Origin of the sequence: Alkalilimnicola sp. S0819 (assembly GCF_009295635.1) — a bacterium.
GTDB lineage: Bacteria > Pseudomonadota > Gammaproteobacteria > Nitrococcales > WHIW01 > S0819.
Genome location: NZ_WHIW01000009.1, coordinates 1 through 113,028 on the forward strand (window position 1 = coordinate 1; position 113,028 = coordinate 113,028).

The 113,028-nt window shown below is 67.0% G+C and carries 105 protein-coding genes, 3 tRNA genes and 2 pseudogenes (1 of these 110 only partly in view); 40 read left to right on the forward strand and 70 right to left on the reverse strand.

Features of this window, described 5'->3' with window-relative positions; genetic code table 11:
* Nucleotides 1-846: 846 nt before the first annotated feature.
* Genes GBG68_RS08840 through GBG68_RS08855 form a run of 4 tightly spaced genes read right to left on the reverse strand, consistent with a single transcriptional unit; the run spans nt 847 to nt 6,162 of the window.
* Nucleotides 847-2,805, reverse strand: coding sequence for an ATP-dependent DNA helicase (locus GBG68_RS08840; RefSeq protein ID WP_152146587.1), 1,959 nt, complete (start codon nt 2,803-2,805; stop codon nt 847-849).
* Nucleotides 2,798-3,340 (reverse strand): tetratricopeptide repeat protein, encoded by a 543-nt coding sequence (locus tag GBG68_RS08845; RefSeq protein ID WP_152146588.1) that lies wholly within the window; start codon nt 3,338-3,340, stop codon nt 2,798-2,800. Before GBG68_RS08845 ends, GBG68_RS08840 begins: the two co-directional genes overlap by 8 nt.
* Nucleotides 3,337-5,652, reverse strand: a complete 2,316-nt coding sequence (mrcB, locus tag GBG68_RS08850; protein WP_152146589.1) for a penicillin-binding protein 1B — start codon at nt 5,650-5,652, stop codon at nt 3,337-3,339. Before mrcB ends, GBG68_RS08845 begins: the two co-directional genes overlap by 4 nt.
* Nucleotides 5,653-5,658: 6 nt before the next feature.
* Nucleotides 5,659-6,162 (reverse strand): disulfide bond formation protein B, encoded by a 504-nt coding sequence (locus tag GBG68_RS08855; protein WP_152146590.1) that lies wholly within the window; start codon nt 6,160-6,162, stop codon nt 5,659-5,661.
* A gap of 195 nt (nt 6,163-6,357) precedes the next feature.
* Here GBG68_RS08855 and GBG68_RS08860 point away from each other — a divergent pair, with 195 nt between their 5' ends.
* The 3 genes from GBG68_RS08860 to GBG68_RS08870 are packed head-to-tail and all read left to right on the forward strand — an operon-like array spanning nt 6,358 to nt 12,142.
* Nucleotides 6,358-8,781 carry an acyl-CoA dehydrogenase gene (locus tag GBG68_RS08860; RefSeq protein WP_152146591.1) on the forward strand — a complete coding sequence of 808 codons (2,424 nt, stop codon included), beginning with the start codon at nt 6,358-6,360 and terminating at the stop codon, nt 8,779-8,781.
* Nucleotides 8,781-10,082 carry an acetyl-CoA C-acetyltransferase gene (locus GBG68_RS08865; RefSeq protein WP_152146592.1) on the forward strand — a complete coding sequence of 434 codons (1,302 nt, stop codon included), beginning with the start codon at nt 8,781-8,783 and terminating at the stop codon, nt 10,080-10,082. The genes GBG68_RS08860 and GBG68_RS08865 overlap by 1 nt, the downstream gene beginning before the upstream one ends.
* 17 nt (nt 10,083-10,099) lie before the next feature.
* Nucleotides 10,100-12,142, forward strand: a complete 2,043-nt coding sequence (locus GBG68_RS08870) for a 3-hydroxyacyl-CoA dehydrogenase NAD-binding domain-containing protein (RefSeq protein WP_152146593.1) — start codon at nt 10,100-10,102, stop codon at nt 12,140-12,142.
* Nucleotides 12,143-12,254: 112 nt separating this feature from the next.
* Here GBG68_RS08870 and GBG68_RS08875 read toward each other — a convergent pair whose 3' ends face one another.
* The 4 genes from GBG68_RS08875 to GBG68_RS08890 all read right to left on the reverse strand — a co-directional run bounded on the left by GBG68_RS08875 (nt 12,255) and on the right by GBG68_RS08890 (nt 15,452).
* Nucleotides 12,255-12,818, reverse strand: a complete 564-nt coding sequence (locus GBG68_RS08875; RefSeq protein WP_152146594.1) for an HD domain-containing protein — start codon at nt 12,816-12,818, stop codon at nt 12,255-12,257.
* Nucleotides 12,815-13,207 carry a gamma-glutamylcyclotransferase gene (locus GBG68_RS08880; RefSeq protein WP_152146595.1) on the reverse strand — a complete coding sequence of 131 codons (393 nt, stop codon included), beginning with the start codon at nt 13,205-13,207 and terminating at the stop codon, nt 12,815-12,817. Before GBG68_RS08880 ends, GBG68_RS08875 begins: the two co-directional genes overlap by 4 nt.
* Before the next feature lie 117 nt (nt 13,208-13,324).
* Nucleotides 13,325-13,606, reverse strand: coding sequence for a hypothetical protein (locus GBG68_RS08885; protein WP_152146596.1), 282 nt, complete (start codon nt 13,604-13,606; stop codon nt 13,325-13,327).
* Between the two features lie 232 nt (nt 13,607-13,838).
* A complete protein-coding gene (locus GBG68_RS08890) occupies nt 13,839-15,452 on the reverse strand; it encodes a diguanylate cyclase (RefSeq protein WP_193222273.1) in 1,614 nt (537 codons plus the stop codon).
* 242 nt (nt 15,453-15,694) lie between these two features.
* Here GBG68_RS08890 and GBG68_RS08895 point away from each other — a divergent pair, with 242 nt between their 5' ends.
* Together GBG68_RS08895 and GBG68_RS08900 are read left to right on the forward strand one after the other, a co-directional pair.
* The gene (locus tag GBG68_RS08895) at nt 15,695-17,119 is read left to right on the forward strand and encodes a methyl-accepting chemotaxis protein (protein WP_193222274.1); all 1,425 of its coding nucleotides are present in this window, start codon (nt 15,695-15,697) and stop codon (nt 17,117-17,119) included.
* A gap of 24 nt (nt 17,120-17,143) precedes the next feature.
* Complete coding sequence (locus tag GBG68_RS08900) at nt 17,144-18,577, forward strand: methyl-accepting chemotaxis protein (protein WP_152146599.1); 1,434 nt, start codon at nt 17,144-17,146, stop codon at nt 18,575-18,577.
* 49 nt (nt 18,578-18,626) lie between these two features.
* Here the strand turns inward: GBG68_RS08900 and GBG68_RS08905 are convergent, their stop codons facing one another.
* The 9 genes from GBG68_RS08905 to GBG68_RS08945 form a co-directional block, all read right to left on the reverse strand.
* Nucleotides 18,627-18,944 (reverse strand): DUF59 domain-containing protein, encoded by a 318-nt coding sequence (locus tag GBG68_RS08905; protein WP_152146600.1) that lies wholly within the window; start codon nt 18,942-18,944, stop codon nt 18,627-18,629.
* Nucleotides 18,941-19,390, reverse strand: a complete 450-nt coding sequence (gene sufU, locus GBG68_RS08910) for a Fe-S cluster assembly sulfur transfer protein SufU (protein WP_152146601.1) — start codon at nt 19,388-19,390, stop codon at nt 18,941-18,943. The genes GBG68_RS08905 and sufU overlap by 4 nt, the downstream gene beginning before the upstream one ends.
* Nucleotides 19,387-20,643 carry an aminotransferase class V-fold PLP-dependent enzyme gene (locus GBG68_RS08915; RefSeq protein ID WP_152146602.1) on the reverse strand — a complete coding sequence of 419 codons (1,257 nt, stop codon included), beginning with the start codon at nt 20,641-20,643 and terminating at the stop codon, nt 19,387-19,389. Before GBG68_RS08915 ends, sufU begins: the two co-directional genes overlap by 4 nt.
* On the reverse strand, nt 20,640-21,941 hold the full coding sequence (gene sufD, locus GBG68_RS08920) for a Fe-S cluster assembly protein SufD (RefSeq protein WP_152146603.1): 1,302 nt from the start codon (nt 21,939-21,941) through the stop codon (nt 20,640-20,642). Before sufD ends, GBG68_RS08915 begins: the two co-directional genes overlap by 4 nt.
* Before the next feature lie 10 nt (nt 21,942-21,951).
* Nucleotides 21,952-22,707 (reverse strand): Fe-S cluster assembly ATPase SufC, encoded by a 756-nt coding sequence (sufC, locus tag GBG68_RS08925; protein ID WP_152146604.1) that lies wholly within the window; start codon nt 22,705-22,707, stop codon nt 21,952-21,954.
* Nucleotides 22,708-22,785: 78 nt separating this feature from the next.
* Nucleotides 22,786-24,237, reverse strand: coding sequence for a Fe-S cluster assembly protein SufB (gene sufB, locus GBG68_RS08930; protein ID WP_152146605.1), 1,452 nt, complete (start codon nt 24,235-24,237; stop codon nt 22,786-22,788).
* 13 nt (nt 24,238-24,250) lie between these two features.
* Nucleotides 24,251-24,712 carry an SUF system Fe-S cluster assembly regulator gene (locus GBG68_RS08935; RefSeq protein WP_152146606.1) on the reverse strand — a complete coding sequence of 154 codons (462 nt, stop codon included), beginning with the start codon at nt 24,710-24,712 and terminating at the stop codon, nt 24,251-24,253.
* A 121-nt stretch (nt 24,713-24,833) separates the two neighbouring features.
* Nucleotides 24,834-25,748 (reverse strand): cation diffusion facilitator family transporter, encoded by a 915-nt coding sequence (locus GBG68_RS08940; protein WP_152146607.1) that lies wholly within the window; start codon nt 25,746-25,748, stop codon nt 24,834-24,836.
* 57 nt (nt 25,749-25,805) lie between these two features.
* Complete coding sequence (locus GBG68_RS08945) at nt 25,806-28,025, reverse strand: XrtA/PEP-CTERM system-associated ATPase (RefSeq protein ID WP_152146608.1); 2,220 nt, start codon at nt 28,023-28,025, stop codon at nt 25,806-25,808.
* A 368-nt stretch (nt 28,026-28,393) separates the two neighbouring features.
* Between GBG68_RS08945 and GBG68_RS08950 the strand changes: the two genes are divergently transcribed.
* Nucleotides 28,394-30,223, forward strand: coding sequence for a cation:proton antiporter (locus GBG68_RS08950; protein WP_152146609.1), 1,830 nt, complete (start codon nt 28,394-28,396; stop codon nt 30,221-30,223).
* Between the two features lie 28 nt (nt 30,224-30,251).
* Here GBG68_RS08950 and GBG68_RS08955 read toward each other — a convergent pair.
* From GBG68_RS08955 to uvrB, 13 genes are all read right to left on the reverse strand, one after another.
* Nucleotides 30,252-30,328: transfer RNA gene (locus GBG68_RS08955), tRNA-Pro, on the reverse strand.
* 49 nt (nt 30,329-30,377) lie between these two features.
* Nucleotides 30,378-30,734 (reverse strand): MerR family transcriptional regulator, encoded by a 357-nt coding sequence (locus GBG68_RS08960; protein WP_152146610.1) that lies wholly within the window; start codon nt 30,732-30,734, stop codon nt 30,378-30,380.
* The gene (ihfA, locus tag GBG68_RS08965; protein WP_152146611.1) at nt 30,715-31,014 is read right to left on the reverse strand and encodes an integration host factor subunit alpha; all 300 of its coding nucleotides are present in this window, start codon (nt 31,012-31,014) and stop codon (nt 30,715-30,717) included. The genes GBG68_RS08960 and ihfA overlap by 20 nt, the downstream gene beginning before the upstream one ends.
* Before the next feature lie 8 nt (nt 31,015-31,022).
* Complete coding sequence (gene pheT, locus GBG68_RS08970; protein WP_152146612.1) at nt 31,023-33,398, reverse strand: phenylalanine--tRNA ligase subunit beta; 2,376 nt, start codon at nt 33,396-33,398, stop codon at nt 31,023-31,025.
* Between the two features lie 23 nt (nt 33,399-33,421).
* Nucleotides 33,422-34,456 (reverse strand): phenylalanine--tRNA ligase subunit alpha, encoded by a 1,035-nt coding sequence (gene pheS / locus GBG68_RS08975; protein WP_152146613.1) that lies wholly within the window; start codon nt 34,454-34,456, stop codon nt 33,422-33,424.
* Between the two features lie 112 nt (nt 34,457-34,568).
* Entirely contained in the window at nt 34,569-34,925 is a 357-nt protein-coding gene (rplT, locus tag GBG68_RS08980) for a 50S ribosomal protein L20 (RefSeq protein ID WP_152146614.1), read from the reverse strand.
* A 42-nt stretch (nt 34,926-34,967) separates the two neighbouring features.
* Nucleotides 34,968-35,165 (reverse strand): 50S ribosomal protein L35, encoded by a 198-nt coding sequence (rpmI, locus tag GBG68_RS08985; protein WP_152146615.1) that lies wholly within the window; start codon nt 35,163-35,165, stop codon nt 34,968-34,970.
* 71 nt (nt 35,166-35,236) lie between these two features.
* The gene (gene infC, locus GBG68_RS08990) at nt 35,237-35,788 is read right to left on the reverse strand and encodes a translation initiation factor IF-3 (RefSeq protein ID WP_152146616.1); all 552 of its coding nucleotides are present in this window, start codon (nt 35,786-35,788) and stop codon (nt 35,237-35,239) included.
* 8 nt (nt 35,789-35,796) lie between these two features.
* Nucleotides 35,797-37,722 (reverse strand): threonine--tRNA ligase, encoded by a 1,926-nt coding sequence (gene thrS, locus GBG68_RS08995; RefSeq protein WP_152146617.1) that lies wholly within the window; start codon nt 37,720-37,722, stop codon nt 35,797-35,799.
* A gap of 105 nt (nt 37,723-37,827) precedes the next feature.
* A tRNA-Val gene (locus GBG68_RS09000) sits at nt 37,828-37,904 on the reverse strand.
* Nucleotides 37,905-37,965: 61 nt separating this feature from the next.
* Entirely contained in the window at nt 37,966-39,048 is a 1,083-nt protein-coding gene (locus GBG68_RS09005) for a M48 family metallopeptidase (RefSeq protein ID WP_152146618.1), read from the reverse strand.
* A gap of 162 nt (nt 39,049-39,210) precedes the next feature.
* Nucleotides 39,211-40,158, reverse strand: a complete 948-nt coding sequence (locus GBG68_RS09010) for a YjgN family protein (RefSeq protein ID WP_193222275.1) — start codon at nt 40,156-40,158, stop codon at nt 39,211-39,213.
* A gap of 162 nt (nt 40,159-40,320) precedes the next feature.
* A complete protein-coding gene (gene uvrB, locus GBG68_RS09015; protein WP_152146620.1) occupies nt 40,321-42,342 on the reverse strand; it encodes an excinuclease ABC subunit UvrB in 2,022 nt (673 codons plus the stop codon).
* A gap of 68 nt (nt 42,343-42,410) precedes the next feature.
* Between uvrB and GBG68_RS09020 the strand changes: the two genes are divergently transcribed.
* On the forward strand, nt 42,411-43,595 hold the full coding sequence (locus GBG68_RS09020) for a pyridoxal phosphate-dependent aminotransferase (protein ID WP_152146621.1): 1,185 nt from the start codon (nt 42,411-42,413) through the stop codon (nt 43,593-43,595).
* A gap of 77 nt (nt 43,596-43,672) precedes the next feature.
* Nucleotides 43,673-43,748: transfer RNA gene (locus tag GBG68_RS09025), tRNA-Asn, on the forward strand.
* Between the two features lie 106 nt (nt 43,749-43,854).
* Here GBG68_RS09025 and galU read toward each other — a convergent pair.
* The 19 genes from galU to mtnA form a co-directional block, all read right to left on the reverse strand.
* Entirely contained in the window at nt 43,855-44,739 is an 885-nt protein-coding gene (galU, locus tag GBG68_RS09030; RefSeq protein ID WP_152146622.1) for a UTP--glucose-1-phosphate uridylyltransferase GalU, read from the reverse strand.
* A gap of 118 nt (nt 44,740-44,857) precedes the next feature.
* Nucleotides 44,858-45,121 (reverse strand): ComEA family DNA-binding protein, encoded by a 264-nt coding sequence (locus GBG68_RS09035; protein WP_152146623.1) that lies wholly within the window; start codon nt 45,119-45,121, stop codon nt 44,858-44,860.
* Between the two features lie 130 nt (nt 45,122-45,251).
* Nucleotides 45,252-45,956 (reverse strand): orotidine-5'-phosphate decarboxylase, encoded by a 705-nt coding sequence (pyrF, locus tag GBG68_RS09040; protein ID WP_413463312.1) that lies wholly within the window; start codon nt 45,954-45,956, stop codon nt 45,252-45,254.
* Nucleotides 45,953-47,113, reverse strand: coding sequence for a lipopolysaccharide assembly protein LapB (lapB, locus tag GBG68_RS09045; protein WP_152146625.1), 1,161 nt, complete (start codon nt 47,111-47,113; stop codon nt 45,953-45,955). The genes pyrF and lapB overlap by 4 nt, the downstream gene beginning before the upstream one ends.
* Nucleotides 47,113-47,406 (reverse strand): lipopolysaccharide assembly LapA domain-containing protein, encoded by a 294-nt coding sequence (locus GBG68_RS09050; protein WP_152146626.1) that lies wholly within the window; start codon nt 47,404-47,406, stop codon nt 47,113-47,115. Before GBG68_RS09050 ends, lapB begins: the two co-directional genes overlap by 1 nt.
* A gap of 143 nt (nt 47,407-47,549) precedes the next feature.
* A complete protein-coding gene (locus GBG68_RS09055) occupies nt 47,550-47,831 on the reverse strand; it encodes an integration host factor subunit beta (RefSeq protein ID WP_152146627.1) in 282 nt (93 codons plus the stop codon).
* A 106-nt stretch (nt 47,832-47,937) separates the two neighbouring features.
* The gene (rpsA, locus tag GBG68_RS09060) at nt 47,938-49,611 is read right to left on the reverse strand and encodes a 30S ribosomal protein S1 (protein WP_152146628.1); all 1,674 of its coding nucleotides are present in this window, start codon (nt 49,609-49,611) and stop codon (nt 47,938-47,940) included.
* A 124-nt stretch (nt 49,612-49,735) separates the two neighbouring features.
* Nucleotides 49,736-50,410: a (d)CMP kinase gene (gene cmk / locus GBG68_RS09065; RefSeq protein ID WP_152146629.1), complete on the reverse strand. Its 675-nt coding sequence runs from the start codon at nt 50,408-50,410 to the stop codon at nt 49,736-49,738.
* A complete protein-coding gene (gene aroA / locus GBG68_RS09070) occupies nt 50,407-51,711 on the reverse strand; it encodes a 3-phosphoshikimate 1-carboxyvinyltransferase (RefSeq protein ID WP_193222288.1) in 1,305 nt (434 codons plus the stop codon). Before aroA ends, cmk begins: the two co-directional genes overlap by 4 nt.
* 58 nt (nt 51,712-51,769) lie before the next feature.
* On the reverse strand, nt 51,770-52,642 hold the full coding sequence (locus tag GBG68_RS09075) for a prephenate dehydrogenase (RefSeq protein ID WP_152146631.1): 873 nt from the start codon (nt 52,640-52,642) through the stop codon (nt 51,770-51,772).
* Complete coding sequence (hisC, locus tag GBG68_RS09080; protein ID WP_226801753.1) at nt 52,642-53,787, reverse strand: histidinol-phosphate transaminase; 1,146 nt, start codon at nt 53,785-53,787, stop codon at nt 52,642-52,644. The genes GBG68_RS09075 and hisC overlap by 1 nt, the downstream gene beginning before the upstream one ends.
* A 128-nt stretch (nt 53,788-53,915) precedes the next feature.
* Nucleotides 53,916-55,001, reverse strand: a complete 1,086-nt coding sequence (pheA, locus tag GBG68_RS09085; RefSeq protein ID WP_152146633.1) for a prephenate dehydratase — start codon at nt 54,999-55,001, stop codon at nt 53,916-53,918.
* 4 nt (nt 55,002-55,005) lie between these two features.
* Complete coding sequence (locus tag GBG68_RS09090; RefSeq protein ID WP_152146634.1) at nt 55,006-56,175, reverse strand: phosphoglycerate dehydrogenase; 1,170 nt, start codon at nt 56,173-56,175, stop codon at nt 55,006-55,008.
* Between the two features lie 100 nt (nt 56,176-56,275).
* Nucleotides 56,276-57,352, reverse strand: a complete 1,077-nt coding sequence (gene serC, locus GBG68_RS09095; protein ID WP_152146635.1) for a 3-phosphoserine/phosphohydroxythreonine transaminase — start codon at nt 57,350-57,352, stop codon at nt 56,276-56,278.
* Nucleotides 57,353-57,408: 56 nt separating this feature from the next.
* Nucleotides 57,409-59,988 carry a DNA gyrase subunit A gene (gene gyrA / locus GBG68_RS09100; RefSeq protein WP_152146636.1) on the reverse strand — a complete coding sequence of 860 codons (2,580 nt, stop codon included), beginning with the start codon at nt 59,986-59,988 and terminating at the stop codon, nt 57,409-57,411.
* A gap of 281 nt (nt 59,989-60,269) precedes the next feature.
* Entirely contained in the window at nt 60,270-60,869 is a 600-nt protein-coding gene (locus tag GBG68_RS09105; protein ID WP_413463313.1) for a peptidylprolyl isomerase, read from the reverse strand.
* A gap of 76 nt (nt 60,870-60,945) precedes the next feature.
* Nucleotides 60,946-61,743, reverse strand: coding sequence for an alpha/beta fold hydrolase (locus GBG68_RS09110; RefSeq protein ID WP_226801754.1), 798 nt, complete (start codon nt 61,741-61,743; stop codon nt 60,946-60,948).
* A 20-nt stretch (nt 61,744-61,763) separates the two neighbouring features.
* Nucleotides 61,764-62,426, reverse strand: a complete 663-nt coding sequence (locus tag GBG68_RS09115; RefSeq protein WP_152146639.1) for a glutathione S-transferase family protein — start codon at nt 62,424-62,426, stop codon at nt 61,764-61,766.
* A 44-nt stretch (nt 62,427-62,470) separates the two neighbouring features.
* A complete protein-coding gene (mtnA, locus tag GBG68_RS09120; RefSeq protein WP_152146698.1) occupies nt 62,471-63,517 on the reverse strand; it encodes an S-methyl-5-thioribose-1-phosphate isomerase in 1,047 nt (348 codons plus the stop codon).
* Nucleotides 63,518-63,626: 109 nt separating this feature from the next.
* On the opposite strand from mtnA, the gene GBG68_RS09125 reads away from it, so the two are divergent.
* The 6 genes from GBG68_RS09125 to GBG68_RS09150 all read left to right on the forward strand — a co-directional run bounded on the left by GBG68_RS09125 (nt 63,627) and on the right by GBG68_RS09150 (nt 68,586).
* Complete coding sequence (locus GBG68_RS09125) at nt 63,627-64,946, forward strand: TRZ/ATZ family hydrolase (protein ID WP_152146640.1); 1,320 nt, start codon at nt 63,627-63,629, stop codon at nt 64,944-64,946.
* Between the two features lie 30 nt (nt 64,947-64,976).
* Entirely contained in the window at nt 64,977-65,699 is a 723-nt protein-coding gene (gene ubiG / locus GBG68_RS09130; RefSeq protein ID WP_152146641.1) for a bifunctional 2-polyprenyl-6-hydroxyphenol methylase/3-demethylubiquinol 3-O-methyltransferase UbiG, read from the forward strand.
* A gap of 1 nt (nt 65,700) precedes the next feature.
* The gene (locus tag GBG68_RS09135; protein WP_193222276.1) at nt 65,701-66,414 is read left to right on the forward strand and encodes an HAD-IA family hydrolase; all 714 of its coding nucleotides are present in this window, start codon (nt 65,701-65,703) and stop codon (nt 66,412-66,414) included.
* Nucleotides 66,411-67,274, forward strand: coding sequence for a squalene/phytoene synthase family protein (locus GBG68_RS09140; RefSeq protein ID WP_152146642.1), 864 nt, complete (start codon nt 66,411-66,413; stop codon nt 67,272-67,274). Before GBG68_RS09135 ends, GBG68_RS09140 begins: the two co-directional genes overlap by 4 nt.
* Complete coding sequence (locus GBG68_RS09145) at nt 67,271-68,056, forward strand: YciK family oxidoreductase (protein ID WP_152146643.1); 786 nt, start codon at nt 67,271-67,273, stop codon at nt 68,054-68,056. The genes GBG68_RS09140 and GBG68_RS09145 overlap by 4 nt, the downstream gene beginning before the upstream one ends.
* An 83-nt stretch (nt 68,057-68,139) precedes the next feature.
* Complete coding sequence (locus tag GBG68_RS09150) at nt 68,140-68,586, forward strand: hypothetical protein (RefSeq protein ID WP_152146644.1); 447 nt, start codon at nt 68,140-68,142, stop codon at nt 68,584-68,586.
* A 24-nt stretch (nt 68,587-68,610) separates the two neighbouring features.
* On the opposite strand, the gene GBG68_RS09155 is transcribed toward GBG68_RS09150, so the two are convergent.
* The 7 genes from GBG68_RS09155 to GBG68_RS09185 form a co-directional block, all read right to left on the reverse strand.
* The gene (locus GBG68_RS09155; protein ID WP_226801755.1) at nt 68,611-68,805 is read right to left on the reverse strand and encodes a CPXCG motif-containing cysteine-rich protein; all 195 of its coding nucleotides are present in this window, start codon (nt 68,803-68,805) and stop codon (nt 68,611-68,613) included.
* 137 nt (nt 68,806-68,942) lie between these two features.
* Nucleotides 68,943-69,617, reverse strand: coding sequence for a hypothetical protein (locus GBG68_RS09160; RefSeq protein WP_152146645.1), 675 nt, complete (start codon nt 69,615-69,617; stop codon nt 68,943-68,945).
* Nucleotides 69,614-70,531 (reverse strand): tRNA 2-thiocytidine(32) synthetase TtcA, encoded by a 918-nt coding sequence (gene ttcA, locus GBG68_RS09165; protein WP_152146646.1) that lies wholly within the window; start codon nt 70,529-70,531, stop codon nt 69,614-69,616. Before ttcA ends, GBG68_RS09160 begins: the two co-directional genes overlap by 4 nt.
* A 74-nt stretch (nt 70,532-70,605) precedes the next feature.
* Nucleotides 70,606-71,880, reverse strand: coding sequence for a TRAP transporter large permease (locus GBG68_RS09170; protein WP_152146647.1), 1,275 nt, complete (start codon nt 71,878-71,880; stop codon nt 70,606-70,608).
* Nucleotides 71,880-72,392, reverse strand: a complete 513-nt coding sequence (locus tag GBG68_RS09175) for a TRAP transporter small permease (RefSeq protein ID WP_152146648.1) — start codon at nt 72,390-72,392, stop codon at nt 71,880-71,882. The genes GBG68_RS09170 and GBG68_RS09175 overlap by 1 nt, the downstream gene beginning before the upstream one ends.
* A 70-nt stretch (nt 72,393-72,462) precedes the next feature.
* Entirely contained in the window at nt 72,463-73,446 is a 984-nt protein-coding gene (locus tag GBG68_RS09180) for a TRAP transporter substrate-binding protein (RefSeq protein WP_152146649.1), read from the reverse strand.
* 73 nt (nt 73,447-73,519) lie between these two features.
* Complete coding sequence (locus GBG68_RS09185) at nt 73,520-73,708, reverse strand: tautomerase family protein (RefSeq protein ID WP_152146650.1); 189 nt, start codon at nt 73,706-73,708, stop codon at nt 73,520-73,522.
* 194 nt (nt 73,709-73,902) lie between these two features.
* Between GBG68_RS09185 and GBG68_RS09190 the strand changes: the two genes are divergently transcribed.
* The 3 genes from GBG68_RS09190 to typA all read left to right on the forward strand — a co-directional run bounded on the left by GBG68_RS09190 (nt 73,903) and on the right by typA (nt 77,392).
* Nucleotides 73,903-74,580, forward strand: a complete 678-nt coding sequence (locus GBG68_RS09190; protein ID WP_152146651.1) for a cupin domain-containing protein — start codon at nt 73,903-73,905, stop codon at nt 74,578-74,580.
* A 23-nt stretch (nt 74,581-74,603) separates the two neighbouring features.
* Entirely contained in the window at nt 74,604-75,422 is an 819-nt protein-coding gene (locus GBG68_RS09195; RefSeq protein WP_193222277.1) for an IclR family transcriptional regulator, read from the forward strand.
* Nucleotides 75,423-75,577: 155 nt separating this feature from the next.
* Entirely contained in the window at nt 75,578-77,392 is a 1,815-nt protein-coding gene (gene typA / locus GBG68_RS09200) for a translational GTPase TypA (RefSeq protein ID WP_152146653.1), read from the forward strand.
* Nucleotides 77,393-77,610: 218 nt separating this feature from the next.
* On the opposite strand, the gene GBG68_RS09205 is transcribed toward typA, so the two are convergent.
* Both GBG68_RS09205 and GBG68_RS09210 read right to left on the reverse strand, forming a co-directional pair.
* On the reverse strand, nt 77,611-78,045 hold the full coding sequence (locus GBG68_RS09205) for a DUF411 domain-containing protein (RefSeq protein ID WP_152765667.1): 435 nt from the start codon (nt 78,043-78,045) through the stop codon (nt 77,611-77,613).
* Nucleotides 78,046-78,106: 61 nt separating this feature from the next.
* Nucleotides 78,107-78,514, reverse strand: a complete 408-nt coding sequence (locus GBG68_RS09210; protein WP_152146654.1) for a hypothetical protein — start codon at nt 78,512-78,514, stop codon at nt 78,107-78,109.
* Nucleotides 78,515-78,802: 288 nt separating this feature from the next.
* Here GBG68_RS09210 and GBG68_RS09215 point away from each other — a divergent pair, with 288 nt between their 5' ends.
* The 5 genes from GBG68_RS09215 to GBG68_RS09235 all read left to right on the forward strand — a co-directional run bounded on the left by GBG68_RS09215 (nt 78,803) and on the right by GBG68_RS09235 (nt 84,873).
* Nucleotides 78,803-79,144 (forward strand): hypothetical protein, encoded by a 342-nt coding sequence (locus GBG68_RS09215; protein ID WP_152146655.1) that lies wholly within the window; start codon nt 78,803-78,805, stop codon nt 79,142-79,144.
* A gap of 112 nt (nt 79,145-79,256) precedes the next feature.
* Nucleotides 79,257-80,585, forward strand: a complete 1,329-nt coding sequence (locus GBG68_RS09220; protein WP_152146656.1) for an APC family permease — start codon at nt 79,257-79,259, stop codon at nt 80,583-80,585.
* Nucleotides 80,582-80,800 carry a hypothetical protein gene (locus tag GBG68_RS09225; protein WP_152146657.1) on the forward strand — a complete coding sequence of 73 codons (219 nt, stop codon included), beginning with the start codon at nt 80,582-80,584 and terminating at the stop codon, nt 80,798-80,800. Before GBG68_RS09220 ends, GBG68_RS09225 begins: the two co-directional genes overlap by 4 nt.
* Entirely contained in the window at nt 80,797-83,121 is a 2,325-nt protein-coding gene (locus GBG68_RS09230) for a heavy metal translocating P-type ATPase (RefSeq protein ID WP_152146658.1), read from the forward strand. Before GBG68_RS09225 ends, GBG68_RS09230 begins: the two co-directional genes overlap by 4 nt.
* 114 nt (nt 83,122-83,235) lie before the next feature.
* A complete protein-coding gene (locus GBG68_RS09235) occupies nt 83,236-84,873 on the forward strand; it encodes a methyl-accepting chemotaxis protein (protein ID WP_193222278.1) in 1,638 nt (545 codons plus the stop codon).
* A gap of 148 nt (nt 84,874-85,021) precedes the next feature.
* On the opposite strand, the gene GBG68_RS09240 is transcribed toward GBG68_RS09235, so the two are convergent.
* From GBG68_RS09240 to GBG68_RS09250, 3 genes are all read right to left on the reverse strand, one after another.
* Entirely contained in the window at nt 85,022-85,726 is a 705-nt protein-coding gene (locus tag GBG68_RS09240) for a M48 family metallopeptidase (protein WP_152146660.1), read from the reverse strand.
* Between the two features lie 2 nt (nt 85,727-85,728).
* A complete protein-coding gene (locus GBG68_RS09245; protein WP_152146661.1) occupies nt 85,729-86,715 on the reverse strand; it encodes a serine/threonine protein kinase in 987 nt (328 codons plus the stop codon).
* A 119-nt stretch (nt 86,716-86,834) separates the two neighbouring features.
* Entirely contained in the window at nt 86,835-88,535 is a 1,701-nt protein-coding gene (locus tag GBG68_RS09250; RefSeq protein ID WP_152146662.1) for a PHB depolymerase family esterase, read from the reverse strand.
* A gap of 376 nt (nt 88,536-88,911) precedes the next feature.
* On the opposite strand from GBG68_RS09250, the gene GBG68_RS09255 reads away from it, so the two are divergent.
* The 10 genes from GBG68_RS09255 (at nt 88,912) to GBG68_RS09300 (ending at nt 96,438) form a co-directional block, all read left to right on the forward strand.
* Nucleotides 88,912-89,187 carry an RNA recognition motif domain-containing protein gene (locus GBG68_RS09255; protein ID WP_152146663.1) on the forward strand — a complete coding sequence of 92 codons (276 nt, stop codon included), beginning with the start codon at nt 88,912-88,914 and terminating at the stop codon, nt 89,185-89,187.
* 123 nt (nt 89,188-89,310) lie between these two features.
* Nucleotides 89,311-91,218, forward strand: coding sequence for an ATP-binding cassette domain-containing protein (locus GBG68_RS09260; protein WP_226801756.1), 1,908 nt, complete (start codon nt 89,311-89,313; stop codon nt 91,216-91,218).
* A gap of 195 nt (nt 91,219-91,413) precedes the next feature.
* On the forward strand, nt 91,414-92,340 hold the full coding sequence (locus tag GBG68_RS14670; protein WP_152146664.1) for a M23 family metallopeptidase: 927 nt from the start codon (nt 91,414-91,416) through the stop codon (nt 92,338-92,340).
* A 17-nt stretch (nt 92,341-92,357) separates the two neighbouring features.
* The gene (locus GBG68_RS09270) at nt 92,358-92,660 is read left to right on the forward strand and encodes a bactofilin family protein (RefSeq protein ID WP_264297987.1); all 303 of its coding nucleotides are present in this window, start codon (nt 92,358-92,360) and stop codon (nt 92,658-92,660) included.
* A 17-nt stretch (nt 92,661-92,677) separates the two neighbouring features.
* The gene (locus tag GBG68_RS09275) at nt 92,678-93,157 is read left to right on the forward strand and encodes a bactofilin family protein (protein ID WP_152146666.1); all 480 of its coding nucleotides are present in this window, start codon (nt 92,678-92,680) and stop codon (nt 93,155-93,157) included.
* Between the two features lie 136 nt (nt 93,158-93,293).
* Nucleotides 93,294-93,581, forward strand: coding sequence for a hypothetical protein (locus GBG68_RS09280; protein WP_152146667.1), 288 nt, complete (start codon nt 93,294-93,296; stop codon nt 93,579-93,581).
* A 153-nt stretch (nt 93,582-93,734) separates the two neighbouring features.
* Nucleotides 93,735-93,935 carry a hypothetical protein gene (locus GBG68_RS09285; RefSeq protein WP_152146668.1) on the forward strand — a complete coding sequence of 67 codons (201 nt, stop codon included), beginning with the start codon at nt 93,735-93,737 and terminating at the stop codon, nt 93,933-93,935.
* A 225-nt stretch (nt 93,936-94,160) separates the two neighbouring features.
* Nucleotides 94,161-95,429 carry a DEAD/DEAH box helicase gene (locus GBG68_RS09290; RefSeq protein WP_152146669.1) on the forward strand — a complete coding sequence of 423 codons (1,269 nt, stop codon included), beginning with the start codon at nt 94,161-94,163 and terminating at the stop codon, nt 95,427-95,429.
* Between the two features lie 24 nt (nt 95,430-95,453).
* Nucleotides 95,454-95,915: a diguanylate cyclase domain-containing protein gene (locus tag GBG68_RS09295; RefSeq protein ID WP_152146670.1), complete on the forward strand. Its 462-nt coding sequence runs from the start codon at nt 95,454-95,456 to the stop codon at nt 95,913-95,915.
* Nucleotides 95,916-95,985: 70 nt separating this feature from the next.
* Nucleotides 95,986-96,438, forward strand: coding sequence for a paraquat-inducible protein A (locus GBG68_RS09300; protein ID WP_193222279.1), 453 nt, complete (start codon nt 95,986-95,988; stop codon nt 96,436-96,438).
* Here the strand turns inward: GBG68_RS09300 and GBG68_RS09305 are convergent.
* From GBG68_RS09305 to GBG68_RS09320, 4 genes are all read right to left on the reverse strand, one after another.
* Nucleotides 96,414-96,941, reverse strand: a complete 528-nt coding sequence (locus tag GBG68_RS09305; RefSeq protein WP_152146672.1) for a GGDEF domain-containing protein — start codon at nt 96,939-96,941, stop codon at nt 96,414-96,416. The two genes, GBG68_RS09300 and GBG68_RS09305, sit on opposite strands and share 25 nt — an antisense overlap.
* Nucleotides 96,919-97,362, reverse strand: coding sequence for a DUF2383 domain-containing protein (locus GBG68_RS09310; protein ID WP_193222281.1), 444 nt, complete (start codon nt 97,360-97,362; stop codon nt 96,919-96,921). The genes GBG68_RS09305 and GBG68_RS09310 overlap by 23 nt, the downstream gene beginning before the upstream one ends.
* Before the next feature lie 77 nt (nt 97,363-97,439).
* Nucleotides 97,440-97,886 carry a PaaI family thioesterase gene (locus GBG68_RS09315; RefSeq protein WP_152146674.1) on the reverse strand — a complete coding sequence of 149 codons (447 nt, stop codon included), beginning with the start codon at nt 97,884-97,886 and terminating at the stop codon, nt 97,440-97,442.
* On the reverse strand, nt 97,883-98,335 hold the full coding sequence (locus GBG68_RS09320) for a PaaI family thioesterase (RefSeq protein ID WP_152146675.1): 453 nt from the start codon (nt 98,333-98,335) through the stop codon (nt 97,883-97,885). The genes GBG68_RS09315 and GBG68_RS09320 overlap by 4 nt, the downstream gene beginning before the upstream one ends.
* Before the next feature lie 72 nt (nt 98,336-98,407).
* On the opposite strand from GBG68_RS09320, the gene GBG68_RS09325 reads away from it, so the two are divergent.
* Both GBG68_RS09325 and GBG68_RS14175 read left to right on the forward strand, forming a co-directional pair.
* On the forward strand, nt 98,408-99,001 hold the full coding sequence (locus GBG68_RS09325) for an ACP phosphodiesterase (protein WP_152146676.1): 594 nt from the start codon (nt 98,408-98,410) through the stop codon (nt 98,999-99,001).
* Nucleotides 99,002-99,063: 62 nt separating this feature from the next.
* Nucleotides 99,064-99,225 (forward strand): hypothetical protein, encoded by a 162-nt coding sequence (locus GBG68_RS14175; protein ID WP_193222282.1) that lies wholly within the window; start codon nt 99,064-99,066, stop codon nt 99,223-99,225.
* Here the strand turns inward: GBG68_RS14175 and GBG68_RS09330 are convergent.
* Both GBG68_RS09330 and GBG68_RS09335 read right to left on the reverse strand, forming a co-directional pair.
* Nucleotides 99,222-99,890 carry a hypothetical protein gene (locus tag GBG68_RS09330; RefSeq protein ID WP_152146677.1) on the reverse strand — a complete coding sequence of 223 codons (669 nt, stop codon included), beginning with the start codon at nt 99,888-99,890 and terminating at the stop codon, nt 99,222-99,224. The genes GBG68_RS14175 and GBG68_RS09330 overlap by 4 nt on opposite strands.
* Nucleotides 99,891-100,092: 202 nt before the next feature.
* Nucleotides 100,093-101,292: an MFS transporter gene (locus GBG68_RS09335; RefSeq protein WP_152146678.1), complete on the reverse strand. Its 1,200-nt coding sequence runs from the start codon at nt 101,290-101,292 to the stop codon at nt 100,093-100,095.
* A gap of 84 nt (nt 101,293-101,376) precedes the next feature.
* Between GBG68_RS09335 and GBG68_RS09340 the strand changes: the two genes are divergently transcribed.
* Complete coding sequence (locus GBG68_RS09340; protein WP_193323669.1) at nt 101,377-102,282, forward strand: LysR family transcriptional regulator; 906 nt, start codon at nt 101,377-101,379, stop codon at nt 102,280-102,282.
* 2 nt (nt 102,283-102,284) lie between these two features.
* Nucleotides 102,285-103,166, forward strand: coding sequence for a DMT family transporter (locus GBG68_RS09345; RefSeq protein ID WP_193222284.1), 882 nt, complete (start codon nt 102,285-102,287; stop codon nt 103,164-103,166).
* A 6-nt stretch (nt 103,167-103,172) separates the two neighbouring features.
* On the opposite strand, the gene GBG68_RS09350 is transcribed toward GBG68_RS09345, so the two are convergent.
* Nucleotides 103,173-104,009, reverse strand: coding sequence for a PHP domain-containing protein (locus tag GBG68_RS09350; RefSeq protein ID WP_152146681.1), 837 nt, complete (start codon nt 104,007-104,009; stop codon nt 103,173-103,175).
* 86 nt (nt 104,010-104,095) lie between these two features.
* On the opposite strand from GBG68_RS09350, the gene GBG68_RS09355 reads away from it, so the two are divergent.
* Both GBG68_RS09355 and GBG68_RS14675 read left to right on the forward strand, forming a co-directional pair.
* Complete coding sequence (locus GBG68_RS09355; protein ID WP_152146682.1) at nt 104,096-105,733, forward strand: ExeA family protein; 1,638 nt, start codon at nt 104,096-104,098, stop codon at nt 105,731-105,733.
* A 2-nt stretch (nt 105,734-105,735) separates the two neighbouring features.
* The gene (locus GBG68_RS14675) at nt 105,736-106,500 is read left to right on the forward strand and encodes a general secretion pathway protein GspB (RefSeq protein WP_152146683.1); all 765 of its coding nucleotides are present in this window, start codon (nt 105,736-105,738) and stop codon (nt 106,498-106,500) included.
* 51 nt (nt 106,501-106,551) lie between these two features.
* Here the strand turns inward: GBG68_RS14675 and recQ are convergent, their stop codons facing one another.
* Nucleotides 106,552-108,402 (reverse strand): DNA helicase RecQ, encoded by a 1,851-nt coding sequence (recQ, locus tag GBG68_RS09365; RefSeq protein ID WP_152146684.1) that lies wholly within the window; start codon nt 108,400-108,402, stop codon nt 106,552-106,554.
* A gap of 480 nt (nt 108,403-108,882) precedes the next feature.
* Here recQ and GBG68_RS14420 point away from each other — a divergent pair.
* A pseudogene (locus GBG68_RS14420) lies at nt 108,883-109,006 on the forward strand (BrnT family toxin); the annotation flags it as partial.
* Nucleotides 108,996-109,237, forward strand: a pseudogene (gene brnA / locus GBG68_RS09375) (type II toxin-antitoxin system BrnA family antitoxin). The pseudogenes GBG68_RS14420 and brnA, both read left to right, overlap by 11 nt.
* A gap of 501 nt (nt 109,238-109,738) precedes the next feature.
* Here brnA and GBG68_RS14680 read toward each other — a convergent pair.
* Nucleotides 109,739-113,028, reverse strand: partial view of a translocation/assembly module TamB domain-containing protein gene (locus GBG68_RS14680; RefSeq protein WP_152146685.1) — the 3' portion only. Its footprint extends 433 nt past the window's final position; only the last 3,290 of its 3,723 coding nucleotides appear in the window; its start codon lies beyond the right edge, outside the window — the gene reads right to left on this strand; the stop codon is at nt 109,739-109,741.

Sequence of the window (113,028 nt, forward strand, 5' to 3'; positions counted from 1 at the left end):
ACTCGCTTCGCTCAAACAGGCAACCCGCTTTTTCCCTTTCCGGCTGCGATGCTCGGCTGCATCGACGTCCGCCCCAGGCCGTACCCACCCCGGAACCCCATCTGTCGGCGCAAGCTCCACCGCTGAAAGCGAGGAGAGATGCGCTCGCGCCGTCGCTCTCTGTTTCAAGAAGCCGCCACCGACGTTCGAGGAGCCGTGTCCGGGTGGGCTTTGGGGGTTCGTTGGCGCAGCCGAGCCCCGCAGGGCTGAGCGGAAGGAGTGGAGCGCTGTCTGAGCGAAGCGAGTTCGCGGAACGCCGCTCAGACCGAGGAGCGAGGGGAGCCCCGGCGCAGCCGGGGCCCGGGGAGACACGGATCGATTCCCATGGGCCTCTGACCGTCTGTCGCGTTCGCAGCCAAGGCGCGTCTCGCGGGCAATGGCCGCAGCCCTTGCCAAGAGACGCAACGCGGGCTGGGAACGCGACAGACGGTCCCTTCGGGCGGCAGCCAGGCGCCCCTCGGCCGCGTTGCCGCCCTTGCAAAGGGCTACGGCCATTCGCCGCGGGCGCCGCCTTGCCGAGGAACGCCTGGCTGCCGCAGAGGCCCATGGGAATCAATCCGTGTCTCCCTGGACTTGGAACCCCCAAAACCCACCCGGACACGGCGGTCACCTCCGACGTTCAGGCGTGTATCCCCATGCTTTTCGGATTGGCAGGAAAGAATTGGTGGTTTTCCCCTAACCCGCGATGAACCATAATTTTCTGGCGATCCGGGAAGTCAGGCCTGAGCGTCGGTGGCGACCGCCTTATCCGGCACCCACGTCACGAGCCTCGTCACAGGGCCGGCTCCCTGTGCCGCCGCACCGCAGTCAGCCTGCGTCGGCGCTCTCGTCCGCTGCCGCGGAATCCGAGCCGGCCCGCAAGCTGCGCAGGAAACCCACCACCTTGTCGCCATCCCGCGTACGCGCCATACGCGGCAGGCTGTTGAGGAACACCTTGCCGTAGCTGCGGTTGATCAGCCGCGGATCACCGATCATCAGCACGCCCCGATCCTCGGTGTCACGAATCAGCCGCCCCACCCCCTGGCGCAGGGTAATCACCGCATGGGGCAACTGAAACGCCCCGAAGGGGCTCTGCCCGGCCGATTTCAGCGCCTCGATCTTCGCCTGGGTGACGGGGTCGTTGGGGGCGGCGAAGGGCAGGCGGTCGATGATCACGCAGCTCAGCGCCTCGCCGCGCACATCCACTCCTTCCCAGAAGCTCGCCGTGCCCAGCAGCACCGCGTTGCCCGCTTCCCGAAACTGCTCCAGCAGCTGGTTCTGCCCCGCATCACCCTGCACCAGCAGCGGATAATCGACCCGCGGGCGCAGCCATTCGGCGGCCTCGCGCAGGGCTCGGTGGCTGGTGAAGAGCATGAAGGCACGGCCTTCGCTGGCCTGCAGCACCGGCAAGGCCGCCTGCAGGAAGGCTTGTTGGTAAGCGGGGTGATTGGGCTCGGGCAGATCCCGCGGGCAGTAGAGCACCGCGTTGCGCCGGTAATCGAAGGGGCTGTCGAGCTTCAGGGTGCGGGGCTCTTCCAGGCCCAGCTGGCGGCTGAAGTGCTCAAAGCCCTCGGCCACGGAGAGTGTCGCCGAGGTGAACACCCAGGCGGCCTGCTGGCGCGCCATGTGGCCGCGGAACTGACCGGCCACCTCCAGCGGGGTGAGCCGCAGGATGAAGGACTGGCTGTAGGTCTCGTACCAGCGCACGGCGTTGGCCGCTTCCGGCTGGAGGAATTTGCTCCAGGCCTGGTAGGCGGCCTCGGCGCGGCGGTGGCAGCTCTCCAGGCCCTTGCCCCGCTCGGCCAGTGGCTCCAGTACCTGCACCAGGGCGCGCAGCCGGTCATCCAGTTGCTCCACCGCCTCGGTGACGGTCTGGTCTTCCTGCAGCTCGGCCCAGGCCGCCCGGCGCCCTTCCGTGCCCAGGCTCAGGCGCAGGTCCAGCAGCCCCCGCTCCAGTCGGTCCAGGGCTTCCAGCATGCCCGGCGCATCGCCCGCCTCCCGGTAGTACTCCATGCGCGCATCGCGCAGCAGATCATGCATCTGCCGACTACTCACGGAAAGCCCGAAGAACTGCTGGGCGGTCTCGGGCAATTGATGGGCCTCGTCCAGCACGTAGGCATCGGCCTGGGGCAGCACCTCGCCGAAGCCCCCTTCGCGGATGGCCCAGTCGGCGAGCAGCAGATGGTGATTGACCACCACCACATCGGCCTCCTGGGCTCGGCGGCGGGCTTCCATCAGGTGGCAGTCACTGTAATGGGGGCATTCCTGGCCCAGGCAGTTGTCGGCGGTGGAGCTGACCCGGCCGTGCATCAGCCCCTCCAGGGCACCGACGGGGGCTTCGCCAAGATCCCCGCTGCGGGTGAGGTGACTCCAACGCTGGATCTTCTGGAACAGGGCCGAAGCCTCGCGGCTCTCGAAACGGCCTTCCTGGGCGGCCATCTCGGTGCGGTAGATACACAGATAATTGCCGCGCCCTTTCAGCAGCGCGGTGCGCAGGGGGAGTTTCAGCGCCTCGCGCACCAGCGGTAGATCCCGCCGGAAAAGCTGATCCTGCAGAGTCTTGGTGCCGGTGGAAATGATCACCTTGCGCCGGGAGAGCAGCGCGGGCACCAGATAGGCGAAGGTCTTGCCGGTGCCGGTGCCGGCCTCGGCCACCAGCACCTCGCCGCCGGCCAAGGCCTCGCTTACCGCCTCGGCCAGGGCCTGCTGTTCGGGGCGCGGCTGAAAGCCGGGAATGGCCTCGGCAAGCGCCCCCCTTTCCCGCAGCGGCGAGACGCTGTCAGTCATCGCCCAGGGCCCTGGCGCGGGCGGCGGCCTGCTCCGCCCCCCGGGTATCGCCCCGCAGGCGGCGGGCGGCCTCGATCAGGCGCCAGTTCTGGCGCTGCAGCGCACGGGCATCGCCGGCCAGAGTGTTGGACTTCTGCGCCAGCTGCTCGGCCTGGTCGTAATTGCCTTCGGCGTAGCGCACCACGGCCAGGTTCTGCCACAGCACCGGGTGATCCGGGGCGATGCGCATGGCGCGCTCCAGGCGGGCGGCGGCGCTGTCGTAATCCCGCGCGGCCACCGCCTGCTCGGCCCGGGCCGCCAGGCCTTGGGCCGCCGGGGGCAGGGGCGGCAGGGCCCCTGCCGGGGTCTGGGCCCGATCGGGTTCACCGGCCTCTCCACGGCGCGGCCACTCCCGACCCTTCTCTTCCGGCGCGGGCTCTTCCACCGGCACCGGGCGCCGCTCGTCACGCTCCGGCGCCGGCGCCCGCCCGGCACAGGCGGCCAGCAGCCCCAGCAGCATCAGCAAAACTATCGAACGGCTCCGGCGCATCTTCATTCGAACAACCCCTTGATCCAGTCCCGGGCGCGGTCCAGACGCCCGCGCTCACCCACGCAGGCGGCCTGTTCGGCGGGCCCCAGGCCGCGGTAATACGGCAGCAGCCGGGCGCCTTCGCAATGCTCCGCCGCCAGCAGTCCGCTGCCGTTCTCCACCCAGAGCGTCTCCACCCCCGTCGGCGTGTCGGCGCGGGGCGCGCGCAGGGGCAGCTCCGCGAACAGCTCGCCCCAGATGGTCAAGGCGCCGCTGGAGCCGGTGAGCCCGGTGCGGCCGTTATCATCGCGCCCCACCCAGACCACGCCCAGCAGGTCCCGGGTGTAACCGGCGAACCAGCTGTCGCGGGTGTCGTTGGTGGTGCCGGTCTTGCCCGCCACGCCGCGGCTTGCGGGCAGCCAGCGGGCCAGCCCCCGGCCGGTGCCCTCGCTCACCGCGCCGCGCAGGGCATGGTTGACCAGGTAGACCGCCTCGCTGTCGAAGACCCGCTGCACCGAGAGCGCATAGCGGTTGAGCAGCTCGCCCCGGCGGTTCATGACTGCCCGCACGGCGCGCAACGGGGTGCGGAAACCACCCGAGGCGAGGGTCTGGTACATGTCCGCCACCTCCAGCGGCGTCTGCCCCACGCTGCCCAGCAAAAAGGAGGGATACACCGTGGCGGGCGGGTCACCGCCCAGGCGCTCGAAGGCATCCACCACCGCCCGCAGGCCAAGCTCCAGGCCCAGATTCACGGTGGCGGCATTGCGCGACTCCGCCAGCGCCCGCCACAGGGGCACGGGGCCGAGAAACTGCTTGTCGTAGTTCTGCGGCGCCCAGAGCCGGCCTTGGGCATCGGTGAGCTGCACGGGCTCATCATCGATCAGACTGCCCAGGCCGTAACTGGCCGGGCGCTCCAGGGCCGCCAGATAGGCGGCGGGCTTGATCAGCGAGCCGATCTGGCGGCGGGCATCCAGCGCCCGGTTGAAGCCGGCGTAACGCGGATCACGCCCACCCACCACGGCACGCACCTCGCCCGCATCCACATCCACCACCAGGGCCGCGGCTTCCAGGTCCTCCTTGCCCCAGGCGTCCAGGCGCCGGGCCACGGCCTGCTCGGCGCGCTCCTGCACCGAGGGTGCCAGGGTGGTGAATATCCGCAAGCCCTCGCTGGCCAGGTCCTCGTTACGGTAATCCCGGCGCAGGTGGCGGCGCACCAGATCCATGAAGGCCGGATAGGCGTTTTCCCGGGCGCGGATGGCGGGCACCACGCCCAGCGGCCGACCCTGGGCGATGCGCGCCTGCTCGGCGCTGATCAGCTGCTGCTCGGCCATCATCCGCAACACCAGATCGCGGCGCGCCTTGGCACGCCGCGGGTTGCTGCGCGGGTTGTAGTAGGACGGCCCCTTCACCAGCGCTACCAGCAGGGCCTGCTGCTCCAGGGGCAGCACTTCCAGCCCGCGGCCGAAGTAGAAGCGGCTGGCCAGGGCGAAGCCGTGGATCGCTCGCTGACCCTGCTGGCCCAGATAGACCTCGTTGAGGTAGGCCTCCAGGATCTCGTCCTTGTCGTAGTGCAGCTCCAGCAGCAGCGCCATCAGCGCCTCGTTGCCCTTGCGCCAGAGAGTGCGCTCGCTGCTCAGGTAGAAGTTCTTGATCAGCTGCTGGGTGAGCGTGCTGCCGCCCTGCACCACCCGCCCGGCCCGCACATTGGCCAGCAGTGCGCGGGCGATGCCGCTGAAGGAAAGGCCATGGTGGCGGTAGAAGTCCCGGTCCTCGGTGACCAGCAAGGCGCCGATCAAGGGGCGGGGCACCTCGTCCAGGCGCACCAGTACCCGGTCTTCCTTGTGGGCGGGGTAGATGCTGCCGATCAGAGCGGGCTCCAGCCGCGCCAGGTCCAGCATCCCGCCCGGCTGCTCCAGGGCGGCGATGCGCCCGCCGCGGATGCGCAGACGCAAGGTGCGGGCCGGCTCCTCGCCGTCGGGGAAGCGAAACCCGCGAGTCTCGACCCGGAAGTAGCCCCCGTCACGGCCGAAACTGCCCGGCCCCCGGCCACGCCGGTAATCCGCCGCCCGCAACTCCTGCTCCAGGGTGGCGGCGCTCAATTCCAGCCCCTGGTAGAGCTCCAGGGGCCGGGCGTAGACCTTGGCGGGCAGCGACCAGCGCTTGCCCTCGAAATGGCTGGTGATGCGCTGATCCAGATACCAGCCCCAGCCCGCCGCCAGCGGCAGGGCCAGCACCAGCAGCAGCAAGAACCCGCGGCGCAGGCGGGCGAACCAGCCGCGCCGGGCCGGCGAGCGCTTCGGGCGCGGGTGCTTTCGGGGTTTGCGCGCTTTCCTGCTCATGAACACTCAGCGGCGTTCAGCCACCAGCCAGTTGTAGATGAAACCGGCCAGCCCCAGGCCGATGAACGCCATCAGCGTCCAGGCGGGGATGCTCAGGCCCAGGATGGTGTGCACCTCGGCGCACTCGCCGCTGCCCTCGAAGACCACGCGGATGGCCTCGAACAGGGGAAAGACGTCCATCAGGTAGTCCAGCCCCGGGCCGCAGGCGGGAACCTCCTCGGCGGGCAGGCTCTGCAGGTATAGGTGGCGTACGGAAACCGCCCCGCCCAGGGCGGCGACCAGCAGCAGCAGCACGCCATAGACCCGTGCGCCCCAGGCCCGCGCCCCGTGCAGGGCGGCAATCAGGAACACCGCACCCAGCGCATAGACACCGATGCGCTGGAACATGCACAACGGGCAGGGTTCCATGCCCAGCGCCAGTTCCATATAGAAGGCCGCCGCGATCAAGACCGCACAGATAATGAAACCGGCCAGGTTGATCAGTCGCGGACGCTCGAGCACTGCTGCCATGTCTGGGGGCTTCCGTGAAGACGACAAAGGCGGAATCTTACCAGAGTGAGCCCGGCTGTCGGGGAACGACGCGGCACCAGGAACGCGGCGAATGAGCTACAACTACCCTGAACACTTGTAGTTTTGCCGCCGAGTGGTTTACTTTCAAACACGCGTTTGAACCATTACAGGATCCCGGGAGGAAGGAGACCTCGCATGACGATCGCGCTGTGGATACTCGCGCTGCTGTTGCTCACCGCGGCCTGCGCCTTTCTGCGCCTGCGGCTGTGGCTGAGCACCCTGCTCCTGTTCACCGCCCTGCTGCTGCTGAGCCTGAGCGGCCAGCTCGCCACCGGCGCCCTGGTGGCGCTGTGGCTGATCGCCGCCATCCTCCTGGTCCCGCTCAACCTTCCGCCGCTGCGCCGGGCACTGCTCAGCGATCGCATCCTCAAGCTGTTCCGCGCCAGCCTCCCGGGCATGTCCCGCACCGAGCAGGAAGCCCTGGAGGCCGGCACCGTATGGTGGGACGGTGAGCTGTTCAGCGGCTACCCGCGCTGGCAGAAGCTGCTGGCCGTGCCGCGCCCGGCCCTGAGCGCCGAGGAGCAGGCCTTCCTGGATGGCCCCACGGAGCAGTTGTGCAAGCTCATGGACGACTGGGAGATTACCCATGAGCGCATGGACCTGCCCCGTCCGGTGTGGGACTACATCCGCGAGCAGGGCTTCATGGGCATGATCATCCCCAAGGAGTACGGCGGCCTGGGCTTCTCGGCCCTGGCCCACTCCGAGGTGGTGATGAAACTCGCCACCCGCAGCCTCACCGGCGCGGTGACGGTGATGGTGCCCAACTCTCTGGGCCCCGCGGAGCTGCTGCTGCACTATGGCACCGCGGAGCAGAAGAACCACTACCTGCCGCGTCTTGCCCGGGGCGAGGAAATCCCCTGCTTTGCCCTCACCGGCCCCGAGGCGGGCTCCGACGCCGCTGCCATGCCCGATACCGGGGTGGTCTGCCACGGCGAGCATAACGGCGAGCAGGTCATCGGCCTGCGGCTGAACTGGGAGAAGCGCTACATCACCCTGGGCCCGGTGGCCACCGTGCTGGGGCTCGCCTTCAAGGTGCAGGACCCGGAGCGGCTGCTGGGCGGCGAGGAGGAGCTGGGCATCACCTGCGCGCTGATTCCCACCGACACCCCGGGCGTGGAAATCGGCAATCGCCACATCCCGCTGAACATCCCCTTCCAGAACGGCCCCAACAGCGGCCGGGATGTGTTCATCCCGCTGGAGTGGGTCATCGGCGGCCGGGAGATGATCGGCCGCGGCTGGCACATGCTGATGGATTGCCTCTCCGCGGGGCGCTCCATCTCCCTGCCCGCCGCCGGCACCGGTGGGGGCAAGCTGGCCACCCTCAGCGCCGGCGCCTATGCCCGGGTACGGCGCCAGTTCAACGCGCCGGTGGCCGAATTCGAGGGCGTGCAGGAAGCGCTGGGCCGCATCGCCGGGCTCACCTACCGCATGGACGCCACCCGCGTGCTCACCGCCACCGCCGTGGACCTGGGGGAGAAGCCCTCGGTGCTCTCGGCCATCGCCAAATACCATCTCTCGGAAGGCATGCGCCAGGTAATGAACGATGCCATGGACGTGCACGGCGGGCGCGGCATCTGCCTGGGGCCGAGCAATTATCTGGGCCGGGGCTATCAGGGTATTCCGGTAAGCATCACCGTGGAGGGGGCGAATATCCTCACCCGCAACCTGATGATCTTCGGCCAGGGGGCGATCCGCTGCCACCCCTACCTGCTGCGCGAAATGCAGGCGGCCCAGAGCGATGACCGCGCCGCCTTCGACCGCGCCTTCTGGGGCCATATCGGGTTCTGGCTGAGCAACAAGGTCCGCAGCTTCACCCTGGGGCTCACCGGCGGCTGGCTGAGCATGCCCCGCGGGGACAAGGACACCCGCCGCTATTACCGCCAGCTCAACCGCTACAGCGCGGCCTACGCGCTGGTGGCCGACAGCGCCCTGCTGAGCCTGGGGGGCGCGCTCAAGCGCAAGGAAAGCCTGTCGGCGCGGCTGGGCGATGTGCTGAGCTATCTCTACATGGCCTCCGCCTGCCTCAAGCACTACGAGGACCAGGGCCGCCCGCGGGATGATCTGCCGCTGCTGCGCTGGAACCTGCTGGAGCTCACCCGCCTGATCGAGAGCCGTCTGGATCAGGTGCTGCGGGAACTGCCTCTGCGCCCGCTGGCCTGGGGCCTGCGCCCGCTGGTCTTCCCGCTGGGCCGGCACCGTCGGCCCACGCCCCTGAATCTGCTGCGCCAGCTCTCCGACCTGGCGAGCCGGCGCACACCTTCGCGGGAGCGGCTGATCAAGGGCGCGTTCCGCAGCCTGGATCCGGACGACCCCATAGGGCGCATCGAATACGCCTTCGACCAGGCGCTCAGCGCCGAGCCCCTGGAGCAGCGCCTGAAACAGGCCCGTCGCGACGGCAAGCTGCAGGACGGCGCCGAGCCCATCGCCGCGGCACTCGCCACGGGCCTGCTGGAGGCCGCCGAGGCCGAACAACTGCGCCGCGCCCGCGAAGCCCGCCGCGCGGCTATCATGGTCGATGACTTCGCCCCGGATTACTTCCCCAAGGAGGAGACCCAATAATGGCAGCCAAGAGCGCAAGCTACAGCCGTCCCGTCTACGTGGTGGACGGCGCGCGCACGCCCTTCATCAAGGCCCGCGGCCGTCCCGGCCCCTTCGCCGCCGCGGACCTGGCGGTGGGCGCCGGCCGCCCGCTGCTGGCGCGGCAGAAATTCGCCCCCGAACAGCTCGATGAAGTGATCTGCGGCAATGCCATGGCCAGCGCCGACGAGGCCAACATCGCCCGCATCGCCGCCCTGCGGCTGGGCTGCGGCAAGGCCGTGCCGGCCTTTACCGTGCATCGCAACTGCGGCTCGGGCATGCAGGCGCTGGATTCGGCGGCCATGAACATCGCCGCCGGGCGCTCGGAGCTGGTGCTCGCCGGCGGCGTGGAGGCCATGAGCCACGGCCCGCTGCTGTTCAGCCCCGCCATGGTGCACTGGCTCGCCGACTGGAATCAGGCGAAAAGCGTCGGCCAGAGGATGAAGCTTCTGGGCCAGCTGCGCCCGCCCCACTTCGCCCCGGTGATCGGCCTGCTGCGCGGGCTCACCGACCCGGTGGTGGGCCTGAACATGGGCCAGACCGCCGAGAAGGTGGCCCACCAGTTCGGCATCAGCCGCCAGCAGATGGACGAATACGCCGCCCGCAGCCAGCGCCGCCTGGCCCATGCCCAGGAACAGGGCTGGATGGACGAGGTGGTGCCCCTGTACGGCCCCGACGGCAAGGTCTACGACCATGACGACGGGGTGCGCGCCGACAGCAGCGCCGAGAAGCTCGCCAAACTCAAGCCGGTGTTCGACCGCAAGTTCGGCAAGGTCACCGCGGGCAACAGCTCCCAGGTCACCGACGGCGCCGCCTGGCTGATCCTCGCCTCGGAAGAGGCCGTGCAAAAGCATGACCTGCCGGTGCTGGGGCGTCTGGTGGAGACCGAATGGGCGGGGCTGGACCCGGCGGTGATGGGCCTGGGCCCGGTGCACGCCGCCACCCCCATCCTCAAGCGCCGTCGCTGGGGCCTGAATGACGTGGATTACTGGGAGATCAACGAGGCTTTCGCCGGGCAGGTGCTCGGTTGCCTGGAAGCCTGGAAGGACGCGGACTATTGCCGCGAGTATCTGGGCAAGAAGGACGCCCTGGGGCAGCTGGACGAGGAGCGCCTGAACGTGGACGGCGGCGCCATCGGCGCGGGCCATCCAGTGGGCGCCAGCGGCGCGCGCATCGTGCTGCACCTGCTGAAGGTGCTGCGGCGAGAGAACGCCAGGCGCGGCATCGCCACCCTGTGCATCGGCGGCGGCCAGGGCGGCGCGGTGCTGGTGGAAAGCGCCTGAGGAACAAGGAGAGAGACATGAGCGAACAACAGCAATACAAGCACTGGCGGCTGCACGTCGACGAGCAGCGCATACACTGGCTGGCCCTGGACAAGGCCGGGGCCTCCACCAATGTGCTGGACGAGGAAGTCCTGAGCGAGCTGGGCCAGGTGCTGGAAGCGCTGGAGCGGGACAAGCCCGCCGGCGTGGTGTTCCATTCGGCCAAGAAGAACGGCTTCATCGCCGGCGCCGACATCAAGATGATCCAACGCCTGGAAGGAGCGGACGACCCGATCACCCTGCTGCGCGACTCCCAGGCCCTGTTCGACCGCATCGAGGCCCTGCCCTGCCCCACCCTGGCGCTGATCCACGGCTTCTGCCTGGGCGGCGGGCTGGAGCTGGCACTGGCCTGCGATTACCGCATCGCCGAGGAGTCCGACAGCACCAAACTGGGCTTGCCCGAGGTCATGCTGGGCGTGCACCCGGGCTGGGGCGGCACCGTCCGCCTGCCCCGGCTGATCGGCGCGCTGCAGGCCATGCCGCTGATCCTTACCGGCCGCACGCTGCGCGCCAAACCCGCCGCCAAGCTCGGCGTGGTGGACTACGCCGTGCCGGCGCGCCAACTGCGCACCGCCGCCCGCCGCCTCATCCTGGAGCGCCCCGCCAAACGCGCCCCCAAGGGCCTGGCCGCCCTGTCCAACCAGCCCTGGCTGCGCAAGCCCATCGCCTGGCAGATGCGCAAGCAGGTCTCGGGCAAGGCCCGCCCGGAGCACTACCCCGCCCCCTACGCCATCATCGAGCTGTGGCAGCGCCAGACCGGCAGCACCAGCGAACAGCTGCGCCAGGAGGCCGAATCCTTCGTGGAGTTGGCCCGCACCGACACCAGCCAGAACCTGATCCGGGTATTCTTCCTGCAGGAGCAGATGAAGGCCCTGGGCCGGGTGAAGGCGGACAAGCCCCAACGCGTGCACGTGGTGGGGGCCGGCACCATGGGCGGCGACATCGCCGCCTGGTGCGCCATGCAGGGGCTCACGGTCACGCTGCAGGACCGGGAGCCGAAGTTCATCGCCCCGGCCATCAAACGCGCACAACAACTCTACAAGGGCAAGCTGAAGAGCCGTCGAGCCGTGACCGCCGCAATGGATCGTCTGATCCCGGACGTGGAAGGCCTGGGCGTGCCCCAGGCGGATCTGATCATCGAGGCGGTGCCGGAGAACCTGGAACTCAAGCAGCAGATCTTCAAGGACCTGGAAGCCCGGGCCAAGCCCGAGGCGGTGCTCGCCAGCAATACCTCCAGCATTCCGCTGGAAGAGATCGCCCAGGCGCTCACCGCGCCCGAGCGCCTGGTGGGCATCCACTTCTTCAACCCGGTGGCGAAGATGCAGCTGGTGGAAGTGGTGCTGGCCGAGAACACCAGCGAGGCCGTGCGCGACCGGGCCCAGGCCTTCTGCGGCGCCATCGGCCGCCTGCCCCTGCCGGTGAAGAGCGCGCCGGGTTTTCTGGTCAACCGGGTGCTCATGCCCTATCTGATGGAAGCGGTGACCCTGATCGACGAAGGTGTCGCGCCGGAATCCGTGGACGCCGCCGCCAAGCGCTTCGGCATGCCCATGGGGCCGGTAGAGCTGGCCGATACCGTGGGGCTGGATATCTGCCAGCACGTGGGCGAAATCCTCGCTCGGCACCTGGGCGGTGGCGAGCCGCCCAAGGCGCTCTCGCGCCATGTGGCGCGGGGCGAGCTGGGGCGCAAGAGCGGGCGCGGCTTCTATGAATGGCGCAAGGGCAAGCCGGTGAAGAACAAGACCGACGGCAGCCGCGCGGATCTGGACGAACTGGCCGACCGCATGGTCTATCGGCTGCTCAACGAGGCCGTGGCCTGTTTGCGCGAGGGTGTGGTGGACAATGCCGAGTTGCTGGATGGCGGCATGATCTTCGGCACCGGCTTCGCCCCCTTCCGTGGCGGCCCCATCAACCACCTGCGCGCCCGCAGCATCAAGTGCGCCCGTCACCGCCTGCAGGAGTTGCAGGAGCGCTATGGCGAGCGTTTCACCCCGGACGCGGGCTGGGAGAGCCTGGAGGAATAGCCCTCGCAGCCGCGCTGTAGCCGCGGGCGGAGTCGCGGACCCCGCTGCCACCGGAACCGAAGGTGGCCCGCAGGGTTCCGGATTCCCGCCCCTGCGGCTTCAGCCGGGCGCCTCAGGGCTCGGCCTTGCGGAGGACGGCCTGCAGTTCCGCGTTCAGCGGCGGAGCCAGGGGGCTTCGGCGACGCTGGAAAAGCGCTACCAGCTGCTCGTAATACCACAGCGTACCCTCGCGCCCGGCGCGGAAACGCTCGAATACGCCGGGGCCAATCTCGGTCAGATCCAGGTGGATGGACTGCAAGTTGTGCAGCTTATCGCAGCCCGCCACCAACAGGGTACGCTCCGGCGCCGCGTCCAGCTGAGCCAGGTACGCCCGCTTGCGGGTGTGCCATTCCGGCTTGTTCCCCCGGGCATCCGGCAGCCCGTCGGTGCAGCCCAGCACGACCTCGTACACCACTTCGCCGAAGGCACGCACCCGCGGCGTCCAATGCTCGCCGGCATCCTCCAGCACATCGTGCAGCAAGGCGGCGATCTGCTGGTCCTCGTCACCGCCGTAGCGGGCCACCAGCGCGGCCACGGCCACCGGATGGGTGATGTAGGGAACATCGGTCCCCTTGCGGGCCTGCCGCTCATGGGCTTCGGCGGCGACCGCCAGAGCCTGGGTGAAACGGGGCGTCATTCCCCTACCTCCAGATTCCGAGCGCTTTCAGCCCGCGCCCGCAGCCAGGCCGCCCAGTCCCCCTCCGGAACCGGTACCCAGTCCGCGGCGGCATCCCGGGCGAAATAGATCCAGGCCTCGCCGTAGGGCGTGGCCATCAACTGGCGATCGTAGAACTCCGGATAGCCTTCCAGACGGTCCAGCGCGGCGAAGACCGTGCGATCCACCGCGTAGACTTCACCGAGCACCCGGCCCTGACCGCCGCGCACCACGGCGGGATAGGGGCCGAGATCGTAGAGTTGGTAACCGGGGGCGCTGCGGCACGGGCCGAGCAGGGGCGAATCGCCCAGTACACTATGGTTGTACTCGCCGCGGCGCAGACTGCCGTAGACGAAAACGCGTTGACTCATTGCGGGCTCCTGAAGTCTTCAGAACCAGAGTCTAGCGCGTCGGAGCGACAGGGATTGTCGTGGACGTGCGCGAAAGCGCGTCCGCGTGGTCGCGAGCCAAGCCAGCGGAGGCGCGGCTCAAGCCTTCTGACGACCGTCCCGGTAGCGGGCCTCGTTGGCGGCGACACGGCGGGAGAGATCCAGGCCCCAGGCGCTGTAGGCGCCGGCGGCACAATTGCTCACCGCCGGGCTCCAGTTGTTGCGCCGGGCATGCACGGAACTCAGCCAGTGCTCCTCGGAGCCGCTGCGCCCTAGTTGCTCCGCCATGCCGTTCCAGCCGGCGGCCCAAAGATTGCACATCTGCGCCATCGCTTGGGCGTTGGCGGCGAGCACCTGCTGTGACCAGTAAAGATGAAACATGGACCCCTCCTCATGGTGCAGCCGCATAATCTATAAAGTCTATTTGTTTATCGGCCGATGCACCCAAAACTGCAGCATTACTCGCCGGCAAACTGTGATTTGCATCACACTTTTACTGGTTTTCGAGTCATATGTCGCAACATTTCGACACTGCAGCGCAGCATTCGCGGCCTTGCGGGAGGGGGGAGGTAGCCGACGAGGCGTGTCGAGACAGGACCGGCGCGGCGGTAAATCAATCGCGGACCGCGATGCTCACCGTATTGCGTCCGGCGTGCTTGGCGGCATAGAGCGCCTTGTCCGCCTCCAGCGCGACCTCCACCGCGTCGGGGCAATCGGGGAAGCTGGCAACGCCGGCGCTGAAACTGCAGGCGAACACACCTTCGCTGGAGAACTGGCGGATCTTGCCGAAGCTCTTGCGTACCTGGTCGACGATGGCGGCGGCGGTGGGGGCATCGGCGTCGGGGAGAATCACGGCAAACTCTTCGCCCCCGTAGCGGCCGATGTAATCGGTCTTGCGCAGGCGCTGTTGCAGCACCCGGGCGAGGGTCTTGATCACCCGATCCCCCACCGGGTGGCCGTGGGTGTCGTTCACGGACTTGAAGTGGTCGATGTCGATCATGGCGAAGGACAAGGTGCCGCCCCGCCGAGCCGCCCGGGCCACCTCGTTGTGCAGCTGCTCCTTGATGCTGGTGTGGTTGAGCAGCCCGGTGAGGTTGTCGGTGAGCATCAGTGAGCGCAGGATGCGGGCACGCTCGGCGCGGATGGCCACCGAGCGGATCAGGTGCGCCGGGCTGATGGGCTTGGTGAGGAAATCGTCACCGCCCAGGCTCATGGCGTCCAGCTGACGCTCCAATTGCGTTTCCGCCGACAGGAATACGATGGGAATGCTGGCGTAGCGCGGCACCTGGCGGATCACCGTGGCCAGTTCCGTGCCGCTGCAGCCCGGCATGTACATGTCCATCAGGATCAGGTCGGCGGCGGCCTCGTCCAGGACTTCCAGCACGCGGATGGAGTCGTTGACCACCGTGGTGTGCATGCCCGCGCGCTTGAGGATGGTGGAGTAGTAGATCGCCTGGGTGGAACTGTCCTCCACGATGACGATGTGAAAGGGATCCTTCTCCTGCTCGGTGGTCAGCTTGTCCAGCTGGTCCACCAGCTCGTGCACGTCCACGGGCTTGAGCACATAGGCGTCGGCACCGGCCCGCGCCGCCCGCAGCCGCGATTCGATATCGCCCCGCTCGGTAAGGAAGAGCAGCGGCAGATCCTCGCCACCCAGCTCGCGCACTCGCTGGGCGGCCTCGCTGAGGCTGAGCTCCTCCTCGGGGAGCAGCACGTCCATGACCACCGCCTCCGGGGTTTCCTCGGCCAGCAAGGCCAGCAGCTCATCCAGGGTGGCGGCGGTTTCTATGCTGTAGCCGAAGTGGGCGATCTGGTGCGAGAGTTCGTCGGCCAGGGTTTCCTCGGCTTCAAGGATCAGCACCCGCAGGCTGCGCCGGGCCTGGGCGCCTACGGCCTCGACCACCTCCGGGCGCGGTGCGCACGGAGTTTCCGCACTGAGCTTGACCAGGGCCTCCAGATAATCGCGCAGGATATCCTTGAACTCGCGGGTGAAAGTCTCCTCGCCCTCGGCCAAGGGCGCGAGCATCACGTCGATGATGCCGGCCAGATCGGCCACCTTGCGGTAGCCATGCTCGGCGGCGCTCTCGCTGAGCGCACAGGCCTGGCGTTGCAGTGCCCGCAGGGTCTCCAGCGACGCGGCCTCGTCCAGCCCCGCCCAACCGTCCTGGAGCTGGCGAACCGGCGCCAGCACCGGCGAGGCGACCGTGTCGACGTCGCCTATGATCATGGAACTTCCCGACATCGTTATTATTCGCTAGCTTCGGCGTAGTATTGTTGTGCTTCTCAGGGCGGCGGCCCTTTTATACAAAGAGTTAGTACACGATACGGCAAATTCGACGTGCGCGTCACCTCCGCCCCCCCAAGCTCAAGTTTTCCGCCATCCTGCCGTCACAGATTGCAACGGCGCCTGTTGCGCCAGGCGGGCCATGCCATGGAGAACCTACCATGATCGCTAGCTGGATAGCCCACATGAAGGCTGATTCCCCAGATACTGAGTTCCGTAGCGGGAACCGGCGCGAGTACGTGCAGATCATCCAGAAGGTCGCCGACCGGGCCGGTGGACTCGGTATAGAGGTGCTCGACATCGCCGCCGAAATCGACGAGGTGAGCGAGCGGGTCGCCAAGGAAGCCAAGCTCTTCGATGAACTGCGTGCCATCGCCCACGAGATGGGCCAGAGCAACAAGGTGGTGGACGAGGCCGCGCGGCGGGCGCGCCGGGCCGCCGCCGCCGCCAGCACCCATGTGGAGCGCTCCCGCAACACCATCAGCGCTTCCCTCTCGGACATCCACGCGCTCACCGACGATGTCACCGAGATCGAGTCCCAGCTGAGCGGCCTGAACGATGCCCTGCACGGGGTGGCCGATGTGGCCAAGGGCATAGGCATCATCGCCAAGCAGACCAATCTGCTCGCACTCAACGCCACCATCGAGGCGACCCGCGCCGGCGAAGTGGGCCGGGGCTTCGCGGTGGTGGCCGAGCACGTGAAGGAGCTGGCCAAGCAGACCGCCGACGCCACCGCCGAGATCCATGACATCCTGGAGGAACTCACCGCCCTGATCGATGACCTGATCCGCTCGGGTTCCGAGAGCACCGAACGCGCCCGTGAAGTGCAGGAAGGCACCCAGGCGATCCGCGAGGTGATGGAAACCGTCGGCAGCGCCATGGCCGATGTGGACACCGAGTCCAACCGTATCGGCCAGTCGGTGCACGACATCGACCGCTACTGCGGCGAGACCGTCAGCGGCCTCGAGGGCATGACCGAGGATGTGAAGGAAGCAACCATCGCCTTGCAGCAGGCCCGTGACCAGGCCACCCGCCTGCTCACTCACACCGAGGAGCTGATCCGCATCACCTGCGTCAAGGGCGTGGAGACGGTGGATACCCAGTACATCAACAGCGCACAGGAAGCGGCGTCGCGCATCTCGCAACTTTTCGAAGAGGCCCTGGAGAACGGCGACATCTCCGAGTCGGAACTGTTCGACCACAATTATCAGCCGATCCCCGGCACCAACCCGCAGCAGCACATGACACGCTTTACGGAATTCACCGATCGTGTCCTGCCCCAGGTGCAGGAATACTACGGCGAGCATTTCGAGAAGGTAACCGCCTGTGTGGCCATGGACGTCAATGGTTACCTGCCCACCCACATGAAGGTCAGCTCCAAGCCGCAGAGCGACGACCCGGCCTGGAACATGAAACACTGCCGCAACCGCCGCATCCTCACCGATCGTGTGGCCAAGGCGGCAGCGGCCAACACCCAGCCCTTCCTGCTGCAAACCTACCGCCCGCACATCGGTAACGGCGTGTATATGCTGCTCAAGGACTGCTCGTCACCCATCCACGTGCGCGGCCGCCACTGGGGCTGCCTGCGCGTGACCTATTTCGTCGAATAAGGCACTGCCCCGGAGAACTCCGCCATGGCACTGAAACTGGTACGCAGAAACGCCAAGACCGCGCCCGAGACGGACGGCGAAAATTACCACAAGGTCATCGAACAGGTGGCCCAACGCGCCGGCAAACTGGCCATAGAGGTCAACGATATTGCCGGCCATGTGGACGACGTGGACGGCCAGGTCAAGCGGGAAGTCACGCAGTTCGCCGAATTGGTGAGAATCGCCGAGCACCTGTCCGGCGCCAACAAGATCGTCGACGCCGCCGCGCGCAACGCCCAGCACGTGGCGGGCGCCGCCAATGCCGACATCGGGCGTTCAGAAGATACCATCCACCGCTCCCTGGAAGGCATTCAGCGCCTGACCGATTCCGTGGGCGGGGTGGAGAGCAAGCTCAAGGGCCTGTCGGAAGCCCTGCGCCGGGTCACCAAGGTGGCCAAGGGCATCGGCGCCATCGCCAAGCAGACCAACCTGCTGGCGCTCAACGCCACCATCGAGGCCGCCCGCGCGGGCGACGCCGGCCGGGGCTTCGCCAATGTGGCCGAGGAGATCAAGGCGCTGGCCGGGCAGACCTCGGACGCCACCGCGGACATAGACAACACCCTGAGCCGCCTGAGCGAACAGTCCCAGGGGCTGATGGAGACCGGCTCACGGGGCAGCGTCCGGGCGGCCCGCGTGCGCGAAGGCTCCCAGGCCATGCATGAGGTGATCCAGTCGGTGAGCCAGGCCATGCACGAGGTGGACCAGGAATCCAGCCGTATCGCCGAGGCGGTGCAGGCCATCGACCGTCATGCCGAGCGCACCGTGCAGGGCCTGCAAGAGATGTCCTCGGACGTCAAGCAGTCGTCCGAAAACCTGGGCAAGGCGCGCACCCGGGTCAACCAGCTGCTGGGGTTCACCGAGGAACTGGTGAGCATGACCGCCGTGGACGGCGTGGTCACCGAGGACACCCCGTTCATAGAGCTGGCCCAGGAGCGCGCGGCGCAGGTGGGGAAACTCTTCGAGGAGGCCATCGCCAGCGGCGAGATCAGCGAAGACGATCTGTTCGATCGGGAATATCGGGAGATCCCCGGCACCGACCCGCAGCAGGTTCGCACCCGGCATACGGATTTCTGCATACGGCATCTCACCGCCGTGTACGACGCCCTGCCGGAGGCCAATGCCAACATCGTTTCCGGCGGCGCCTGCGATGTGAACGGTTATCTGCCGGCGCTGATGAGCAAGTACTCTCAGCCCCAGCGGCCGGGCAATCCGGAATGGAACGCCGCCCATTGCCGCAACAAGCGGATCATGAACGACCGGGTGGGGCTCTCCGCCGGGCGCAATACCCAGCCGTTCTTGTTGCAGACCTACCGCCGCGCCATGGGCGGGGGCGATTACGTGCTGCTGAAGGATGCGTCCGCGCCGATTTATGTGCACGGGAAGCATTGGGGTGGATTCCGGGTGAACTACAAGGTCTGATGGGAGCGGATCGCGGCCCATGGCCGCGATTCCACGGCTCTCCGGAACCTCAACCCAGATTAAGCTGCAATCTTGCCGCCTCGGTCATACGCTCCGGCCCCCAGGCGGGCTCCCAGGTGAGCTCCACCTGGGCGAGCTTCACGCCCTCCACGCTCTCCGCGGCGCGCTTGACCATCATCGGCATGGAGCCTGCCACCGGGCAATTGGGGGTGGTGAGGGTCATGAGGATATCCACGTAACCGTCCGCGTCGGCGTCCACCTGATAGATCAGGCCCAGCTCGTAGACATCCACCGGCAACTCCGGGTCGTAGACGGTGCGCAGGGCGGCGATGACCCCCGCCCGCAGCGACGCGGCCCGCCCACTCATTCCGTGGTGGCCTCACCCTGGCCCGCCAACGCGGCCTGGAACGCCTGCCAAGGCAGATTGGCGCACTTGATGCGCGCCGGATAGGCCCGTACCCCGGCGAGCACCAACAAGGGATCGTCCTCGCCGTCGGGCGAGGAAACCACCTGTTGCCCGGCCAGCAGCGCGCGAAACCGCGCCAGCACGCCTTCGGCCTCGCTCAGGGGCCGCCCCTTGAGGGCTTCGCTCATGATGGACGCCGAGGCCGTGGCGATGGCGCACCCCTCGCCATCGAAGGCCACCTCCACCAGCCGGCCGCCTTCCACACGCAGGAACAGCTCCAGCTCATCGCCGCAGAGCGGGTTATGGGCGTGCACCCGGTGGGTGGGCTCGGCCAGACGCCCCTGGTTGCGGGGCTCGCGGTTATGGGCGAGCACCACCGCCTGGTACAGGGAACCGGGCCGACTCATGCGCCGAACAATTCCCGCACCTTCTCGATGGCGGCGACCAGCACATCCACCTCCTCGCGGGTGTTGTACAGGCCGAAGGAGGCTCGAGCCGTGGCCGGCACCGCGTAGCGGCGCATCACGGGTTCCGCGCAATGGTGCCCGGCCCGCACCGCCACGCCCTGCTCGTCCAGCAGCGTGCCGATGTCATGGGGGTGCGCCCCGTCCATCACGAAGGAGATCACGCCCGCCTTGTTGGGCGCGGTGCCGATGATGCGCAGGCCGGGAATCGCGGACAGGCGCTCGGTGGCGTAGTCCAGCAGTTCCTGCTCATAGGCGGCGATGGCCTCCAGGCCCACTTCGCTGAGGTAATCCACCGCGGCGCCCAGGGCGATCACCCCGGCGATGTTCGGCGTGCCGGCCTCGAAGCGATTCGGCGGATCGGCGTAGATGGTCTTCTCGAAGGAGACCGTCTTGATCATGTCGCCGCCGCCCTGATAGGGGCGCATGGCCTTCAACAGATCGTACTTGCCGTAGAGCACGCCCACGCCGGTGGGGCCGTAGAGCTTGTGGGCGGAGAAGGCGTAAAAATCGGCCCCCAGCGCCTGCACGTCCACCGGCATGTGAGGCACGGCCTGGGCGCCGTCCAGCAGCACGGGGATACCCTTTGCGTGTGCCTGGCGGATCATCTCGGCCACCGGGTTCACCGTCCCGAGGGCGTTGGAGACATGCACCACGCTGAGCAGCCGGGTGCGCTCACCGAGCAGCTCGGCGAAGGCGTCCAGGTCGATCTCGCCCGCCTCGCTGATGGGGATGACCTTCAGCACCGCCCCGGTCTCCTCGCACAGCAGCTGCCAGGGGACGATGTTGGAGTGGTGCTCCATGGCGCTGACCAGGATCTCGTCCCCGGCGCGCAGGCGTGGGCGCACATAGCTGTGGGCCACCAGATTGATGCTCTCGGTGGTGCCGCGGGTGAAGACGATCTCCTTGTCCGAGGCCGCGTTGAGGAAACGCTGCACCTTGCCGCGGGCCGCCTCGTACTCGGTGGTGGAGGTCTGCGACAGGTAATGCACGCCACGGTGGATATTGGCGTAGTACTCCCGATAACAGCGACGCTCGGCCTCGATCACCGCCTCCGGCTTCTGGGCACTGGCACCGTTGTCCAGATACACCAGGGGGCGACCGTGCACGGTCTGGGACAGGATCGGGAAATCCTCGCGCAGCCGGGCCACATCCAGTCTTCCGGGCAAGCCCAGCTGTGCTTTCAGGTTGCTCATGGCATCTCCTCGCCGAGCACGTCGCCGGGCAGTTTCCGCCGCAGCAGGCTCAGCGCGTAGCGGCGCAGGGGCTCCAGGCGGATGGCTTCCAGCAACTCGGCGGCGAAGGCGTAAATGAGCAGAGCACGGGCATCCTCCGCGGCAATGCCCCGGGCGCGCATGTAGAACAGCGCCTCGGTGTCCAGCTCGCCGGTGGTGGAGCCGTGGGAGCACTTCACGTCGTCGTTGTAGATTTCCAGGCGCGGGTTGGAATGGGCCAGGGCACGACGGGTGAGCAGCAGATTGCGATTCTGCTGCGCGGCGTCGGTCTTCACCGCACCCTCGGACACTTTCACCAACCCGTCGAAGACGGACTCGGACTTGCCGTCCAGCACGCCCTTGAACATCTGCGCGCTGGTGCAATGGGGCTTGCGGTGCTCCATCCAGCTGTGGAAGTCGCTGAACTGGCCGTCGGAGAGCAGGTACAAGCCGTTGAGCTCGGCATGCCCCCCTTCGCCGTTCAAGCGGGCGTACAGATCGGCCCGGGCGCGGTGGGCGCCGCTGCTCAGGCTCTGCACGCTGACCCGGGCATCCCGGGCGATATCGGCGGTGAGCACGGCCATCTGGTCGGCGGCCGCGCCTTCCTCCTGAAGGCGGTAATATTCGATGCGGGCGTTATCCGCGGCCACCAGCTCGCTCACCGGACAGCTCAGGCTATCGGCGCCGCCATCCAGGTGCTGCTCGATGACCGTGAGCTCCGCGCCCTGCTCCGCCTGCACCAGCACCCGGGGAAAGGCGGTGGCGCCGGCTTCGCTGGTGATGAACTGCAGCAACACGGGCTTGCCGAGCTGCACATTGGCCGCCACCCGCAGCCAGGCGCCATCGGTGAAGAAGGCGGTATTCAAGGCGGCGAAGGGGTGCTCGTGTTCCACACCGCGCGCGGCCAGGTCCGCTTCCAGCTCGTGGGCCTCCCAGTTCGCGGCCAGCGAGCCCAGGCGTACGCCCTCGGGCAGCTCTCCCACGTCGGAGGCGGCCGCCTGAAAACGGCCATTGACGAAGACCAGGCGATGGCAATCGCCCAGTTGCGCGGCGGCGGCCAGGGCCGCGTCGGCGCCACCCTCGGCGCTGGCGGGCTGAAAGCCGCGATCGATCAGGGGCTGGGCATTGAAGTTGCGCCAGGCCTCGCGACGCTTATCCGGGTAACCCTGCTGTTCGAAGGCGGCAATGGCGGCCCGGCGGCGCTCCTTCAACCAGTGCGGGCCGGGGGCTTCGAAGCCTTGGATGAACAGGCTCTTGTGTTCGACAACGGCTGCTTGCATTACGCCTCCCTCAGGCCGCCTGCTCTTCGAACAGGGCGTAGCCGGAGCGCTCCAGCTCCTCGGCCAGCTCCTTGCCGCCGGATTTGACGATACGACCGTTCACCAATACGTGGACGTGATCGGGTTCGATATAGTTCAGCAGGCGCTGGTAATGGGTGATCAGCAGGAAGCTGCGGGCCGGATCCCGCAGGGTGTTGACCCCTTCCGAGACGGTCTTCAGCGCGTCTATGTCCAGCCCCGAGTCGATCTCGTCGAGGATGGCCAGGCACGGCTCCAGCACCGCCATCTGGAAGATCTCGTTGCGCTTCTTCTCGCCGCCGGAGAAGCCTTCGTTGACCGGGCGGTTGAGCAGGCCCTCGTCCATCTGCAGCAGCTTCATGCGCTCGCGGATGAGCTTGAGGAAGCTCATCGCATCCAGCTCGTCCTCGCCCTTGTACTTGCGCACGGCGTTGAGCGCGGCCTTGAGAAAATAGGTATTGGATACGCCGGGAATCTCCACCGGGTACTGGAAGCCCAGAAACACGCCCTCGCAGGCCCGCTGCTCCGGCTCCAGCTCCAGCAGGTCCTGGCCCCGGTAGAGCACCTGACCGGCGGTGACCTCGTAGCCCTCGTGGCCGGCGAGCACCTTGGAGAGCGTGCTCTTGCCCGAGCCGTTGGGGCCCATGATGGCGTGCACCTCGCCGTCGTTGATGGTCAGGTCCATGCCCTTGAGGATCTCGGTGCCGTTCACCGAGACGTGTAGATCTTTCACTTCCAGAAGCGCCATGGGGTCTCCTACGCTGAATGTGTGGTCACGGCGCGCGGCGCCCGGGGCGCCGGCGCGGGGGTGTTGCTAGGGCCGGCCTCAGCCGACGCTGTCTTCCAGAGTCACTTCCAGCAGCGCCTGGGCTTCCACCGCGAACTCCATGGGCAGGTGGCGGAACACGTCCTTGCAGAAACCGTTGACGATCAGGCTGACGGCGTCCTCCTCGCTGAGGCCGCGCTGCTTGCAATAGAAGATCTGGTCATCGCTGATCTTCGAGGTGGTGGCCTCGTGCTCGATCTGCGCGCTGGGGTTCTGGATGTCCATGTAGGGGAAGGTGTGTGCGCCGCACTCATCGCCCATCAGCATGGAATCGCACTGGGAGTAGTTCCGCGCCCCTTCCGCCGTGGGCAGGATGCGCACCAGCCCGCGGTAGTTCTGCTGGCCGCGGCCGGCGGAGATGCCCTTGGAGATAATGGTGGAGCTGGTGTTCTTGCCGATGTGAATCATCTTGGTGCCGGTATCGGCCTGCTGCGCGGCGCGGCTCACCGCCACCGAGTAGAACTCGCCCACCGATCCCTCGCCGCGCAGCACGCAGCTGGGATACTTCCAGGTGATCGCCGAACCGGTCTCCACCTGGGTCCAGGAGACCTTGGAGTTCTTGCCCTTGCACAGGCCGCGCTTGGTGACGAAGTTGTAGATGCCGCCACGGCCTTCCTCGTCCCCCGGGTACCAGTTCTGTACCGTGGAGTACTTGATCTCGGCATTATCCAGCGCGACCAGCTCCACCACCGCCGCGTGCAGCTGGTTCTGGTCCCGCATGGGCGCGGTGCAGCCTTCCAGGTAGGAGACGTAGGCGTCGTCCTCGCAGATGATCAGGGTGCGCTCGAACTGGCCGGTGTTCTCCGCGTTCATGCGGAAATACGTGGACAGCTCCATGGGGCAGCGCACGCCCTTGGGGATGAAGACGAAGGAGCCATCGGAGAACACCGCCGAATTCAGCGCGGCGAAGTAGTTGTCGCCCGGGGGCACTACCGACCCCAGGTATTTACGCACCAGCTCCGGGTGCTCCCGGGCCGCTTCGGAGAAGGAGCTGAAGATGATGCCCTGCTCCGCGAGCTTGCCCTTGTAGCTGGTGACCACCGATACGGAATCGAACACCGCATCCACGGCGACACCCGCCAGCTGCTCGCGCTCGTGCAGCGGCACACCCAGCTTCTCGTACGTTTCCAGCAGTTTCGGGTCCACCTCGTCCAGGCTCTTGGGACGGTCGGCATCCGACTTGGGGGCCGCGAAATACGAGATCGCCTGATAGTCGATCTTCGGGTAACGAACGTTAGCCCATTCCGGCTCTTCCATCTCCAGCCACCGGCGGTAAGCCGCCAGGCGCCACTCCAGTAACCACTCGGGCTCTTCCTTCTTGGCCGAGATGAATCGGATCACGCCCTCGTCCAGGCCGGGCGGTGCCGTTTCCTGCTCGATATCGGTGACGAAGCCGTATTCGTAGCCCTCTTGGGCAAGTTTTTCGTCCAGCGTCTTGGTGCTGCTTGACATAAAGCTGCTCCGCCTAGCTCAGATTGGCCAGGGATACGTAGATTTCATCCAGACCACCGGAACCCCCTTCGGGCAGCGGCCGGGTCATGTCCTTCAAGCTGATCGCATCCAGCGCCCGGTGCACCACGCGATTGATGTGGTTCCAGTTGCTGCTGATCACGCAGCTGCTCAGATACTGACAGCCCAGCGCCTCATCGGCGCAATCGGTTAGCGCAATGGGCCCTTCCATGGCGGTGACGATCTGCGCCAGGGTGATCTCCTCGGCCGGTCGCGCCAGACCGTAGCCGCCCTTGGCGCCGCGCGCCGATACCAGCATCCCGGACCTGGCGAGCAGCTTGAGGATCTTGCTCACCGCCGGTTGCGGCAGCCCGCGCTGCGAGGCCAGGACGCCGGCGCTGTAGAGCTTGTCCGGTTCCATGGCCATCAGGCTGAGCAGCACGATGGCGTAATCGGTCTCGCGGTTGATGCGGATCATGGCGGGTATTTTAACGCAATCCGTACTGAATTAGTACGGTATGTGAAGAGGCGGCATTCCGGACGGGAAATCACGGCCATGAGCCACTCCTGCGGGGAGCGCGGGCCACCCTGGGCGCGGCTCATGGTCGCGATTGCAGCCTCTGGTCCGGGCAGGGAGCCTCCGGCGATTCAAGCTGAATCACCGAATGGCGCACCGCGTAACGCTCGGCGAGGGTGCGCTTGATACGCCCCAGCAGGCCCCGACTGGACGCGCCGCTGTGCAGGCGCACATGCAGGGTCAGCAAGGCCTGCCCCCCATTCAGCGACCAGGCATGCACATGGTGCACATCGGCGATTTCGGCGTGGACGGCCTCCAGATCGGCGCGCAGAACGTTCACGTCCAGCCCTTCCGGCGTGCCTTCCAGCAGGATATGGGTGGACTGCTTCACCAGCGACCAGGCGCTGCGCAGGATGAGCACCGCCACGAATACCGACAGGATCGGGTCTATGGGCATCCAGCCGGTCCAGAGAATGACCAGCGCAGCGATGATGGCACCCACCGAGCCCAGCAGGTCTCCCAGAACATGCAGGGCCGCGCCGCGCAGATTGAGGTTGTCGCCGCCGCCCCGGTGCAGCACGTATAAGGCCACCAGGTTGACCAGCAGCCCCAGTATCGCCACCGCCAGCATCGGCCAGCCCATGACCGGCACGGGGGCCAGCAGGCGCGCCACGGCCTCGATCATGATCCAGACGGTAAGGCCCATGAGCATCAAGCCGTTGACCCAGGCGGCCAGCACTTCGAAGCGACGATAACCGAAGCTGCGCTGAGGGTCGGCGCCGCGCCGACCGACCAGAAACCCCAACCAGGCGAGAGCCAGCGCCAGGGTATCGGTGAGCATGTGGCCGGCGTCCGCGATCAGCGCCAGGGAACCGGAGAGCCAGCCGCCCAGCGCCTCCACCAGCATGAAGCCGCCGGTAAGCAGCATGACCCGGAAGAGGCGCTGCTCGTGGGCGAGCCCCTCGCCCGGACCGTGATGATGATGCCTGTGCGCCATGCCGGCCGCCTCCCCAGCGCTGATCCCTTGCGCCGCCGGGGTCAGCGGCGACGCTGCTCAGGGCGCTGTCAGATAAAGATCCACCCGACGGCTGGCCTGGGGATCGAAGAGGCCCGGCGTCACCGCGCCCCGTCCTTCCACCTCCAGCCGCCGGGAATCCAGCCCCTGCTCCCGAAGCAATTCGGCCACTGTCCCGGCACGCTGTTCGGACAGGTACTGATTATAAATCGGATCCCCTCGGGTGTCCGTCCAGCCCACCAGGCGCACCTTCACCGCCGGGTGCGCGCGCAGCACGCCCGATAGACGGGCAAGCACGCGAGCCTGGTCGTCGGCAAGCGTGGCGCTGTCGGAGCCAAAGCTGATCGGTTCGATGAAATCCAGATACAGGCTGCCATCGGCCTGGGGCCATAAGGTCAGCCCCACATCGGCCAGCTGCTCGCGCACCGTGCGGCGAATCTGGGCCAGGGGGTCGTCAGGCACAACGCCCCGCCCATCAGCGCCAGCTTTCGCAGAAAGCTCGGCGCGCGCGGCGGAAACCGGCTCGAAGCGGCCGCCCTGCTGCTGCTGTTCCTGCGTGGTGCTGGCGACGGCGCCCGGATCGGGACGGGTGGTGGTGCCCGGGTCGGGACGGATGGGGCGATCGTAGGGGGGCTCCGCGGCAACCGCGGACGCGGCGGGCGGTGGCGCCTGCACGGTGAGCGGTTGCGCCATTTGCCGTGACGGCGCGCCAGGGGCCTCCGGTGGTGGCGGCAGAAAATCGCCGGACCAGCGGGTACGGGCAAGCGCCCACTCCCCGCGTAGCCAGCTCTCGGCGCGGTCCAGCCCCGGCGACCAGGGGCCGGGCACAGAACGCATCACGAGCAGCGCGGCGAGAATCAGCGCCAGCGCGCCCAGCACCGCCACCAGGGCGGCGCCGGCGCGCCGGGCCGCCACGGTACGCCCGGGCGCCGGGGCCTGCTCGGGGTTCAGACTTGTCGCCGGATCCCCATGCACGGTTCCACGGCCGGCACGCGCCCGCGCCTCGAACGGCCACGGGCCGGATTCTTCCTGCTCCGGCATGCCCCGCCGGGCCTTGTGGGCGGGCACCTTGGTGGTGGCGATACGGGCCAGGGGCACGGCACGGGGCGTGGGCGGCGCCCCTGTCGCCGGGGCCTGCCGATGCTCCCTCTCGGCCGGCGGGCTGGGTTCGGTATCGTCCGTCGTCGCCGACGCCCCTTCCGGAAGCGGATCCTGCTCGGGCGGTGACTCGCCCGAGGGTTCGCAGGGCAAGGGCTCGCCAAGATCCGGCCCGCCGGCGCCGGGGGGCGATGTCAGGCCGAGGGGTTCAGGCCGATCTTTTTTTTTTGATTCCTCGTCGCTGATCAGCGGCGGGTCCAGATCGGCGGGATCGAAACGGAACTCGGCTTCCTCACCCCGAGCCGGCACGCGCCGCCCGCGCGTGTCCGCTTCCTCGTCCCAGGGAGTGAGCATTTCCTCTCGCAGATCGTCAATCACGGCCTCGAGATCGGCGCCATCCAAGCGGTGCTTTTCTCCCACGAAACCATGCAACAGCAAGCGGCTGCAGACCTGATTAATGCGCCGTGGCACACCCTGGCTGAAGGCATGCACCCCCTCGTAGAGCTCATCCGCGAAGGCCGGATCGCCTTGCCAGCCCACCCGTTTGAGCCGGTACTGGATATAGGCGCGGCACTCGCGCAGGTTCAGGGGCTCCAGATGGCAGGCGGCGATCAGGCGCTGGTGCAGCTGCTCCAGGGCCTTGCTGCGCACCACCGCGCGCAACTCCGCCTGCCCCACCAAGAAGACCTGCAACAAGGGTTGGCCCTGATGGACCAGATTGGTCAGCAGGCGCAGCTCTTCCAGCGCGCCCGCCGATACATCCTGGGCTTCGTCGACGATCAACACCGCCCGGCGCCCGGCTTGCGCCTCCTCGCGCAGGAACATCTCCAGGCGGCGCAGCAGCGTGGCCTTGTCCGCCCCTTCCGCATCCAGCCCGAAGGAAAAGGCCACCAGGCGCAGCAGTTCACCCGCTTCCACCTGGGTGCTGACGAGTCGGGCGATGGATACCCCGGCGCCCTTCAGGCTGGCCAGCAGGTCATCGATCAGGGTGGTTTTCCCCGTGCCCGGGCGCCCCGTGATCATCACGAAGCCCTCGGCGCGGCGCACCCCGTATTCCAGATAGGCCTTGGCCCGGGCATAGCTGCGGTGCCGAAAGGAAAAACGGTGATCCGGCGTCAACCGGAACGGCTCCGCGCTCAATCCGTAGAATGCTTCGTACATAAGGATCCCGTTAACGATAGCCCGCTTACGGGCCGTGCCCCCTCAAGGCCGCGCGGCTAGCGTCCAAGGCGCGGTGTCGGTGGGGAACTGATGGCAACGGAGCGGAAAATCAACGGCCGCGAGCCCGTGGGCCGCCGACGACGTGTATCGCTGACACGCTCTTGACCGCGCATCGGCCGGCAATACCTACACGCCGGAAACGCACTTGCCCGCAAGCGTCTGAGGATGCGTGTTCTCACCTATTCGCATACCCCTGATCGCCCCCATAGAGTTCGGCATCGCTCTCAAGCGGTGCACCTGTGCCAGGCCTTCGGCCTGCGCGTGGCTTGCCCGAAGAGCGCCGCGCCGCGAACGCAAGGTGCGCCCCAATGGAAGAGTCCGCCTTTCGACACGATCAATGGCTGGCCGCGCTTTGCGGCTTTCTCCTGGTGGTCGCTCTGGTGCGTCACTATGCCCCGCGTACCGCCTTGCCGGCGGAATCCTGGATGCTGCTGGTAGGGGTCGGCTACGGTCTGCTGGAGCCCCTGGCGGTGCAACTGCCGACCATTCGCCTGAACCCGGAGATCGTGGTGAGCGTGCTGCTGCCGGTGCTGGTCTTCGGCAGCGGCCGCAGACTGCCCGTCACACTGCTGCTGCGCTCCGCCGGCCCGATAGCGCTGCTGGTACTGCTGGGCACGCCCTTGAGCATGCTCCTGATCGGCCTGCCCGCCGCGTTTCTGCTGGACATACCCGCCATCCACGGCTTGTTGTTCGGCGCGGCGGTGGCCGCGACCGACCCCGCTTCGGTGGCCCACGTGCTGAATCGCTTTCCCATCCCCGAGCAACTGCGCCTGATCCTCCACGGCGAATCCTTATTCAACGACGCCCTGACCATCGTCGCCTTCACCGCCCTGGCGGCCACGGCCATCGGCGCCGCCGGCCTGTCGTTCAGCGCCATGGCCATTGGCGCCACCCGCAGCGTCCTGCTGGCCATTCCGGCGGGGCTGCTACTGGGCTGGCTGGGTGGGCTGCTGGTACGGCGCTGGCGCGAACAAAACCGCGTGCCCGGCCTGACCCTGACGCTCACCCTGCCCTTCACCGGCTTTTTGCTCAGCGAGCGCCTGCTGCACGCCTCGGGCGTCATCACGGTACTGTGCGCCGCCCTGGCGTTCAGCCATGCCCGACACGGCCCACGCTCGAGCGGACCGGAGCTTTACGATGAACTGTGGAATTTCCTCGCCAGCCTGGCCGCCAGCTCGCTCTACTTTGCCCTGGGGGCGGCGATTGCGGCACAGGACATCGCTTTTGACTGGGTATTCGTCAGCGTCATCGCGCTGCTTCTGGTCAGCCGCGCGCTGCTGGTCTACGGCGCCGGGCCGTTGCTGCGCGCCCAGGGACGCGCCCTGCCCCGGTCCTGGCGGCACGTGATCATGCTCGGCGGCCTACGCGGCGCGGTGCCCGCGGCGCTGGTACTGATGACACCGGCGGACTACCTCTATCGCCAGCAACTGCTCGCCATGGTCTTCGCCCTCGTCGCCTATACCGTCATCGTCCACCCGCTGATGCTGCAGCGGTATCTGGGGCGAGGCGCCATCGATGCCCCCGTGTCGCCCCCGGACCACGACATTCGCGAAACCGACACCGGCCTGCCGCCGGCGCTTGCGCGCCTGGTGGCGGCCAGCGCCTGGGACCTGGCCGCCGTGGCTGGCCTCATCGCAGGCCTTGTGTTCCTGGTGCTTGAAATGAGCCTTGCACCGGTACTGCTGGACGCCAGTCCCTGGGCGCCCCTGCGAATGATCGCCGCCATCGGCCTGGGCCCCGAGGTCCTGCCCCCACCGGCCGGCTTCGGCGGCAGCATCGCGCTGGTCGCGCTGCTCATCCACTTCACCTTGTCGCTGAGCTACGCCTGGCTGCTGGCCCCCTTCATCGAGAACCGGAGACTGGCCGCGAGCACCCTGCTCGGCGCCGTGTTCGGGCTGGGCCTGTATCTGGTCAATTTCTACCTGTTCACGCATCTTTTTCCGTGGTTCGAGATGGCGCGCACCGGGCTGACGATCTTCGCCCATCTGGTGTTCGGCGCGGTATTGGGGGGCAGCTATCGGCTGATGCGACGCGGTGCCCCGGAAAGCAGCGAAGCGGGACACCGAGGCAGGCAGGAAAACGGATCAGGAAACAGGCAGGAGGGCTTCGCGCACAGAAAAAGCGGGCCGGGTCGTTAACGCCCCAATGGCCCGCTTTCTTGATTTTTGGTCGGGGTGAGAGGATTCGAACCTCCGACCACCTGCACCCCATGCAGGTGCGCTACCAGGCTGCGCTACACCCCGAAAGGAGGCGGTATGGTACATCAAAGCCGCCGTAGCGCAAAGGCCGTTGCTAGCGTTTCAGCAGGGCCAGCAGGTCTTCCAGCTCGGCGCGCATCTGCCGCACCACCTGCTGGCTCTGCTGCTGGTCTTCCCTGGCCCCTTCGCCGGTGAGGCGCTGGCGCGCGCCCCCGATGGTGAACCCTTCCTCGTAGAGCAGCGCCCGGATCTGCCGGATCAGCATCACATCGTGGCGTTGATAGTAGCGCCGGTTCCCGCGCCGCTTCACCGGCTTGAGCTGGGGAAACTCCTGCTCCCAGTAGCGCAGCACATGGGGCTTGACCGAGCACAGCTCGCTCACCTCACCGATGGTGAAATACCGCTTGGCCGGTATCGGCGGGAACTCGTTGTTATTCGACGTCTCCAGCATATGCTTCCACCCGCGCCTTGAGCTTCTGGCCAGGGCGGAAGGTCACCACGCGCCGGGCGGAGATGGGGATCTCCTCGCCGGTCTTGGGGTTCCGCCCGGGACGTTCATTCTTGTCTCGAAGGTCGAAGTTGCCGAAGCCGGAAAGCTTGACCGGAGTGCCACCTTCCAGGGCACTGCGGATTTCCTCGAAAAAAGCCTCCACCAGGTCCTTGGCTTCACGCTTGTTCAGTCCGACTTCTTCAAACAGCCTCTCGGCCATTGCCGCCTTGGTCAGCGCCATTGTCTTTGTTACTCCCGTAGACTCGCACCGAGATCTCGACCCAGACGCTCCACCACGCGGCCGATCAATCGATCCACGTCCTGGTCGGTCAGAGTGCGCGAATAATCCTGTAATATCAAGCCTATGGCGACGCTCTTGTGGGCCTCGGGCACGCCCTTGCCCTGGTACACATCGAACAACACCAGGTCCCGCAATACGTCCCCCGCCACCTCGCGCACCAGGGCGGTAATGGCACCACCGCTGACCCGATCACTGACCAGCAGGGCCAGATCCCGGCGAATGGAGGGGTATTTGGACAATTCACTGAAGCCGGGCACGCGCGCTTCCTGCAACGCCGCAAGCTCCAGCTCGAACAGATAACAGGCGCCGTCCACATCCAGGGCACGAGCCTGTTGCGGGTGCAGCGCGCCCAGCCAACCCACCGGCTGGTCGTCGCAGTAGATGCGCGCGCTCTGGCCCGGATGCAGCGCCGGATGTGTCTCGGCGACGAAGCGATACGCATCCGCCGCGCCGCTCAGAGCGAGCAGATGTTCCACGTCGGCCTTGGCGTCGAAGAAATCCACCGGGCGCGGCTCGCCGGCCCATTGCTCCGGCAGCGCCGTGCCGACCACCAGACCCGCGAGCATGGGGGTCTGTTCCAGTTCGTCCAGTGCGCCGCGAAAACGCAGCCCGCTCTCGAACAGGCGCACCCGCGACTGCTGGCGCGCCTGGTTATACACGGCGGCCTTGACCAGCCCCGGCCAGAGGCTGGTGCGCATCACCGACAGATCGGCGGAGATGGGGTTGGCGAGCGCCAGCGGCTCCTGCTCCGGGTCCAGCGCCTGCTGCAGTTCCCGGTCCACGAAGCTGTAGGTGATCGCTTCCTGGTAGCCCCGATCCACCAAGGCGGTACGCAGACGGCGCAGACTCAGCCGCGCTTCGCTGCGCTCACCCATGCGCGCACTCTGCGCCGCGCTGCGAGCGGGGATACGTTCGTAGCCCCATACCCGTGCGAGCTCCTCGATCAGGTCTTCCTCGATGCCGATATCGAAGCGATAGGGCGGCACGGTCACGTCCCAGTCCTCGCCCACGGCATTCAGGCTCATGCCCAAGGCGCCCAGGATGGCTTCCACGGCCTGCTCGGGTATGTTCAGCCCCAGCAGCTGGGCGATACGCGCACGGCGCAGCCGCACCCGTCGCTCCCGGGGCAGGTGCTCATCGGCGGCCTGCTCGATCACCGGGCCGGGCTTGCCGCCGGCGATCTCCAGCAGCAGCGCCGTGGCCCGCTCGATGGCTCGGCGCTGGATATGCGGGTCCACACCGCGCTCGAAGCGGTGGGAGGAATCGGTGTGCAGCCCATAGGCCCGGGCGCGGCCGGCGATGGCCGCGGGAGCGAAGAAGGCGCTCTCGAAGAAGATGTCGCGGGTATCGTCGGTGACACCGCTGCCCTCCCCACCCATCACGCCCGCCAGGGCCAGGGGGCGGGCGTCGTCGGCGATCAGCAGGGTCTGCTCATCGGGCTTGATGGTCTCGCCGTTGAGCAGTTCCAGCTCATCGCCCGGCTGGGCCATGCGGACCACGATCCCGCCCTGCAGCCGCGCCAGATCGAAGGCGTGCATGGGCTGGCCCAGTTCCAGCATCACGTAGTTGGTGATGTCCACTACCGGGCCGAGGCTGCGAATACCGGCGCGGCGCAGGCGCTCCTGCAGCCAGATGGGGCTGGGGGCGGTCACATCCACCCCGCGCACCACCCGCCCCAGATAGCGCGGACAGGCCTCCGGGGCGTCCACGCGCAGCGGGAAACGGTCTTCGATCACCGCCTCGATCTCGGCGGCCGGGGCCTCGGCGACGCGCCGCCCGCCCAGGGCGGTGACTTCCCGGGCGAGCCCGATCATGCCCAGGCAGTCGCTGCGGTTGGGGGTCAGGTCCACCTCGACGATCTGATCGTCCAGACCCAGGTACTCGCGCAGATCGGCGCCCACCGGGGCATCGCCGGGAAGCTCCATGAGCCCCGCATGATCTTCGCTCAAGCCCAGTTCCCGGGCGGAGCTCAGCATGCCGAAGGATTCCACCCCCCGCAGCTTGGCCTTGCGGATCTTCATGCCGCCGGGCAGCTCACCGCCGACGGTGGCGAGCGGCACCTTCAGGCCAACACGGGCGTTGGACGCCCCGCAGACGATCTGCAGCTCCTCGGCCCCGGTGCTGACCCTGCAGACCTGCAGCTTGTCGGCATCCGGATGCGGGCCGCATTCCACAATCTCGGCCACCACCACGCCATGAAACGGCGGCGCGGCGGGTTCCAAGGCGTCCACTTCCAGTCCGGCCATGGTGAGCTTGTCCGCCAATTCCCGGGCTTCGCCGGGATATTTCACCCACTCACGCAACCATTGATCGCTGATTCTCATCGACTTCCTCTCTTCCCGGCGGCCTAGCGGAACTGGCGCAGGAAGCGCAGATCGTTTTCGAAGAACAGGCGCAGATCATTGACGCCGTAGCGAAGCATCGCCAGGCGCTCCACGCCCATACCGAAGGCGTAGCCACTGTAGCGTTCGGCGTCGATGTCCACGTGGCCGAACACCGCCGGGTGCACCATGCCGCTGCCCAGCACCTCCAGCCAGCCGCTGCCCTTGCACACCCGGCAGCCGTCGCCGCCGCAGATCACGCATTCGATGTCCACTTCCGCCGAGGGTTCGGTGAAGGGGAAATAGGAGGGGCGGAACCGTACCGCCAGATCCTTTTCGAAGAAAGCGCGCAGGAAATCATGCAGCACGCCCTTGAGGTCGGCGAAGCTGATGCCCTCGTCCACCAGCAAGCCTTCCACCTGGTGGAACATGGGGGTGTGGGTGACGTCGGAGTCGCAGCGGTACACGCGCCCCGGGGCGATCACCCGCACCGGCGCGCCACCGGTGGCTTTCATGGTGCGCACCTGCACCGGCGAGGTGTGGGTGCGCAGCAGCCGGTGGGCATCGAAATAGAAAGTGTCGTGCATGGCCCGGGCCGGGTGATGGGCCGGGATATTGAGGGCCTCGAAGTTGTGGTAGTCGTCCTCGACCTCGGGGCCTTCGACCACGTCGAAGCCCAGTTGCACGAACAGATCCTCGATCCGCTCCAGGGTGCGGGTTACCGGATGCAGGCCGCCGGGGCGCTCACCGCGACCGGGCAGGGTCACGTCCACGCGCTCGGCCTTCAGGGCCTGCTCCAGGGCGGCGCCCTCCAGGGCCTGCTTGCGCACCTCCAGCTTTTCCTGCAGGGCACGCTTGGCTTCGTTGATAGCCTGGCCGGCCGCCGGGCGCTCCTCGGGGGAGAGCTTGCCCAGCGCCTTGAGCTGATCGGTCAGACGGCCCTTCTTGCCCAGATAGGCGACCCGGATATCATCGAGTTCCTTGAGGCTGACGGCGTCGGCCAGGGCCTGTTCGGCCTGGGCGAGGAGTTGCGTCAGCGCGGAGCGGTCCTGCGTTGTCATGTGCGTCGCATCAACCTTTGGCTGGCAATAAAAAAGGGGAAGGCGCGGCCGCTCCCTCCCCTTCCAGGACCCGAGGGCGGAGCGCCCCGGGCCGCGTGCGCGGCGGAAACCCTTAGGCGAGGCTCGCCTTGGCCTTCTCGGCCAGCACCGCGAAAGCCGCCTTGTCGTGCACGGCCAGATCGGCCAGCACCTTGCGGTCCACTTCCACGGCGGCCTTCTGCAGGCCGTTGATCATGCGGCTGTAGGACAGACCGTTCTCGCGGGCGCCGGCGTTGATGCGGGCGATCCACAGGGCACGGAACTGACGCTTGCGCTGCCGGCGGTCACGGTAGGCGTACTGGCCCGCCTTGGTCACCGCCTGATTGGCTACGCGGAACGACTTGCGGCGCGCCCCGTAATAACCCTTGGCTTTCGCCAGCACCTTCTTGTGGCGGCGACGAGCCTGTACACCACGCTTCACTCGAGCCATTGCTGTTCTCCAGAATCCTTAATGCTAGAAGTCGTTACCGCGTCAGAGGTACGGCATCATCCGGTCCAGGGCGGGCGTGTCCGCCTTCGCCACCAGCACACTGCCGCGCAAGTGGCGCTTCCGCTTGGTGCTCTTCTTGGTCAGGATGTGGTTGGCGAAGGCTTGCGCGCGCTTGTAACGACCGCTGGCGGTCTTCTTGAAGCGCTTGGCCGCTCCGCGGTTGGTCTTGATCTTCGGCATGCCAGTACTCCGAGTCTAAAACAAAAGGCCTCACCCCCGGCGGGGGTGAAGCCGCTTATGGTCCGAAAGGCCTATTTGCCTTTCTTCGGCGAGAGCATCATGACCATCAGACGGCCTTCCATCCGCGGTCGTGAATCCACCTGGGCGATATCCTCCAGGTCACTCTCCACGCGATTCAACAGCTTGAGACCGATCTCCTGATGGGCCATTTCACGGCCCCGGAAACGCAGCGTCACCTTGCCCTTGTCGCCATCCTCGATGAAGCGGCGCAGGTTGCGGAGCTTGATCTGGTAGTCGCCCTCGTCCGTACCCGGACGGAACTTCACTTCCTTGACCTGGATCTGCTTCTGCTTCTTGCGAGCAGCCTGCTGCTTCTTGCTCAAGTCGAACTTGTACTTGCCGTAGTCCATGATACGGCAGACAGGCGGCTTGGCGTTGGCGTCGATCTCGACCAGGTCCATCCCGACCGTCTCGGCGCGCTCCATGGCGTCCTCGGTGGGCACCACGCCCACCTGCTGACCTTCCTCGTCGATCAGCCGAACCTCCGGCTCCTGGATGCGGCCGTTGATCCTGCGAGAATCCTGCTGCGGAGGCGCGTTACGCGGCCCCCTTCTCGGTCTCATTGCGATGGTCAGTCCTCCGATTGTGTCCGACCGCGGCGCCGTACGTCCTGTTCCAGCAGGGCTGCAAACTCGTCCACGGACAAAGAACCGAGGTCCTCGCCCGTGCGCGCCCTGACGGCAACCGCCTTGGAATCCATCTCGCGGTCCCCGATGACCAGCATGTAGGGGACCTTCTGCAAAGTGTGCTCGCGGATTTTAAAGCCGATCTTCTCGTTTCTCAAGTCGGCTTCCACCCGGAAGCCCATCACGCGCAAGCGATTTTCCACTTCGCGGGCAAAATCGCTCTGTCGATCGGTAATATTCATCACCACAGCCTGCACCGGCGCCAGCCAGGCGGGCCAGGCGCCGGCGTAGTGTTCGGTGAGTATCCCGAAGAACCGTTCGAAGGAGCCGAGGATCGCCCGATGCAGCATCACCGGCGTCTGCTTGCTGCCGTCCTCGGCCACATACTGGGCGTCCAGGCGTCCGGGCATGGAGAAATCCACCTGGATGGTGCCACACTGCCAGACCCGGCCGATGCAGTCCTTCAAGGCGAATTCGATCTTCGGCCCGTAGAAGGCGCCCTCGCCGGGCTGCAGGCGGTAATCCAGGCCGCGATTCTTCAGCGCCGTCTCCAGCGCCAGCTCCGCACGGTCCCAGCTCTCGTCGGAGCCCACCCGCTGCTCGGGGCGGGTGGAGAGCGCCAGCTGGATCTCCTCGAAGCCGAAATCCCCATAGACCTGGTAGACCAGATCGATGAAATCGGCCACTTCGTCCTGGATCTGCGCCTCGGTGCAGAAGATGTGCGCATCGTCCTGGGTGAAGGCGCGCACGCGCATCAGCCCGTGCAGCGTGCCCGAGGGCTCGTTGCGGTGGCAGGAACCGAACTCGGCCATGCGCAGGGGCAGATCCCGGTAGCTCTTCAGGCCCTGGTTGAAGATCTGCACATGGCAGGGGCAGTTCATGGGTTTCACCGCGTAGGTCCGGTTCTCGGACTCGGTGGTGAACATATCGTCCCGGAACTTCTCCCAGTGGCCGGACTTCTCCCACAGGCTGCGATCGGCCAGGTTCGGGGTCTGCACTTCCTGATAGCCCCGGCCGCGCAGCTGCTGACGGATGTAGTCCTGCAGCGCCACATAGACCCGCCAGCCGCGGTCGTGCCAGAACACCATGCCCGGCGCCTCTTCCTGGATGTGGAAGAGATCCTGGAGCCGGGCGATGCGGCGATGATCGCGCTTCTCGGCTTCCTCCAGGCGCTTCAGATAGGCCTTCAGCGCCTTCTTGTCGCTCCAGGCGGTGCCGTAGATGCGCTGTAGCATCTCGTTGCTGGAGTCGCCGCGCCAGTAGGCGCCGGCCACCTTCGTCAGCTTGAAGGCCTGCAGCTTGCCGGTGGACGGCACGTGGGGGCCGCGGCACAGATCCAGGAACTCCCCCTGGCGGTAGATGGAAATCTGCTCACCGGCGGGGATCTCGCTGATGATCTCCGCCTTGTACTCCTCGCCGAGCTCGCGAAAGTACCCCACCGCCTCGTCCCGGTCCCACACTTCCCGGTGCACGGGGAAGTCGCTGGCGGCCAGTTCCACCATCTTCTTCTCGATGGCTTCCAGGTCCGCTTCGGTGAAGGGGCGGGTGTAGGCGAAGTCGTAGTAGAAGCCGTTGTCGATCACCGGGCCGATGGTGACCTGGGCTTCCGGAAAGAGCTCCTTCACCGCCTGGGCCAGCAGGTGGGCGGCGGAGTGGCGAATCACGTCCACGCCTTCCTCGTCCCGGCCGGTGACGATGGCCAGCTCAGCGTCGTCCTCGATGGTGTAGGAGGTATCCACCAGGCGCCCATCGACCTTGCCGGCCAGCGCGGCTTTCGCCAGGCCCGGGCCGATGGATTCGGCGACCTGATGCACGGTGACCGGCTGATCGAACTGCTTGCGGGAACCGTCGGGGAGCGTGATGGTGGGCATCTGCGTCAACTCCTACAGTGGTGACCGATACGAGGGGCCACTTGTTCGCGCCGGAGGAAACCGGCTGACAAAAGAAAGGCACCCTCTGGGGTGCCTTTCCGAAATTGGTAGGCGCGAGTGGACTCGAACCACCGACCCCCACCATGTCAAGGTGGTGCTCTAACCAGCTGAGCTACGCGCCTGCAAGAGCGGCGTACTATACCGACGTGACAGGGCGACGGCAAGCACTCTGGACGCCCATTCTCACGGCGCGCAGATTCCCTTGAGGGCCCGCCATTGATGCCCATCGAGCGGCGCCTCGCCGGCGCGGGACAGCCGCGCGGCCTGCTCGACGCGTTCAGCGTGCAGGGGGTGGCTGGAGAGCAGCGCCAGGGAATCCGGCAACTCGTCCCCCTCCGCCTTCAGGCGCGCGAAGAAGCGCTGCAGCCCGCGGGAATCCAGCCCCGCGGCGTTCAGGCGGGCGATGGCGGCCCGGTCAGCCTCCGCCTCGGCGGCGCGACTGTGGGCCAGGCCCAGCAACATCACCCCGGACTCCGTCAGCACCGAGGCCGCGGCGCTGGCGTCTCCGAGCATCGCCGTGAGCAACAGGCTGTAGCCGGCCTGGCGAATCAGCGCCTGGGTGCCATGGCGGTGCGTCACATGGGCCATTTCGTGGGCAAGCACGGCGGTCAGCTCTTCGGGCCCTTCCACCGCCTGGAGCAGGCCGTCATAGATGAGGATGTGCCCGCCCGGCGCGGCCAGGGCGTTGACCATCTCGCCGGGCACCACCTGCACACGATATCGGTACGGGCCGGGGGTGGCGCCCTGCAGGCGACGGCGCAGGACGGCCAGCGCTTGCAGCCCTTCCGGCGCTTCACAGCGCACGCCGCCGGCCAGCTGGTCCACCAGTTCGCGGCCCAGGGAATCCTCCCAGGCCACGGGGACCAGCTGGGCGAGCGGGCCGGCCAGCCGGGGCAGCCCGAACAGCAAGCCCAAAGCCAGCAGCGCAGCGCCCCCGCCCCAAAGCAGCAGGCGTGAGCCCGCGCCTCGCCGACCAAGATAGCGACGACCCAGGCCGGGTTGCCGCTCGCGCAGCGCATCCAACAACCCATGCTCTTCCACCGACAGGCGGGCATCGCCTCGTTCGGCATGTCGAAAGCGCAGCGGCTGGCCCCGATAGACCTCTTCCGCCAGGCTCAAGCCCTGCAAGGGCAGCAGAGTCACCGCGTGCCCGTTACCGGCATCGCTCAGCACCAGGCGATCGGCCGTGAGCACGATGCGTACCCGCTGGCGCTCGGCACTGTAGCCGTCGTTCCAATAACCCAGCCATTCCCGTGCCTGGTTCATGCAAGCGTCCTGTCGAAACGGGCAGGAGCGGCGCCTGGCCGCGAATTCCCCCAGGCATGTCGCCCGTTACGGGGGGGAGATCGCGGCCAAGCGCCGCTCCTGCGGGGGAATGAAGCCGGCGGCCGGGCCTGGCCGGCCACCGCGGTCTGCTCGGGCGCGCCGTCAGATGGCGCCCAGATCCAGTGCGTCCACCAGGCCTTCGCCGGTGGTGTTCGCCTCGGCGGCGGTTTGCTGGATGGCGGCATAGTTCACCTGCCCCTCCACCGCCAGGCGACGGGTGATGAAGTGCATATTGCGCAACAACACCCAGGGGAAGGCGAGCCCCAGGGTGAACATCAGCAGCAGGATATTGGTGAGCCAGAGCATGAAGAAGGCACCGCCACTGACATCCAGACGGAAGCTCAGACCCGGGAAGCTCAGCTTCTCGGCGGTGTAGCGCATCGATACACCCAGGTACCAGAACCAGATCAAGCCCAGGGTGGGCAAGGTGAGCAGCCAGGCCAGCAGGAAGGACTTGAACAAGTCGCCACCCTGCCCCTGGAAATCGAAGTGCTCGCCACCGTAACGGGTCGCGGCGTACATCTGCCGGGCCAGGTGCATGTCCATGAAGGGCTTGTAGAGGCCCAGGGTCAGCAGGGTGATGATGCCGTATCCCAGCATGCTCCAGCCGTAACGCCAGGCGGAGCCGTCCAGGCCGAAGCGCACGCCCCGCAGACGGGTGCGCGAGAGCCGGTAACGCTGGGCGGAATACAGACCGGCGCCGATGAGCACGGGGAAGGCCATGTACAGCGCGCCGAACAGCAGTGCCTGCAGGCCCGACGAGACCATACCCGCCACGCTGAAGACAATGAACAACAGCAGGTAGAGACCCACCACCTTGAGGAACCCCATGAAGAGCTCCCCACCCGTGCCGTCGTATTCGAAGCGCTCGCCATCGAAGCTGGTCTGGCTCCAAAGGTAGCGGCGCACCCGCACCTTGGCCCAGAAGTGGTAGATGCCCAGGGTGATGGCCTTGAGCAGCATATTGATGAGATAGATCACGAACAGTTCACCACCACTACCGTGATGCTGAACCCGTTGCCCCCCGACAGCCGGATTTGCGGTCTGCATGCTTGTGTTTCCTTTTTTGTTGTGTGCGGCGTCTGCACGGCAGGAGCGCCTGATGGCCGCGAACCCTCCCTGAAAGAGGCGGTTCGCGGCCATGAGCCGCTCCTACAAAATGTGTAGCGCCGTCGGCATAGTAACCGGCGATGGGGGGGCGCGGAAATACGTTCAGGCGGTCTGGCTGTCCGGCTTGCCCAGAGCGTAGTGCTCCAGGCGCTGGATCTCGTCGCGCAGCTTGGCCGCCTCCTCGAATTCCAGGTTGCGGGCGTGCTTGTTCATCTGCTGCTCCAATTGCTTGACGCGCCGCACGGCCTCGGCGGGGCTGAGCTTGCCGTAGCGAGCGGCCTCCTCCGCCACCCGGGCAACTTCCCGGCTCGCCCCGGGCGCGCCGCCCTCCCGGTCCATCACGTCCGCCACCGCCTTGCGCACGCCCTGCGGCGTGATGCCGTGAGCCTCGTTATGGGCGAGCTGCCTGGCCCGGCGGCGCTCGGTCTCGTCCATGGCCCGGCGCATGGAATCGGTGATCTGGTCGGCGTAGAGAATCGCCCGGCCATTGAGGTTCCGGGCCGCCCGGCCAATGGTCTGGATCAGGGAGCGCTCGGAGCGCAGGAACCCTTCCTTGTCCGCATCGAGGATCGCCACCAGGGAAACCTCGGGGATATCCAGCCCCTCGCGGAGCAGGTTGATGCCGATCAGCACATCGAAGGCGCCCAGACGCAGGTCGCGGATGATCTCCATGCGCTCCACGGTGTCGATGTCCGAGTGCAGGTAACGTACCCGCACGCCGTTCTCGTGCATGTACTCGGTGAGGTCCTCGGACATCTTCTTGGTGAGCGTGGTCACCAGCACCCGCTCGCCCTTGTCCACCCGCAGGCGCACCTCGCCCAGCAGATCGTCCACCTGGGAGCCGGCCGGGCGCACCTCCAGCTGCGGGTCCACCAGCCCGGTGGGGCGTACAACCTGCTCCACCACCTGGTCGGCGTGCTCCTTCTCGTACGGGCCCGGGGTGGCGGAGACGAACACGCCCTGGGGGGCGAGGCGCAGGAATTCATCGAAGCGCAGGGGGCGGTTGTCCAGCGCCGAGGGCAGCCGGAAACCGTATTCCACCAGGGTTTGCTTGCGGGAACGGTCGCCCTTGTACATGCCGCCCAGCTGCGGAATGGTGACGTGGGACTCGTCGATGAACAGCACCGCGTCCTGGGGCAGGTAATCGAACAGGGTCGGCGGCGGCTCGCCGGGACCGCGACCGGAGAGGTACCGGGAGTAGTTCTCGATACCGTTGCAGTAGCCCAACTCCAGCATCATCTCGATATCGAAGTTGGTGCGCTGCTCCAGGCGCTGGGCCTCCAGCAGCTTGCCGTTGTCGCGCAGCTGCGCCAGGCGCTCGCGCAGCTCGTCCTTGATGGCATCCACGGCCTTGAGCACCGTTTCCCGGGGCGTGACGTAATGGGTCTTGGGGTAGATGGTGAGCCGCGGCACCCGGCGCAGCACCTCGCCGGTGAGCGGGTCGAAGTAGGAGAGCTGCTCGATCTCGTCATCGAACAATTCCACCCGCACCGCCTCCTGCTCGGATTCGGCGGGGAAGATATCGATCACCTCGCCCCGGGCCCGGTAGGTGCCGCGGGAAAGCTCGGCGTCGTTGCGGGTGTACTGCAGCTGGGCGAGCCGGCGCAGGATCACCCGCTGATCGATGCGATCGCCCCGCACCAGGTGCAGGATCATGCTCAGGTACTGCTTGGGGTCGCCCAGGCCGTAGATGGACGACACCGAGGCGACGATCACCGAATCGCGCCGCTCCATCAGCGCCTTGGTGGCCGACAGGCGCATCTGCTCGATGTGCTCGTTCACCGAGGCGTCCTTCTCGATGAAGGTGTCCGAGGACGGCACATAGGCTTCGGGCTGGTAGTAGTCGTAGTAGCTGACGAAGTACTCTACGGCGTTGTCCGGGAAGAACTCCCGCATCTCGCCATAGAGCTGCGCGGCCAGCGTCTTGTTCGGCGCGAGCACGATGGCCGGGCGCTGCAGACGCGCGATCACATTGGCCATGGTGAAGGTCTTGCCCGAACCGGTGACCCCCAGCAGGGTCTGGTTGAGCAGGCCGGACTGGAAGCCCTCCACCAGCGCCGCGATGGCCGCGGGCTGATCACCGGCGGGCTGATAATCGGACTTCAGCTGAAAAATATCGCTCATACGTTTAGTGCGCGCCCCATTTCCCGTAAAATATGCAATTCACTCGGATCCAAACACGGAGGCTAAGCTTGGACATCCAACTGGCGAATCGAGTTCAGCGCGTCAAACCGTCCCCGACCCTGGCGGTGACCGCCCGGGCGGCGGAACTGCGGGCAGCGGGTCAGGACATCATCGGCCTGGGCGCCGGCGAGCCCGACTTCGATACCCCGGAGCATATCAAGGCGGCCGCCATCGAGGCGATCAACAAGGGGCAGACCAAGTACACTCCGGTGGACGGCACACCGGCGCTGAAGAAAGCCATTCAGGCCAAGTTCAAGCGCGACAACAGCCTGCACTACGAGCTCAACGAGATCCTGGTCTCCAGCGGCGCCAAGCACAGCCTCTACAACCTGATGAGCGCCCTGCTCAACCCGGGTGATGAAGTGGTGATTCCGGCCCCTTACTGGGTGTCCTACCCGGACATGGCGCTGCTCGCCGACGGCGTGCCGGTGATCCTGGAAGCGGGTCAGGACCAGCATTTCAAGATCACCCCCGAGCAGCTGGAAGCGGCGATCACCGACAAGACCCGGGCCTTCGTGATCAACAGCCCCTCCAACCCCACCGGCACGGCTTACAGTCGCGCCGAACTCGCCGCCCTGGGCGAGGTGCTGGCCAAGCACCCCCAGGTGGTGGTGATCAGCGATGACATCTACGAGCACATCGTCTGGAACGATGAAGGTTTTCTGAACATCGTCAACGCCGCGCCGGCGCTGAAAGAGCGCACCGTGGTGGTCAACGGGGTCTCCAAGGGCTACTCCATGACCGGCTGGCGCATCGGCTACGCCGCGGGCCCGGCCAAGCTCATCGGCGCGATGAAGAAGATCCAGTCCCAGAGCACCTCCAACCCCTGCTCCATCGCCCAGGCGGCCTCGGTGGCGGCGCTGGACGGTGATCAGGGCGTGATCGCCCCCATGCTCAAGGCCTTCAAGGAGCGCCACGACTATGTGGTGGACCGGCTCAACGACATGCAGGGCGTCAACTGCCTGAGCGCGGACGGCACCTTCTATGCCTTCCCCAATGTGCAGGGGGCGATCGACGCCCTGGACGGCGTCGAGGATGATGTGTCGCTGGCGGAGTACCTGATCAGCGAAGCCGGCGTGGCCCTGGTGCCCGGTTCCGCCTTCGGCCTGCCCGGCCATGCGCGGATCTCCTACGCCACCAGCATGGAGAATCTTGAGAAGGCCATGGACCGGCTGAAGAAGGTGTTCGGCTGAATCTCACACGAAAGAGGCCGCGGGGATTGACCCGCGGCCTTCATTGGGTAGAATAGCCGACCTCGAAAGAGCACTACTCCCCGGTAGCTCAGTTGGTAGAGCAAGTGACTGTTAATCACTGGGTCGGCGGTTCGAGCCCGTCCCGGGGAGCCAAATCGAGAAAGCCAGACCTTCGGGTCTGGCTTTTTTCGTTGTCCAGGGCGTCCAGGCACTCCGGCGCCTCGCGCGCCTTCACGCCCTACGCCACCACGCGCAGACATCAAGCCACCCGCTGCCCCCGCAGGCGCAGGTACTCGGCGAAGGCCGCACCCAGCTCCGGGTGCTTCAGGGCATAATCCACGTTCGCCTGCAGGTATCCGAGCTTGTCGCCACAGTCATAGCGCCGACCGGCGAACTCGTAGGCATACACGGCTTCATGCCTGCGCAGCTGCTCAATGGCATCGGTGAGCTGGATCTCGCCGCCGGCCCCGGGCCGGGTGTTCGCCAGGTGCTCGAAGATGCTGGCACTGAGGATATAGCGCCCCACCACACCGAGATTCGACGGCGCCTTCTCGGGCGCGGGTTTCTCCACGATCCCCTGCAGCCGCCCCAGGCGGTCACGGAAATCGCTCACGCTGACGATGCCGTAGCGGTCGGTGTGCTCCTTCGGCACGCGCTCCACGCCCAGCAGACTGCCGCCCTGACGCCGATAGCGCTCCACCATCTGGGCCAGGCAACCCTGCTCGCCGTCATCGATGAGGTCGTCGGCGAGAATCACGGCGAAGGGCTCGTCACCCACCACGGGTTGGGCGCAGGCCACCGCGTGCCCCAGCCCCAGGGTCTCGCACTGACGGATGTAAATGCACTTGACGCCGTTGGGCAGAATCTCCCGCACTTCCCTCAGGTGCTTGGTCTTGCCTCTGCGCTCAAGCTCCGCTTCCAGCTCGTAGGCCTTGTCAAAATGATCGGGTATCGGGCGCTTGTGCCGGCCGGTGATGAAGATCAGTACTTCGATGCCGGCCTTCACCGCCTCTTCGGCCGCGTACTGCACCAGCGGCTTGTCCACCACGGGCAGCATTTCCTTGGGGCTGGCCTTGGTGGCGGGCAGGAAACGGGTTCCCATTCCCGCTACCGGGAAGACCGCCTTGCGTATGGGTCTGTGCATATCTTGCCTCATCGGAAGGTTGGTTCAGTTCCGATGTGCGGCCGCGGGCCGCGAATACAAACTCCCTACGCAAAGAGCCGCCCGAAGGCGGCTCCACAAAGACGTAACGCGGTGGCGTTCACTGCAGGCTGATGCGCCCCTGATTGGCCTCCAGCGTACGCACGCCGATGCCCTTCACTCGTCTTAGATCTTCCACGCTGGCGAAGGGGCCGTTCGCCTTCCGGTAGGCGACGATGGCCTCGGCCTTGGCCTGGCCTATGCCGTGCAGGGCGGCGATGGACTGAGCGTCAGCGGTGTTGATGTTGATCGGGGACGCGGCCAGGGCGGCCAGGGAAGCGCCGGCCAGCAGGCAGGCGAAGGCGGTTTTGCGTAGTAGACGCATGATGATCCTCCATGATCATGTGGTTATTGCCTATCGGCACGCCGCCACTCCATGTGACGGCTCGTTCACCATAGCAGCTCGCCTGTACGGGTCAAGTAGGAGCGGCTCCTACAGGGTGGGTGGCGGTCGTCTAGGATATCTCCGCCCGGATGGCGTGCAGGGCCGCCAGGGGGTCGGGGGAGCGGGTGATGGGCCGGCCCACCACCAGATAGTCGCTGCCGGCTGCCAGGGCCTGGCGCGGGGTCAGGACCCGTTTCTGATCGCCCGCCTCGCTGCCCGCCGGGCGTATGCCGGGGGTGACCAGGCGAAAGTCCTCGCCCCGCTCACGACGCAGCATGGGCGCCTCGGCCGCGGAGCAGACCACACCGTCCAGCCCCTGCTCGGCGCTGAGCGCGGCAAGGCGGGCCACATTATCCGCCGGTGTGCCGGCCAGGCCGATCTGGGAGACGGTCGCCTGGTCATGGCTGGTCAGCACGGTGACCGCGATCAGCAGCGGCGGGCGCGGCACGGTGTCCACCGCTTCCCGCGCCGCCTGCATCATGGCCCCACCGCCCAGGGCGTGCACATTGACCATCCACACTCCCAGCTCCGCCGCCGCGCGGCAGGCGGCGGCCACGGTGTTGGGAATATCGTGGAACTTCAGGTCCAGGAACACCTCGAAACCGGCCTCCTGCAAGCGGCGCACCAGATCCGGCCCGGCCCGGACGAACAGCTCCTTACCCACTTTCAGCCGGCAAGCCGCCGGGTCCAGTTGCCTTGCCAAGGCCAACGCGTCGGCGGCCTCGGCGAAATCCAGCGCCACCAATATGCGCGGGCCCAACTCGTTCATCCTCATTCTCCCTCCGCGCCGCGTATGGGCTTGACCGTGGACCAGCTCTTGCAGCTCGGGCAATGCCAATACAGGGACTTGCTGGTGAAGCCGCAATTGCGGCATTCATACCGCGGGCGCTTGCTCAACAGTTCATGGAACAACTCGCGCAGCACCAGCAAGTCCTGACGCCGCTCCTGATCCCCTTGATGGATATTCAGTTCGATAAGCCGGTTGAGCCCCCGCACCGAGGGCCGGCGGCGCAGCTGCTCCGCCAGGAAGCTCAGCGCGGCGCGTTCACCCTTGTGCTCGCGGATCAGGTCGGTCATGCACAGCACCGCCGACACACTGTCGCCCTCGCCCAGCACCGGCTCCAGAAACTCCGCCATGGCCCGCGGCTGGCCCAGGGCCTGGTAACAGCTGCGCATGGGCTCGAGCAGTTCGGGCAGATACTCCGGATCCTGCTTCGCCGCCTGCTGGTAGGCCTTCAGCGCCGCCTTGGGGTGCCCCTGGGTGCGAGCCATGTCGCCCTGAAGGATGCTCGCGCGCACACAGCCCGGGTCATGGGCCAGGGCGCGCTTGAGGGCGGTGCGGGCCGCGGAAACCTCACCCCGGGCGATGGCCTGCTCGGCCTGTTCGCAGTAGAACTGGGCGATCACCGGGCGCATGCCCTCACCGCTGCTGGATTCCAGCCTCAGGGCGGTGTTCACCGCCCGCTCCCATTCCTTCATCTGCTGGTAGATCTGCAGCAGGCTGCGCTGGGCGGCCTGGCGGTGCTCGCCCTGCTTCTCCACTTCGGCGAACAGGGTCTCGGCCCGGTCCAGCAGCCCCGCGCGCATGTAATCCTCACCGAGCTCCAGTAGCGCGTAGGCGCGCTGGCGGGGGCTCAGTGTGGGCCGGGCGATGAGGTTCTGGTGTATGCGGATGGCGCGGTCCACCTCGCCGCGACGGCGAAACAGATTGCCCAGCGCCAGGTGTGTTTCCACCGTGTCGCTGTCCACTTCGGCCAGGCGGATGAAGACTTCGATGGCCCGGTCGGGCTCTTCGTTGAGCAGGAAGTTCAGGCCCTGGAAGTAGGCATTGGAAACACCGCCGCCCTCGGCTTCACGCCGCAAGCTGCGCCGCCCGGCATACCAGCCGGACGCCGCCGCCACGGGCAGCAGCAGCCAGAGCAGCTCCCACATCAGCTCGGGTCCCGCAGGGGCAGCTTGCGCAGCTCGTCGAGTTCCTTCCGGCTTTGCGACTGGTTGCGACGCAGGCGGCGCAGCTCACGGCGCTGGCGGGTGATCAGCCCCAGTGAGGCCAGCACCCCCAGCAGCGCTCCGATGATCAGCGCGAAGACCAGGGCCAGGGACAGGGGAAGCGTCCACTGACCCAGGTAGAATTCCAGGGTCACGGACTGGGCGTTGGCGATGGCGAAGCTCAGGCCGAACAGCACGACCAGCAGCAGCAGGATGATGGCAACGATTCGACCCATGTTCGGCTCCCAGATCCGGCGGCGGGGTGTGTTGTTGGTTCGGTGACCGCCCGGCTCATTATCCACGGGAAAAAAGAAACGGGCCAGTGGCCCGTTTACGAATATGGATGCGTTTTCTTGCCGGCAAAATGGTTCGGAAAGGCTCAGTGGGGGTTAACGCGTTCCCGCATCTGCTTGCCGGGCTTGAAGTGCGGCACGTACTTGCCGGGCAGGGCCACCGGTTCGCCGGTCTTGGGGTTGCGCCCGATGCGCGGCGGCCGATGGTGCAGCGAGAAGCTGCCGAAACCGCGGATCTCGATACGCTGGCCGCTGGCCAGGGCCTCGCTCATCTGCTCCAGCAGGGTCTTCACGGACAGTTCCACGTCCTTGTAAGCCAGATGCTGTTGCTTGGAAGCGATGACCTCAATCAGCTCGGACTTCGTCATCGTGTCTACTCAGGGTCCCTTGCGCAACTCGAGGGGTGACGGCTGGAGGCCGTCGGAGGAATAGCCACCGGCGGCGGCCGGGCCGCCGCCGGTATCTCGGACCGACTTACTCGCCCTTGTCCATCTGCTCCTTGAGCAGATCGCCGAGGGTGGTGGTGCCGGCGGAGGTGGGACGCGCGTAGTCCTGCACCATCTGGGCTTCGTCGGCGAAGTCCTTGGCCTTGATGGAGAGGCTGATGGCGCGGTTCTTGCGGTCCACGGCCATGAACTTGGCCTCGACCTCTTCACCTTCCTTCAGCACGCTGCGGGCATCTTCCACCCGGTCGCGGGAGATGTCGGAGGCACGGATGTAACCCTCGATCTCCTCGCCCAGGTCGACGATGGCGCCCTTGGCGTCCACTTCGCGGATGGTGCCCTTGACGATGCTGCCCTTGGGGTTGGCGGCGACCCAGGAACCGAAGGGGTCCTGTTCCAGCTGCTTGATGCCCAGGGAGATGCGCTCGCGCTCGGGGTCCACGGACAGCACCACGGCTTCCACTTCCTCACCCTTCTTGAACTCGCGCACCACGTCTTCGCCCTGGTCGCTCCAGGACAGGTCGGACAGATGCACCAGACCATCGATGCCGCCGTCCAGGCCGACGAAGATGCCGAAGTCGGTGATGGACTTGATCGCACCGCTGACCTTGTCGCCCTTGCTGTGGGTGTCGGCGAAGACTTCCCACGGGTTGCGCTGGCACTGCTTCATGCCCAGGGAAATGCGGCGACGTTCCTCGTCGATGTCGAGGATCATCACTTCGGTCTCGTCACCCACGGAAACGACCTTGGCCGGGTTGACGTTCTTGTTGGTCCAGTCCATCTCGGAGACGTGCACCAGGCCTTCCACGCCTTCCTCGATTTCCACGAAGCAGCCGTAATCGGTGATGTTGGTGACCTTGCCGAAGACCCGGGCATTTTCCGGGTAACGACGGGCAATGTTCTCCCACGGATCTTCGCCCAGCTGCTTCAGGCCCAGGGAGACGCGGTTGCGCTCGCGGTCGAACTTGAGCACCTTGACTTCGATTTCCTGGCCGACTTCCACCACCTCGGAGGGGTGCTTGACGCGACGCCAGGCCATATCGGTGATGTGCAGCAGGCCGTCGATACCACCCAGATCCACGAACGCGCCGTAGTCGGTGAGGTTCTTGACGATGCCCTTGAGCACCTGGCCTTCCTGCAACTTCTCCAGCAGGGCCTCGCGCTCGGCGCTGTACTCTTCCTCGACCACGGCGCGGCGGGACACCACCACGTTGTTGCGGCGGGGATCCAGCTTGATGACCTTGAACTCCAGGTCCTTGCCTTCCAGGTACGTGGTGTCACGCACCGGGCGGATGTCCACCAGGGAGCCGGGCAGGAAGGCGCGCACGTGGCTGAGATCCACAGTGAAGCCGCCCTTGACCTTGCCGCTGATCTGGCCGGTGACGGTCTCGCCCTTCTCGAAGGCATCTTCGAGGAACTTCCAGGCGTGATGCCGCTTGGCCTTCTCCCGGGACAGGCGGGTCTCGCCGAAACCGTCTTCCACAGCGTCCAGCGCGACTTCGACTTCGTCGCCCACGACGACTTCGACGTCACCGTCTTCGTTGTAGAACTGGTTCAGCGGAATCACCGCTTCGGACTTCAGGCCCGCGTTGACCGTGACAGACTCGCTGTCGATGGCAACCACCTTGCCCATGACGATGGCGCCGGGGCGCATCTCGGTGGCTTGCAGGCTCTGTTCAAAAAGTTCAGCAAAGCTTTCGCTCATTGGATGTAGGATCCCAACCGTTGCCGGCTGTTGCAGTTGTGGTTAAACAAACGAAAAACGACGTGGCGCCCCCTGCGGTGCGTCCCCCGTCGTTCTTCCCTTCACCGGGCCTCGTGGCCCTGCCTCAATCGCCGAGCTTCGCTCGTACGATGGACATCACTTTTTCGACCACCTCATCCAGCGCCAGTTCAGTGGTATCCACCTGGGTGGCGCCAGTGGCGGGCTTGAGGGGGGAAACACTGCGTTCCATATCCCGCCTGTCCCGCTCGGCGATCTCTTTCGAAAGATCGTCGACGTTAGCATGAAGCCCTTGCTCCTTCAACTGCTTATGCCGTCGTCGGGCCCGCTCCGCGGCGCTGGCGGTGAGAAAGATCTTCACCGGCGCGCCGGGGAACACCACCGTACCCATGTCACGCCCGTCGGCCACCAGCCCCGGCGCTCGGCCGAACGCACGCTGGCGCTCCAGCAGCGCCTCGCGCACCGCGGGGATGGCCGCCACCACCGAGGCGCGACTGCCCGCCTTCTCGGTGCGGATCTCGGCGCTCACCTCCTCGCCGTCCAGCCACACCTCGCCCTGCTCGCCGAAGCTCACCGGCAGGGCGCGGGCCAGCGCCACCACGGCCTCATGATCGGCCCGCGGGTCCAGGCCCTGGCGCAACACCGCCAGACCCAGCACCCGATAAATTGCGCCACTGTCCAGAAAATGCCAGCCCCGCGCGCCGGCCAGGTGCCGCGCCACGGTACCCTTGCCGGCGCCTCCGGGGCCGTCGATGGTGACTATCGGGATCTCGCCCATCACGCCGGCCCCTGCTCGATGTTCAGCCCCGCCTCACGGGCCAGGGCCACGAAGCCGGGGAAGGAGGTGTTCACGTTGGCACAGTCCTCGATGCGGATGGGCGCCTGGGCGCGCAGGGAAGCCACGGCGAAGGACATGGCTATGCGGTGATCGCTGTGGCTGTGCACCGTGCCGCCACCCAGGCCGCCGCCGCGTATGCGCATGCCATCCGGCGTGGGCTCGGCGTCCGCACCCAGGGTGCGCAGCCCCTCGGCCATGACCGCAATGCGGTCACTCTCCTTGACCCGCAACTCCTCGGCGCCGGTGAGCAGGGTTTCCCCTTGCGCACAGGCCGCCGCCACGAACAGCACGGGGAATTCGTCGATGGCCAGCGGCACCAGCTCCTCGGGAATTTGCACGCCGCGCAGGGGCGCATGCCGCACCCGCAGATCGGCCACCGGCTCGCCCCCCACCTCACGAGGGTTCAGCACGTCGATGTCCGCCCCCATGAGCTTGAGGATATCCACCACACCGGTGCGGGTGGGATTCATGCCCACATGCTCCAGGGTCAGATCGGAGCCTTCGGCGATGCTGGCCGCCACCAGGAAGAAGGCGGCCGAGGAGATGTCCGCCGGCACATCGATGCTGGCCGCTCGCAGCTTGCCGCCGCCGCGCAGGCTGACGCTGGCGCCATCCCGCCGCACGGCATAGCCCATGCCGGCGAGCATGCGCTCGGTATGGTCGCGGGTGGGCGCGGGCTCGGTCACCCGGGTCTCGCCCTCGGCGTACAGCCCCGCCAACAACAGCGCGGATTTCACCTGGGCACTGGCCACGGGCAAGGCGTAGTCGATGCCCTTGAGCGGCGTGCCGCCATGAATACGCAGCGGCGCGGTGCCCGCGTCGGTGGTGTCGATGCGCGCGCCCATCCGCGCCAGGGGCTCGGTCACCCGGCGCATGGGACGCACGGAGAGGGAGTGGTCCCCGGTGAGGGTGCAGTCGAAGGATTGGCCGGCCAGCAGGCCGCTGAGCAGGCGCATGGTCGTACCGGAATTACCCAGGTAGAGCGGCTCGGCGGGTGCCCGCAGCCCGTGCAGGCCCACCCCATGGATGCGCAACCGCCCCTGCTCGGGGCCGTCGATGCGCACGCCCAGAGCGCGGAAGGTGGCCAGGGTCGCCAGCGCATCCTCCCCCTCCAGGAAGCCCTGCACCTCGGTCACGCCCTCGGCCAGGGCACCCAGCATCACGGCGCGATGGGAGACGGACTTGTCGCCGGGAACCCGAAAACGGCCACGCACCGCGCCGCCGGGTTTCAGCTCGAACACCACATTGGACAAGATAGCTACTCCAGAAAAACAGACAATCCTTACCGCCCGAGCGGGGGCGCTATTGCTCCAGCAGGCGCAGGAACTCCGCGCGAGCCTCGTTGGCACTGCGAAACACCCGCTCCAACGCCGGGCCGTCGCCGTCACGCACCAGACCGTGGAGCATTTGCACGTCGGCCATGTAACGCTCCAGCACCGAGAGCAGCGCATCCCGGTTGCCCAGGCAGATATCCCGCCACATCACCGGGTCGCTGGAGGCGATGCGGGTGAAATCCCGAAAGCCGCCGGCGGCGTAACGGAAGATCTCCGGCTGGTCCTCCCAGCGCGCCAGCGTATCCACCAGCCCATAGGCCAGCAGGTGTGGCAGATGGGAGGTGGCGGCGAGCACCTCGTCGTGGTGCTCGGGGCTCATTTCACTGACCCAGGCCCCGGCCGCCTCCCACAGGGCGCGCACCCGGGCCGTGGCGGCGGGCTCGGTCTCGGCCAGGGGGGTCAGGATCACCCGGCGACGCCGGTAGAGCTCCTCGAAGGAGGCCTCCACGCCGCTTTTCTCGGTGCCGGCAATGGGGTGCCCCGGCACCACACGGCGGGTATCGGCGAAGACGGCGCGGGCATCCTCGGCCACGCACGCCTTGGCACTGCCGGCATCGGTGACGATGGCACCCGGGTCCAGCCCCGGCGCCATGGCTTCGAACACCCGCCGCATCGCCCCCAGAGGCACGCACACCATGACCAGCTCGGCGCCGCGCACCGCCTCGGCGGGCGCCAGCCGGTATTCGTCAATCACGCCCAGCTCCACCGCCCGGCGCAGGTTGTCTTCATTGCGCCCACAGCCGACGATGTGCTCGCAGGCCCCGGCGGCCTTCAGCGCCCGGGCCAGGGAACCGCCGATCAGGCCCACGCCGATGACCGTGATACGGGAGAAGCCCGCCATCAGTCCGCCCCCAACAGCCCTTCGTCGCGCAGCACCGCCAAGGCCTGCAGGAGCCGGTCATTCTCGGCTTCGGTACCAATGCTGAAACGCAGATACTCAGGGAGCTGATAGCCGCCCCCCACCGGGCGCACGATCACACCCTGGCGCAGCAGCCCCTGGTTGACCTCCTCGGCGCGGGGGCCAACCCGGGTGCAGAGAAAGTTCGCCGCCGAGGGCAGGCTGCTCAGGCCCATGCCGGCGAGCGCCTGACCCAGACGCTGCATCTCCCGGCCATTGAGTTCCACCGAACGGCGCAGATGCTCCCGATCATCCAGCGCCGCTGTGGCCGCGGCCTGGGCCACGTTGTTCACATTGAAGGGCATGCGCACCCGGTTGAGCAGATCCGCCACCTGGGGGTCGGACAGCCCATAGCCCACCCGCAGCCCGCCCAGGCCGTAGGCCTTGGAGAAGGTGCGGGTGATGATCAGATTGGGGTGGCGGGCGAGCAGGTAGCTGCCTTCCCGGTAGCCCGGCGCCCGGGCCGCGTACTCCACGTAGGCCTCGTCCAGCACCACGATGACGTGTGCGGGCATCCGCGCCAGGAAACGCTCCACCGCTTCGGCACCCACCCAGGTACCGGTGGGGTTGTTGGGGTTGGCGATGAACACCACCCGGGTGTCCGCGTCCACCGCGTCGGCCATGGCCTCCAGATCATGCCCGGCGGGGCTGTCGGAATCCGCCCCCAGCGCCGGCACCACCACGGCCTCCGCCCCCACCGCCTGGGTGGCGATGGGATAGACGGCAAAGGCATGCTGGGAAAACACGCATTTCAGGCCCGTACGCAGGAACGCGCGCGCCACCAGCTCCAGCACGTCGTTGGAGCCGCTGCCCAGGGTGATCTGCCCAGGCTCCACCCCATGATGCTCGGCCAGCGCGGCGCGCAGCTCGAAGGCATTGCCGTCCGGGTAGCGATGACTTTCCGCCAAGGCTTCGCGGGCGGCGGCCAGCGCCTTGGGGCTGGGGCCCAACGGGTTCTCGTTGGAGGCCAGCTTGACGATCTGCTCCGGGCGCAGGCCCAGCTCCCGGGCCAGCTCGCTCATGGGCTTGCCCGGCTGGTAGGGCTGCAGGGCCTGAACGCCGGGGACAGCCAGGTCGCAGAAACTCATGGTGTTACTCATACTGTGAGCGTCACGTTGCTGTGGGTGTGGCGAGGGCCGGGAGCCTCGATTCCGCCGGCGGCCCCCTCGCGATTACGCGGCCGTAGCCGACGGCGGGAATCCGGGATCTCCCGCCCCTAATGCGCCGCCCTGGGGTAGGACCCCAGGACCTTGAACAGGCTGGAGACCCGCTCCATCTCGCCCAGCGCGCGCTTCAAGCCCGTATCCTCGGCGTGCCCCAGAATATCGATGAAGAAAACGTACTCCCACTGCCCCTGGCGGCTGGGACGGGATTCGATGCGGCTCATGTCCAGGCCGTAACGGGCCAGGGGCGCGAGCAGGGTCGCGAGCCCGCCGGATTTATTCACCCGGGAGACCACCAGGGAGGTCTTGTCATTGCCGGTGGGCGGCGGCGATTGCTGACCCAGCACCAGGAAGCGGGTGGTGTTGATCGCCCCATCCTGTACCCGCGCGTGGAGTATGCTCAGGGCGTACTTGTCGGCGGCCACCTCGCTGGCGATGGCAGCGGCCTGGGGGTTTTCCGCCGCGAGCCGGGCGGCTTCCGCCGTGCTGCTCACCGCCACCCGCTCGGCGCGAGGCAGGTGCAGATCCAGCCAGCCGCGGCACTGCCCCAGCGCCTGCTGGTGGGAGTAGACGGTGCGGATATCGTCCATCTGCTCGGCCAGGGTGCACAGATTGTGGTGGATAGGCAGCTCCACCTCGCCGATGATCTGCAGCGGTGAGCTCATGAAACGGTCCAGGGTATGGGTCACCACCCCTTCGGTGGAGTTCTCCACCGGCACGACGCCGTACTGCACATTGCCCGATTCCACTTCACGGAACACCGTATCGATGGCGGGCAGGGACTCGAACAGCATGCCGTGGCCGAAGTGTTTCACCGCAGCGGCGTTGGTATAGGTCCCTTCCGGCCCCAGGTACGCCACCTTCACCGGCTGCTGCAGGGCCAGACAGGCGGACATGACTTCGCGGAACAGCACCGCCACTTGCTCGCCGGCAAGCGGCCCGGGGTTTCGCTCGCGGACCCGGCGCAGAATGGCCGCCTCGCGCTCCGGACGATAGAAATCTTCCTTCTCGCCGGCCTCGCGCTTGATGCGGGCCACCTCGGCGGCCAGTTCGGCACGGCGGTTGAACAGCGCCAGCAGTTCCCCGTCCAGGGTATCGATCTGCTCGCGAACCTTCTGCAGCTTGTCGGCTTCGCTCATGGCCTTACTCGATCACTCGCACCGCCAGCACACCGCTGATGGCCTGGATTTCCTCCACCACCTGCGCGGGAATGCGACCTTCCACATCCACGATGGTGTAGGCCAGATCCCCACGGGACTTGTTGTACATATCGTCGATGTTGATCTCGGCATTCGCCAGGGCGGTGGAGATCTGCCCCAGCATATTGGGCACGTTGGCATTGACCACGGTGAGGCGGTCGCCGTTCTCGCCACGGGGCATGTTGATGTCGGGGAAGTTCACGGAGTTGCGGATATTGCCGGTCTCCAGGAACTCGCGCACCTGCTCGGCCACCATGATGGCGCAGTTCTCCTCCGCCTCGCGGGTAGAGGCCCCCAGATGCGGCAGGGTGATGACCCGCCCATGGTCCTTGAGCAAATTGCTGGGGAAATCACACACATAGGCCCAGAGCTGACCGGCGTCCAGGGCGCTCACCGCCGCCTCGTCGTCGATGATGCCGGCGCGGGAGAAGTTCAACAGGGTGGCGCCCTTGGGCATGCGAGCGATACGGTCCGCGTTGATCATGGCCCGGGTGTGATCGTTGAGCGGCACGTGCAGGGTGAGGAAATCGGCGCGGCTCATCACCTCGTCCACGCTCTGCCCCTGGATCACGCCGGAGGACAGCTCCCAGGCCCGGTTGACGGTGATCTGCGGATCGAAGCCGATCACGTCCATGCCGAGCGCCCGGGCGGCATTGGCCACCTTCACGCCGATGGCGCCCAGCCCGATCACCCCCAGGGTGCGCCCGGGCAGCTCGAAGCCCACGAAGTTCTTCTTGCCGGCCTCGGTTTCCTGGTTGATGCGAGCATCGTCACCGGAGAGGCCGCGGGCGAACTCCCAGCCCTGGCAGAGGTTGCGGGCGGCGAGCAGCATGCCCGCCAACACCAGCTCCTTGACCGCGTTGGCATTGGCGCCGGGGGCGTTGAACACCGGCACGCCGCGCTCGCTCATCCGCTCCACGGGGATGTTGTTCACCCCGGCGCCGGCCCGGCCGATGGCCTTGACCGTGTCGGGGATCTCCATGTCGTGCATCTTGTACGAGCGCAGCAGGATGGCGTCCGGGTGACCGATCTCGGAGGCGATCTCGTAGCTCTGCCGCGGCAGGCGCTCCAGGCCCTTGGCGGAAATATTGTTCAGGGTCAGAATCTTGTACATCGAGCATCTCCCGCTCTACGTGGTATGCATGCAAGGGGCCGCGCCGCGGGGCGCGGCGGCTGTCCGGCGGCGCCGGACGCCGCCGGATCACGCGCCGGCCTCAGCCGTGGCGCTTCTCGAAATCCGCCATGAAGGCGACCAGAGCATCCACGCCCTCTTCCGGCATGGCGTTGTAAATGCTCGCCCGCATGCCGCCCACCGAGCGATGCCCCTTCAGGGTGACCAGGCCGTTGGCCTTGGCTTCCTGGAGGAAGGTGGCGTCCAGGCTGTCGTCGGCCAGGGTGAAGGGCACGTTCATCCAGGAGCGGTCCGTGGGCTTCACCGGGTTGGCGTAGAAGGGGGAATCATCGATGGCGGCGTACAGCTTCTCGGCCTTGCGACGGTTGATCTCGGCCATGCCTTCCAGACCGCCCAGCCCCTTCAGCCACTTGAACACCAGCCCGGCGACATACCAGCCGTAGGTGGGCGGGGTGTTGGACATGGAATCGGCATCGGCCTGGATCTTGTAATCCCAGACCGTGGGGGTGGCCGGCAGCACTTCGCCGATCAGATCCTCGCGAACGATCACCAGGGTCAGGCCCGAGGGGCCGATGTTCTTCTGGGCACCGGCGTAGATCAGGCCGAATTTGGACACATCCACCGGGCGGGAGAGGATGGTGGAGGACATATCGGCCACCAGCGGCACGTCCACCTCGGGCACGAAGGGGAACTCCACGCCGCTGATGGTCTCGTTGGGCGTGTAGTGCACATAGGCGGCGTCAGCGGAGAGCTGCCACTCGCTCTGGGGCGGCACTTCCAGGCGACCCTCGGGGCTGGCGGCGGCGACATTCACTTCGCAGTACTTGCGCGCTTCCTTGATCGCCTTCTTGGACCAGGCGCCGGTGTCGATGTAGTCGGCGCGGGTCTTGCCGCGCAGCAGGTTCATGGGAATGCCGGCGAACTGGCCGGTGGCCCCGCCCTGCAGGAACAGCACCTTGTAGTTGTCGGGGATGTTCATCAGCTCGCGCAGATCGGCTTCGGCCTCGGCGGCGATGGCGACGAACTCCTTGCCTCGATGGCTCATTTCCATCACCGACATGCCGGAACCCCGCCAGTCCAGCATTTCCTCGGCGACCTGCTTGAGTACGGCTTCCGGCAGGGCTGCCGGACCGGCGCTGAAGTTGAACACCCGCGACATTGATGCGCTCCTTACAAGAGAAAGTTCGAATGAAAGATTCGGTGCGGGGCGGCGACCTACTCTTCGGCGCCAGCCTCGTCCGCCGGGCCTTCGTCCTCGGCCTCGCCGTCCTCGCCCAGGGCCTCGATGCGCTCCACGCTCACCAGCGGCTCATCCTCGCCCAGGGAAATCAGCTTCACGCCCTGGGTGTTGCGGCTCAAGCGGGAGATCTCCGCCACCCGGGTGCGCACCAGCGTGCCGGCCTTGGTGATCAGCATGATCTCGTCCTGGTCCACCACCTGGCAGGCGCCCACCACGGCGCCGTTGCGCTCGGAGCCCTGGATGGAGATCACGCCCATGCCGCCGCGCCCCTTGGTGGGGTATTCCTCCAGCGGTGTGCGCTTGCCGTATCCGCGTTCGGTGGCGGTGAGAATGTCACCCTCGCCGAGGATCAACAATTCGATGACGTGCTGGTCTTCGGGCAGGCGCACACCACGCACGCCGGCGGCGGTGCGGCCCATGGCGCGGACCTCGTCCTCGCGGAAGCGCATGGCCTTGCCACCGCTGGTGAACAGCATCACCTCGGACTCGCCGTCGGTGATACCCACGTTCACCAGGTGATCGTCCTCATGCAGGTTCAGGGCGATGATACCGCTGGAGCGCGGGCGCGAGAAATGCGATAGCGGCGTCTTCTTCACTGTGCCGTTGCGGGTGGCGAAGAACACGAAGTGCTCGTCGTCGAACTCCTTGATGGGCAGCACCGCGTTGATCCGCTCCTCCCCCTCCAGGGGCAGCAGATTGACGATGGGCTTGCCGCGCGCGTTGCGGCTGCCCTGGGGCAGCTGGTAGACCTTCAGCCAGTAGACCTTGCCGGCGCTGGAGAAGCACAGCAGCGTATCGTGGGTGTTGGCCACGAACAGCTTGTCGATGAAGTCCTCCTCCTTCATCTTCGTCGCCGACTTGCCCTTGCCGCCACGACGCTGGGCCTGGTAGCTATCCAGCGGCTGGGACTTGGCGTAACCGGTATGGGAGAGGGTCACCACCACGTCCTCGGGGGCGATCAGGTCTTCCAGGGTCAGATCCAGCGTGGACTCCAGCACTTCGCTGCGGCGCGGATCGTTGTACTGCTCCTTGATCGCTTCCAGCTCCTCGCGGATGACTTCCAGCAGCCGCTCGGAGGAGCTGAGAATCTCCAGAAGCTCGGCAATGCGCGTCAGCAGCTCCTGGAATTCATCCAGAATCTTGTCCTGCTCCAGGCCGGTGAGCCGGTGCAGGCGCAGATCCAGAATGGCCTGGGCCTGGGTGCTGGTCAGGCGGTAACCGTCCTCGCTCAGACCGAAGCCGTCCTCCACCCAGTCCGGGCGGGAGGCATCGGCGCCGGCGCGCTCCAGCATGGAGGTCACGCTGCCCGGCTGCCACACACGGCTGACCAGCGCTTCGCGGGCCTCCGCCGGCCCCGGCGAGGCCTTGATCAGGGCGATCACCTCGTCGATGTTGGCCAGCGCCACGGCCAGGCCTTCCAGTATGTGCGCACGCTCCCGGGCCTTGCGCAGGTCGAACACGGTGCGCCGGGTCACCACCTCGCGGCGGTGGCGCACGAAGACTTCCAGGATGTCCTTGAGGTTCAGCAGCCGGGGCTGGCCGTCCACCAGGCCCACCATATTGATGCCGAACACGGTCTGCAGCTGGGTCTGCTGGAAGAGGTTGTTGAGCACCACCTCGCCCACCTCGCCGCGGCGTAGCTCGATGACCATGCGGATGCCGTCCTTGTCGGACTCGTCACGCAGCTCGGTGATGCCCTCGATGCGCTTTTCCTTGACCAGCTCGGCGATCTTCTCCAACAGCCGAGCCTTGTTCACCTGGTAGGGCAGCTCGCTGACAACGATGCGCTGGCGACCGTTGCTGTCTTCCTCGAACTCGGCGCGGGCGCGCATCACCATGCGGCCACGGCCGGTGCGATAGGCCTCGCGGATACCGGCCACCCCGTTGATGATCGCGCCGGTGGGCAGGTCCGGCGCCGGGATGTACTCCATCAGCCCGTCGATATCCAGGCTCTCGTCGTCGATCAGCGCGATGCAGGCATCCACCACCTCGCCCAGGTTATGGGGCGGAATATTAGTGGCCATGCCCACGGCGATGCCGGAGCCGCCGTTGACCAGCAGGTTGGGGATCTTCGCGGGGAGCACGGTGGGCTCGCTCTCGGAGCCGTCGTAGTTCTCGTCGAAATCGACGGTTTCCTTTTCGATGTCCGCCAGCAGCTCGTGGGCGATGCGGGCCATGCGCACTTCGGTGTATCGCATGGCCGCGGCGTTGTCGCCGTCGATGGAACCGAAGTTGCCCTGACCGTCCACCAGCATGTAGCGCAACGAGAAGGGCTGGGCCATGCGCACGATGGTGTCGTAAACGGCGGAATCCCCGTGGGGATGGTACTTACCGATCACGTCACCGACCACGCGAGCGGATTTCTTGTAGGCCTTGTTCCAGTCGTTGCCCAGCTCCTTCATGGCGTAGAGCACGCGCCGGTGCACGGGCTTGAGCCCATCGCGCACGTCGGGGAGCGCGCGGCCCACGATCACGCTCATGGCGTAATCGAGGTAGGACTGCCGCATCTCGTCTTCGAGGTTTACGTGGAGAATCTCTTTGGCGACGCTGGACATCGAAACTCGCTTTTAAATCAGTCTGCTGGAGAAGCGACCGCAGGGTTTTCCGGACACTCGCAGGAAGCCGCAAATACTACCATAGAGCACGCGCGCGCGGCACCCGACAATGCGGCCAAGGCCCTCCGCTCCCAGGCAGGAGCGGCTCAGGAGCGCGAAAGCTTTTGAGCAGAAACCGGGGCGGGGGAAAGCCGGTCGCGGCCATGAGCCGCCCCTATCAGAGGATGGAAAACAAAAAACCCCGCGCGGAGGCGGGGCTTCGGACAGGACGGGGGCGGGGCTTACTCGGCCTCGGCCCGGTAGGCCTTTTCCACCACCACGGTCTCGCGGGGCACATCGCTGTGCATGCCCTGGTTACCGGTGGGCACCTTGGCAATCCGGTCCACCACGTCCATGCCCTCTACCACTTCGGCGAACACGGCGTAGCCGAAGTCGCGACTGCCGTGATCCAGGAAGGCGTTGTCGGTGAGGTTGATGAAGAACTGGGAGGTGGCGCTGTCCACCACCTGGGTGCGGGCCATGGAGAGGGTGCCGCGGCTGTTCTTCACGCCGTTGTCGGCCTCGTTCTTGATCGGCTCGCGGGTCTTCTTCTGATCCATCTCGGCGGTGAAGCCGCCGCCCTGGATCACGAAGCCGGGAATGACCCGGTGGAAGATGGTGCCGTCGTAGAAGCCCTCGTCCACGTACTGCAGGAAGTTCTGCACCGTGATCGGCGCCTTGTCCTCGTACAGCTTCAGCTTGATGTCACCGTGGTTGGTGGAAAAAACGACCATGGGGGAGTCTCCGTTGGCTGGGTTTTCGGCGTACGCAGAAGCCGGGCCGAACAGGGCCAGACTCCCGAACAGGAGCGCAAGAATAACGGAAGCGCGAAAACGGTGCATGTGCTGATCCTTTTCGTAAAACAATGATGCCTCGCGCAAAGGCCGCAAAGGCACCCAGGGAGACACTGAGCAGGTATCAGGCCTCGCCCAGCAGGCGGACAATCAACTGACGCAGATGCGTGGCGGTGGCGGCCGGGCGCTCCAGGGGGAACATGTGCCCCCCGGGCATGGCGCTCAATTGCAGGCCGAAGCGGCGCGCGAAGCGGCGCACCTCACCGCGCAGGGCCACATCGCTACCTTCGCCGTAGACCAGCGCCCCGGGCACCTGCAGGCGGGAGTAGCGATGCAGATCATGGGGGATGGTGCGGAATATCTCCACCTCCACCTCCGGGCGAAAGACCAGCTCCACGCCGTTCTCCGCCGCGGCGGTACCAAAGCGCACGTAGTCATCCAGACACTCCGGGTCGAAGGCACGGAACAGGCGCTTGCGCCCCAGCTGCGCCTTCACCTGCTCCCGGTCCGGCCAGTGGCGGCGCCGCCCGCGGCTCAGGCCGGCCGGCGTGAGGGCATCGACCTTGCCCAGGCGCTTGGCCGCGCGCATCACCAGCGCGCTGGCCCCGAACAGCACCGGCGGGTCCAGCATCACCACGGCACGGAACAGCGCCGGATGGCGCACGGCGGCGAGAAAGGTGAGCAGCGCCCCCAGGGAATGCCCCACACCCACCACCGGCTCGTCGGCACGGGCGCGCAGAAAATCCGCCAACTGGTCGGCCAGCCGCCCCCAGTTGTCGCTTACCGGGTAACGCTTGTCATGCCCCACCTGGTCGATGGCGATCACCCGATGATCCGGCTCCAGGCGGCGCAGCAGGGCCTTGTAGGCGCCGGAGGGAAAGCCGTTGGCGTGGGCGAAATGCAGCAAAGGCTTGTTGTTCAAGGGGACACCCATCCGCCGACTCAGCGGTCGCTGGCCTCTCCCCCTTCCAGGTCGTCCGCCTCCCGTACGGCCTCGGCCATCCACTCCTCTATGGCCGGCAGCCGCAGGATATGATCCCGATACGCCGCCTCCGGCCCGTCCAGCTCCACCCCGTAGGAATGGAAGCGCAGGGCCACCGGCGCATACATGGCATCGGCGATGCTGAACTGGCCGAACAGCCAGGGGCCCCGCGCGGCACTGCGCTCCAGACAGCCACGCCAGATCTCGCGAATGCGGGCTATGTCCGCCTCCACGTCCTCGGAGATGGGGTAATGCCCCATGTGCAGCCGGCAGTTCATGGGCAGCTCCCGGCGCAGCGCCGGGAAGCCGGCGTGCATTTCGGCCGCCAGGGCGCGAGCCGCGGCCCGCTCGCCCTTATCCTCCGGCCAAAGCTGCTTTTCAGGGAAGCGCTCGGCCAGATATTCGCAAATGGCCAGGGAATCCCAGACCCGCAGCTCGCCATCACGCAGCGCGGGCAGCAGGCCCGTGGGGCTGTAGGGAAGCACTCGCTCGCGGGATTCGGGGCGGTACAGGGGGATGCGCAGCTCCTCGAACTCCACCCCCGCCTGGCGCAGCACCAGCCAGGCCCGCAGGGACCACGATGAATAATTCTTGTTGCCGATCACCAGCGTCAGTTGGCCCATACGCTCCATCCTCATTCAACTTATTGCTTTAGTGTCGCATCCACTCAGCCCCGGGCCAACAGCCCCGCCATACGCTCCGGGTTGGGGCGCTCCACCACGCCCCGCTCCGTCACCAGCACATCCACGTACTCGGCGGGGGTGACATCGAACACCGGGTTCCAGGCCTCGGCCCCGACAGCCGCCACGGGCTGACCGCCCAGTTGCAGCACTTCCTCGGCGGGGCGACTTTCGATGGGGATACTGTCCCCGCTGGCGAGGCTCATATCGACGGTAGAGGTGGGCGCCACCACCATGAAGCGCAAGCCATGGGCGCGCGCCGCCAGGGCCAGACCGTAGGTGCCGATCTTGTTGGCCACATCGCCATTGGCGGTGATCCGGTCGGCGCCCACGATCACCCAGCTCAGCCCCCCCTGGCGCATCAGCGCGGGGGCGGCGGCATCGGCCAACAGGCACACGGGGATCTCGTCCCGGCCCAGCTCCCAGGCGGTGAGCCGCGCGCCCTGCAGCCAGGGGCGGGTCTCATCGGCGTAGACGCGGCTCAGCTTGCCCGCCGCCCAGGCACTGCGAATCACCCCCAGCGCCGTGCCATAACCGCCGGTGGCCAGCGACCCGGTATTGCAGTGGGTCAACACCGCCGTGGGGCCTTCTATACAGGCCGCCCCCAGCTCCCCCATGCGCCGGTTGGTCGCCAGGTCCTCGCTGTGTATCCGTTCGGCTTCGGCCAGCAGCGCCGGTTCCGGATCGCCATCGAGCCCGTCCAGCAGCGGCCGCATCCGCGCCAGCGCCCAGCCCAGATTCACCGCCGTGGGACGGGACTCGGCCAGCCGCGCCAGGTCCTCGGCGAAAGCCCCCCGCCAGTCCAGCGGCGAAGCCGCGTAGCGGGCCCGGGCCGCCAGCACCACAGCGTAGGCCGCGGCGATGCCGATGGCGGGCGCACCGCGCACCACCATATCGCGGATGGCCGCGGCCACGGCGGCCACGTCCTGGCAGAGCAGGTAACGCTCCTCGCCGGGCAGCAATCGCTGATCCAGCAACTCCAGCCCCTCGTCGGTCCAGGCAATCGGCCTTACCCTGTCAAAACCCGCGCTCACCATCACCTCCATCCGCCAAACCCGGAAGACACGCAATTCTGCCACAGCAACACGGCGGCGTAGGCGCGTTATACTCCGGCCGGCATCGAGCAAGGGTTGAAACAGAACAATGGAACACGTCGATCTGCTGCTGCACGCGCGCTGGGTCATTCCGGTGGAACCGCCGGACACGGTGCTGGAGCACCACAGCGTCGCGGTGCGCGATGGCCGGATACTCGCGATCCTTCCCCAGGCCCAGGCCCGCGCCGCCTACCGCGCCACCCGGGTGGAGGAGCTGGCCGATCACGCCCTGCTCCCCGGCCTGATCAATGCCCACACCCACTCCCCCATGAGCCTGTTGCGCGGCCTGGCCGACGATCTGCCGCTGATGCAGTGGCTCAGCGAGCACATCTGGCCCGCGGAGCAGGCCCACGTCAGCGCCGAATTCTGCCAGGACGGCGCCGAGCTTTCCCTGGCCGAGATGCTGCTGGGCGGCGTGACCTGCATGAACGATATGTACTTCTTCCCCGATGTGCTGGCCCGCAGCGCGGCCCGGGCAGGCATGCGCGCCGCGATAGGGATGATTCTGATCGATTTCCCCAGCGCCTGGGCGAGCGGACCCGAGGAATACCTGAGCAAGGGCCTGGCGCTGCACGATGAGTACCGCAACCACCCCCTGATCAGCACGCCCTTCGCCCCCCACGCGCCCTACACCGTTTCCGAGCCATGGCTGGAGCGGGTCGCCACCTTGGCCGAGGAACTGCAGGTAGCGGTGCACATCCACCTGCACGAGACCGCCCACGAGGTGGCGGAAAGCGTCGCGCAGACCGGTGAGCGCCCGATTGCCCGGCTGGACCGGCTGGGCCTGCTCAACCCGGGGCTGATGGCGGTGCACATGACCCAGCTCCAGGATGAGGAAATCGCCCGTCTCGCGGAGACCGGCAGCCACGTGGTGCACTGCCCGGAATCCAACCTCAAGCTCGCCAGCGGCTTCTGCCCCGCGCAAAAGCTGCTGGATGCCGGTGTGAACCTCGCCCTGGGCACCGATGGCGCGGCCAGCAACAACGATCTGGATATGTTCGGTGAGATGCGCACCGCCGCGCTGCTGGCGAAAGGCGTGTCCGGCGATGCCACCGCCCTGCCCGCCGCCCGCGCCCTGCACATGGCCACCCTGGGCGGCGCCCGGGCCTTGGGCCTGGAGGCGCAGACCGGCTCGCTGGTAGCGGGCAAGACCGCCGATCTCATCGCGGTGGACCTGTCCGGGCTGGACATGGAGCCGGTCCACGACCCGGTCTCCCAGCTGGTCTACGCCGGCAACCGCCAGCAGGTCAGTCACGTCTGGGTGGCCGGCCGTCACTTGGTAAACCAGCGTCGGCTCACCACTCTGGACAGGGAGGAGATCCTGGGCAAATGTCGCCGCTGGCGTGATAAGATCGCCGGCAAACAGTGACGCGGTGCACACCGCCGGAACGGATCTGAAATGAGCGCAGGCAGCACCAATGTAGACCCGCGGGAAGTGGCCAAATTCGACGCCGCCGCCGCCCGTTGGTGGGACCCGGAAGGGGAATTCAAGCCCCTGCACCAAATCAACCCCTTGCGCCTGGACTACATCGAGCGCCGCGCCGGTATCGCCGGCAAGCGGATCATCGATGTGGGCTGCGGTGGTGGCCTGCTCGCCGAGGGCATGGCCGCCCGCGGCGGCCAGGTGCTGGGGCTGGACATGGCCCCCGCCGCCCTGCAGGTCGCCCGCCTGCACGCCCTGGAGACCGGCACCGAGCTGGAATACCGCCAGGGCACCGTGGAAGATCTGGCCGAGGAGCAGCCCGGGCAGTACGACCTGGTCACCTGCATGGAAATGCTGGAGCACGTGCCCAGCCCCGCCTCGGTGATCGCCGCCTGCGCGAAGCTGGTCAAGCCCGGTGGGCAGGTGCTGATGTCCACCCTGCACCGCAACCCCAAGAGCTATCTGTTCGCCATCCTGGGCGCGGAGTATCTGCTGAAGATGCTGCCCAAGGGCACCCACGATTACCGTCAGTTCATCCGCCCCTCCGAACTGGAAGCCTGGGCCCGCGATGCCGGCCTGCAACTACGCGACCTCACCGGCATGAGCTACAACCCGCTCAGCCGCGAGTACAGCCTGGGCCGGGACGTGAGCGTGAACTATCTGGCCCATTTCACCCGAGTCGAGGATAGCGCGAACTGACATGCCGAAACCGCTGCAAAGCCGTGCCGTACTGCTGGACCTGGACGGCACCTTGCTGGACACCGCACCGGACCTGATCGGCACCCTCAACGATCTGCGCGCCGAAGAAGGCCTGGAACCGCTCACCGACGGCATGGTCTTTCCCGCCGTCTCCCACGGCAGCGGGCCGCTGATCAGCCGCGGCTTCGACCTGGAGCCCGGGCAAGCCCGCTTCCAACCCCTGCGCCAACGCTTTCTGGACCGTTACCAGGAACGGGTCAGCCTCACCACCCGCGCCTTCGACGGCATGGACGAACTGTTGCACGCCCTGGACGCCCTGGGCGTGCCCTGGGGCGTGGTCACCAACAAGCCCGGCGGCCTCACCGAGCCCTTGTTGAAGGATCTTGGCTATTACCATCGGGCCGCCTGCGTGGTCAGCGGCGACACCCTGCCCTGGCGCAAGCCCCACCCGGCACCCGTCCTGCTGGCCTGCGAGCAACTCGGCATGGCCCCGGCCGACTGTATCCTGGTGGGCGATGCCGCCCGGGACGTGGAAGCCGGCCACCGGGCCGGGGTCATGACCCTGGTCGCCTTGTTCGGCTACCTCGCCGCCGAGGATCGCTTCACCCATTGGGGAGCCGACGGCGTCATCCGCCACCCGCTGGAGGTGCTGCAATGGCTGGCCGGAGATGTCCGCGCCACCAGCCCACTGCCCCGGGCCTCCTGTTACGCATGAACGCCGAACAGTACTGTCGCGAAAAGGCCGCCGCGCGGGGCTCCAGCCTGCATTACACCTTGCGGTTCGCCGAGCGCGACCGCCAGCCGGCCCTCTACGCCCTGCACGCCTTCCATGCCGAGGTGATGAGCGCCGGGCGCGAGATCAGCGAACCCGCCGTCGCCTCGGTGAAGCTCAACTGGTGGCGCGAAGAGCTGGAGCGCCTGTTCCGCGGCGAAGGCCGCCACCCGGTCAGCCAGGCCCTCGCCCCGGCGCTGGAGCGCTATAACCTGCCCCGGGAATACTTCGAGGAGATGATCCAGGCCGCCCAGACCGACCTGGACTACAACGCCTACCCCGACTTCAAGGCCCTGAGCCTCTACTGCCACCGCGCCGGCGGCGCGCTGCAGGAACTGCTGGTGGAGGTCAACGGCTACCGGAACCGGGAAACCAGCCGCTACGCCCACGATCTGGGCATGGCGCTGCAGCTGGGCGAGATCCTGCGCCGGGTGCGTCAGGACGCGCTGGTCGGGCGGGTCTACCTGCCCGAGGACGAAATGCGCCGCGTCGGCATCGACCGGGGCGAGCTGCTGCGCCCCACCACCAGCGACAAACTGCGGGAATTCTTCGCCCTGCAGGCCGATCGCATCGACGATTTCACCACCCAGGCCCTGCAGCGCCTGGCCCCGGAAGATGCCCGCGCCCAGCGCAGCGGTCTGATCCGGCTGATCCTGCAGCGCCGGCTGCTGGACGAGCTGCGCGCCGAGCGCTTCCCGCTGCTCGATCGCGGCATCCACCTCACCCCGCTGCGCAAGCTCTGGCTTGCCTGGCGTACCGCCCGCTCCCCCGTCCGCGCCCGCAACAAGGAACTCGCCCGATGAGCGACCACGACGCCGACACCCTGATCTACGCCGATTACGACGCGCCCCTGGACCTGCTGCAGGCTCGCGCCATCCTGGTCACGGGTGCCGCCAACGGCATCGGCCGCGCCGTCGCCCTGGCGCTGGCCAACCACGGCGCCACGGTCATCCTGCTGGACAAGGACCTGCGCAACCTGGAAACGGCCTACGACGCCATCGAGAACAACGGCGCCCCCCAGCCCGCGCTCTACCCGCTGAACCTGGAAGGCGCGAGCCCCGAGGACTACGAACAGCTCGCCGCCAGCCTGCGGGAGAACTTCGGCCGCCTGGACGGCCTGGTGCACGTCGCCGCCGCCCTGGGCAAGCCCGCGCCGCTGGAGCTCTACGACATCGAGCAGTGGTACCGCAGCCTGCAGACCAACCTCAACGGCCCCTTCCTGCTCACCCGCGCCTGCCTGCCGCTGCTGCGCGAAAGCGATGCCGCCTCGGTGCTGTTCACCAGCGATGCCGCCGGGCGCGAGAAACGCGCCTACCAGGGCGCCTACGGCGTCGGCAAGGCCGGCATCGAAGGCATGATGCGCGTGCTCGCCGCCGAAACCGAAGGCAGCAGCGACATCCGCGTCAACAGCCTGGACCCCGGCCCCACCCGCACCGCCCTGCGCCGCAACGCCTACCCCGGCGAGAACGCCGCCCGCCTGCCCGCTCCGGATGCCGTGGCCGGCGCTTTCGTCTATCTTATGGGGCGCGACGGACGGCACCTGCACGGCCAGGCCTTGCGCGTGCTGCCGGCGGACGCGAAATAATTTGTATGAAGTTATGACAAGGCTCACAGAAACCCGCCAGGACGCGGACCTATAGTGGGCTCGGCACAATAAGAGGTAATTCCATGGAAGACGCGCTCAAACTGACCCAACTCCTCGACAGCGAACTGAGCGTGGCTGCCGTACAGGGCGCCGACATCCAGACTCTCATGGTCGCTTTCAAGCGCCTGTCGCTGACCACCGGCCAGGCCGTCTACAACTGGACGCCCAGCAACGGCCTGTACCGGCTAGGCGCCGAACACATCCTCATTCCTCGCACCCGCCAGCCCGTGGACGTGCTCTCCTACGTGCTGAGCAGCCGCCATTACGGTATGTACCTGCTCCACGAAATGGCCGAGCACCTGCGCAAGGCCCCGGTGCAGAGCCTGCTCAAACGCATCGTGCAGAAGCAGGACGGCGTGCGCCGGCTGGTGCTGCTGCTGGACGAGCACACCGAGATTCCCGCCGGGCTGGAAGAGGTGGTGGGCGTGGTGCGCTTCACGGCCCAGCGCGCCACCGGCACCGAGGGATAAGCCGCCCCCGCCGTCGCCGAAAGATCACTCGTTCTCGGGGCGCAGCGATACGTCGGCGGCGCCCTCTTCGTTGATGGACACCCGGAACAGGATAGGCTGGCAGCAGACCTGGCAGTCCTCCACATACTCCTGCTCGGGCACCGAGGGATCCAGCAGCACCTCCTGGCGGGCGTCGCAGTAGGGGCAGTGGATTTCGTTTGGAATGAGCTGATCCATCATGGGCACCTTTGAGAGCCTGGAAAAGGACAGCAGGGCAACACAGGCGGCAAGTGACGCGGGGGCGTCCCGGCTCGCCACGAAGAATTCGTTACAGCCGCAGGCGAGAACGCGAGGGTAATCGCGGCCATGAACCGCTCCTAGACGTCCTTGCGCCGCACCGGCGGGCTCATGGGGCGGCGCAGCCAGCTCACCAGCTGCTTCGGCAAATCCACGGCATCCGAGAATTCATGGCCCACCCCCGGCAGGATCTTCAAGGCCCGCTCCCCGGGCGCTTTCTGGTACGCACGCCTGGAATTGTCCACCGGGTTGACCGTGTCCGCCCCCCCGTGCACGAACAGCGCCGCGGCCCCGGGGCTGAGCGCCGAGAGCGCCTCGAGCCCTGAAGGCGGCGCGGCCAGGCTCACCAGCGCCTTCACACCGTCCAACTCGGCCACGGCCTCCACCGCCACCCGCAAGGCTTCGCCGTGGGCCACCAGCGCCAGCCGCCGGGCACCCGCTCGGGCCAGGAAATCCAGCCCCACCAGCGCATCCAGCACCGATTGCTCCGCATCCTCCGCCTGGCGGTAGCGCAGCCACAGGGCATGCATGCCCGCCTCGCGCAGGCTCATGCCCAGCTGCGCATAGAACCGCCCCCCGTTCGGCCCGCTCCAGCCCCCGCCCTGACCGAGCAGCAACACCCCCGCCTCGCTGCCGGTGGCGGGAAAATGCCGCAGCGTCACATCTCCCTGGTCCGTCTCGGCGCGGCAGACCACCCAGGCTTCGGTGGCCTGCTCCCGGTGCAGCGCGGAGAGGATCAGGCGGGGCGGGTTCATGCGCCGGTTCCAGTTTCCAGCGGCGCCTCGGTCCAGCCCGAATCGTCCGCCTGGTCGGCGGCCAGTTGCGACCAGGCCGCCAGCCCATGCTGGCTCGCCGGCGATTCGATGGCCGCCAGCGGGTCGTCGGGGCCGTCCGGGGTGAAGCCGCCCTGCAGGCCCTGAAAATCGTAGAGCTCGGGGTCGGCCAGATGGGACGGATTGACGTTGCTCAGGCTGCGGAAGATGTTGTGCAGCCGCTTGGGTTCGGCCCGCTCCCAGTCTTTCAGCATGCGCCCGATCTCGGCGCGCTTGAGGTTCTCCTGGGAGCCGCAGAGATTGCAGGGAATGATGGGGAACTGCTTCAGCGCCGCGTAGCGCTCGCAGTAGCGCTCGGGCACATAGGCCAGCGGCCGGATCACCACGTGCCGGCCGTCGTTGCTGCGCAGCTTGGGCGGCATGGCGGCGAGCTTGGCGCCGTAGAACATGTTCAGGAACAGAGTGGCGAGGATGTCGTCCCGGTGGTGCCCCAGGGCGATCTTGCTGATACCCATCTCCTCGGCGGCGCTGTAGAGCGCGCCCCGGCGCAGGCGCGAGCACAGGGAGCACATGGTCTTGCCCTCGGGCAGTACCCGCTTGACCACGCTGTAGGTGTCCTGCTCCAGAATACGGTAGGACACCCCCAGCCCTTCCAGATACTCGGGCAGGATGTGCTCGGGCCAGCCCGGCTGCTTCTGGTCCAGGTTCACCGCGATCAATTCGAAGCGCACCGGCGCGCGGGTCTGCAGCAGGCGCAGCATCTCCAGCAGGGTATAGGAGTCCTTGCCGCCGGACAGGCAGACCATGATCCGGTCGCCCTCCTCGATCATCCGGTAGTCGCGGATCGCGCTGCCGGTGAGGTGGCTGAGGCGCTTTTCCAGGTTCTTCAGGTTCATGGCGGCAAACCTACCGGATTTACACGCCGCTGGAAACGCCCCAGGCACGCCGATCGGCCGCCCCCGGGCCTGCCTCAGTTGAACAGGCGCGGTACGAACAGCACCAGATCGGGCACCAGGGTGACCAGGATCAGCACAGCCAAGGCGATGCCCAGCATGGGCAGGCTCGCCCGCGCCACCCGCTCCAGGGGCAGCTTGGCGATGGAGCAGACGATGAACAGGCACAGGCCGATGGGCGGTGTCGCCAGCCCGATCACCAGGTTCAGTACCACGATCACGCCCAGGTGCAGCGGATCCAGGCCCAGGGTCGCCCCCAGCTCCAGCAGCACCGGCACGGTGAGGATCAGCGCGCCGATGGGCTCCAGCAGCGCGCCCAGGATCAGCAGGCCGATGGTGATCATGGCGAGCAGCACGTACTTGTTATCGCTGATCTCCAGCATGGCGTTGACCACCGTCTGGGGCACCTGCTCGATGGTGAACACGAAGGCGATGATGTTCGCCATGGCCACCACCAGCATGATCACCGAAGAGATCACGGCCGTGTCATAGAGCACCTTGGCCAGCACCTTCATGGTGAGGGTGCGATACACCACCCCGGCGATGAACAGCGCATAGAGGCTCGCCACGGCGGCCGCCTCGGTGGGTGTGAACACCCCGGAGAGTATGCCGCCGAGGATGATGACGGGCAGCAGCAGCGCCGGCCAGGCGCCGGCGGTGGCGCGGAGGATCTCCCGCCCGTTGGCCGGGTCTTCCTTCGGGTAATTGCGCTTGCGGGCCACGTACACGGCATGGGCCATCAGCCCCAGGCCGATGAGAATGCCCGGCACGATGCCCGCCATGAACAGGCTCGCCACCGAGGTGCCGCTGAGCACCGCGAAGATGATCAGCTGAATGCTCGGGGGGATGATGGGGCCGATCACCGAGCTCACCGCGGTGAGCGCGGCGGCGTACTCGGCGTCGTAGCCGGCCTTCTTCATGCCCGGGATCAGCACCGAGCCCAGCGCTGCGGAATCCGCCGTGGCCGAGCCGCTCACCCCGGAGAAGAGCATGCTGGACATGACGTTGACCAGCGCCAGTCCGCCGCGAAAACGCCCCACCAGCACCTGGCAGAAGCGGATGATGCGCTCGGTGATCGCACCGGCGTTCATCAGATTGCCGGCGAGGATGAACAGCGGCACGGTCAGCAACACGAACTGATCCACGCCGGAGATCATCCGCTGGGGAAAGGCCCCCAGCAGATGCAGCTGATCGTTGAAGGCCACATAGGCCAGCGCCGAAAGCCCCAGCACCACCACGATGGGCACGCCGGCAATCAGCGACAGGCCAAAGGCCGAGAGAAAAGCACCCATCAGACGTTCTCCCCACGCAGGGTCCGCAGCACCTGAGCGCAGGTGCCGACCAGCACATGCAGCACCAGCAGGGCGCTGCCCACCGGCACCGCCAGATAGACGTAATACATGGACACCTGCAGGGCGCTGGAGGTCTGCACCCGGTTCCATTCCGCGTAGTCGTAGCCGTACCAGGTGAGCAGCGCGAACAGGGTGACCGTGGCCAGCCCCCCCAGCGCCATGAACACCGCCTGGAGGACGCGGGGCAGCCGGGCGGTGAACATTTCCACCGCGATCATCTCGCCCCGCGCAAAGGAGATGCCGGCGAACAGGAAGGTGATCCAGACCAGCAGGAAGCGGCTCAGCTCCTCGGACCAGGACAGGGAATCACCCAGCACGTAGCGGGCGAAGATCTGCAGGCAGACCACCGCCAGCATCAAGCCCATCAGGCCGGCGCCCAGCACGAAGAGCGCACGCTGGTAGGCGCGGTTCAGACCGTGCAGGACACGCAGAGGCGCGGAAGGGGCATGCATGGGGCGTACTCCTGGGCGGGGGCGTCAGGGGCGAGCGGCCGGGCGCACTGCCCGGCCGCTCGCCGGCGGCTTACTTGCGGGACTGCACGTCCTTGACGAAGGCCTCGATCAGCGGATGCTTCTCGGAGTACTCCGCGATCACCGGGGCGACGGCGTCCAGCACTTCGGCGCGATCTTCCAGCTCGTGGATCTGGAAGCCTTCGGCCTTCAGGGCCGCTTCCGCCTCCACTTCCTGCTCCTCGGCGCGGGCCACCTGCTCGCGGACGGTCTCCCGGGCGGCGTCCACCAGTGCCTGCTGCTGCGCATCGCTCAGGCGGTTGTAGAAGCGCGGGTTGACCACCACGACCGCCGGCCAGAAGTAGTGCTTGGTGCGGGTCAGGTGATCCGCCACCTCGTAGAGCTTCTCACTGTAGACGGAGGTGGTGTTGATCTCGGCCCCGTCCAGCACGCCGGTCTGCAGCGATGTGTAGATCTCGCCATAGGCCATGGGCGTGGGGCTGGCGTCCACCGCGTTCCAGATATCCAGGTGCAGCTTGGCGGGCACCACGCGGGCCTTCAGCCCCTTCATGCCTTCGAGGGTGGTTACTTTTTTCTTGGCCACCAGCAGGTTGCGCAGGCCGCCTTCGTAGTAACCCAGCCCCTTGAGACCGATGCCATCCAGCGAATCCAGCATCTGCTGGGCCACCGGCGAGGTGAAGGCATCGGCCAACTCGTCGTAGCTCTCGATCAGGAAGGGCAGCTGCAGGGCATCCATCACCGGGGTAAAACCGGAGAACACCGCCGAGGAGATCACCGCCGCGTCCACGGTGCCCAGGCGCACGCCTTCCAGCAGCTGCTTGTCGTCACCGAGCTGGCGCGCGGGGAAGATCTGCACCTTCAGCTCGCCGTCGGTCTTCTGCTCCACCGCTTCCTTGAACAAGGCCGCCCCGGTGTGGAAGGGGTGGCTGGTCTGGGTCACATGGCCCAGCTTGATGGTGGTCTGGGCCGCGGCCGTATGAACAATGCCGCCGGCCAGTGCGGCGGCGGTCAGGATACCCGTCAACAGGCGTTTCATGATGTTCTCCTCCCTCCAATGGGAAACTTCCAGCCAAGTGTGGTCAGTAAAACCCGTGTAGACCTGCGTGGGCCTACTTCTTTTCGCTCTTCAGTTGGTCGCCGACCGCGAAGCGGCCCGGCGGCACCTCGTTCACCCACACCCTGATGGATTGCATGGGTGCCTCCAGGGTGCGATTCACCACCTGGGCCACTTCCTTGATGCATTGCTGCACCTTGGCCTCGTCCCGTCCCTCTACCACGGTGATTTCAACGATGGGCATGCCGGACTCCTCAAGAGCATGTCGGTGGACCGCCGTATCGATAGCCGATACCGCTGTTTCGCCCAAACAGTATATCCGGGGACACAATCGGGCTGTCAACGCTTATGTCTCGTTTACCGATACGCTTGTGTCATTTTTTGATATTCGTATACTCTGGCCTCATCACCTTGAACGCGAACCAGACGAGGCCGCCCATGAGCACGTATCTGCTGCGCCTGTACGAAGACCGCATTCCCGCCTCCCACGCGCCGGTGCACCTGCCCTGCGCGCCGCGGGCCGTCTACCTGCGCGAGGGCGGCCTGACGATCGAGGACGACTGGAGCAGCCAGTTCCTGCCCGGCGACACCGCCCAGGTCAGCGAGGACGAACTGACCCTGCTCGCAGGGCCTGATGGCGCCACGGTGTGGCGCTGGGAGCTGGCCGATGCCGATGGACCGGGCCAAGGGGAGCTGCGCTCCGCGCCGGCCTGCGAATCCACCCTGAAACTCGAGGCCGAGATCGAGCTGGATGACGGCTTCAGCTGGATGATGCGCTGCGACCGGGTGGAATTCCCGCCCGGCGGCGTGGCGTTGACCCATGTACATCAGGGCCCGGGCATCCGCATCGTGCTGGAAGGCGAGATCACCATAGAAACCGAAGGCACGGTGGCCAGCCACAAGGCCGGCGAGGCCTGGCTGGAGCGGGGCCATTACCCGGTGCTGGCCCCCACCACCGAGGCCGAGCCCACCACCTTCATCCGCTGCTTCTTCGTACCCCGGGGCAGCAAGGGCCGCAGCTCCATCCGCTACGTGCGCGCCGAGGATGCCGCCGCGCCCAAGGTCCAGCGCTACAAGGTGTATGCCGAGCGCCAGGTGGATCTGGCTTGCCTGTAAGCAGCATGACGGAAGGACGAACCATGAGCGCGCAGCACACCGCCGACGCCGGGCAGCCGGAATCACCGGAACGCGGCGGCTTGAGCGGCCTGCCCACCACGGTGGTCTCCCTGCGCATCATCGAGGCGCTGGGGCAGGCCGGGGCCGAATGCGGCGTCACCGAACTGGCCCAGGCGCTGGACATGCCCAAGGCCCGGGTGCACCGCCACCTGGTCAATCTGCGCGACAGCGGTTACGTGGCCCAGAACCCGCGCAACAGTCGCTACAGCATCGGCTGGCGGCTCTACCTGCTGGGTCAGCAACTGGTGAACCGTTATGACGTGGTGAGTCTGGCCAAACCCGTGATGGAAGCCCTGCGGGACCAACTGGGCCAGACGGTGGTGATCTCCACTTACACCGATCAAGGCATGGTGGTGCTGGATTTCCTCTCCGGGCGTCGGGCGGTGGAAATCGTCATGCGCGCCGGCACCCGCTTCAATTTCAACGCCGTGGCCCAGGGCAAGATCGCCCTGGCCTACGGCCCGCCGGAGCTGCTGGAAAAGACCCTGGCCGGGCCGCTGGAGGCCAGCACTCGCCACACCATCACCGACCCGGAGCGGCTGCGCTCGGAAGTGGAGCTGGCCCGGCGGCGGGGCTGGGCGGATGCGCCGGAGGAGATCTTCACCGGCGTCAACGCCCTGGCCGCGCCCATCTTCCGCGGCGACGGCAGCCTGTACGGCACCCTGGCGCTGACCGGGTCCATTCATTATCTGCCGAGCAAGCCGCTGGAACCGACAGTGGTTGCGCTGCTGACCGCCGCCCGGGAGATCTCCACCCTGCTCGGGTATCGCCTTCCACGCTAGGCAGACACTCCTGGCCGCGAAGGCTTTCCGCGCCGGCGCCTGCCAGGCAAAGCCCCGGTGCCCGTTCATGTTTTCCGCGCGGCGTACTCGACAAAACCGCTTGCGTAGTAGACCATTGCGCCCTCTTCCAGCCCAGCCCCCAGAGTTGACCCTTAGTGATCGAAAATCTTCGTAATATCGCCATCATCGCCCACGTGGACCATGGCAAGACCACCCTCGTGGACCAGCTTCTTCAGCAGTCGGGTACCCTCGGCGAACGCAACGATCCTGGCGAGCGCGTCATGGATTCCGGCGATCTGGAGAAAGAGCGCGGCATCACCATCCTCGCCAAGAACACCGCCATCAACTGGCGCGACTACCGCATCAACATCGTCGACACCCCGGGCCATGCCGACTTCGGCGGCGAGGTGGAGCGCGTCATGTCCATGGTGGATTCGGTGCTGCTGCTGGTGGATGCGGTGGACGGCCCCATGCCCCAGACCCGCTTCGTCACCCAGAAGGCCCTGGCCCAGGGCCTGCGCCCCATCGTGGTGATCAACAAGATCGACCGCCCCGGCGCCCGCCCGGACTGGGTGCTGGACCAGACCTTCGACCTGTTCGACCGCCTGGGCGCGACCGATGAGCAGCTGGACTTCCCGGTGGTCTACGCCTCGGGCCTGAACGGCTACGCCGGGCTGGACGCCGAAGTGCGCGCGGGGAACATGGACCCGCTGTTCCAGACCGTGATCGACAAGGTGCCCGCCCCGAACGTGGATCCGGACGGCCCCTTCCAGCTGCAGGTCAGCTCCCTGGACTACAACAGCTACGTGGGCGTGATCGGCATTGGTCGCGTCAAGCGCGGCCGGGTCAAGAGCAACACCCCGGTGATCGCCATCGACCGCGACGGCAAGCAGCGCAACGGCCGCATCCTGCAGGTGCTGGGCTTTCTCGGCCTGGATCGGGTGGAAGTGGACGAAGCCCAGGCCGGGGACATCATCGCCTTCACCGGCATGGACGAGCTGAACATCTCCGACACCCTGTGCAGCCCCCAGCAGCCCGAGGCGCTGCCGCCGCTCACGGTGGACGAGCCCACCGTGACCATGACCTTTCAGGTCAACACTTCCCCCATGGCCGGTCGCGACGGCAAATTCGTCACCTCCCGTCAGATCCGCGAGCGGCTGATGCGCGAGCTGGTGCACAACGTCGCCCTGCGGGTGGAGGAAACCGAGGACCCGGACAAGTTCAAGGTCTCCGGCCGCGGCGAGCTGCATCTGTCCATCCTCATCGAGAGCATGCGCCGGGAAGGTTATGAACTGGGCGTCTCCCGCCCCGAGGTCATCGTCCGCGAGATCGACGGCGAGCAATGCGAGCCCTACGAGCAGCTCACCGTGGACGTGGAAGAAAGCGACCAGGGCGGCGTGATGGAGAAGCTGGGCACCCGCGGCGGCCAGCTGCAGGACATGATGCCCGACGGCAAGGGCCGGGTGCGCCTGGACTACATCATCCCGGCGCGCGGCCTGATCGGTTTCCGCACCGAGTTCATGACCGCCACCTCCGGCACCGGCCTGATGTACCACGTCTTCGACCACTACGGCCCGGTGAAGGCCGGCACCTTCGGCCAGCGCATCAACGGCGCGATGGTGGCCATGGCCCAGGGCAAGGCCCTGGCCTACGCCCTGTTCAACCTGCAGGAGCGCGGCAGCCTGTTCATCGGCCACGGCGACGAGGTCTACGAAGGCATGATCATCGGAATGAACAGCCGCGACAACGACATGGTCGTCAACCCACTGAAAGCCAAGCAGCTGACCAATATCCGCGCCGCCGGCTCGGACGAGAACCTGGTGCTCACCCCGCCGATCCGCATGAGCCTGGAGCAGGCGCTGGAGTGGATCGACGATGATGAACTGGTGGAGGTCACCCCGGCCGCCATCCGCCTGCGCAAACGCTTTCTCAAGGAGCACGAGCGCAAGAAATCGGCGAAGAAGAGCTGAGTCGTTTCGCCCGGCGGGCACAGGATAAAAGAAGGGGCCGCTCGGCCCCTTCTTGTTCTCAAAAGGCTGACTGACCGGCTAACGTCGCCGGGCGGCGTAAATCTCCCGTGGATTGCCGCAGCAGGGGCTGGGGGGCGTGGCCGCACCGGCCTGTTTCAGCCGAACCCGCCGACGTACAACCCAGGCATCCTCGTTCGAAACGACGCCGTAGTACTCCCTCAGTGCGTCGCCTGCAGGCGGGGTTCCGCGCTGTCGCTGATGTAGTACACATGCAGCGGCTCGCCGCGGCTGGGGCCCATGCCCGGCGACCCTATCGGCATGCCGGGCACGGTGATGCCGATGACCGGGGGGCGCTCGGCCAGCAGCTTGTGGATGCTCTCCACCGGCACATGGCCCTCGACCACATAGCCGTCGATCAGCGTGGTGTGGCAGCTGGCCTGCTCCCGGGTCAGCCCGTGTTCGAGCTTGATCGGCGTCATGTTGTTCCGGTCCACCACCTCCACCTCGAAGCCCTGCTCACGCAGGTAGTCCACATAGGCGGTGCAGCAGCCGCAGGTGGGGCTCTTGTAGAGCGTGGCGGCAAGATCCGCCGCCAGGGCGGAGACGGGCAGCGCCAGAGCCAGCGCGGCAAACAAATGCTTGATTCGGTTCATGTCGGTTCTCCCGCATTTCATTAAATCTGATCGGTCTTGCAAAACAGCGAAGAGACACCGATCAAATGCGCAGGGCGTAGAACCTGAGAATGGGGGAGCGCCCGGGTCTGGGCGTGTCTGACAAGGCAGGCTTGAGGCGCCAGGGCGCGCTTGCAAGAAACAGCACCAACGCCGGCACGGCGGCCGGCAAGGGCGACGTCGGCTCACTCGATATCAGCGCGTCCTGATCCAGGGTCGGCCCATTGCCGCCGGACATGCTCGGGCACTCGCCCCCCGGGCAGACCACCATGGCCGGCATCGCGGTGTGGGCATGGTGCTCCATGGCCGCGGCCGCCGGTGTCGCATCGGCGACCGCCGCCGGCGCGGCAGGCCTCAGGCAGCCGGCGAACACCGTCGACAGCCATAGCGCCAGCGTGACCATGAGGGCCAGGCTGACGAGGCGGCGGTGTTTGCGCAGGCGGTGAAACAAGACTGGGCTCCTGCCAGTGGGTGTACAGACCGTGGCCAGACCCGGCTCGCCAGCGGTAGCCGCTAATGTCGCCGGGAATGGCTGGATGTGCAAGCTTGCCAGCCATGGATAGCGAACGCGCGGTCAAAGTTCCGCCGACGGCGCCACATCCGGCCTCCCAGCACCCGCAGCAACCCCGGGAATGCTCGCCGCCAGGATGTTCAACGTCTGTCGGTTTTCCCGCCAAGGAGACACTGAATCAATACCCCGGACTGGCAGTAACATCAGAGCCGTGATAGGAATCTCGGTATGCATAGCCTGCGACGCATCATCGCCATCGTGGTCATCGGCATTCTGGGCATCCAGACCGGAGCGCTGGCGCTGCATGTACATATCCCGGCCTTGACGCCTGCCACTGCTACCGTGGTCGACAGTCACTCGCATACCGCCGATCAACCCGGGGACCGTGAGACCGATCACCACGGTCCGGTCTGCACCGCCACGCAATCCTGTTTCCCCATCGGCCATGCCGCGGCATTACCCCTCGTCGCCTCCCCGAGTCCGTTGCCGGTGCCGGCGCAGGCGGCGCCGGTGGCTCTGCCCTCTCCCCGCCACGACACCCTGCTGCGACCTCCCCGCGCCTTCGGCTAACCCTCACCAGGCTTAGGCTTGCGCGCGGCGCCACCGGCCATCATTGCCGGCAATACGAGCTGCCGCGCCATACAAGCACGGCTCTCCGAGCAAGCAATCCTGTGGAGGTCCCATGAAGACCGAACCGGACAAAACCACCCGCTATCGGCAAGGCAGCCTGAGCCTGTCGGGCACGGTCATGCTGGGCACTGGCGTGATGATAGGTGCGGGGATTTTCGCCCTCACCGGGCAGATGGCGCAAATGACGGGCGCACTCTTTCCGTTGGCCTTTCTGACCGCCGCCGTGGTGGTGGCTTTCAGTGCCTATTCCTACATCAAGATCTCGAACGCCTATCCGTCGGCCGGCGGCATCGGTATGTATCTGTACAAGGCCTACGGCGACGGCCTGCCCACAGCCTTCAACGCCTTGCTGATGTATTTCTCGATGGTCATCGCCCAGAGTTTTCTGGCGCGCACCTTCGGCGCCTACGCCGTGCAGCTTTTCGGCGCCGGCGAGCATGGCCGCCTGGTGCCAATGCTCGGGGTGGGGCTCATTCTGGTGGCCTTCGCGCTGAACCTCGCAAGCAACCGCCTGATCCAGGGGGTGGCATCCCTGCTCGGCCTGCTGAAGATCGCCGGGATACTGCTCTTCGGGCTCGTGGGCGTCTGGCTCGCCGATAGTCTGGCGGTGGATGTCTCCTCCGCGGGCCAGGCCGGAGGCGTCGGCAACTTCCTCGGCGCGACGGCCCTGGGAATACTCGCGTTCAAGGGCTTCACCACCATCACCAACAGCGGCTCGGAGGTACGGGACCCCCATCGCAACGTCGGTCGCGCCATCGTCATCTCCATCGCCGCCTGTGTGGTGATCTACGCGCTGGTGGGCTTCGCCGTGGCGAGCAATCTCTCGCTGGCCGAGATCATCGAGACCCGGGACTACTCCCTCGCCGCCGCCGCCCGTCCGGCGCTGGGGGATTACGGTGTCTGGTTCACGGTCGTCATCGCCATGATGGCCACCGCCGGCGGCATTCTGGCCAGTATCTTCGCGGTGTCGCGCATGCTGGCCATGCTCACGGAAATGAAACTGGTGCCGCACAGCCACTTCGGCATGCCGGGCAGCATCCAGAAACACACGCTGGTGTATACCGTGGTGCTGGGGCTGTTCCTGACCGCCTTCTTCGACCTGTCACGGATTGCGGCGCTGGGTATCGTCTTCTACCTGGTGATGGACATCGCCATACACTGGGGGGTGTTGCGCTATCTGCGTGAGGATGTGCAGGCCCGGGCCTGGGTGCCGGTGGTGGCGATCGGGCTGGATGTGCTGGTGCTGGGCGGGTTCGTCTGGGTCAAGCTGCAGTCGGATCGCCTGGTGATCAGCGTGGCGCTCGGGGCAATGGCCGTCATCGCTGTCGGCGAGCAGATTTTTCTCGGCAAAGCGCGATCGAACAAGAGGACAACATCATGATGGAAGGACACATGTACGGCAACATGATGTGGGGCGGGCATTGGCTGTGGATGCTGCTGATCGCCCTGGTGGTGGTCATCCCCGTCTGGCGTATCTGCCAGCGCGCGGGCTTCCCGGGCTGGCTCGGCCTGCTGAGCCTGATTCCCATGATCAATCTGGGCCTGCTCTATTTTCTCGCCTTCGCGGACTGGCCGGCGGACAAGGAGAACACATGAACACGCAACACCAAGCCCGACAGGACGAGCACACCGTCAAGGACCCCGTCTGCGGCATGTCGGTGGACCCGCACACCACGGAACACCGAAGCCAGCATGCGGGGCAGAGCTGGCATTTCTGCTCGGCACACTGCAAGTCCCGGTTCGACGACGATCCGCAGCGGTACACCGACCCCAGCGCCGCACGCGAAGAACCCGTAGACCCGGGGGCCATGTACACCTGCCCCATGCACCCGGAGGTTCGACAGCAGGGCCCCGGCGACTGTCCGATCTGCGGCATGGCGCTGGAGCCTGAACAGGTCAGCCGCGACAGCGAGCCCTCCGAAGAACTGCGGAGCATGACCTGGCGCTTCTGGGTGGGCCTGGTGCTGACGCTGCCGGTGTTCCTGCTGGAAATGGGCGGGCACTTGGTCGCGCTGGACCGGATCGTGCCGCCGCAAATGTCCAACTGGGTGCAACTGGCCTTCGCAACGCCGGTGGTGCTCTGGTGCGGCTGGCCGTTCTTCGTCCGGGGCTGGAAGTCGATACTCAGACGCCAGCTGAACATGTTCACCCTGATCGCCATCGGTACCGGCGTGGCGCTGCTCTACAGTCTGGTGGCCACCCTGGCGCCGCAGATCTTCCCCGATGCCTTCCGCCAGCAGGACGGCTCGGTGGCGGTCTATTTCGAGGCTGCCGCGGTCATCGTCGTGCTGGTGCTGCTCGGCCAGGTGCTGGAATTGCGGGCTCGCGAGAAGACCTCCGGCGCCATCAAGGCACTGCTGGACCTGGCCCCCGCCACGGCGCGCAAGCTGGACGACCAGGGCGGCGAGCAGGACGTTTCGCTGGATCAGGTCGAGGTCGGCGATCGCCTGCGGGTACGCCCCGGCGACAAGGTGCCGCTGGATGGCGAGGTGCTGGAAGGCGGCTCCCACGTCGACGAATCCATGGTCACCGGCGAGCCGTTGGCGATCCGCAAGCAGGCGGGTGATGCCGTGATCGGCGGCAGCATCAACCAGCAAGGCAGCTTCATCATGCGCGCCGACAAGATCGGCCGCGACACCATGCTCTCCCAGATCGTGCAGATGGTGGCCAGCGCCCAGCGCAGCCGGGCGCCGATCCAGGGCCTGGCGGACCAGGTGTCCGCCTGGTTCGTGCCCGCGGTCATCGTCATCGCGGTGCTTGCTTTCATCGTCTGGTCCCTGGTCGGGCCGACCCCGCCCATGGCCTTCGGCCTGATCGCCGGCGTCAGCGTGCTGATCATCGCCTGCCCCTGCGCGCTGGGCCTGGCCACCCCCATGTCCATCATGGTCGGGGTCGGCCGCGGCGCCCAGAGCGGCGTACTGATCCGCGACGCGGAAGCATTGGAGCGCATGGAAAAGGTGGACACCGTGGTGGTGGACAAGACCGGCACCCTGACCGAAGGCAAGCCCCAGGTGACCCGGCTGGTACCGGCCACGGGTGTCAGCGACGAGGAACTGATGCGCTACGCCGGCGCGCTGGAGAAAGGCAGCGAACACCCACTGGCCCATGCCATTCTGGAGAAGGCCCGGGAGATGGAACTCGACCTGCCGGACGTGGAAGGCTTCGATTCGCCCAACGGCAAAGGGGTCACCGGCACGCTGGACGGCCTGCGCGTACTGATCGGCAACCGCCTGCTGATGGAGGCGGAAGGAGTCGACAGCGCCGCCCATGAGCAGGAGGCGGACCGCCTGCGCGAGGATGGCGCCACCGTGATCTTCGCCGCGGCGGGCGGCAGGGTCCTGGGCCTGCTGGCCATCGCCGACCCGATCAAGGAAACCACCCGTGCCGCCATCGACGCCCTGCATGAAGACGGCATCCGCGTCGTCATGCTCACCGGTGACAACCACACCTCGGCTGTAGCCGTGGCCCGGAAGCTCGACATCGATGAGGTGAAGGCGGAAGTGCTGCCCGAGGACAAGGGCAAGATCGTCCGGGAATTCATGGAGGCGGGTCGCGTCGTCGCCATGGCCGGCGACGGCGTCAACGATGCGCCGGCGCTGGCGACAGCGGATGTCGGCGTGGCCATGGGCACCGGCACCGATGTCGCCATCGAAAGTGCGGGCATCACCCTGCTGCGGGGCGATCTGATGGGCATCGTCGAGGCACTGCATCTATCCCGGGCCACCATGCGCAACATCCGCCAGAACCTGTTCTTCGCCTTCGTCTACAATGCCGCCGGCGTGCCCATCGCCGCGGGGGTGCTGTATCCCTTCGCCGGCATCCTGCTGTCGCCCATCTTCGCCGCCGCGGCCATGTCGCTGTCTTCGGTCAGCGTCATCGCCAATGCGCTGCGGCTGCGGGTGACGAAATTGTCCTGAGCACGCCCGGGACGCTCCGCAGAGGGCAGCACGAACGGCTGCCCTCAACATTTCCCCGCGGCAGCCGTTATAACGAGTACCAACGACCACGCCTCAGCTACGGGGAGAATGCTCATGACCGCTGTCCTGCGCCAGTTCAGGATTCGCGCCCGGATGTCACTCATCGCGGCCTTCGTGGTGGCGTCCATGATGGCCATCGCCTGGATGGCCGCGAGCACCCTGGAGCGCGAGCTCTGGGACGCGAGTCGCCAGCGCATGGCCGAGGTGGTGCAGACCGCCAGCGGTGTGCTCAAGCACTACCACGCCCTGGAGCAGTCCGGCGAACTGACCCGACGCCAGGCACAGGAGGCCGCCAAAACCGCCGTGGCCGGCATGCGCTACGGCGAGGACGGCTATCTGTGGATCAATGACCTGCAACCGCGCATGGTGATGCATCCCGAACAACCGCAACTCGACGGCACGGACCTCAGCAGCAAGACCGACCCCAACGGCAAGCGCCTGTTCGTGACCTTTGTCGAGGTCGTCCGTGAGCAGGGTGCCGGTTATGTGGATTACCTCTGGCCCAAGCCCGATCACGACGAGCCGGTGGAGAAAGTCTCTTACGTGCAATTGTTCGAGCCCTGGGGCTGGGTCCTGGGCTCGGGCGTGTACATGGACAGCGTGCAGGCGGCGCTGGCCGAGCGGCTGTTGCTGGAGGCGGGCAAGGTCCTGTTGGTGCTGATCCTGCTGGCGGCGCTGTCCGCCCTGGTGGTGCGCAGCATCACCGGCCCGCTGGGCGCCACCATCGCCCGACTCCGGGATATCTCCGAAGGCACCATGGACCTCACCACGCGGGTCGACACCAGCGGCCGCGACGAACTCAGCGAACTGGCCCGGAGTTTCAACAAGCTGTTGCTGTCGGTGCAGGAGGTGATCCGCGAGGTGGGCCGCTCCAACGGCCAGCTGAGCAGTTCCACCGAGACCCTGAGCCGAGTCACCGCCAGCGCCCGCGAGGGCATGCACAGCCAACAGGCCGACACCGAGCAGTTGGCCAGCGCCATGAATCAGATGCTGGCCACGGTGCAGGAAGTCGCCCGCAATGCCGCCACCGCCGCCGACGCCACCGCTCAGGCTGAAGGCGAGGCGGGTAACGGCCGCCGGGTCGTGGAATCCACCATGGCCGCCATCGGGGCGCTCTCCGAGGAGCTGGAACGCTCCCGGGACGAGGCCGCCAGCCTGGCCGAGGATTCCCACAGCATCGGCACTGTGCTGGATGTGATCAACGGCGTGGCCGAACAGACCAACCTGCTGGCGTTGAACGCCGCCATCGAGGCGGCCCGAGCCGGCGAGCAGGGCCGCGGCTTCGCCGTGGTGGCCGACGAGGTGCGCACCCTGGCCCAGCGCACCCAGGAATCCACCCAGGAGATTCAAGGCATCATCGAGCGGCTGCAGGGCAAAGCTCAACAGGCGGTGGAAGGCATGGCCGAGACCGCCAAGCGGGCAGCCGCCTCGGTGGCCGAGTCGGCGCAGGCGGGCGATGCACTCAACGCCATCGCCACGGCGGTGTCCACCATCAACGACATGAACACCCAGATCGCCAGCGCCTCCGAGGAGCAGGCCTCCACCGCCGAGGAGATCAGCCGCAGTGTCAGCCACATCCGCGATGTGGCGGTGGAGACCGCCCAGGGCGTGGATGAAAGCCAGAGCGCGGCCCGGGAAGTGGGCGATGTGGCGCAGCGCCTGCAGGGCCTGCTGAACCGCTTCCGGGTCTGAGCAACCGGGCCGTCCTGGCCTTCCCACACGGCGGGCCCATACTGTGGGCTTCACCGCAGGTGACACGGTGCAAGTCTGCCTGCCGTGGCCGGCGCCCGCGGGCGCCGCGCGCGATGTGGGGTTCCCGGCAGGCCCCACCCCGCGGTTCTTATGTCCCCGCGGCCAGGCGTGCCTTGCGCTCGCGCCAGTCCGGCAGGGCCTCGTCCATCAACGCATAGAAGCGCGGGCTGTGATTGAACTCCCGCAGATGGCACAGCTCGTGGACGATGACGTAATCGATACAGGCCAGCGGCTGCTTGATCAGTTCCAGATTGAGGTTGACCCGCCCGCGACTGGAGCAACTGCCCCAGCGGCTACGCATCCAGCGCAGACCCAGCTCGGGTAACGGAATGCCCCAATGGGCCAGCGCCCCATGGCAGGCGGCCAGCCGTTCGGCGAAGACCTGCCGGGCCTGCTGCCGGTACCAGGCGTGCAGCGCCTCACGCAAGGCCGCCGGGTCGTCCGGCCGGCGCAGCCGCAAGACGATGGCGCCACCGGTGAACTCGCCGCCCTTCGGCCCCAGCCGCGCCCGCAAGGGGTAGCGCTCTCCCAGGTACGGGTGCCGCGCGCCATTCTCGAAACGCAGCGGTTCGGGCCGTGGCCGGGCCTGCAGTTCAGCCTGTTTCCCCAGCAGCCAATCCAGCTTCTTCAGCAGAAAGCCTTCCGCCTCAGCGGCGGAGCATTGCATCGGCGCGCGCAGCTCCACCCGACCGTCGGGGTGCAGATACAGGCCGATGCTGCGCCGGCGACTGCGGCGCAGGGTGTAGTCGATGCGGTGTCCGTCCCGACGCAGGGTGCGGGTATCGCCACTCATGCTCAAATCACCAGCGGCGGCTCATCCAGCAGCGCCAGCTGCTCGCGCAAGGCGAGCACATGGTCCTCCCAGTAGCGCGTACCGTTGAACCAGGGGAAGGCCAGCGGAAAGGCCGGGTCGTGCCAACGTCGGGCCAGCCAGGCGGCGTAGTGCATCATGCGCAGGCTGCGCAGGGCCTCGATCAGGTGCAGTTCGCGCCGATCGAAGTCGTGGAATTCCTCGTAGGCCTCGACGATGTCCGAAAGCTGCAGGCTCATCTCCGCCCGGTCCCCGGAGAGCAGCATCCACAGATCCTGCACCGCCGGCCCCTGGCGGCAATCGTCCAGGTCGACGAAATGCGGCCCCTCGTCGGTCCAGAGGATGTTGCCCGGGTGGCAATCGCCGTGCAGGCGCAACTCGGCCACGTCCCCGGCCCGCTCGAAGCCCCGGGCAATGCCGTCCAGCACATCGCGACTGAGGCTCTCGTAGGCCTCGAGAATGTGAGCGGGCAGCCAATCGCCCTCCAGCAGATACTGCCTGGAGGCCTCGCCCATGTCGGCCATGCTCAGGGTCGGTCGATGCTCGAAGGGCCGCGCCGCGCCCACCGCATGAATACGCCCCAGGAAGCGGCCCAACCACTCCCGGTGCTCCGGCAGGTCCAACTCCGGACCGCGCCCCCCTCGGCGCGGGTAGCAGGCGTAGCGAAAACCGGCGTGCTCGTGCAGGGTCTCGCCGCCTACGCGCAGTGGCGCGACCACTGGAATCTCGTGACCCTGCAACGCCTCGGCGAAGGCGTGCTCCTCGCGAATCTGCTCATCGCGCCAGCGTTCCGGGCGGTAAAACTTCACCACCAGCGGTTGGGCGCCTTCCAGGCCCACCTGATAGACCCGGTTCTCGTAGCTGTTCAGCGCCAGCACCCGGCCGTCGCTGAGATAACCCAGGCTCTCCACCGCGTCCAGCACACAGTCCGGCGACAGGGCCTGGTAGGGATGTTCGGCTGTCTCGTTCATGAGCGCATGGTAACGCCTATTGCCCCGCCGGGCGCCCATGAAAAAAAATCCCCGGCCGAAGCCGGGGATATCCGAAGGGGGCAGCTGCCTGCCCGGAAGCTATGCCGGCATCCGCGTGCTCAGTTGCACTGCCCGGCCTCGAAGAAGCCCTGAGCGGTTTCCTTCACGTAGGTGTAGGAGCCCGCCAGGCCGCCCAGGGAATCATCGCCGCCCTGGGTGTAATAGCCACCGGAGTAGTAGGCGCGGCCATTCCAGTCATGGTTGTTGTTGGTGGTGTACCAGTCCTGGCAGACAAAGCCGCCGCCACCGCCGCCGCTACCACCGCCGCCGCTTCCGCCACCACAGGCGGCAGGCTTGGCGGTGAACCATTCACCGGCGGCCCCTTCGTGCAGGGTCACCTCGGACCAGGTGTCGAAGTAGTAGCCGATGCTCTTCGCATCCCCGGTGGTGATGGCGTAGAGATCGTAATTACCACCCTTGCTCGCACGACTGGCATCCAGATGCGCCTTGGGCGACGCGGTGACGCTGGCGCAGCTTTCCGCCGGGGCGTTCGGGTCGCTGACGATCACGGTGCGGGTCTTGCTCGCCACATTACCGCTGCTGTCTTCGGCCGTGTACGTGCAGTAGTACTCACCTACAGTGGACGTATCCACATCGCAGGCCGCGTTCACCGACAGGGCTCCGTCCTCCGGGTCCGTCGCGCTCGCCCCCGGGTCGCTGAAGCTGCTGTACAACGCCAGCTCCATCGGGTTGTCACCGCTCAGGGTGATCTGCGGTTTGCCGTTCGCCGGCGCGCCGCCGCTGCCGTCACGGGCATGGCGACTGAAGAAGTCCCAGACCAGATCCGGGTAGCTGGGCCCGCTTCGGCGGTTGTAAGCAGCCTCGCTGCCATCGGCACCCGCCACCCAGTAATGCCCATAGTCGCTGTCGCTGGTGTCCGGGGTTTCCAGGGGGCCATCGAAGAAGATGGTTTCCACCACCGAACGACTGCCCGGGTACCCATCCACGGTGTAGTACGCGTGGCGGCAACCATAGTTGCTCTGATAGTAGTATTCGCACGCCACCTCATCGGCCTTGCTGCCGCCGAACACCTGCAGATGCGCATCACGCATGTTGCGCCCGGCCGGTTGCTGGACCACGCAGTCCCGGTTGTTGGCCAGGACCATCAGCGGAATGGCGTAGGAATCATTCAACTCCCGCTCCATGTCGTTCACCGTGGTATTGATGGACTCCATGGTCGGGGAACCGTAGCAACCGGCCAACGACACCGAACTGGAGGTCTCACCATAGGCCAGCCCCGCCGCCGGCGCCGCCGCCGCCCAGTACTCGTTGTGGGTGACCGCGGCCACCATGGTCATGGCGCCACCCGAGGACAAGCCGGTGATGTAGCGGCGGTTGGGGTCGATGCTGTAATTCGACTCCACCTCCAGCCCGATCTGATGCAGATCCTCCGGCTCGCCCTGGCCTTCGTGGGTGTGCTGGTCGAACCAGAAGCCCCAGCAGTTCTCGCTGCGCATGCCGTCGTAACTGGTAATGAAGGGGGTGACCAGAATGAAGCCGTAGCGATCGGCCGCCTCCCGCATGCCCCAGTCATCCACGTCGTGATGATCCTGCACACAACCGTGCAGCGTCATCACCATGGGTGCCGGACCACTGAGGTTGTCGGGCACATACACCTTGTATTGGCGATCCCGGGAACCGGAATAGGATTTGGCGCTGAACGTATAGGTATCGGTGGTAGCCGCCATCGCGTCCGGCACGGGCCCCATCAAGGCCGGTGCCAGCAGCAAGGCCAGCATGCTGCGCAATAGTGTTTTCATCTCTCTCCCCCTTGGCCGGGTTGTTGCCATTGTTTGCAGGCATGTGGGGGGGCGGAACCTCAAGCTTTCGCCCTGCCGTCTTTCTTGTTCTTTTGTTGCACCCACGAATTTAAAACTAGTTCACACTTCCCCTGCCGTCACGACGCAGTGCAGCAGTGTCGCTGCAGCGCCCCAGGGGCGTTGAACCGGCACTGCAATTGCCTGAGAAAAACGCTCGGCGTATGCTGCCTACTGACCGGGATCTTGCGGGGCTGCCGTATGCGCGGCAGAAGCCTGGCCTTGCCCTCAAGCGAACGGCCATTGCAGCGCGCCCCACGGCGCTTTCAGATAACCGGAGCCAGCTGGGCGGCTCCGGGTTGAAGAGTGATCCTGGACCATGAAGTCGATTTACGTAGGCAACCTCCCCTTCAGCGCCACCGAAGACGAGGTGCGCGACCTGTTCGCCGCCTTCGGCGAAGTACAGAAGGTCAACCTGATCAATGACCGGGAAACCGGCCGCCCCCGCGGTTTCGGTTTCGTGGAGATGGACGACGCCGATGCGGAAAGGGCCATCGAAGCACTCAACGGCCAGGACATGGGCGGCCGCCCCCTGCGCATCAACGAAGCCCAGCCCAAGCGCCCCATGGGCGGCGGCGGCCATCGCCGCTTCTAAGGCTCTCGCCGGTCGGGTCACGCCCGGCCGGCGCTCTCCCGCACTCCGCTTCCGCTACACTAGCGCCTTCCCGGCGAAACCCCGCCTTCGCCACCCCCTACCCACGCCCAGCGAGCCGACACCGTGTTGATACAACTGCAGAACGTTTCCCTGAGCTTTGGCGGCCCCGCCCTGCTCGATCAGGCCGATATGGTCATTCAGCCCGGCGAACGGGTCTGCCTGGTGGGGCGCAACGGCAGCGGCAAGTCCTCGCTGATGAAGCTGGTGGCCGGCGAATACCGCCCCGATGGCGGCGAACTGCGCCGCCGCCCCGGGCTTGTGCTGGCGCAGCTCCCCCAGGACGTGCCCGCCGGGCTGCACGGCCCGGTATTCGACGTGGTGGCCCAGGGCGTGGGGGAGTTGGGCGAACTGTTGCGGGAGTACCACCGGCTGAGCCAGGCGCTGGCCGCCGGGGAGACCGATGACAAGACCCTGGCCCGGCTGGAGCGGGTGCAGCACCAACTGGAAGCCCAGCAGGGCTGGGAGCTCACCAGCCGGGTGGATGCGGTGCTCAGTCGCCTGGAGCTGGACCCGGAGGCGGATTTCGACAGTCTCTCCGGGGGCATGAAACGCCGGGTGCTGCTGGGGCAGGCCCTGGTGCGCCAACCCGACCTGCTGCTGCTCGACGAGCCCACCAACCATCTGGACCTGCCCGCCATCGAGTGGCTGGAAGGCTTTCTGCGCGAGTATCAGGGCGCGCTGCTGTTCGTCACCCATGACCGGCGTTTTCTGCAGCGGGTCGCCACCCGCATCGTCGAGCTGGACCGGGGGCGGCTGAGCAGCTGGCCGGGGGATTACCGGGCCTACCTGGACGGCAAACAGGCCCAGCTGGACGCGGAAGCGCGCCAGCAGGCGAATTTCGACAAGAAGCTCGCCCAGGAGGAGGCCTGGATACGCCAGGGCATCAAGGCCCGACGCACGCGCAACGAAGGTCGGGTGCGCGCCCTGAAGGCCATGCGCGAGGAGCTGCGCCAGCGCCGGGAGCAGGAAGGCCGAGCGGAGTTCGGGGTGGGCGAGGCGGAGCGTTCCGGGCGGCTGGTGGCCCAGGCCGAGCATCTTTCCTTCGGCTACGAGGGCAGGCCGCTGATCCGCGATTTCAGCGCCACCATCCTGCGCGGCGACAAGATCGGCGTCATCGGCCCCAACGGCTCGGGCAAGACCACTTTCATCCGCCTGCTGCTGGGCGAGCTGGCCCCGGACAGCGGCCAGCTCAAGCTGGGCAGCCGCCTGGAAGTGGCCTACTTCGACCAGCTGCGCAGCCAGCTGGATCCAGAGGCCAGCGTGCTGGACAACGTCGCCGGCGGCAGCGAGCAGGTCACGGTGAACGGCCAATCCAAGCACGTGATCAGTTATCTGCAGGATTTCCTGTTCAGCCCCGAGCGCGCCCGCCAGCCCGCCAAGTCACTCTCGGGCGGCGAGCGCAATCGCCTGCTGCTGGCCAAGCTGCTCACCCGCCCGGCGAATGTACTGGTGCTGGACGAGCCCACCAACGACCTGGACGTGGAGACCCTGGAGCTGCTGGAGAGTCTGCTGCTGGAATTCCAGGGCACGGTCATCGTGGTCAGCCACGATCGCAGCTTCCTCAACAATGTGGCCGGGCGCATCTTCGCCCTGGAAGGCAACGGCCGGGTGGGTGATTACGTGGGCGGCTTCGATGACTGGCTGCGCCAGCGCCCCGCCCCGCGTGCTACCGGCAAACCGCCCGCCACCCCAAGGCCCAAGGCCAGCGCCCCGCCCCGCCCGCCCGTGCAGGAGGCATCGCGGAGCCGGAAATTGAGCTACAAGGAGCAGCGGGAGTTGGAACAGCTGCCCGCGCAACTGGAGGAGCTGGAGGCCCGCCTGGAGGAGCTGCGCGAGGCGTTGGCCGACCCGGCGCTGTATCGGGACCAGGCCGATCGGGTGCCCGCCCTCACCGCCGAACTGGAGCGCACGGAACAGCGCCTGGAGACGGCTTTCAGTCGCTGGGAAGAGCTGGAAGCCGCGTCTTCGTAGCAGCGCCCCCGAGCGTGAACCGGCGGGAAAGACCATCGCGGCCAAAAGCCGCTGCGGCAGCGTAACGACTCTGCACCAGAGCGGTTCACCCGGGAAACACTATCCGGTATAAATGGACCCCATATCTCTCAGTGCAGGTCGGGGCGCGGCGATTACGGCGCGGCGGCCGCCCCATAACGGATAACAAGACCTATCGTGCGTGAACGCCTGCTGATAACCATCACCGACTACCGCGGCGCTCGGCACTACACCCTGCGTCAGGTGGTCAAGCATTACGCCCTGGCGTTGGCCCTGGCGCTGGTCTCCACCCTGGTGGCCGGCGGCGGGCTGATCTACTGGTTGCAGGGGGAAGTCGCCGAACTGGCCCAGTTGCGCGAGCGCACCATGGAGGAGTACGCGCTGCTGGTGGAGGAATACGAGGGCGCCCTGCAGACGGTTGAGCAAAAGGACGACATGCTCACCCAGATGAACAACGAACTGGGGCATATCGAAGTGGCGCTGGGCCTGCAGCCCACCCCCGGAGCCGACATCAACAGCCGCCTGGATGCCGCCAGCCAGACAGCCCTGGAAAAGGTGCTGATGCTGCAGAACGTGCCCAGTGGCTGGCCCATTCCCGATAGCGCCATCACCAGCCGCTTCGGCTACCGCACTCACCCGGTCACCAAAAAGCGCGCCTTTCACGGCGGCATCGACCTGCGGGCCAGGAAAGGCACCCCAGTGCTCGCCACCGCCGACGGCGTGGTGGAATGGGCGGCCTTCCACAAGAGTAGCGGCTACGGCAATCTTGTGATGCTGCACCATAATTTCGGCTTCAAAACCAGCTATGGTCATCTGGACTCCGTGGCCGTGAAACCCGGCGATTTCGTGCGCAAGGGCCAGCTCATCGGCCATTCCGGCAACTCCGGGCTGAGCAATGGCCCGCACCTGCACTACGAGATTCGATACATACACCGGCGCCTGGACCCGGTGGCATTCATAAAGTGGAGCCTGGAGAACTACGAAGGGCTTTTCGAGAATGAAGGACACGTGAAATGGGACGCGCTGGCAGAAGCCGTACGGGAGCGCCTGGCCATTCAGGGGCAACGCTTATCGCTTCGGGAGACCAATTCCGCGGAGAACTGAGCGGGGACGCCGCCCTGGTGGTGGAGGGCCGCATCGAGGGCCACGTCAACCTCACCGAGGATATCCTGATCGCCCGGGGAGGGACGGTGAACGGCGAGCTCCGGGGCGACCGGGTGGACGTGGCCGGTTTGCTGCGGGGCGAGGTCCACTGCGGAGTGCTGAACATACTGCCCGAGGGCCGGGTGGAGGGCACCGTCCTGTGCGAGCAATTGAGCATCGCGCCCACCGGGGAGTTTCGCGGCCAGCGTCGGGCGCCGGGCCTGAAGCTCCCCCTGCTGCCGGGCCAGCCCCACGCCGAGTCTGATGACGCCGCCCCCTGACAAGCCGAGAACCTCCTATGGCAATGTTGCGCAAATCCCGAAAAGACAAACCTCGCGCCGCCGGCGCCACCATCATCGCCAGCGGCTGCCGCCTGGTGGGCGACCTGAACGTGGAAGGCACCTTGCACGTGGATGGCACACTGGAGGGGGCGATCGTCACCGCGGGCGATGTTTCCATCGGCCACAGTGGCTACGTGGAAGGTACCATCGCCGCGGAACGCCTGCTGGTCAGCGGCGAGATCCGCGGCCGGGTGGACTGCGCCACCCTGGAGATCGTTGCCAGCGGCAAGGTCTACGGTGAAGTGGCCAGCGAGGGCTTCGTGATCGAGCCGGGCGGTCAGTTCGTCGGCGAAAGCGTGGCTCGCGGCACGGTGCGCGCCGCGCTGGAGCAGGAGCAAGCCGAATCGAACCACAGCGCGAGCGCGCTGGCGCCCGCCACGGAGGAGAGCAAGCCGACAGCCACGGAAACCGAGCCGGCCGCCACGTCGAGCCGCTAACCGCACCGAACCGCTCGGCGAAGAGAAAGGCTCTCCCGCCGGCAGCCGGCCCATCGGCGGCCATGCCTTGGGGAACCTGCGCGCTTCCCTACCCTCCAAGGAAGCAAGCCCATTGCTAAGGAAGACAAGCGCAACCATGCAAGCCAGACTCACCTATCGCAGCCCCTCCAACCCCCTGCTGCGCCTGGCCGCCGGGGCGCTCGCCCTGATCGGACTGGCGACGGCGGCCGTGCTCGGCCTTTTCCTGCTGGCCGCGCTCATCGGGTTGGGCGCGCTGGCCGGGCTGCTGATCTACCTGCGCCTTTGGTGGCTGCGTCGGCAGATGCGCCGACAGGACACCGATGAGCAGGGAGCGACCCACGAGGAGCGGGTGGTGATCGAGGGCGAATACCGCGAAGTCCACCGTCAGGCCGACAAGTCATAAGCCCGCAGCGGCTAATGCTCTATTCGCCTAAGAACAGCCCTGGAGACCCGCGCCCAAAAGGCTATCTTTAAAAGTGTTGCGCCCGCATTACACGGACGCCCACGGCGGCTGGGGCGCAGCATTTCCCAACGTTACAGCTATGTGAGGATAGCCATGGCGCACCGGAAGCACGGCAGTCACCTGCTCAGCAGCGAAGACCTGGACGCCCTTATGGACAGCTCCGACTACCACGAGGCACCCCCCAGCGCTGCCCGAGTCGATGCGGCCGAACGATCAGAACAAGAGCATGAACCCCATGCCACTCACCAGCCGTTCGCGACGCTCAAGGAGATGTTCACCCAGCCGCGGCACTGAGCCGCCGCTACGGCGGTCGGCGCCCAGGCGCCGACCGCCCCGGTCCCGCCACCCCGCATTCCCCGCACGCCGCCGCTTCTGGGAGAGGCTGATCGATTTCCACGGACCTCCCCGGGAGCCCGCCCCGTCCCGGCTCCCGCCAGGGCCGCGCGGCAAAGCGAGCCCGGTGGTTCAGTGTTGCCTCGGTACATGCGAGAATACCGCTTTTCCGACAACAGATTGGCTATGGAAAACGATCATTTATCCGAAGTCGCCTTCGACTCCCTGGGCCTGACCGAAACGCTGCAGCGCGGGCTGCGCGATCTGGGCTACACCCACTGCACGCCCATCCAGGCCCAAAGCCTGCCCATCGCCCTGCAGGGGCGCGACGTGGCCGGCCAGGCGCAGACCGGCACCGGCAAGAGCGCAGCCTTCCTGCTGGCCACCATGCATCACCTGATGGAAAACCCGGTGGAGGAAGACCGGGTCGGCCCCTGGGCTATCATCATCGCCCCCACCCGGGAGCTCGCGCTGCAGATCCACAAGGATGCCGAGCAGCTGGGCAAGCACACCGGGCTGAACTTCGCCGCCATCTACGGTGGTACCGGCTACGAGCAGCAGAAACGTCAGCTCGAGGAAGGCGTGGATGTGATCGTCGGCACCCCCGGGCGCATCATCGATTTCTTCAAGCAGGGCGTGTTCCATCTCAAGGACATCGAGGTGGTGGTGCTGGATGAGGCCGATCGGATGTTCGATCTGGGCTTCATCGACGACATCCGCTTCCTGTTCCGCCGCATGCCGCCGCCGGAAAAGCGCATCAACATGCTCTACTCGGCCACCCTCTCCCACCGGGTGATGGAGCTGGCCTTCGAGCACATGAACGACCCCACGGTGATCAAGGTGGAAGCTGAACAGGTCACCGCCGACCGGGTGGCCCAGAAGCTCTATCACGTCACCAAGGACGAGAAGATTCCGCTGCTGCTGGGCGTGCTGAAAAGCCACGACCCGCGGCGCAGCATCGTCTTCGTCAACACCAAGCGCGCCGCCGAGCGGGTGACCGCCTACCTGGACGGCAACGGCCTGGAGGCCGCGGTGATCTCCGGGGACATTCCGCAGAAAAAGCGCGAGAGCCTGCTGAAACGCTTTCAGGCCGGTGAACTGCCCATTCTGGTGGCCACCGACGTGGCCGCCCGCGGCCTGCACATTCCGGGCGTCACCCATGTGATCAACTATGATCTTCCCCAGGAGGCCGAGGACTACGTGCACCGCATCGGCCGTACCGCCCGGGCGGGCGAGAGCGGCGATGCCATCAGTTTCGCCGACGAGGAATACGTGCATGCCCTGCCCGATATCGAGGCCTATATCGAGCAGAAGATCCCCTCGGAAATCGCCACGGCCGAGATGATGATCGAGCCCAAGGCACCGAAATTCCAGCCGCGCAGCGGCGGCGGTGGTCGGGGCAGCAACCGGGGCTCGGGAAACCGCGGCGGTGGCAACCGCCGGCGCCGAGCCTGAACCAAGGAAGGTAGAGAGGACACCATGTTGCACGACCCGCTCACGCAGCTTCCCGGCCGCACCCTGTTCTCGGACCGCCTGGAGCAGGCCCTGGCCCTGGCGGCGCGGCGCAAGAGCCGTGCGGCGATCATCGCCCTGGAGGCCGCCGACTTCGATCGGCACTTCGACACCCAGCGCCTGTCCGGTCAGGCGCTGCTGGAGTTGAGCCGACGCATCCAGAACGATCTGCGCCTGACCGACAGCGTATGCCGCCTGGAGGGTGCGCGCTTCCTGGTGCTGCTGCCCGATGTGGGCACCGTGGAGGCGGTGGAGGCCGTGGCCGAGGAGTTGCGTCTGCACATGGCTCGCGAACTGAGCGTTGAGCAGCGCCGGGCGCGGCTCGTGTGCCGTGCGGGCAGCGCCGTCTTCCCCGAGGACGGCGACGCCGAGCGGCCGCTGGTGGACAAGGCGCTGCAGCGCCTGCGCGGCCAGGACGTCGCGGATTGATCCCTGTAGGCCTGTGAGCCCTCGGCCACCGAGCCTGCTCCGCCTGCACCCCCGTCAGGCGCCGCTGCTATTGGGCCTGCTCACTCTCGCCCTGGGCCTGTTCCTGCTCGGCATCAGCCTGCCCGCCATGGAGGTGGAGAAGCTGCTGCTGGCCCGACACAGCTACTCCATCATCGGTGGCCTGTTGAGTCTCGCGCGGGAAGGGCACTGGCTGCTGCTGGTGCTGCTAGGCGGCTTCAGTCTGTGCCTGCCGCTGTTGAAGATCCTGCTGCTGGGCTGGCACTGCCTGCGCCCGCCCAAGGAAGCCGGCCCACTGCTGCGCTGGCTCGACCGCCTGGGGCGCTGGTCCATGCTCGATGTCTTTGTGGTCGCATTGCTGGTGGCCATCGTGCAATTGGGCTTCATCGCTGAAGTCACCCCTCTCCCCGGCATTTACGCCTTCGCCGCCGCGGTGCTGCTGACCATGGTGGTATCGGCGCGGCTGCGCCGGCTGGTCACTCAAGCCTCGCAAGCGGGGGTGTAAAAGGCGAAGCCACCCGGGCCGGTGCGGCGTGAATACAGCATGGCGAGACGGGCCCGCGCCAGCAGTGGCACGGCCGTGTCGCCATCGTCGGGGTAAAGGCTGATACCCAGGCTGGCCGACAGCTTCAGCTTGCCCCCTGGCATGGGCACGGGATGCAGCAGCGCTTCACGCACCGCGTTGGCCAGGCGGCTGGCATCCGCCGGATGCCGCAGGCGCGGCGCCAGCAACACGAATTCGGCCCCGGCGAGGCGCGCGCAGACATCGCTCTCGCGCACACCGGCGCGGATGCGCGCCAAGGCCTCTTGCAGGAGCCCACCCTGCCCCCCGTCGGGCCAGTCATCGAAGGCCAGATACAACAGCCCCACGCGCAGGCCCTCACGCCGCGCATAGCGCAACTCCCAGGCCAGAAGTTCGTGCAGCAAGGCTTCGTTCGGCAAGCCGGTGAGGCGGTCATGCCCCGGCGTCGCGACGGGGGGCGATTCAGGCCCGGGAGGCGTGTGCATCCGCCAGTTGCTGACGGCCCTGGGCCAGCAGCCCCTGCATCCGCTGCAAATCTTCCCGCGCCGCGGGCGCCAGGTCCTGCTGCAGCGCCTGAGACAGCGCCTGCGCCAGCGCCTTTTCCCCCTCTTCTCGGGCCGCGAGCAGGGCTTCCGGGGCGGAACCACCCAAGCCGGCACGCAGGCGCTCCTTCCAATTCTGCAGCACCTCCCACTCCGGGTCGGGCACACTGGGCATATCGCCCAACTCCCGCAGCCGCCGCTCCAGGCGCTCCGCCCAACCCTGGCGTTCCTCGGCCAATCGCAGAAACAGCTCGGCAATGGCGGACTCACCCAGCAGTTGCGCATCGTAACGATACCGATCAGCGGCCTCCCGGCAGGCCACGATCAGCTCGTCCAGAGCCACCTGTTTGTCCTCGCGCCACACTCCGCACACTCCCCTTGCCCTTGACCCTCCATTGGAACTAAGGCCCCCGCCGCTGGGGTGCAAGACGCCGGCTCGGCTCAGGCCTCATCCCGCGAGAGCAGAAAGTGGGTGCGGGCCACGGCGATCAGGCGCGCCGGGTCATCCTGCCAGGCCTCCACGGTCACATTCGCCACCCGCTGGCCCTGGCGCAACACCTGACAGCGGGCGAAAGTGTCCCTGGGGCGCCCCGGACGCAGGTAGTCGATGGTGAAGTCCACCACCTTGGGCAGCACGGTGCTCTCCAGGTTCCACATCAGCTGCAGGATGGCGGAGTGTTCCATGAAGGCCGCGATCACCCCGCCATGCAGCGCCGGCACCTGGCTGTTGCCGATATTCTGCTCCCGGTAGGCCAGACGAAACAGCAGGCCCTGCTCGTCTTCGTCGAAATCCATGCCCAGCAGGCCGGCGTAGGGCACCATCTCCACCACGGCCCGGTAATCGCGGCGCGCCCGCGCCTGTCGAATGAACGCCACGAACTCCCTCATGTGCGCGCCTCCTCCGGCCGGGCGCCGGTGCGCATGAAACTGCTCATGCTGGTGGCGACCGGTTGCTCCGGGTCGTCCTGATAGGCCACACAGCGCACAAAGGCGATATTGCGGGTGACCCGATAGCACTCCGCCAGCGCGTAAATCGGCGCATCCACGCTGGCCGCGCGCAGATGGTCCACCCGCAGATCCAGCGTCGCCACCGGCTCGGGCGTCTCCAGGCTGACGAAAGCGGCAGTGCCGCTGGTCTGATCGATCAGGGTGGTGAGCACGCCACCGTGTACATACCCGCGATACGGGTCTCCCACCAACTCGGGGCGGGGTTGTATGCGGGTAAGCAGCTTGCTCTCCCCCACGTCCACCACTTCCATGCCCAGCACCCCGGTGTGGGGGATCTGGTCAAAGAAAGCTTCCACCGCCGCGCGCCGGGCTTCCACGCTCTGGCTCATGGCTGTACCTCATTGTTTGTGACACGCGTATCCTAATGGGTACCGCATGATATTGCGACGCAGCATCCTGCCATGAACTACCTCGCGCACCTGTACCTCGCCGACGACGAGCAGAGCCTGATCGGCCATCTGCTGGCGGATTTCGTGCGCGGGCGCGTGGAGAACCTGGATTACCCGGCCGGGGTGCTGCGGGGCATACGCCAGCACCGGGCGGTGGACAGCTATACCGACAGCCACGCGCTGGTGCTGCGCAGCCGGCGCCGGTTCAGCCCGGGCCGACGACGTTACGCCGGTATCATCGTGGATGTCTGCTACGACCATTTCCTGGCCCGCCATTGGTCCCGCTTCGCCGCGGCGCCGCTGCCCCGATTCTGCAAGGACAGTTACCGGGTACTGCGTGGGGCGCGCCCCTGGCTGCCTGAGCCCCTGCCTGGCGTCATCGCGCGGATGAGCGCCCACGACTGGTTGGGCGGGTACGCGGAACTGGAGAACGTGGACCGCGCGCTGCACGGCATCGCCGCGCGTTTCCGCCGCCCCACGCCGCTGGCCGGCGCCATCGATGAGATCAGTGCCCACTACACGGCGCTGGAGGCGGACTTTCTCGGGTTCTTCCCGCAGCTGCGCCAGTTCATGGCCGGCACGGCCGTCACACCCCCGGGCTCTTGAAATGCGCGGCCGGGACGGCCATGGTGGAAGGCACCCACAGGCGCGAAACGAGGTATGCCCGGATGGCTGACCCACGCAAGCCGGAAGATGCCAAACCCGAGGAACACGACCAGGTGGACGAGAGTTCCGAGGAATCCTTTCCCGCCAGCGACCCGCCTTCCTGGACCCCCACGGATCACACGGGCGCGCCCCATGAGCGGGAAAGGAAGGACAAGAAGGATTAAGGAGGCGGCGATCGCGCCCCATGGGCCTCCAGGCGACGCCCGTACGCGGCCAGCAAGCGGGTGCGCAGCGCCCGATCCGCCTCGACCGGCAATGTTCGAAAGCGCAGGCCGAGCAACAGGCTCGTTTCCAGCTCGCCCGGTGGCACGCCGGGCGCCTTTTCCACCCGCGCCAGTTCGGCGCGCACCAACCACTGCCCCGCGCCGTGCAGTTCTAGACGCAACCCGCCCAGGTACTGCCCGGTGCGGAGCACGCGCATCATCGGGCATGTCAGCTTTACCCACAGGGCAGCGCCATCGGCGGAGACATCCTGCAGGGCCTCGCCATGAAATCGCCCCAAGGTGTCGATCAAACGGATGCCCGCCGGGCAAACGGCTCGCGCCCCCCGCTCGGGGCCACGACAGTCGATCACCCGCGGTCTCTCCAGACGCCAGGGCCCGGCTTGTGCGCCATCCAGAGGCACATCGAACTCCAGACGGTGATCTCCGTGATCCACGCACAGGCGGGCCGGCGCGCCACGCAGCCAGCCCGGCAAGGCCTCGGGCGCGCGGGCGGCGTCCGCCGCGCCACTGGCCGTGGCCACGGCGTCCGGTTCGGCGAACAGGCCGCGCAGAAAATCCAGCTCCTCCGCGGATAGGCTGGCGCTATGGGTTTTAGCGGCTTTCATGCTCCCGGGTGTGGGGGCGGGGCCAGGAAATAAAAGGTTTGCTCAGTTCTAAGACCGCGACCACTGTGCGGGGGCTGGGGCTGACCCGGCGGCTGGCAGAAAGGCCGATAGGGATCGTGCCAAGGCCCGGGAGGCGCGCAAAAAAAACCGGGGAAGAACCCCGGTTGAAGCGGGTCTGGAGCGACCCGAGCGGGAGGTCCGTTCACGCGCTGCCAAATACCCAGCGACGTCTATCCTGTTCCAGCAACAGGAAACCGGCGGCGCCCGCCAGCACCAGCGCCGCCAGCACCTGAAACATGATCTGATAACCGTAATACTGCGCCAGCGGTCCCATGAGAAAACCAAAGCCGCGAAAACCCACTTCGTAGAGCATCGCCAGTGTGCCGCTGGCCTGGCCCTGGCGCGCGCTGCCCATGCGCAGCAGCACCATGGCATTGGCCGCCGGGAACAACAGCCCGTAGCTGAGCCCGAACAGGATCGCCACGCTCACCGCGCTGACCGGGCCGCTGATCCCCTGCAGCAGCAGAATGGCACCGGGCAGCCCGATCATGCACAACAGCAGCAGCGGCTCGCGCCCTGGCTGATAGATCCGGCTGCCCAGCAGCAGCCGGGCCAGCGCCACGGTCAGCAGGGTCGCCGTGAGGAACCAGGCACTGTTGATGGGCAGCGTCACCGCGCCGCTCTCGAACAGGGCATCGAAATAGGTGGGCACGAACTGCAGCACCATGCCGAAGGCCCCGCCCAGCACCAGGATCAGCGCCAGCACCCCGAGCACGGACTGCTCCATCGCCACCCCGTCGGCCAGCCCGGCGCCGGCGGACACCGGGGCCTCCTGCGCCGCCGGGCGCACCTGATGAAGCAACACTACGGCCCCGCCGATGAGCACGGCGGACAGCAAAAAGAAGGCCGCCCCGCCAAACCGCGTCAGCACCAGCGCACCGACGAAGCTGCCCAGAATATTGCCGCTTTGCACCACCACCGTGAAATAGGCCACGCCCTGGGCCTTGTATTCCGCGCTCAGGCAGCGAGCCACCAGGGTGAACACGGTGGTAAACACCAGGGCATGCCCCACGCCACCCAGCAGCCGCAGCGCGTAGGCCAGCACCCCCACCTGCTCCACCGCCATGAAGCCCAGCTGGCTGATCAGCGTGATCACCAGCCCCAGGGTCGCCAGTCGCCGGGGCGGCACCCGGTCCGCCAGCCGGCCCACCAGGGGCGCGAGTATCAGGAACGGGATCAGCGGAATGCCTACCAGCCAGCCCAGTTCCTGTTCCGTCGCACCCAGGTCGCGCAGGTATTTGGGCAGCAGCAGCAAAAAACTCAGGCCACAGAAATACCCCCCCGCCGTAAGCAGCAGAAACAGATAATTGCGCCGTTGATCAGGGGCCAGTGCCTTGAGCATGCATTTCCTCCGTGGGAGTTCCCCACACTAGCGGCGGCCATGTTATAAAGCCAATCCATATTGGTGATGAACTTTATTTGCCTCATGAATCTTCGCAGCGTGGATTTAAACTTGCTCGCGGTGTTCGACGCCATCTATACCGAGCGCAACATCACCCGCGCCGCCGCCAGCCTCGGCATGAGCCAGCCGGCCCTGAGCAATGCCCTGGGGCGGTTGCGCAAGCTGCTGCAGGACCCGCTTTTCGAGCGCAACAGCAAGGGCGTTAGCCCCACGCCCCGAGCACGCCAGCTGTCCGTGCCCATCCGCGACGCCTTGAATCTGATTCGCAATACCCTGAGCGAGCAATGGCTGTTCGACTACGCCCAGGCCGAGCACCGTTTTACCGTGGCGATGAGCGACTACAGCGAATCGGTGCTGTTGCCACCGCTGATGGACTGGCTCAGCAAGCTCGCTCCCGGGGTCAGCCTGCGCACCGTGCCCATTGTGGAGCGCACCCTGCCCGCCGCGCTCGCCGACGGCGAGGTGGATCTGGCCGTGGGGCACATACCCTTTCTGGATGAGCATTTTCACGCCCAGCGCCTGCTGGATGAGCAATTCCTTGCCGTGGTGCGTCAGGATCACCCGGAAATTCGGGACCATCTGAGCCTCGCGCTCTATACCCGCTATCCGCACATCATCGTCACGCCCCGCAGCAGTCGCGGGCCACTGGTGGACGCCGCACTGCAGGCGCGGGGCTTGAGCCGCCGCATCGCCCTGGAACTGCCGAACTTTCTCTCTATTCCGGTGTTGCTGGCGCAGACCGATTTCATCAGCAACCTGCCCCAGCGCGTGGCGCGCAGCTATGCTCAGTTGATGAATCTGCGACTGCTGGAGCCGCCGGTGTCCATCGGCCAGGTGCATATGCAGCAGTACTGGCACGCCCGCAGCGAACACGACCCGGCCAGCCGCTGGCTGCGTCGGGCCGTGGCTGAAATCTGTCGAAGGATATGAACATGAGCCGCATCCAGTGGGCCTATCTGGGCCTCGCCGCCGCCGCCCTGTTCTGGGCCGGCAACGCCATTGTCGCCCGTGCCGTGGTGGACCTGATCCCGCCCATTACGCTGGTGTTCTGGCGCTGGGTAATCGCCTTTCTGGTGCTCAGCCCCTTTGCCTTGGGGGCGGTGATCCGTGACCGGCGCCTGCTGCTCGCCCGCTGGCCGAAGCTGCTGGTGCTGGCGGCGCTCAGCGTGGGCAGTTTCAACGCCTTTCTTTATATCGCCGCCCAGACCACCACGGCGATCAATATCACGCTGTTCAACGCCACGGTGCCCATGCTGGTGGTGGCGCTGGCCTGGCTGCTGCAGGGCCAGCGTCCGCGGTTGCTTGGCATGGTGGGCATCGTGCTGGGCTTCGCGGGGATACTGGCCATCGTCAGCGGCGGTGAATGGCGGCGCGTCGTCGGCCTGTCGCTGAACGGGGGGGATTTGTGGATGCTCGCGGCGGTGGGGGTCTGGGGCCTCTACTCGGTGCAGCTTCGACAATACGGCGCGGGGCTGCATGCGCTGTCCCTGCTGTGGGCGCTGATCCTGCTGGGCCTGCCCATGCTGCTGCCCTTCTATGTCTGGGAGCTGTGGAGCAGCGGGCCGCTGGAGTGGCAACCGCCAATACTCTGGGCCTTCCTGTTCGTCGGGATCTTCCCCTCGCTGCTGGCCTATCTGTTCTGGGCCCACGGGGTTCGGCAAGCGGGGCCTTCCCGGGCCTCGCTGTTCATCTACCTCATTCCGGTGTTCACCACGGTGGTGGCGGTGCCGGTGCTGGGCGAGCAATTGCTATGGCACCACCTGGGCGGGGGGCTGCTGATCCTCGCGGGGCTGTGGCTGGCGAGCCGGCGCTGAGCCCGCTCAGCAGGCTTCCCAAACCGGCCTGATGCCCGCAGGCAGCGGCGGCAGGCGGCCGAGCTCCACGAAAGGGTTGCCCGGGTGGTGGAAATCACTGCCCACGGAGCCCATCAGGCTGTACTTGTGACAATACCCGGCCAGCTGCTCGATCATGCGCGGCTGGGTGCGCCGCCCGGCCACCACCTCAAGGCCCACCCCCCCAGCCTCGACAAAGGCCTCCAGCACCCGGCGCAGCCAGGCGCCGGTGAAACCGTAACCCAGCGGGTGCGCCAGTACCGGCAAGCCGCCGGCCTCGCGAATCCAGTCCAAGGCCTGCGCCATGGGCACCCATTGGGCGCGCACATAGGCCGGTCGGCCGCGCTTGAGGTAACGCTTGAAGGCCTGCTCGGCATCCGGCACATGGCCCGCCGCCACCAACGCCCGAGCGTAATGGCTGCGGGTCAGCGCCGCCTCGCCGGCCACGGCGCGCGCCGCCTCAGTCGCGCCTTCAAGCCCGCAACGCTGCTCCAGCCGGCGCCCTATGGCTTCGCCACGTGCCGCCCGCAGAGCCTGCAATCGGGCCAGCCCCTCCCGCAGCACAGGCGTGTCCGGGTCCATATTCAGCCCCACCACGTGCAAGGTGCGGCCGCGAAAATCCACCGACAACTCCGCGGCCGGCAACAGCCGGATGCCCTCGCGCCGGGCCTGTTCGGCGGCCTCGGGCACCCCGTCCATGGTGTCGTGATCGGTCAGCGCCAGCAGCTCCACACCCTCGCCGGCGGCCCGCCGGACCAGTTCGGCCGGCGCCAGCGTGCCGTCGGAGGCGGTGGAGTGACAGTGCAGATCGATGCGCGGGGGCATGGGCAGACGGCCTCAAGTTAATTACAGTATGCGGATGGTACCTGCCGGGCCCTACAAGAAACACCGACAAGGCGCACAGCCACCCCATGTATGAAGCCTATTTCGGCTTAAGCGAGCATCCCTTCTCGCTCTCGCCCAACCCGCGCTATCTGTATCACAGCCCGCGTCATCGGGAGGCGCTCGCGCACCTGAGCTACGGCATACAGCAGCGCGGCGGCTTCGTGCAGCTCACCGGCGAGGTGGGCACCGGCAAGACCCTGCTTACCCGCGCGCTGCTGGAAGAGCTGCCGGGCAATGTGGAACTGGCCCTGATGCTCCAGCCCAGGCTCAGCCCGCTGGAGTTTCTCGCCGCGCTGTGCCGGGAGCTGGACATCCCCCTGCCCGAGCGCCGCCACAGCATCCAGGCCCTGGTCAGCGCCCTGCACGAATACCTGCTGGAGAACTACGCCCGGGGCCGGCGCACGGTGCTGTTGGTGGACGAGGCGCAGAACCTCAGCCCCCAGGTCATCGAGCAGGTGCGCCTGCTCACCAACCTGGAAACCCATCAGGAGAAGCTGCTGCAGATCCTGCTGGTGGGCCAGCCGGAACTGCGCGAACTGCTCGCGCGCCAGGATATGCGCCAGGTCGCGCAGCGCATCACCGCCCGCTACCACCTGGAACCGCTGAGCGCGGCGGAAACCCGCGACTATGTGCGCCATCGCCTGGCGGTGGCGGGGGTGACCCGCCCATTGTTCGGGCGCTCGGCGCTGTGGCTGCTGCACCGGCTGAGCGGCGGTGTGCCCCGCCTGGTCAATGTGATTGCCGACCGTGGTTTGCTCGGCGCCTATGCCCGCAACGAGAGCCTGGTGAGCCTGGGCACGCTCTGGCGCGCCGCCCGGGAGGTGCGCGGCGAATGGCGCAAGGCTCGTCTGAAACCCGGCCTGATCGTGGCGGCTGTGGTGCTGGCGCTGGCCGCGGCCCTGTCGTTGCCCGGCCTCGCCCCCGAGTCCCAGGCACCCCGAGCCGCGCCCACCGCGAGCCAGGCGGCCATCGCCGCCGCGCCCGCGGCGCCCGCCACGGTGCCTGACACTGAAACACCGCGCCGTGAGCGCGCCACCGCGCCCGGCCTGGCCGAAACACTCAACGGGGCCGCCGCCGCCACCGGCCTGGAGCGCGCCTTCGCCACCGTGGCCGAGCGCTGGGGCCTGGCGTACCCGGCAAGCGCCCAGGGCGCCCCCTGCGAGAAGGCCGCCCAAATCGGCCTGCGCTGCAGTTATCTCAATGCGGACATGAATTCCGCCCTGCGCCTGAACCTGCCGATGATCATCCGGCTCAGCGATATGCGCGGCCGCCCGCACCATTTGAGTATTATGGGCGCGGACGGGGAGCGCATCCGACTGAATCTGGACGGAAACGAGCTGGAGATTCCCCGCCAGCTGCTGCGCCGGGTCTGGCCCCGGGAACATCTGGTGCTCTGGCGAGCGCCGGCGGGCATCGATGGAATCTTGCGCACCGGCAGCCGCGGCGAGCAGGTGCGCTGGCTGCGCCGGCAGTTGGACAGGCTTGAAGGCATTAGCTCCGGCTCCGTGCCGAAGGAGTTCGATGCGGCGCTGGCGGAGCGGGTACGCCGCTTCCAGCGGGACAATTACCTGCACATCGACGGCAAGGTGGGGGAAAACACCCTGATGCACCTGCTGGGCGCGGTGGCCGCCGACGATGTGCCGCAGCTCGGCGGGAGGCACTGACCGTGTCCTTTATCCTGGACGCCCTGAAACGCTCCGAAGCGGAGCGCCACCGCCAGCAGCCGCCGGCGGTGACCGGCCCGGTACTGGCCGACCCGCCGACGCCCAGGCCCCGCAACTGGGCCCCCTGGCTCGCACTGGTGTTGTTGATCAATGCGGTGCTGCTGGGCGCGCTGTTCTGGCCCAGAGGCCCCGACGAGACGAGCAGCGCCCCGGACCCCGAACCGACCCTGCGCAGCGCGCCCCAGGCCACCCCACCGACCCCGGCAGGCGCCGCGGCCGAGGCACTGCCGCCATCCCGCCCCGGCGCGCTGGCCGATGAAGCCGGCTATGGGCGGCCGGCCACCCGCTCGGCGGCACCAATTGCACCCCCCACGATGGCCGAACCCGGTGGCGAACCGGTGCCGGCTGCGCGCGCGCCATCCGCGGCTTCCCAAGCCCGGCCCGCGCGCCCCAAACCGCCCCCGAGTCGCACGGAAACGACAGCTCCGAAACAGGCCCAGCCACAGCGCCACGCGCTGCCCGCTCAGGCTTCGGCCGAGGCGCCACTGCTCAGCGAACTGCCCCAGCGCGTGCGCGCGGGCATTCCTCCGATTCCGGTGAATATCCACGTTTACGCCCCGGAACCGGCCAGCCGTTTCGTGCTCATCGACATGCGCCGCTACACGGAGGGCGACACCCTGCACAACGGCCCGCGCCTGGAGGCGATCACCGCCGACGGCCTGGTGCTGGAGCACCAGGGGCGGCGATTCCGCATTCAGGTACGTTGAGGGGGTTGCCGGTTCTCGGCGCGATACGGGGCGGGGGATGGCGGCGCCTGCTCAGGCATCAACGCCCTGCTCCCGGATCACCTCCAGGAAGGCATCGCCGTAGTCGGTCAGTTTCTTCTCGCCCACGCCATTGAGCAGCCGCAGCTGCTCGTAGGTATCCGGGCGGTACTCGACCATCTCCATGAGAGTGGCGTCGTGGAAGATCACGTAGGGCGGCACGCCCTGCTCTTCGGCCAGCCGTCGGCGGCAGGCCCGCAGGGCGTTGAACAGCCGCTCGTCGGCCGGGTCGTCGAAGCGGGAGCGCAGGTCGGCGCCACGTTTGCGCGGCGCGCGCGCCGGGTCCTTGCGCAGTTCCAGCGTCTCCTCGCCACGCAGCACCGGACGGCAGGCCTCGGTGAGACGCAGGCTGCCGTGGCCGTCCAGGTCCACGCTGAGCAGGCCGCGGGCGATGAGCTGGCGGAACACCGAGCGCCATTGCGCGGCGTCCATGTCCGAACCCAGGCCGTACACGCTCAAACGGTCGTGGCCCAGGCGGCGAATGCGGTCATCGTCCTTGCCGCGCAGCACATCGATCAGGTAGGTCACGCCGAAGCGCTGGCCGGTGCGGTAGCAGCAGGACAGGGCTTTCCGGGCGGCCTCGGTGCCGTCCCAGGTCTGCACCGGCTCCAGGCAGGTGTCGCAATTACCGCAGGGCGCAGGGAGCGTGTCGCCGAAATAGCTCAGCAGGCTCTGGCGGCGACAGCCGGTGATCTCGCAAAAGGCCAGCATGGCTTCGAGCTTGTGCCGCTCCACCCGCTTCTGGGTCTCGTTCGCCTCGGAACCGTCCATCATCTGGCGCAGGGTCAGCACGTCCTGCAGGCCGTAGCTCATCCAGGCATTGGCCGGCAGGCCATCGCGGCCGGCGCGGCCGGTCTCCTGGTAGTAGGCCTCCAGGCTCTTGGGCAGGTCCAGATGGGCGACAAAACGCACATTGGGCTTGTCGATGCCCATGCCGAAGGCGATGGTGGCCACCATCACCACACCGTCTTCCTTGAGAAAGCGCTCCTGGTGACGACGCCGGACCTCGGCGTCCAGCCCGGCATGATACGGCAGCGCCGGCCAGCCCTTGCCGCGCAGCCACTCGGCCATGGCGTCCACCTTCTTGCGCGAAAGACAGTAGACGATGCCCGCATCGCCCTTGTGCTCGGCGGCCATGAAGCGCAGCAACTGGTCCCGGGCATTCTGCTTGCGGGTGACCCGGTAGCGGATATTGGGCCGGTCGAAGCCGCCGATGAACTCTTCCGACTGCTCCAGGCTCAGGCGCTGGCGGATCTCGTGGCGGGTGCGCTCGTCGGCGGTGGCGGTGAGCGCCACCCGGGGCACGGCGGGAAAGCGCTGGGCGAGCTCGGCGAGCTGCAGATACTCGGGGCGGAAATCATGCCCCCACTGGGACACGCAATGGGCCTCGTCGATGGCGAACAGCGCCAGCTCGCAGCGCTCCAGCAGGGCCAGGGTGCGCGGGGTGAGCAGCCGCTCGGGGGCGGCGTAGAGCAGATCCAGCTCACCGCTGCGAGCCTGCTCCTCCACCTCGCGCTGCTCCTCCAGCGACAGGCTGGAGTTGAGGTAGGCGGCGCGCACGCCAGCCTGGCGCAGGGCGGCCACCTGATCCTGCATCAGCGCGATCAAGGGTGACACCACCACCCCCAGCCCCGGGCGCAGCAGCGCGGGGATCTGGTAGCACAGGCTCTTGCCGCCGCCGGTGGGCATGATGACGAAGGCGTCGCGGCCACCCGCCACGGTGTCGATCACCGCCTGCTGCTGGCCGCGGAAGGCTTCGTAGCCGAACACCCGGCGCAGGATCTGCTGGGCGGTATCGGGGGTGTCGGCGGTGTTTTCCAGGGCGAGGCTGGGATCTGGGCTCATGGCGTGGATTCCGTGACGATCAGTGCATTACCCCCGGCACGCGGGACGGGCCCAAGCCTACCGTAGACAGGCTGATGGTAGCGAGTACACAGGTTGGGGCGGCGACACCCGGCTTCCACCGCGTATGAGGTTACGGGTGTACGGATCGGGGTTCTCCCTGAACTTCTCGGCGAAATCCGGGTGCGCCCTGACGCTTTCGACGATGTTCAAAAACTTCACCCGCTGCTCTTCCGGCGTCGCGCTCCCCCCCTGAAACCAGTGTTCGTTAAAGCTGCGAATTCGGCGATGCGCCAGATGAAGGAAACGAGCTTGTTGTGGGAGGCTTGGTCCATGGCCGGAGGGTTTCCGTAACGCGGTGTGGGGTGGGGTGGTCGTTTAGCTGCCAGGGCACGAGCCATACTAGCGAACGGCTTGTGCAACACGAACCGGGGTGCTCGAACCGGCCAGCGCTGGCTCAGGGGCTGTCGGATTCTGACAAATCTTCGACTAGGCAAGATTGATGAGAGACACTGGTCAGCTGTCGTCACCTCATAGAGATGGCTGTGTTCGTCTGATTTCAGTCAGGCGCTCCCGCAGGAAGGAGGTTGAGCTTTATGAAAGCTAAAGCCTTCGACAAAAAATTTGAGCAAGGTCAGGAAGATATTGTTGATGATCTGGGCCTGCCCTCTGCTCGCCGCGTCAATCAGGAACAAAAACGAATCAATGTCGATTTCCCGGCCTGGGTTGTTGAATCATTGGATCGCGAGGCTGCAGCATTGGCGTTACCCGCCAATCGATCATCAAGGTGTGGCTGGTAGAGCGTCTTGAAGCAGGTTCTGCTCTGAGGAAGAGCTGAATCGTCCGCACTGAAAAACTCATCTCGGTTTAGAAGGAAAAGCATTGGGTCGGGGCTGTTACGTTACGGTAGTGTCGATTCTGTGGTGGGTGCGGTTTGGGGCGGCCCACGATTTGGCCCCGGCTCCGCCGGGGCTCCCCTCGCTTCTCGCCGGAAAGGGGCGAGCAGCCAAACTCGCTGCGCTCAAACAGGCTGCTCGCTGATCCCTTTCCGGCTGCGAGGCTCGGCTGCATCGACGTCCGCCCCAAACCGCACCCACCACAGAACCCCCATCTGTCGGCGCAGCCGAGCCCCGGGGGGCTGAGCGGATGAAGTGGAGCGCTGTCTGAGCGAAGCGAGTTCGCGGAACGCCGCTCAGACCGAGGAGTGAGGGGAGCCCCGGCGGAGCCGGGGCCAAGCCGTGGAACCCCCAAAGTCCACCCGAACACGGCGGCACCGGCACTCATCTGCCCCCCTGGTACTCTCCCGGTAGCCGAAATCCACCAAAGCACAACGCCCTTCTCAAAACTCGAACTCATAAAAGATATCCAACGCATTCTCCAACCCGCTGACCGCCTCCAGATAGACGGACCTCCCCAGCAGATAACGCAGCGTCAGGGTGTTCTCCGGCTTGAATACACCAACGCCGTAGCTCAGGAACAACCGCGGGCTGATCGCGCCGCTGAAGACCAGCTGGGCGTCATCCCCCTGCCCCTCGGTGCCCACGGCGAAGTCCTCCACGCCCAGCTGCTCGGCTACCTGGGTGGCGAAACCCTTGCCGCCGTAGATCCCCAGGGACAGCGCGGCCTGGGCGAGCAGGCTGCCGCCGGCATCGCCACCCGCGCCCAGGCCGCGGCCCCGGATCAGGTAGGAGAGGATTTCCTCCTGGGGCATGGGCGGCTCGGAGAACAAACTCACCCGCGGGTCCTCGGCCTGGCCTTCCACCCGCAGCCCGGCCAGCGCCTCGGGGGTTTCGCGCACGGCCTCGACGTTGAGCGCCGGCTCGGTCAGCGGCCCGGCGAAGATCAACTGGCCGCGACGGATCTTCAGTTTCTGGCCGTAGGCCTCATAGCGCCCATCGACGATGCGGATTTCACCACTGGCCGCCGGCGCCGCGCCGGTGAGTTCCCGCAGCTGCAGATTGCCTTCCAGCCGACCGCTCAGGCCGTAGCCCTCCAGGGACACCTGCTCGCCCAGGGTGATTTCCACCTCGCTGTGTATCTCCCAGCCCGGCACCGGCTCGGCGGTATCGCCCTCGGCGGTGGGCTTGGGGGGTGCCACGTCCGGCTTGCCCTCGACGATCACCACATCGCTGGATAGGCCCACGGCCTGAGACGGCAGGTCATCCAGCACGATCTCCCCCCGGGGGACGTGCAGCGTGCCGGTCAGGTCCAGCCGCCCCGGCACGGCGCGCAGCTGCAGGTCCGGGGCCAGCATCAGGCGATACAGGGGCGGATCGGCCACTTCCAGGCCTTCGCCTTCCAGACCCAGCGCCAGTTGCCAGTCGGCCTCGCGCCAGTCGGCGTCACCCTTCAAACTGGCCCGGCCGTCACCGGCGGCGAAGCTGCCTTCGAGCCGCGCCTGTCGGCCGGTCACATCCACGCGCAACTGGATGTCCCGGGGCTTCATGGGCAGGGCGGCGGCTTCCAGCTGGCCATCGTTGAGCGCCAGTCGGCCATTGAATACCGGCTGGCTCAGGGTGCCGGCGAGTTCGCCCCGCGCCGAAAGCCGCCCCTCCAGCCGGCGCAAGCGGGGCAAGACGGCACGCAAGGGCGCCAGGCGCAGCCCCGACAGGTCTACCTCGCCCTCCAACGGTCGCGGGCCCTCGCCCAGGGTGATTGCCACGGCTGCCTGGCCTTGGCCCAGGGTGTCGGATTCCAGGCTCAGGCGGGTGCGCAGGCGTTGGTCTTCCAGCCCTGCATCCAGCGCCACTCGCTGCCAGGGCAGCTCCAGGGGCGGTTCATCATCCAGCGGACGCAGCACCAGCTTGCCGTCGTCACTGGCCGCCTCCAGCGCCAAACGGGGCGGCTCGTCGCCGCCCCAGCTCATGCTCAGCACGGCATTCAGCGCGCCCCGGGCACCCAGGGCCTCGGGCAGCCAGGGCCGCAGCCATTCCAGCCGGTAGTCCGCCAATCGCAGGCGCAGTTGTTCCTCGCCAGCCGCAGTCAGCTGCAGGGGCTCCTGCAGGCATAGGGATGCCTGGCGATGATTCCAGCAATGGGCGCTCACCGCCACGCCCGCCTCCGGCTCCCAGGCCAGATTCACCGGCTGATCCAGCTGCCAGCGCTGTTCGGGGGCGAACAGCTGCGCCGATTCCAGGGTGCCGCGCCAGGCGGGCAGATCCAGCGCGCCGCGCAAGTCCACGTCGCCGCCGAAGCTGCCACCGCTCATGGCCAGGGCCAAGCGATGCTCTTCGCGACTGCCCCGCAAGCTGCCCTGGACCCGCCCCAGAGCTTGCTCCGCTACCCGCAGCCCGTTCAGCCGCCAGTCCAGCTCGCTGGGCTCCTGGCCCAGCGCCCGCAGCTCACCGCTCAGCCGGCTCTCGCCCAGTTGCACGGTGTCGTAGCGCAGGCCGTCGCTGTGCAGATCCAGGCTCAGATCCGGCTCCTGGAGTTCACCGCGGACCTCCACGCTGCCCCGCAGACTGCCCCGGGCGCCGGGCAGCAAGGCGGCCAGTTCGTTCATCGCCAGCTCGGCGCGCAGCGCCAGCGCCGACTCGGCCACCGTGCCCGTCAGCGCCAGGCGGTTGTCGCCGCTGTCCAGGCGCAAGCCCTGCAGCCGCCAGGGGCCGTCGGCGCTCTTGCGCACCGCGCCGCGCATGCTCAACGGATACTCGCCCAGCCGCCCCTCCAGCCGCTCGATGCGCGCCTGCAGGGCCAGCCCCCGCGGGGCCAGTTCGCCATCGACCCGCAGCTGCCCGCCCAGCTCGCCCTGCCATTCCGGGTGCAGCGCCCCCGGGTTCAGGCCGCGCGCCTGCAGGCGGCTGCGCCAGCGCAGCTGCTCGCTCCAGTCCAGATCGGCCTGCAGGGTCAGCTCGCCCTGCAGGGCGCTCACCCGCAGGGGGGCCACGGCCAGGGTCTGCAGATCGCCGGAGCCGGTCAGGCTGATCCCGGCCTCGCCCAGGCGTTGCTGCAGCAATTGCGCGGTGCCCTCGTAGTGATAATCGTCCAACTGCCCCCGGGCACTCAGCTGCAACTGACGCAGCGTCAGCTCCGGCTCCGTCGGGGGCCAGGCCAGTTGCTCGGCGCGTAGCGTCAGCTCGAAGGGCAGCGCCGGCTGCAGGGGTTGCAGGCGGGCACGCAGTTCGGCCACCGCAAGCCCCTGGGTGCTCAGCTGTGCCTGCAACCGGGCAACGCTGCCGTTCAGCTCGGCTCGCACCTTTACGGGCTGGCCGGCGATGGGCTCGGCGGCTTGCAGGGCGAGGCTCAGGTCCAGCGGGTAATCGCCGCGCAAGGTGATGTGCCCGGCGGCGCTGGCCTCGCCCTGGGGCAGGCGCAGCGCCAGCTCGTCCAGCGCCAGCTCCCCTTGCCGCCGCAGGGAGCCGGCCAGTTGCAGGGACTGCAGCGGCCAGCGCTGCTCGCCCCGGCGCAGCTCCGCCTGACGCAGGGAGAAGTCCCGCACCCGGACGCTGAGCGGCAATTCGACCTTCGGCAGCTCGATGGCAGTGGCCGGGCTGTCCGGGCCGGTGGCGGGGCTGCCCTGTTCGCTCGGCGGCGGCAGGGTCAGCAGCAGGCCGTCGATGTCCAGACGGCGCAGATCCAGCTCGCTGCCCCGCAGCTGTGCCGCGCCCTGCAGCCGGTGCACGGCAAGGC

Bases quoted from the DNA above. Each gene is read 5' to 3' on its own strand.
- GBG68_RS08840 (WP_152146587.1), bottom strand. From the start codon at position 2,805: ATGACTGACAGCGTCTCGCCGCTGCGGGAAAGGGGGGCGCTTGCCGAG.
- GBG68_RS08845 (WP_152146588.1), bottom strand. From the start codon at position 3,340: ATGAAGATGCGCCGGAGCCGTTCGATAGTTTTGCTGATGCTGCTGGGG.
- mrcB (WP_152146589.1), bottom strand. From the start codon at position 5,652: ATGAGCAGGAAAGCGCGCAAACCCCGAAAGCACCCGCGCCCGAAGCGC.
- GBG68_RS08855 (WP_152146590.1), bottom strand. From the start codon at position 6,162: ATGGCAGCAGTGCTCGAGCGTCCGCGACTGATCAACCTGGCCGGTTTC.
- GBG68_RS08860 (WP_152146591.1), top strand. From the start codon at position 6,358: ATGACGATCGCGCTGTGGATACTCGCGCTGCTGTTGCTCACCGCGGCC.
- GBG68_RS08865 (WP_152146592.1), top strand. From the start codon at position 8,781: ATGGCAGCCAAGAGCGCAAGCTACAGCCGTCCCGTCTACGTGGTGGAC.
- GBG68_RS08870 (WP_152146593.1), top strand. From the start codon at position 10,100: ATGAGCGAACAACAGCAATACAAGCACTGGCGGCTGCACGTCGACGAG.
- GBG68_RS08875 (WP_152146594.1), bottom strand. From the start codon at position 12,818: ATGACGCCCCGTTTCACCCAGGCTCTGGCGGTCGCCGCCGAAGCCCAT.
- GBG68_RS08880 (WP_152146595.1), bottom strand. From the start codon at position 13,207: ATGAGTCAACGCGTTTTCGTCTACGGCAGTCTGCGCCGCGGCGAGTAC.
- GBG68_RS08885 (WP_152146596.1), bottom strand. From the start codon at position 13,606: ATGTTTCATCTTTACTGGTCACAGCAGGTGCTCGCCGCCAACGCCCAA.
- GBG68_RS08890 (WP_193222273.1), bottom strand. From the start codon at position 15,452: ATGATCATAGGCGACGTCGACACGGTCGCCTCGCCGGTGCTGGCGCCG.
- GBG68_RS08895 (WP_193222274.1), top strand. From the start codon at position 15,695: ATGAAGGCTGATTCCCCAGATACTGAGTTCCGTAGCGGGAACCGGCGC.
- GBG68_RS08900 (WP_152146599.1), top strand. From the start codon at position 17,144: ATGGCACTGAAACTGGTACGCAGAAACGCCAAGACCGCGCCCGAGACG.
- GBG68_RS08905 (WP_152146600.1), bottom strand. From the start codon at position 18,944: ATGAGTGGGCGGGCCGCGTCGCTGCGGGCGGGGGTCATCGCCGCCCTG.
- sufU (WP_152146601.1), bottom strand. From the start codon at position 19,390: ATGAGTCGGCCCGGTTCCCTGTACCAGGCGGTGGTGCTCGCCCATAAC.
- GBG68_RS08915 (WP_152146602.1), bottom strand. From the start codon at position 20,643: ATGAGCAACCTGAAAGCACAGCTGGGCTTGCCCGGAAGACTGGATGTG.
- sufD (WP_152146603.1), bottom strand. From the start codon at position 21,941: ATGCAAGCAGCCGTTGTCGAACACAAGAGCCTGTTCATCCAAGGCTTC.
- sufC (WP_152146604.1), bottom strand. From the start codon at position 22,707: ATGGCGCTTCTGGAAGTGAAAGATCTACACGTCTCGGTGAACGGCACC.
- sufB (WP_152146605.1), bottom strand. From the start codon at position 24,237: ATGTCAAGCAGCACCAAGACGCTGGACGAAAAACTTGCCCAAGAGGGC.
- GBG68_RS08935 (WP_152146606.1), bottom strand. From the start codon at position 24,712: ATGATCCGCATCAACCGCGAGACCGATTACGCCATCGTGCTGCTCAGC.
- GBG68_RS08940 (WP_152146607.1), bottom strand. From the start codon at position 25,748: ATGGCGCACAGGCATCATCATCACGGTCCGGGCGAGGGGCTCGCCCAC.
- GBG68_RS08945 (WP_152146608.1), bottom strand. From the start codon at position 28,025: ATGTACGAAGCATTCTACGGATTGAGCGCGGAGCCGTTCCGGTTGACG.
- GBG68_RS08950 (WP_152146609.1), top strand. From the start codon at position 28,394: ATGGAAGAGTCCGCCTTTCGACACGATCAATGGCTGGCCGCGCTTTGC.
- GBG68_RS08960 (WP_152146610.1), bottom strand. From the start codon at position 30,734: ATGCTGGAGACGTCGAATAACAACGAGTTCCCGCCGATACCGGCCAAG.
- ihfA (WP_152146611.1), bottom strand. From the start codon at position 31,014: ATGGCGCTGACCAAGGCGGCAATGGCCGAGAGGCTGTTTGAAGAAGTC.
- pheT (WP_152146612.1), bottom strand. From the start codon at position 33,398: ATGAGAATCAGCGATCAATGGTTGCGTGAGTGGGTGAAATATCCCGGC.
- pheS (WP_152146613.1), bottom strand. From the start codon at position 34,456: ATGACAACGCAGGACCGCTCCGCGCTGACGCAACTCCTCGCCCAGGCC.
- rplT (WP_152146614.1), bottom strand. From the start codon at position 34,925: ATGGCTCGAGTGAAGCGTGGTGTACAGGCTCGTCGCCGCCACAAGAAG.
- rpmI (WP_152146615.1), bottom strand. From the start codon at position 35,165: ATGCCGAAGATCAAGACCAACCGCGGAGCGGCCAAGCGCTTCAAGAAG.
- infC (WP_152146616.1), bottom strand. From the start codon at position 35,788: ATGAGACCGAGAAGGGGGCCGCGTAACGCGCCTCCGCAGCAGGATTCT.
- thrS (WP_152146617.1), bottom strand. From the start codon at position 37,722: ATGCCCACCATCACGCTCCCCGACGGTTCCCGCAAGCAGTTCGATCAG.
- GBG68_RS09005 (WP_152146618.1), bottom strand. From the start codon at position 39,048: ATGAACCAGGCACGGGAATGGCTGGGTTATTGGAACGACGGCTACAGT.
- GBG68_RS09010 (WP_193222275.1), bottom strand. From the start codon at position 40,158: ATGCAGACCGCAAATCCGGCTGTCGGGGGGCAACGGGTTCAGCATCAC.
- uvrB (WP_152146620.1), bottom strand. From the start codon at position 42,342: ATGAGCGATATTTTTCAGCTGAAGTCCGATTATCAGCCCGCCGGTGAT.
- galU (WP_152146622.1), bottom strand. From the start codon at position 44,739: ATGCACAGACCCATACGCAAGGCGGTCTTCCCGGTAGCGGGAATGGGA.
- GBG68_RS09035 (WP_152146623.1), bottom strand. From the start codon at position 45,121: ATGCGTCTACTACGCAAAACCGCCTTCGCCTGCCTGCTGGCCGGCGCT.
- pyrF (WP_413463312.1), bottom strand. From the start codon at position 45,956: ATGAGGATGAACGAGTTGGGCCCGCGCATATTGGTGGCGCTGGATTTC.
- lapB (WP_152146625.1), bottom strand. From the start codon at position 47,113: ATGTGGGAGCTGCTCTGGCTGCTGCTGCCCGTGGCGGCGGCGTCCGGC.
- GBG68_RS09050 (WP_152146626.1), bottom strand. From the start codon at position 47,406: ATGGGTCGAATCGTTGCCATCATCCTGCTGCTGCTGGTCGTGCTGTTC.
- GBG68_RS09055 (WP_152146627.1), bottom strand. From the start codon at position 47,831: ATGACGAAGTCCGAGCTGATTGAGGTCATCGCTTCCAAGCAACAGCAT.
- rpsA (WP_152146628.1), bottom strand. From the start codon at position 49,611: ATGAGCGAAAGCTTTGCTGAACTTTTTGAACAGAGCCTGCAAGCCACC.
- GBG68_RS09075 (WP_152146631.1), bottom strand. From the start codon at position 52,642: ATGGCGGGCTTCTCCCGTATCACGGTCATCGGCGTGGGCCTGATCGGC.
- hisC (WP_226801753.1), bottom strand. From the start codon at position 53,787: ATGAGTTTCTGCGACCTGGCTGTCCCCGGCGTTCAGGCCCTGCAGCCC.
- pheA (WP_152146633.1), bottom strand. From the start codon at position 55,001: ATGAGCGAAGCCGACAAGCTGCAGAAGGTTCGCGAGCAGATCGATACC.
- GBG68_RS09090 (WP_152146634.1), bottom strand. From the start codon at position 56,175: ATGTACAAGATTCTGACCCTGAACAATATTTCCGCCAAGGGCCTGGAG.
- serC (WP_152146635.1), bottom strand. From the start codon at position 57,352: ATGTCGCGGGTGTTCAACTTCAGCGCCGGTCCGGCAGCCCTGCCGGAA.
- gyrA (WP_152146636.1), bottom strand. From the start codon at position 59,988: ATGTCCAGCGTCGCCAAAGAGATTCTCCACGTAAACCTCGAAGACGAG.
- GBG68_RS09105 (WP_413463313.1), bottom strand. From the start codon at position 60,869: ATGCACCGTTTTCGCGCTTCCGTTATTCTTGCGCTCCTGTTCGGGAGT.
- GBG68_RS09115 (WP_152146639.1), bottom strand. From the start codon at position 62,426: ATGGGCCAACTGACGCTGGTGATCGGCAACAAGAATTATTCATCGTGG.
- GBG68_RS09125 (WP_152146640.1), top strand. From the start codon at position 63,627: ATGGAACACGTCGATCTGCTGCTGCACGCGCGCTGGGTCATTCCGGTG.
- ubiG (WP_152146641.1), top strand. From the start codon at position 64,977: ATGAGCGCAGGCAGCACCAATGTAGACCCGCGGGAAGTGGCCAAATTC.
- GBG68_RS09135 (WP_193222276.1), top strand. From the start codon at position 65,701: ATGCCGAAACCGCTGCAAAGCCGTGCCGTACTGCTGGACCTGGACGGC.
- GBG68_RS09140 (WP_152146642.1), top strand. From the start codon at position 66,411: ATGAACGCCGAACAGTACTGTCGCGAAAAGGCCGCCGCGCGGGGCTCC.
- GBG68_RS09145 (WP_152146643.1), top strand. From the start codon at position 67,271: ATGAGCGACCACGACGCCGACACCCTGATCTACGCCGATTACGACGCG.
- GBG68_RS09150 (WP_152146644.1), top strand. From the start codon at position 68,140: ATGGAAGACGCGCTCAAACTGACCCAACTCCTCGACAGCGAACTGAGC.
- GBG68_RS09155 (WP_226801755.1), bottom strand. From the start codon at position 68,805: ATGATGGATCAGCTCATTCCAAACGAAATCCACTGCCCCTACTGCGAC.
- GBG68_RS09160 (WP_152146645.1), bottom strand. From the start codon at position 69,617: ATGAACCCGCCCCGCCTGATCCTCTCCGCGCTGCACCGGGAGCAGGCC.
- ttcA (WP_152146646.1), bottom strand. From the start codon at position 70,531: ATGAACCTGAAGAACCTGGAAAAGCGCCTCAGCCACCTCACCGGCAGC.
- GBG68_RS09170 (WP_152146647.1), bottom strand. From the start codon at position 71,880: ATGGGTGCTTTTCTCTCGGCCTTTGGCCTGTCGCTGATTGCCGGCGTG.
- GBG68_RS09175 (WP_152146648.1), bottom strand. From the start codon at position 72,392: ATGCATGCCCCTTCCGCGCCTCTGCGTGTCCTGCACGGTCTGAACCGC.
- GBG68_RS09180 (WP_152146649.1), bottom strand. From the start codon at position 73,446: ATGAAACGCCTGTTGACGGGTATCCTGACCGCCGCCGCACTGGCCGGC.
- GBG68_RS09185 (WP_152146650.1), bottom strand. From the start codon at position 73,708: ATGCCCATCGTTGAAATCACCGTGGTAGAGGGACGGGACGAGGCCAAG.
- GBG68_RS09190 (WP_152146651.1), top strand. From the start codon at position 73,903: ATGAGCACGTATCTGCTGCGCCTGTACGAAGACCGCATTCCCGCCTCC.
- GBG68_RS09195 (WP_193222277.1), top strand. From the start codon at position 74,604: ATGAGCGCGCAGCACACCGCCGACGCCGGGCAGCCGGAATCACCGGAA.
- GBG68_RS09205 (WP_152765667.1), bottom strand. From the start codon at position 78,045: ATGAACCGAATCAAGCATTTGTTTGCCGCGCTGGCTCTGGCGCTGCCC.
- GBG68_RS09215 (WP_152146655.1), top strand. From the start codon at position 78,803: ATGCATAGCCTGCGACGCATCATCGCCATCGTGGTCATCGGCATTCTG.
- GBG68_RS09220 (WP_152146656.1), top strand. From the start codon at position 79,257: ATGAAGACCGAACCGGACAAAACCACCCGCTATCGGCAAGGCAGCCTG.
- GBG68_RS09225 (WP_152146657.1), top strand. From the start codon at position 80,582: ATGATGGAAGGACACATGTACGGCAACATGATGTGGGGCGGGCATTGG.
- GBG68_RS09230 (WP_152146658.1), top strand. From the start codon at position 80,797: ATGAACACGCAACACCAAGCCCGACAGGACGAGCACACCGTCAAGGAC.
- GBG68_RS09235 (WP_193222278.1), top strand. From the start codon at position 83,236: ATGACCGCTGTCCTGCGCCAGTTCAGGATTCGCGCCCGGATGTCACTC.
- GBG68_RS09240 (WP_152146660.1), bottom strand. From the start codon at position 85,726: ATGAGTGGCGATACCCGCACCCTGCGTCGGGACGGACACCGCATCGAC.
- GBG68_RS09245 (WP_152146661.1), bottom strand. From the start codon at position 86,715: ATGAACGAGACAGCCGAACATCCCTACCAGGCCCTGTCGCCGGACTGT.
- GBG68_RS09250 (WP_152146662.1), bottom strand. From the start codon at position 88,535: ATGAAAACACTATTGCGCAGCATGCTGGCCTTGCTGCTGGCACCGGCC.
- GBG68_RS09255 (WP_152146663.1), top strand. From the start codon at position 88,912: ATGAAGTCGATTTACGTAGGCAACCTCCCCTTCAGCGCCACCGAAGAC.
- GBG68_RS09275 (WP_152146666.1), top strand. From the start codon at position 92,678: ATGGCAATGTTGCGCAAATCCCGAAAAGACAAACCTCGCGCCGCCGGC.
- GBG68_RS09280 (WP_152146667.1), top strand. From the start codon at position 93,294: ATGCAAGCCAGACTCACCTATCGCAGCCCCTCCAACCCCCTGCTGCGC.
- GBG68_RS09285 (WP_152146668.1), top strand. From the start codon at position 93,735: ATGGCGCACCGGAAGCACGGCAGTCACCTGCTCAGCAGCGAAGACCTG.
- GBG68_RS09290 (WP_152146669.1), top strand. From the start codon at position 94,161: ATGGAAAACGATCATTTATCCGAAGTCGCCTTCGACTCCCTGGGCCTG.
- GBG68_RS09295 (WP_152146670.1), top strand. From the start codon at position 95,454: ATGTTGCACGACCCGCTCACGCAGCTTCCCGGCCGCACCCTGTTCTCG.
- GBG68_RS09305 (WP_152146672.1), bottom strand. From the start codon at position 96,941: ATGCACACGCCTCCCGGGCCTGAATCGCCCCCCGTCGCGACGCCGGGG.
- GBG68_RS09315 (WP_152146674.1), bottom strand. From the start codon at position 97,886: ATGAGGGAGTTCGTGGCGTTCATTCGACAGGCGCGGGCGCGCCGCGAT.
- GBG68_RS09320 (WP_152146675.1), bottom strand. From the start codon at position 98,335: ATGAGCCAGAGCGTGGAAGCCCGGCGCGCGGCGGTGGAAGCTTTCTTT.
- GBG68_RS09325 (WP_152146676.1), top strand. From the start codon at position 98,408: ATGAACTACCTCGCGCACCTGTACCTCGCCGACGACGAGCAGAGCCTG.
- GBG68_RS14175 (WP_193222282.1), top strand. From the start codon at position 99,064: ATGGCTGACCCACGCAAGCCGGAAGATGCCAAACCCGAGGAACACGAC.
- GBG68_RS09330 (WP_152146677.1), bottom strand. From the start codon at position 99,890: ATGAAAGCCGCTAAAACCCATAGCGCCAGCCTATCCGCGGAGGAGCTG.
- GBG68_RS09335 (WP_152146678.1), bottom strand. From the start codon at position 101,292: ATGCTCAAGGCACTGGCCCCTGATCAACGGCGCAATTATCTGTTTCTG.
- GBG68_RS09340 (WP_193323669.1), top strand. From the start codon at position 101,377: ATGAATCTTCGCAGCGTGGATTTAAACTTGCTCGCGGTGTTCGACGCC.
- GBG68_RS09345 (WP_193222284.1), top strand. From the start codon at position 102,285: ATGAGCCGCATCCAGTGGGCCTATCTGGGCCTCGCCGCCGCCGCCCTG.
- GBG68_RS09350 (WP_152146681.1), bottom strand. From the start codon at position 104,009: ATGCCCCCGCGCATCGATCTGCACTGTCACTCCACCGCCTCCGACGGC.
- GBG68_RS09355 (WP_152146682.1), top strand. From the start codon at position 104,096: ATGTATGAAGCCTATTTCGGCTTAAGCGAGCATCCCTTCTCGCTCTCG.
- recQ (WP_152146684.1), bottom strand. From the start codon at position 108,402: ATGAGCCCAGATCCCAGCCTCGCCCTGGAAAACACCGCCGACACCCCC.